Genomic DNA, 114654 nt, shown 5'->3' on the forward strand with positions numbered 1-114654 from the left:
AACGTCACCCGCTCCCGCTTGGGACGACTCGTTCGTCAGGGACTCCTCGCCCAACCCGGACGTGGCCGCTACCAGAAACGGACTTAACGTCCTCTCAGTTCTTCGACCGCGCCGGCCAGGCTTCAAGCGGCTGACATTGCTGGGAGTTTGGGACTCGCCGGGTGTTCCTGACTCCGGCTGGAGTGATCGCGGTGTGGTCGCAGCCAGCTGGGCCATCGCTGGTGGGTGGCGTCTTTGTCGGCCTGGGCGAGGATCTCGGCGATGGCGTCGACGGCGTCGCGGGCGGCCTGGCGGGAGAGGTGGTCGTAGATGTTGGCGGTGGTGGAGAGCATTGCGTGACGGAGCGCAGCTGGCCGTCCTGGTCGCCGTTGCACCAGGGCACCGAGTGGACCTTCACCGCGCGGGTTGGAGGGGGAACCCGAATCGGCAATACCGAGGTGTTCGACGGCACGGTCATCGGCCTGACCAAGCCGGTGATCGCCTCACGCTGGCGACGCCAGTTCCAGCGAGCCGTCGACACACTCGCGAGCAGGGCGGCGCAAGCCCGCCGTTGAGAGCGCTGCTGCCGGTGCACCGGGTTCCGCCGCGCCGCGCTCGCCCCGTCCAGCGAGCTCGCATGCAGGGGCGGCCGTCGAGATGGTCCCGAGCGGCCTGGACGAAGGCGCGGACGAGGAGGGTCTCGGAGGAAGCACCCCGGCCACCTCGACGCCATGGCACCTCGTGGCGCACCCATCCGGGTCGAAGCTGGCTGCCCGGTACCGTGCAGGCGTGCTGACCGCGTGGCTGTGGATGCGGCTGTGGCTGCAGCGCGGCGCGACCTGAGCCGCGGGCCGAGAGCGGCCGAGTCCGTCACTTGACCAGACGGAAGCCCGGATGCCGGAGTCGGGCGGCCAGGAACCACGTCACAATCGAGCGGTCCCCCGTTGCGGAACGGGGTGCGTGGGGACAGGACGAGCAGAGTGACCGCTCCTGACTGCTCCGGATGACAGTGCGTCATGATGCTGGCATGTCAGATGAACGGACCACCCCACGCGCCATCGCCGACAGCTACCTCGACCAGGTCGCAGCGCACGACCCGCTGGAATCCGCATGGCTGGGCCTGCACCCCGGCGACGACCGGCAGCCGGACCTCTCGCCGGAGGGCTTCGAAGCCCACGCCGAGATAGCACGCCGTTCCCTCGCCGCACTCGACGCCGCCCCGGTGACGGCCGATCCCGCCGAGCTGGCCTGCGCCAGGCTGCTGCGGGAGCGACTCACCGCCGAACTCGCCGTCCAGGACGCCGGTGACAACTACCGCCAGCTGCGGGCGATCGGCGCCCACGTCCACCAGGTCCGGGACATCTTCACCTTCATGCCCACCGCCACCGACGAGGACTGGGCGGCCGTGGCCGGGCGACTGCGCAATCTCCCCGGCGCGCTGGACGGTTACCGGGCCACCCTCACCAAGGGGATCTCCCGCGACCTGCTCGCCGCCCCGCGCCAGGTGGACGTGGTCATCGGCCAGCTCACCGCCTGGACCGGAGGAACGGCAGACCGGGCGGCCGGACCGCAGGCGGGCGCTGGCGCCGGCTGGTTCGCCGGCTTCGTCGCGGGCGGTCCCGAGTCGCTCCGCGCTGAACTGGACGCCGCCGCCCTGCGGGCCACCGCCGCGGTCGCGGAGTTCCGGGACTGGATGCGGGACACCTATGCCCCCGCCGCCGCCGGCACGCCGGACGCCGTCGGCCCCGAGCGCTACCTGCGTGCCGCCCGCTACAACACCGGCGCCGACCTCGACCTGGAGGAGGCGTACGACTGGGCCTGGAGCGAGTTCCACGGGACGCTCGCCGACATGCAGGCCGCGGCCGCCGGCGTCCTGCCCGGCTCGACTCCGCTGGAGGCCATGCACCACCTGGAGCTGCACGGCCACGCGGTCAAGGGCGAGGAGGGCATCCGGGACTGGCTGCAGCAGCTCATGGACGGGGCGATCGATGCCCTCGACGGCCGCCACTTCGACATCACCGGACCGATACGCAAGGTCGAGTCCCTGATCGCGCCCGCGGGCAGCGTCGGAGGGCCCTACTACTCGGGCCCCAGCCTCGACTTCAGCCGCCCCGGCCGGACCTACCTGCCCACACTCGGCCGGGAGTCCTTCCCGACCTGGCAGCTCGTCAGCACCTGGTACCACGAGGGCGTGCCAGGCCACCACCTGCAGCTCGCCCAGTGGGTCGCCGTGGCAGACCGGCTGAGCCGCTACCAGGCCACGCTGGGCATCGTCAGCGCCAACATCGAGGGCTGGGCACTGTACGCCGAGCGGCTCATGGACGACCTGGGGTTCTTCGCCGAACCCGGCTACCGCATGGGTTTCCTGGACGAGCAGATGCTGCGGACCATCCGGGTGATCATCGACATCGGGATGCACCTGCGGCTCGCCATCCCCGCCGACTCCGGCTTCCATCCCGGCGAGCGCTGGACCCCGGCCCTGGCCGCGGAGTTCATGGCCACCTACAACGGCGCCTCGGCCGAGGAGCGGGGCGGCCAGATCGACCGCTACTTGGGCTGGCCGGGCCAGGCCATCGGGTACAAGCTCGGCGAACGCGTCTGGCTGGCAGGCCGCGAAGCCGCCCGGCGGCGCCAGGGCCCCTCCTTCGACCTCAAGACCTGGCACATGAAGGCCCTCTCCCAGGGCTCCCTGGGCCTGGACGATCTGGTCGGCAACCTCTCGGCGCTGTAGGTCCCGACAGCGTCGGACGAGCCGCGCACCGCCGAACCGCGCTGTCCTGGCAGGGCAAGGAGCCCTCCAGGGCAGCGCCTCGATGTGCGGTCCAGTGTCGTTGGGGCGCTCGTCCGACCACGACCAGGCTGAGACACGTGACCGCTATGACCACGCTGACCCGCACCTACGTCGACGGCCGGCGCCGGCCGAGCGCACGCCGCACGAGTGGATGGGCCACACGAACGAGCGTCCGATGATCACGCAAGCGCAGGGATGCTCATGCGGGCCCGCGCAGGTCAGCGGCGTGTGCCGATTTCTCGAGTCCCACAGGTTCAGGAGCGGGCCTCAGTAGCCGCCACCCGTGGAACTGGCAGACGGTGAAGCCGACGCGGAGGGTGCGCTGGTGATCGCGTCACCGCTGGGACTGACCACGTACCACGAAGCGCCGAAGGCGTTGACGCCCTGGCCGTTGGTTTCTCCGGGCCTTGTGTCCTTGAAGAAGTAGTACAACGGGTGGCCGTTGTAGGTCACCTGGGTCGAGCTGTCCGAACGGGTGGTCGTTCCGACCAGGGACGCGGTCACTCCGCTGCTGTTGGGTGTCCCGGTCGTGGTCTGCGGCGGCCAATTCTGCGTACAGGAGCCGTTACAGGTCGAGGTCGTCCCGGTATCGGCCTTGAACAGATACAACGTCCTACCGGCACCGTCGACCAGGATCTGACCGAACGGCGAGCTCGCCGTCTTCACCGTGGCGACGCTCTGGCTGGGAGCAGCAGAGCCGGTGGCGGTCGTGGGGGCGCTGGTGCTCGCGGTCGGGGTCGAGGAAGTCGTGGTACCGGTACTGCTGCATCCGGAGGCAGTGGCTGCCATGGCGGCCACACCGACGGAAAGGGTGATGAAACGATTCATTACGTACCTCTTGACCCTGGGGATGCGGCGACGGCGGTCGACCGGCCGACCGGCGGTGACTTTCCGAAACCACGTTAGGCGCGGACGCCCGACCTGCTTCCGTGGGCGATCCGGCCCCACGCCGACCTTCACTCGTGCGGGTGACCAAAGGCTGCAGCGGGGCCCGGCTGTCAGCCGGAACGTCCGTGCGCGTCAGCCCACCGGTGCCTTGTGAGGACGGCGCTGTGGGCGGACCAATCTGCCGGATCCTGATCACATCGAAGGACCTGGAGGTGTACGAAGTCAGAACCCTGGCAGATGGAAGCGGTCGAAGAGCCAGGGCGGCGAGCTCGCCGTGGATCCGCCGGTAGCCCCGGTTTGGGTTCTCGCCCGCGAGTCGGAGTACAACAGCGCGGACGGAGCGCAACGGTGCGCGGTCGGCCGGGCCACTTGAGAGGGGAGGTCTGGCCTGATGGCGAGGAGACTATCGGGACGCGTACGTGGAGGAGCTCCGGAATGTCGGCAGGGAGCCTCCTTCGTACCCCCATGCGACCGTGGCCTCGGGCATCGAGATCGTGCGGAGCCGAGGGAACCGTGCACGACCCTGCACGTGCGAGCTATGGCCACTCTGCGTGCCCGGCGACGGTGCTCTCCGATCCGCCCGCTTCCCAGACATCGGCGACAACGCGTGCAGGTCGCATCGGACCCGGGTCGTCCCCGCCCTGCCTCACAGCCGTGTCGACCAGGAACTCGGCGTACTCCTGCGCAGTTCCATCGAAGTCGCCCTCGGCGTGCTCTCCATGCCGCGTGGTGACTTCCACGTCTTCGTCAGAGAGCACACGCACACGCGACCGGTATTTCGCCATCTCGTCCTCCGAAGGGCTGCCCTCCCGACCGTACGGCTGACGTTCGTTCGCTGCTCGATGAGCGGCCCCGGAGACGCGTGATCCCATGCCCACGGTGAGGCTCGGAGCGGCGGTTCTAGGAAGCGGGCTCGCCCCAGTTGATGCGTTCTACGGCATGAGGCGGGAACGACACCCGAGATCCGTCCTCCTGAGTAACGTGCACCCATCCGCGCTCGTCGATGCGAACAATGCCCTTGACCGACTCGCCGAGCGCGACGCCGGGGCTGACGTATCCCGCCCCGTGGGCCAGATGCACCGTTCCGGGGCTCGCCTCAAGGCCTGCCATGACCAAATTGTCCGGATTCGGTCCCGGGTCCACCACCGGAGCCCCGCCATGCCGCCCACCCGTCCGGCCTCCAGGGCCCGCCCAAGGGGCCCGATGTCCACCTCCGTGCCCTGGTCGGCCCCGGGCAACCGTCCGGTGCGCCCGCCCTTCCCGAGGGTTGGCCTTCCCGGGGCGGACGAGGAACCGTCCCGGTGGCCCGACGAAGCGGATGTGCCGCTGTGCGCGGTCGGACGCATCGGGTTGCCCGGTGCCGCCGCTGTGCCACACGTGGGACGGGACGGTCGTGACGACGACCTTCGGCAGGGGACGCAGCGCCCTCCGCGGCCGAGCCGCGAGTCGGTTGTGCAGGAGACGGTGGCGCCATTGTCGTACGACGATCTCCGGCCACCGATCGCACGGACCTCTGCCGCCACCAGCGGAGCGATGGGCTGCGGCGGCATCTCGTGAGTCCGGTCCAGGAGCCGCCCCAGTAGCCGTTCACCGAAGCCCTCAGACCGGTCCGCCGCCGCTCCGAGGTTCTCCCGCGCGAAATCCGCCATGAGCACCTCTGTCTCCTGCCCCGGTCCTCTTCCTCCGCTGGTTCCCTGCCCTGCCTCCACATGGATCGGCGCACGCCTCACCGGCATTTCCCCTGTCCCGGCATGGCACTGGCCCTCACCCGCTACACCCTCGACCAGGATGGATCTCGCCGCTGCGGGGCGCGGCCCAAGGTATCTCTCGGATGACTTTTCTGGTCAAACATGAGGGCGCGCGGTAATTTTTTAAAAAGATTTATGCGCATGGGGGCTCGAATTCCGGCGGTGCGGAGTATTCTGGAAAGTGCCGGGAGAAGTTACCGGTAGGGCGATCGCGAGGAGGCGAATATGCGGATAAGTGAGGCAGGATGCCTGACTCTGCAACTCGTGATCGCAGAAATGTCCGCCCTTTCGGCGGGAAGATCATAGGGGGAGGACGGGGGCCCTGGGGCCCGCGGATTCAGATCCTGTTGTCCCGGTCGGTGTTGCGTTAACGCAGGCCGGAAGGCCGTCCCCGCAGCGATGCGGGGACGGCCTTTTGTGGGGTGCGCTGAGCGTCACGGTTCGCGAAGGATGCCCGCAGCCTCCCATCGCTGCTGTCTGTCGGTGAGTGATGCAGGATCGTTTGGCCCGGGAGTCGACAGTCACAGCCGCGCCGTTCCGAGCAGCGATATCGGGGACTCTGGAGGGAGCGGAACAAGCCTGTGATCCGAGGTGAAGCAAGTCACTTTCGACCTCCCGCTCGCGTACTGGCTCTCACGCGCCTCCCACGGATTGGGCGTCATGAGGTCGGCGTGCGTGGGCCAGTGGGATCCGGGGATCGAAAAGTGCGGGGATGTCCGACATCTGATCGAGGATCGCGACGATCGCGCCAGCAGGCCTGATCTCCAACCGGCCGGTCCGCCTGTGCAATCGGGTTAAGGCGTCCTGGGCGCAGATCGACGTCCAGCTCACGCGGCGGCACGACCTGATCCCCAACCTGGTGGATACGAACAGGAGTTACGCCGGCCGGGAGTGCTGCACCCTGGAGGCGGTCACGCCGGCCCGGGTGGCCGGCGTGACCGGTGGTGCCGCAGAGCGCGGAGGCCGAGAACGGGCTCAGCACACAGGCACGGGCCGTCCGTTGCGTTGGTCACCGCGGCACCGCTTCACGCGCACCGGCCCCGCCCCCGGGCGGCCGTCAGCGTCCGTCGCCCGCCGAACGGCGCTGCCGCTCCACCAGGTCCGCCCCGATCAGGCCGGCTGCCCGGCGCAGCTGCCTGCGGAGGTCGGCCACCGCGGCCTCGGCCTCTTCGGGGAAGGAGCGCGCGGCTGTGGTCGGAAGGGTGGTGGGAAGGTCGCGCAGGGCGGCCCGGAGGACGCCGGCGAGCCGTTCGAGGTCGCCGAGGGCCAGGCGGCTCTCCTCCAGGTCGGGGGTGGGACCCGGCCGGTCGACCGGCTCACGGCGCTCCCACTCGGCGACGTTGCCGGGGGTGTAGCCGAGCTCGGCGCGGGCCGCGGTCAGGGCTTTGGCGGTCGGCCGGACGCCGTGGGCGAGGACCTTCTCCACCACCTCCCGGACCTGCTCGGCGCCGTACTCGCGCAGGACGGGCACCAGCACCCGGGCCTGGGACTCGCGGAGGACCAGGTTGCCAAAAGCCGGATTTGGCAACAGTGCCGCCTGGACGGGGATCATCTCCAGCAGGCGGTGCGCGTAGGACCGGGACAGGTTCCAGCGCTCGGTCAGGTACTCGTCCCAGGTGGCGTGGCTCGCCTTGTAGAGCCTGCGGTCGTGGATCTCCCACAGTGCCGGTCCGGCGTGCTGGGCGAACCGGACGTGCGCGGCCTGCTTGTCCGCCTCGAACTGCGCCTCGGCCTGCCGGACGGCCTCCACGCCTTCGGCCTGAGCAGCGGCGACCCGGGCTTCGAGCTCGGCCAAGGTGCACTCGCGGAGCCGGACCGACGTGGCGGGCGAGTCTGGAGAGTCCGGGAGGTCGGAGGGTGTGGTGGCGCGGCGGCTTCCCGGGCGGTTGCCGATGAGCAGGGTCTCCGGTCCGGCGAGGGTCGCGGTGCTGTCGGGGCGCTGGAGGCGCGGGCGCTCGCTCATGCCGCGGCCTCCTGGAGGTGCTGAACCTTCTCGGCGAGCTTGGCGAAGTCGTCCGCGACCTCGCGGGCGGGGACGGTCCGCAGCGAACGGAGTGGTGCCACGGAGTCGGCGGCGGCCTTGACGACGGCGCGCTCGCGGATGTGCGGAGCCCACACCAGGCCGGGGAAGCAGGTGTCGAGGCCCTCGATCTGGAAGTCGTGCACGCCGAGACCCGTGCGGACCCGCGACGGGACGACACCGGCCACGCGGAGCCGAGGGTTGCTGAGGTCGTCGGCGTGGTCCCGGACGAAGTTCAGCACCCGCACGGCGCCCTCGATCCCGTCGAACTCCGGCTCGGCCACGATGAGCACCACGTCGGCGGCCACCATCGCGAGCTGGGTCAGGTGCCCGAGGGAGGGCGGGCAGTCGAGCAGCGTGATCCTCCGGTCGTCGCACCCCGCCAGCGCCCGTCTGAGCCGTTTCACGGCGCCGACCGTACCGGCCTCTGAGATCCGGTTCTCCAGCTCGAACCTGGCCGGCAGGACACGGATGCGCTGACCGTAGATCCCGCCCCACCCGCACGGCACGTACGCGTCCCTGGCCGCGCCCAGCGCGTCGCACTTGATCGCTTCGCTGATCGTCATCTGGTCCGGTTCCGGCCGGGCACCCAGCCGGCGGGACGCGTTCCCCTGCGGGTCGACGTCGGCGACGTCGACCTCCTCGCCGGCCTCGGCCAGGGCTGCGGCGAGGTTCACCACCATCGCCGACTTCCCCGAGCCGCCCTTGTTCTGACACACCGCAATCCGCATTCGGGCTTCCTCTCCGTCGCTCCGGCCGCGCCGTGGGAGCGGGCCGTGCTCGCAGAGTAACTATCCGATCACCCAACGGCGCCGAGGGTTGCCCGGCCCGGACAAGGAACACCCGGACGGCGGCGGACACGCCTCGGATGGTGCGCCGTACTGGGGCATGGGGTCGGCGCACGCCGCCAACGGGGCCGGGTGCTTACTGGCGGAAGTGCGGGTCGGCCACCTCGAGGTGCGCGGATCGGCGCTCAGGTGACTGCGTCGTAGGCCGCAGCGAGGTCCTCCACCTGACTGGACACCAGCTCGCGTAGCTTGGCGCGGGTCTCCGCATCCGTCCTGTAGAACCCTGCTGACGCCGGTCGCACGGTGCCGACCGCAGCAACTCGCCCGCCAGGCGGCCACCCTGACCACCTCAGCGGCGGCCGGGTGCTCTTCGCCGCCGGCCTGGGCGGTCCGACCGAGTACCGCAGCTTCGGGGACGCCGCCGAGCCGCGCCTCCTCGCCGAGCGGCTGGACGAGGGACTCGAACTGCCGGGTCGCTTCTGGTCCGGCGAGCGGGTGAACCACCACGGTCGGCACTACGAGGTTCGGGACGTGACGCTGGAGCCCGCTACCGTGCAGCGGCCTGGTCCACCGGTGTGGATCGGGGGATTCCGCGTCGTGGCCCATGCGGCAGGCGGCGCTGTGGGCCGGTGCGGTGCCGCTGGTCGAGACGGCTCGGCACGGTCATGTGCCGGACGTGGCGGAGGTACGGGAACCGGTCGGCGCCGTGCGCGAGCACCGGACGGCCGGGACCGAGCGCCCCTTCGAGTTCGTGCTGGGCGGTGCCACGCCTGCGGACGCGGTCAGGGCCCGGGACGTGATCGGTCCGCTGCGCGACGCCGGCGCCACCTGGTGGGACGAGAGTCAGATCCGGACCGGCGCCGACCTGGATCGCCTGCTTCCGGTGCTGCGCCGCGTCGAGGCGGGGCCGCCGGTGGTCCGATCGGCCGCCTCGACGGCATGACGGAGGATCAACAGGGGCGTGGTCGAGAGTCGGCGAGTCGGGCTTCAAGTGCATCGATGTCGGACTCGACGCTTGCCACGACGTGGTCGGTCACGTAGCCGAGTCGGGCGTTGACGCGGATCATGTGGTGGTTGTCGGCTGTCGTCATCGTGAGCACCCGTTCCAGTCGGGGGAGGTCGGCGGTGAGCCACTGCAGCATCGAAGCCTTGATCGCCCGGCCGAGTCCGAGCCCGCGGAACTCGGGCAGCACGGCGGTGTCCTCCTGGTGGCAGTAGCTCGACTGCTGCGGGACGAGGGCGATCTCGGTGAAGCCCGCCACCGCCCCGCTGCGGTCGTCCACGGCCACGACGTACCGATGCGACTCGCCGATCTCGCGCATCCTGGCCTCGTACCGCCGCACCTGTTCCACGGTCCAGTCGGGGTGCCGGTAACTGGCCTCACCGGTCGGCGAGTCGGCGATGGCATTCCGTGCTCGGGCGAAGCTCTGCACGACGTCGTCCGGGGCCGTGTCCACCCACGTCCGGATCCGGAACCCGGGCGCCGGCGGAACCTGCCAGCGTGCCGGGTCCACGTTCCTGAGGTCCAGGTGGTGTGAGGCGCGCTGCGCGACCGTGCGGAATCCGAGGGCGTCCGTCCACCTCGTGGCGTCCGTGCCTGCCTTGGCCTGACCGGCGATCATCCGGCAGCCGCGCTCGCGGAGCTCCGGCAGCATCGCCTGGAGCAGGCGTGTGCCGACACCGTGCCTGCGGTTCTCGGCCGACACGCGCACGGTGATGACGGCCCGCTCGCTGTTCTCGTCGGTCGGGACGGCCGCGCTCGCCGTGCCGATCAGCCGCCCGTCCTCCCGTGCGACCCACAGCCGTTGCAGCCCGAGGTACGAGGTGGGCTGGCACAGTTGCTGCACGTAGGAGTCGTACGGCGGCACCGGGGAGTTCGGGTAGTCCGCGGCGATTGTCGTGACGGCGAGCTCGTACCAGGCGCGGAGCTCGTCCGCCGAGGCGTGCTCCGGTGCGAACGGCGGTGTCTCCAGGCTGATGACGGCGTTCCTTTCCTGGGCCTCGTCGAGGGCGGGGGTCGCCCGTCGAGTGTTGTCAGCAGTCGGACGGGCTGGTGGCATGCCGGGGCAGGTGGCCGGCGCCGGTGCGATCACGACCAGTCCGAAGCCGAACAAGCGTGTCAACCGGGGGGCACGGTGCGGCATAGGGGAGCGGCACGTACCGACTCCACTGCTTCGCGTCGAGGGTACCTGCGGTGGTTCGGCAGATCCGCCGGATCGCGTCGTCGACGCTCAGGTTCCACAGGCCTGCGACGCCTTGGTCGGTGGTGGCGGCGAGGATGCTCCCGTCGGGGCTGATGGCCACGACGGAGGCGGGGCCGGTGGTCACGGTTAGTGGCTGGCCGATGGGCTCGGGGTGGTCCGGTTCGGTGACGTTCCATCGGCTGACGGTGCCGTTGGCGGTGTGGCCGCCGACGGCGAGCGTGTGTCCGTCGGGGAGCCCTTGTCAGTCGATCGGCAGACGTCGGTCGACCCGCAGCGGTGTTATGCGAACGACCGGTGGATTTGTCCGCTGAACTGGCGAAGTACGTTCCATTCAAGGGGAGTGGGTGTTCGAATCGGTAGCGGCGAACTCCGCGAACCAGTGGAGCATGTCGGGGTGCTGGACCGCGCCCTCGCTGCTGACGTCCTCGACGCGGGCGCCCTGCAGGATGCGCTTGACCGGGACTTCGAGCTTCTTGCCGGTCAGGGTGCGGGGGACGGCGGGGACCTGTACGACCGCGTCGGGGACGTGGCGTGGGGAGAGTTCGCGGCGGATCGCGGCGGTGATCCGGGCACGCAGGGCGTCGTCGAGTACCGCGCCGTCGGCCATGGTCACGAAGAGCGGCATCCAGTAGCCGCCGTCGGGCTGCTCCGCGCCGATGACGAGGCTGTCCGCGATCTCCGGGAGCTGTTCGACGACGGCGTAGATGTCGGCCGAGCCCATGCGCACGCCCATGCGGTTGAGGGTGGAGTCGGAGCGTCCGGACACGACGACGGACAGGTCGTCGTCGACGGTGACCCAGTCCCCGTGCCGCCACACGCCCGGGTAGGTGGCGAAGTAGGCGGCGCGGTAGCGGGAGCCGTCGGGGTCGCCGACGAAGTGCAGCGGCATGGACGGCATCGGAGCCGTGACCACGAGCTCGCCCTGCGCCCCGGTGAGGGGCCGGCCGGAGGGGTCCCAGGCGGCCAGTGCCACGCCGAGCGCCGGGCCGGGGATGCGTCCCGCCCGGACCGGCAGGAGCGCGGAGGCGCCGGCCAGTACGGAGCACACGTCGGTCCCGCCGCAGATCGACTGCAGCCACACCGAGGGGAGCTCGCGGTGCGCCCAGTGCCAGGTGGACGCGGGCAGCGAGGAGCCGGTCTGCAGGACGGTGCGCAGCCTGCTCAGCCCGTGCGTGGCGGCCGGGCGGGAGCCGGCCTTCTCGCCGGCGGCGAGGTAGGCGGCGCCGACGCCGACGACGGTCGCCCCGGTGCGTTCGGCGACGCGCCAGGCGCCGTCGGTGTCGGGGTGGGTGGGGCTGCCGTCGTAGAGGATCACGGTGCTGCCGAGCAGCAGGCCGCCGACCAGGAAGTTCCACACCATCCAGCCGGTCGAGGTGAGGAAGAGGTAGCGGTCGTCGGGGCGCAGGTCGGCGCCGAGGCCGAGGGCCTTGAGCAGTTCGACGGTGATGCCGCCGTGGCCCTGCACGATGCCCTTGGGAACGCCGGTGGTCCCCGACGACCACAGGATCCACAGCGGGTGGTCGAAGGGCACGTCCGCGAAGCGGAGCGGGCCGTCGGCGGGGGGAAGTGCCGTCCAGGCATGCTGGCGGAGGTCGCGGCGCGCGGTCCAGGGCCGGTCGGCGCCGGTGAACAGGTGGTCCACGGCGAGCAGGTGGCGCACGGTCGGCAGCTGCTCGGCGATCTCCGCCACGGCCGGGCGCCGGTCGAAGTCCTTGCCGCCGTGCCGGTAGCCGTCGGCGGCCACCAGCACGGTGGGGCGGGCCTGCTGCAGCCGGGCGAGGACACTGGGTGTGCCGAAGTCGGGTGAGCAGACCGTCCAGACCGCGCCGACGGCGGCGGTGGCCAGCAGCGCGACGACGGTCTGCGGCAGGTTCGGCAGGTAGCCGGCGACGCAGTCGCCCGGCCCCACGCCCATGGCGCGCAGCGCCTGGGCGACGGTGGCGACCTCGTCGCGCAGCTCCTGCCAGGAGGTCTCCCGCGGCTCGTCCTCCTCGCCGAGGGCGACCAGCGCGGGACGGGTGCCGTCGGCGGCGGCCAGGCACCGCTCGGCGAAGTTGATCCGCGCACCGGGGAACCAGCGGGCCCCCGGCATCGCGGTGTCGGCCAGTACCCGGCCGGGGTGGTCGGCACGGTGGCCGGTGGCGGCGTCCAGACCGTGGAACTCCCACACCGCCGACCAGAAGCCGGCCAGGTCGGTGCTGCTCCACCGCCACAGCTCGGCGTAGCCGGAGAAGCGCAGTCGGCGCTCCTGCTCCAGCCACCGCAGGAACGCGGCGACGGTGGAGTGCTCCGCCTGGCCGGGGTCGGGCGACCACAGCAGGTCGCTGTCGGTGCTCATCGTCGTCTCCCTGGGTGGTTCGGGTGGGGGAGTTGTGGTCCGGACGCCGCCGTGGGCGGGCGGTTCAGTCCTGCGGAAGTTCCGCCAGCAGTTCCAGGGCGCGGGGCCAGGGGCCGTGGCCGGAGGCGGGGTTGAGGTGGCCGACCGCGCCGAGTTCGACGAGGCGGCTCTCCCAGTCCCGGGCCAGCTCGGCGATCCGGGCGAAGCCGCCCAGCGGGTCGTTCGCGCTGGCCGCCACGAGGGTCGGGAAGGGCAGTGGATTGCGCGGGACGGGTGTCCAGCCGTTGTCGGCCAGCTCCTCGGGGGCGGGGTAGCCCTCCGGCAGCGGGCTGTCGAAGTCCGGCGGGGTGGCGAGCAGTGCCCCGGTCACCTCGCCGCCGTACCGGTGGGCCCAGTGGACGGCGGTGATCACGCCGGCGCTGTGGGCCACCAGCACGACGGGCCCGTCGATCCGGGCGATCACCTGGTGGAGGGCCTCGACCTGGGCTGCGCGGCTGAGCCGGTCCCGCGTCAGCGGGGGGACGGTGTGCACGTCGCGGCCGGCGGCGGTGAGTGCGTCGGCCAGCAGGGTCTGCCAGTGCTCGGCGACGTGGTCGCGCAGCCCCGGCACGATCACGACGGCGGGTTCGGTGGGACGGCTCATACGGGGAGTTCCGTTTCGGTGGGGCGGGGCGTCCCGGGCTCGGCGCGGGCGGTGAGCCGGTCCAGGTCGCGGGTGTAGAACCGGCGGCCGAGCAGGAAGGCGGCCACGGCGGGGACGGAGACGAGGGGGATCACCTGCAGCGCCTCGCGCAGTCCCAGGTGGTCGGCGAGCATGCCCGTCACGGACGGTCCCGGGGCTAGCCCGAGGAAGCTGTTGGCGAGGGTCAGCGTCGCGAAGGCCGTGGCGGAGATGGCGACCGGGGTCAGGTTGGCCACCATCGCGGCCGCGGGGCCGGCGGTGCCGGCGCAGACCAGCGCGCCGGCGGCGAGCAGCGCGAGCTGCGCGGCACCCGTCGGCAGGCTGAAGGCGGCCGTCAGGAGCACGAGCGAGCAGAGGCTGCAGGCGACCGCGACGGCCCACTTGCGCTGCGGGAACGTCTGGCTGACGCGGTCCGAGACGAGGCCGCCGGCGATCATGCCGGCGCCGATGAGCAGGGCGTAGAGTCCGGCGGTGGCTCCGGCCCGGCCGGTGGCCATGTGGTAGTAGCGGTTGAAGAAGCTGGGCAGCCAGGAGATCAGTGCTCCCGCGATGAACAGTTGCAGGCCGCTGCCGACGTAGGCGCTGACCACCGAGACGGAGGAGAACAGCTGCGGCAGCAGGGAGCGCAGCGGGGCCGTCTCCTTGCCCGCGGGCCGGGCGCCGTCCGCGGCCGGGTCCCGTCGCGGGTCGAGCCGTTTCTCGGTGACCACGACCGCGTAGACCGCGGCCAGCACCAGGCCGAAGACACCCATGGCGGCGAAGGCCCAGCGCCAGCCGAACGCCTGGGCTATGGCGCCGCCGACCGCGACGCCCAGGACCGAGCCGAACGCGCCGCCGGCGATGAACGCACCGGACAGGGTGGCCCGCATGGCGACCGGGAAGACGCTGAGCACCACGGCGATGCCGACGCTGCCGTAGGCGGCCTCGCCGATGCCGACGAAGAGCCGGCCGAGGAACATCTGGTCGTAGCTCGCCGCCGCGGCGCAGCCCAGTGTCGCGAGGCTCCACAGGGCGGCGGCGAGTACCAGGCTCCTGACCCGGCCCCAGCGGTCCGCGACGAACGACATCGGGAAGGTCAGCAGGCCGACCGTCAGCGCGACGATCCCGCTGAGCGAGCCCAACCGGGAGTCGGACAGCAGCCATTCGGCTTTCAGGAGCGGGAAGACCACGTTGAGCACCTGCCGTGACATGTAGTCGGACAGCAGGAGCGCGAAACTCAGGACGAAGACCACCCAGGCGTAGCGCCTGGTCACGGCCGGCGCTGCGGAGGGGGTCTCCGTCGGCGCCTCGGCGGTGGTGGGGAACCTCACTGTTGCCACCTCACCTTTCCCGGTGCCCTTGGGGGCTCGGACTCTGATGATCAGAAGGGTCTGTCGCCGACGATTCCCGCGCGCTCCATCTTGCGGACGGCGGGCCAGTAGTCCTGGACGGCGTAGTGCTGGGTGGAGCGGTTGTCCCAGATCGCGACGGTGTTCGGCTGCCAGCGCCAGCGGACCTGGTACTCCGGGACGGCGGCCTGGCTGATCAGGTAGGTCAGCAGCTGGGCGGCGCCGGGCGCGTAGTCCTGGCCGAAGCGGACCCGCTCGGGCGTGTGGAAGTTGACGAAGTGCGTGGCGAAGCTGTTGACGAAGAGGATCTTCTCCTCGGTCTCGGGGTGGGTCCGCACCACGGGGTGCTCGGCGTCGGGGTACCGCGCCTTGAGCTGGTGGCGCATCTCGGTCGGCATCACCGCGCCGAAGGTGGCCTCGATGCTGTGCCGGGCGCGCAGGTCCGCGATCTGGGCTTTGACGTGCTCGGGGAGGCGGCGGTAGGCCTCGGCCATGTTGACCCAGATGGTGTCTCCGCCGACCGGCGGGGACTCGACGCAGCGCAGTACGGCGCCCATGGACGGGTTCTCCCGCCAGGTCCCGTCGGTGTGCAGGGCGTTCTCGTAGTGCTCGGGCTTGCTGTCGAGGTCCTTGTAGATGCGGACCAGGCCGGGGTGGTCGGGGTCGCTGCCGGCGACGGGGTGGTCCTCCAGGGCACCGAACCGCGAGGCGAAGGCCACGTGCTCGGCCCGGGTGATGTCCTGGTCGCGCAGGAACAGCACCTTGTACTGCAGCAGCAGCGCCCTGATCTCGGCGAACAGGTCGTCGTCGCGCGCCGCTTCGCCGAGGTGGACGCCCGACAGTTCGGCGCCGATGGTGCAGGTCAGCGGTTCGGCCTTGATCGAGCCGAGGCTGGTGGGGCGGATCAGGGCGGGGCCGGGCGCCTCGCGGGTGTGCGTGTGGGTCATGGTGCTCACTCCAGGGGTCTGGGGGAGTCCACGCGGGGCGTGGTCACAGGACGAAGACGGACGAGCCGGTGGTGCGGCCGGCTTCCAGGTCGCGGTGGGCCTGCGCGGCGTCCTTGAGGGCGTAGCGCTGGTTGGTCTCGATCGTGATGCGGCCGGAGGCGACGTGGCCGAACAGCTCCGCGGACAGCTCGTCGCGGTCGGCGGGGTCGGCGATGTAGTCAGCCAGCGCGGGACGGGTGACGAACACCGAGCCGGCCAGGGCGAGTTGCATGGCGTCGATGGGCGGCACCGGCCCGGAGGCGGTGCCGAAGCAGACCAGCAGGCCGCGCCTGCGCAGCGAGGCGAGCGAGCCGGCGTAGGTGTCCCTGCCGACACTGTCGAGCACCACCGGGACGCCGGCGCCGTCGGTCAGCTCGCGCACCCGGGCGGCCACGTCCTCGCGCCGGTAGTGGATCACGTGGTCGGTGCCGTGGGCGCGGGCCAGCTCGGCCTTCTCCTCGGTGGAGACGGTGCCGATGACGGTCAGCCCCAGCAGCTTGGCCCACTGCGAGACGATGAGGCCGACGCCGCCGGCCGCCGCGTGCAGCAGGATCGTGTCGCCGGTCTTGAGCGGGGCGATCCGGCGCATCAGGTACGCGGAGGTCAGTCCGCGCATGGTCATCGCCGCGGCGGTCTCGCAGTCGATCGCCTCGGGCAGCTTGATGAGGTGCGAGGCGGGCATGACCCGCTCGGTGCTGTAGGCGCCCAGCGGGCTGCCGGTGTAGGTCACCCGGTCGCCCTCGGCGACGTGGTCGACGCCGTCGCCGACGGCCTCGACCACGCCGGCCGCCTCGACGCCCATTCCCGCGGGGAGCGGGGCGGGGTACAGGCCGGTGCGGAAGTAGGTGTCGGCGAAGTTCAGGCCGACGGCCTCGTGCCGGATGCGCACCTCGCCCGGGCCGGGATCGCCGACGGTCACCTCCTCCCAGCGCAGGACGTCGGGGTCGCCGGTCTCGTGGAAGCGGATGGCGTGCGCCACAGGGGTACTCCGTTGCTCGTCGGTGGTGCGGCGGCGCGTCCGGGGAACGGCCGAGGCCGCGGGGGCACGTCGGGTCGGCGCCGGTCCGGGTGGGCGGCGGTCACGGGGCAGCCGCCGGGAGCCGGCGTTCCGCCGCCCGCGACCGCCGTGGGGCCCGGCTCAGACCAGGGCGCGGGAGCCCTCGGGACGCAGCATCGAACCGCGCTGCCCGGGGCGGCGGTTGGGCACCATGCCGAGGCGGGCCAGGGTCTCGTCGGCGTCGGCGTAGTACTCGCCGAGGTGGTAGATCTCGCGGGCTTCGGGGCCGGTGGCGATCTCGCGGCCGAGGTTCTCGGAGATCCTCACCATCTGCTCGATCTGCTGCACCGAGGTCATGCGCTCGCCCTTGCGGCCCCACAGGTTGTCCTCGTTGCCCACGCGGACGTGGCAGCCGAGGGCGATGCCGATGGCGTTCATCGGGGCGACGGCGCGCATCGAGCTCTCGATGGTGAGCACCGCGCCGTCCGGGACGCGGCGGACGAACTCGACCAGGTCGGCCGGGTGGCGGCCGGCGAAACCGCCCCCGATGGCCACGTAGTTGAGCACCAGCGGCCCGGTGTACACGCCGGCGCGGATCAGCCGCTCGACCGTCTCCAACTGGGCGAGGTGGGCGAGCTGGAAGTGCGGCTGGATGCCGTTGGCGTGGAGCCGCCTGAGGTGCTCCAGGTAGAACTCGGGGCCGGCCTCGACCACCATGTTGCGGTACGCGGTGTGCAGCGTGGGGTTCTTCCCGATCGAGGTGCCCTCCAGGTCGTCGTCGGTCATGATCTCGACGATGTTCATCTGGCTGGTGTTGATCGCGATCGTGACCTGGTCGGGCCGCGGGTCGACCTCGGCCAGCAGGTGGCGGGTGTCGTAGCTGAGCCACTTCGCCTCGTCGCCGCCCTCCTCGGGGGCGAACGAGATCGAGCCGCCGATCTGCAGCACCATGTCGGGGACGGCCTGGCGCAGCCGGGCGATCATCTCGTTGAACATCGACATGCGCTTGGAGCCGTGGCCGTCGAGTTCGCGCACGTGGATGTGGAGCACCGTGGCGCCGGCGTTGTAGCAGTCGACGGCGGCCTGTACCTGCTCGTCCATGGTGAGCGGGATGTCCTCGGCGTCACCGGGCAGCCACTCGGGACCGTAGGGCGCGGCCTGGATGACCAGCTTCTCCTGGTTCTCCGGGTACAGCGAGTCGTCGTGGAAGTGCACGGTCCGTCTCCTTCGGGGAGGGGGCGACCACTCGTCGGCGGCGCCCCGGCGTGGGACGGCGCTGTTCAGGACGAGGATCGAGGCGATGGCGCGGAGGCCCGTACGGCCTGGCGGCCGGTCGCGGGGCAGCCGGCCGGAACCCCGAAGGCCCGCGCACCGGGGAATTGCATCGCGCGGCGCTCTCCGGGGAGCCGGCCCCTCAGCGGGGTGTGACCACGGTAGGCCGGAGCGCCCTCGGCCGCTTTACGAAAGGAGACGGTCGACTTGCCATTCTGGGACACCGAGCGGATCGGCCTCGAAAGAGCGGGCCTACTCCTGCCCGGCGGACTGCTGCGCCCGCCGCCCGGCCCGCCACTCGCGGGCGCTGCAGCCGAACTGCTCGCCGAACCAGCGCGAGAAGGCGCTGGGTGAGGAGAACCCGAGCAGCGCCGAGATGTCCGTGAGGGACCTGCGCGGATTCGCCACCAGCTGCTCGGCGAGCTGCCGCCGTGTGGCGTTGAGCAGGGAGGAGAAGGTCTCGCCCGAGTCGCTCAGCCGGCGGTGGACGGTGCGCCGGTCGACGCCGAGGCTGTGGGCGACCTGCTCGACGGAGCAGCGCCCGGTCGGCAGCAGCACCTCGATCAACTCCCGGACCCGGTCGGCCGCGGACGGGTCCCGGGGCGCGGCGATGGCCTCGAAGTACTGCTGGGCGTAGGTGCGCAGCTGCGGGTCGGACAGTGCGTTGCGGGCGGACAGGTCGCCCGCGTAGAAGACGATGCCGTCGAACTCGCGCTCGAACTCCACCGAGGGGCCGAAGAAGCGCCGGTACGGGGCCGGGTCCGCGGGTGCCCCATGGGTGAAGCACACGGTGAGCGGCTGCCAGTGCTCGCCCAGAAAGCTGCGCAGCACGCGGTGATAGGCCGCGACCGCCAGATCGGTGGCCTGGCGGTGCTCGACCGGCTCGCCCACGTCCAGTGCCACCTTGAGGGTGGCCAGGCCCTGGGCCTCGGACAGCCGGGTGTGCAGCGCCTCGTTGTACATGTGCTCGTGCCGCACGAGCAGGCCGATCGCGCTGCGCACGTCGGGCTCCTCGCGGACCACCAGACCGATCGGTCCCAGCGTCGACAGGCGCCGGTACTCGGCCAGGCGCAGCCCGAAGTCCTCGCGGTGGGCCGCGGCGGCGCTGAGCTCCAGCAGGCGAACGCCGGCCGCGCCCGAGATCCAGCGGTCCTGGACGGCGAGCGCGGCCGCGTCCAGGCCGACGCTCCTCAGCAGAGGCTGCGGGTCGATCCCGAGCGAGCGGCTCAGCTCGATGTAGCCGTTCAGGGCGGCGCTGCGGATGAGGGGTTTCATGGGCTGCTCCAGGGCTGCCGGACCGTGCGTCCCCAAGTGATAAGTCCAGAGTCCCGCCAGGTCAAGCATCCGGGCGGTGGACTCCCTACGCTGCAGGGATCCGCGCGGGTGCCGATCCGGCCCCGGCGCTGGTGAACAACCACGCGGTCTTGCACCGCCGCGAGGCATACCAGGACTTCGACGACCCGCAGCGCAGACGCCACCTGCTGCGCCTGTGGCTGACGCCGCATCAGCGCCGGGCACTGCCGGCGTGGTTCTGGGGCACCGACCACCAGGGCGCGGGTGGCCCCGGCCGCGGCGGGGTCGCGCCCCGGGACGTCGTCGCACCCCGGGCCGCCCCCGCCGAGCCCCACCCCACGCGGACCGCCGCCTCCGCCCGCTGAGACCCCGCCCGCTGAGATCCCGCCCCCCACCCCCGCCGTCCCACGACCCGAATCCGAGGACCCCCGCCATGACCAACCTCGCCGGCCTGCTGGTGGACTCCGCCGCCGCCCACGGCAGCCGCACCGCCGTCCGCCAGGGCGCCACCGCCCTCGGCTACACCGAACTCGACGACCTCAGCGCCTGCGCCGCCGCGCTGCTGCACGCCCGCGGCGTCCGCCCCGGCGACCGCGTCGGGCTGGTCATGCCCAACATCGCGCACTTCCCCGTCGCCTACTACGGCATCCTGCGCGCCGGTGCCGTGGTCGTCCCCATGAACCCGCTGCTCAAGGCCCGGGAGATCGCCTTCACCCTGCGCGACTCGGGCACCCGGCTGGTGCTGGCGGCACCGGCGGCGCAGCAGGAGACCGCCGAGGCCGCGGCCACGACCGGCACGGCCTGTCTGGTCGCCGAGCCGGACGCGTTCGAGGCCCTGCTCGCCGCCACCGAGCCGATGCCGGGAGTGGTCGATCGCGCCGACGACGACCTCGCGGTCATCCTCTACACCTCCGGCACGACCGGCACCCCGAAGGGCGCCGGGCTCACCCACCACAACCTGCGGTCCAACACCGCCACCACCGCCGAGACGCTCTTCCACGCCCGCCCCGGCGACGTCCTCTTCGGCGGTCTCCCGCTGTTCCACGCCTTCGGGCAGACCTGCGCGCTCAACACCGCCGTCGCCGCAGGGGCGACCCTCGCCCTGCTCCCGCGCTTCGACCCGGACGCGGCGCTGCGGATCCTCGCCGACGACGGCGTCACCGTCTTCCTCGGCGTGCCCACCATGTACACGGCCCTGCTCCACGCCGGACTGCCCGACGGCTTCGACGCCTCGCGGCTGCGCCTGGCCGTCTCCGGGGGAGCGGCCCTGCCCGTCGAGGTGCTGCACGGCTTCGAGCAGCGGTTCGACGTGCCCGTGCTGGAGGGGTACGGGCTGTCGGAGACCTCTCCGGTGGCCGCCTTCAACCCGCCGGACCGTCCCCGCAAGCCCGGCTCGATCGGCCTGCCGGTGCGCGGTGTGGAGCTGCGGCTGGTCACCGGGACGGGCGAGGACAGTGCGCCGGGCCAGGTGGGCGAGATCGCCGTGCGCGGCGAGAACGTGATGGCGGGCTACTGGAACCGTCCGGACGCCACCGCCGAGGCGGTCCGCGACGGCTGGTTCCACACCGGCGACCTGGCCCGCGTGGACGAGGACGGCTACTGGTTCGTCGTCGACCGCAAGAAGGACATGATCATCCGTGGTGGCTACAACGTCTATCCGCGCGAGATCGAGGAGGTGCTGTACGAGCACCCCGCCGTGGCCGAGGCCGCGGTGGTCGGCGTGCCGGACGGCCTCCTGGGCGAGGAGGTCGCGGCCGTGGTCGCCCTCAAGCCCCGGGCGCACGCCACCGCGGACGAGATCCGCGAGCACGTCCGCGCGCGGGTGGCCGCGTACAAGTACCCCCGCGTGGTCCGCTTCACCGACGCGCTGCCCAAGGGGCCCACGGGCAAGATCCTCAAGCGGGAGATCGTGATCGACCCGGCCGGTTCCTGATGGTCCGCCGGCGCGGGTCCCGGGACCGGGGCCGGACCGCGGGCGTCCGTGCGGCGCGGAGCCGGTCGGGTCGGTCAGCCGCGCCGGCGCAGGCGGGGGATCCGGTCGAAGACGGAGGCGAGCCGGGCCGCCTGGTCGAAGAGCTGGGCCGGCCGCGAGCGGTCGCCGTCCAGATGCGTCAGCGTCTCCATGCCGAGGTAGAACGCCACGGCGGCGCTCGCCAGGACCGGGACCCTCACCAGGGACGCCAGCGGCTTGCCGCGCAGCAGCGTGGTCAGCACCTCCTCGGCCAGCTCCTCCCAGCGGCGCGTCTCCAGCGCCAGCCGCTCGGCGGCCCGTGAGCCGGGGCGGGCACCCGCGTAGATCTCCTGGACGGCGGCGATGTGCCCGACCTCGGTGTCCTCGCGGTAGAGCTCGCGGAGCAGCTCGACCGCGCGCCCGGCCCGGTCGATCCCGGACAGTTCGGAGCGGTAGCGCCGGGCCCGTGCCTCGCAGGTGTGCGCCAGCGTCGCCACCAACAGGTCGTCCAGGTCGGCGAAGTGGTAGTAGATGACGCCGGGCGCGAAACCCCCGCTCTGCGCGATCGCCCGGGCGGTGGTGCCGCCGTAGCCGTTGCGGACCAGGCTGGCGAGGGTGGCGTCCAGGATTCGGGTTCTGGTCTCGGCGCCCCGGCCGTCGGCGCTGCGGAGCTCAGACAACGCGCACCGGCCGGACGCCGTTGGCGGTCAGGTACGGGTCCAACCGGCGTGCCAGCTCCGGCAGATGGTGGCTGGGCACCTGCGGGTAGAGGTGGTGCTCCAGGTGGTAGGTGAGCTCCAGGAAGAGCGCCGGGACGACCCGCCCCCGCAGCGTCCTGGTCCGGGTCAGCGGGGTGTCGCCGTAGCCGTGGTGCGGCAGGTACACCGTCAGCAGCGGGTACACCCAGCTTCCCGCAATCATCATCACCGCGTACGTCAGCACCCCAGGAGCATAGGGCCAGAGCAGCACCCCGCCCACCAGCGCGGTGACCGGTGCGGCAGCCTCGGCGAGCAGCCAACCGCGGTCCTTCCCGCGCCGGAACGACCACCACCACAGGCGGATCAGGAAGACCGGGCCGTGCAGCAGCGCACCGAGGAACGACAGGTCGGCGGGGTGGCCCTCGGGGTCGTCGGGGTGCGGGAAGAACCGGTGGTGCTGGGTGTGGGTGGCCCGGTAGGCGTGGCCGCTCTCCAGCAGCACCAGGCCGGTCGCGAACAGCGCCCACTCGGTGGCCCGTTCGGACAGTCCGATCGTGCGGTGCACCACGTCGTGGGTCACGTTGACGACCGCGACGAAGACCAGGAAGGCGACCAGCGGGGTGAGCCACCACCAGCCCGCCCAGGCCACGCCCGCGAAGAGCAGCACCCCGGCGAACGGGCGGGCCAGCGCCACGGCCCGCCGGCGCCGAGAGGTGACCAGCAGATCGGTGCCGAGTTCGGCCAGGGTCGGTGCGGTCACCGGCGGTGTCCCTTCTCGCGGAGCATGCCCTCGGCGACGATCCGGCTGCCCAACACGCAGGCCACCGTGCCCAGTCCGGGCCAGGTCGAGTCGCCGACCAGCCACAGCCCCGGCCCGCCGAGATCGTGCGGGACGGCGTACTGGTTGGTGTTGCGCAGCCGCTGGCGCGGGCCGCCGACCGCTCCGCCCGGGCGGAACCCGAACCGCTGGTAGCTGCGCGGCGTGCCGGTCTCCGCGAACACCGCCCGGCTTGCCAACTCCGGGTAGGCGCGCCGGGCGTGGCCGACCAGCCGCTCGCCGATCTCCTTCTTGCGCAGGGCGTACTCGTTCTCGTCGAGCCCGTTCCAGGCGGCGAGCTCGGTGTGGGTGGAGATCATCACGGCCCGGTGGCCGGGCGGGGCACTCGCCTCGTCCCCCGGCGCGGAGACGGATACGAACATGTTGTTGCCGTCGCCCAGCGGCCGGTCGTACGACTGCAGTAGCTGGTGGTGGGTGAGGTCCTGGCCGGCCACCTCCTCCTCGGGCACCCCGAGGAAGACCACGCAGGCGCCGCCCAACGCCCTCTCGTCGCGCGCCAGGTACGGCCGCAGCCGGCCGGCGACCGGGAGCGCGGCGCAGATCCGGGCCGTGGTGGCGGCCGGAACCGCGCAGACCAGGCGCCTGGCCCGGACGGTGCCCTGACGGGTGGTGAGAAGGTAGTCCCCGGGTGCGCCCTCCACCCGGGAGACCTCGCAGCCCACCCGGAGCGAGCCGCCGAGCCCCCGGTAGTGCCGCACCAGCACCCGCCAGAAGCCGTGCATACCGCCGGCGTGCCGACTCAGCCCGGCGCCCCGGATGGTCACGCCGAGCGCGGCGTTGATCAGCGGCGCCTCGTCGATCCCGGCGTGCACGGTGTCCTCGACCAGCATGCCCAGCAGCCCGACCAGCGGTGCCTCGGCCCGCAGGCCGTGGCTGCGCAGCGCGTCCCCGAGCGTCCGGTTGAGGTGGCGGGCGAGCGGCAGGCCCGCGAGGCCGACCGCGCGCAGATCCCGTACGGCGGTGGCGGGCCCGCGCACCGGCAGCCGGACACCCGACCGGCTGGCCCGCCAGAAGGTCTCCGCCAGGCGGTCCAGCAGGGCCCAGAAACGCCGGTGCCGCTCGGTGTCGCCGAGCATCCGCAGCCGTTCGGCGTGCCAGGCGGCCGCGTCGCGGTGCAGCACGACCTCGCGGTCCGGCAGGAAGGCCCGGTATCCCGGCAGGGTCTGCGCCTCCAACGCCCCGATGCCGACGCTCTCCAGCAGCTCGGCGCCGACCCCGCCGGGCGCGAAGTCGACCAGGGTGGTCGCCCCCACGTCGAAGGAGAAGCCCCGCTTGCGGTAGTACCCGGCACAGCCGCCGGCGTGGCCGTGCGCCTCCAGCACCACCGTGGAGAGTCCGGCGGCCTGGAGCCGGAGTGCGGTCGCCATTCCGGCCATGCCCCCGCCGACCACCGCCACATCGGCGGGCGGCTCGATCTGAACGTTGGTTCTGAACATGCGTTCAGAGTGCGGCCGCGTGTGAGTGGACGTCAATAGGTCGCGCTGTCATCGCAGTTCAGGCCCACAGCGCCCCGGGACCGGGCGGGGCCCGCCCGGTTCGGGGCGGTCGGGGCGACCCCGGCCGCCCCGCTCCGTCAGCCGCAGTGGGTGGCCAGGGTGCTCTTCTCGGCGACCTTGGAGTTGTTGGGGTCGTCGACGCGGCCGTAGACCATGATGCAGCGGTTGGCGGTGCCGGTGATCCTGGCGGGGCCGGCGTACCAGGTGAATGTGCCGGAATCGTCGTCGGACTGGTCGTAGTTGCAGAACTCACCGGCGTGGGTGCCGGCCACGCAGCGCCAGATGTACACGGCCTGGTACTTGCTGACGCCGGAGGCGAAGTGGGTGTCGACGGCGGCCGCGCAGTTGGTGCCGCCGTTGGCGCTGGAGTAGTAGAGGTACAGCTCGCCGTACTTGGTGCCGGTGCCGCCGTCGGTCTTGAGGTCGTAGGTGTCGACCAGGTTGCCGCTGCAGCCGTAGGTGCTGGCGGCGCTCGCCTGTGGTGCGAGGGTGATGCCGCCGATGAGCATGAGGCCGGCGGCCGCCAGGGCGGAGAGCGTGGTGCGCATGGAGGTGCTCCTGGGGTTGGTGCGCTGTCTGGCACAGGTGCGTCCTCTTCTACCGGTCCGGTGTAGCGCCCCTGTAGCCCGCCGGGGACGGCGTTCGTGAGCCAACAAGGCTGCACAGAGCACGATCTGGCGGTTCGAAAGTTTCGGGAGCGGCGGCTACCGGGAGGAGACCGGCGCGCTACACGGCAGGTACGGGGTTCCCCTCGCCCGGGACTGCCGGACCGTCCGCGGAGCCGACTTCCGGCCGTCGCGTCACGCCCCAGTCCACGGAGGACCATGGGCATGCACATACGCACTCGCATCACACTCGTCCGGGCTCTGACACCCCTGCGGTGGCGGCCGCCGCGGTCGGGCTGCCCGTACTGGCCGCCTCGCCGGCCGCCGCGGCCACGAACTTCACGGCCGAGGAGGACCTCAACGGCCGCGACGGGCCGTCGCTGAACGCCGACACCGTCAAGGTGGACATGTACCTCAAGGGGCACACCGTGCCGTCGCGTGCCAGGCGCGGGGTGAGGAGGCGTACGGCTCGGCGATCTGGGACAAGACCAGTGACGGCGTCTGGGTGTCGGACTTCTACGTGCAGACCGGCTCGGACGGCTTCGCGCCCGGCGTGCCGCGCTGCGGCGACACCTCGCTCGACCCCGCGTCCTTCCCGGCCACCGCCGACCTCGACGGCCGGCAGAGCCCCAGCCTGTCCGCCGCCGTCGTGCAGGTGAACTCCTGCCGCAGCGGCGAGTCGGTGCCGGTCGTCTGCCAGGCCACCGGCGGCTCGGCGTACGGCAACACCATCTGGGACAAGATCGCGGACGGCCTGTGGGTCACCGACGTCCACGTGAAGACCGGCACCGACGGCTTCCTGTCGACCATGCCGCGCTGCGACAACGACCAGCCGCCCGGCGGCTCGCCGGGCGGCGACACCGGCCCGTCGACCGGCAACGGCACCTGTGACACCGCCGGGCCCGGCCGGATCGGCGGCCCGGCCGGCAGCACCGCCGGCACCAGCGCCGAGAAGATCAGCCGGATCATCGCGCTCGCCAAGGAGCAGACCCCCAAGAGCCTCAGCTACGCCTGGGGCGGCGGCGGCAAGGGCGGTCCGAGCTGCGGCATCGCCTCGCTCTCGCCGGGAGGCTACAACGACTACAACCGTTACGGCTTCGACTGCTCCGGCTTCACCGAGTACATCTTCTTGGCCGCCGCGGGCCGTGACATCGGCGCCAACACCAATGTGCGGTCCGTCCAGGCCACCCAGGTCTCGTACAGCTCGCTCAAGGCCGGCGACCTGATCTTCTGGGGCAGCCTGGGCAACACCGACCATGTCGCGCTGTGCATCGGCAACGGCCAGATCATCGAGGCCGCCCCGCCGCGCGGTACCAGCAGCGTCCACGTCACCAACGTGTATGGCAGCCACAGCTACGCCATCCCGTATCTTCAGCTGACCGTCCACCGCCGGCCCGGTCCGGCCGGGCTCGCTGCTGCCGTGAAGGGGACTGTCCGGGACCGGTCTTCAGCCGCAGTGGACGTTCTGGCGGTACTCGAAAGCGGTCTCGATCTCGCCGCCCCAGTCGATGCACCGGCCGGCCGCGGAGACGTACACCGGGCCCGCGTAGGTGGTGAAGTCGCCGTAGTCGCCGATCCACTCCTGCGAACCGGCGAGCCTGACGAGGGCGTTCATGTAGAGGGCGGCACCTGGGTGGTCCCGGACGGTCACGACGCAGTTCTTCCCGGTGGAGCCGTTGTAGGTCAGGAACACCGTGCCATAGCCGTTCAGCGTCAGGTGGTCGATCTCCCGGTACCCGCTGCCGCAGGCGCTGTTGTAGCTTGCCGCCTCCGCCGTGCCGGGCGCGAGGACCACGCTGGCCGCGGCGACCGCCGACAGGACGGCGGCCGTGGTGGCGCGGCCTATGAGCTTACGCAACGGTGTCTCCTTTGGACGGGCGTCGTTTCGGGTGGAGTCGGCGGGCCTGGGGAAGGCCCCGACTTCGTCCGAGACGCTAGGAGATCTTGATATCGCGGCCGTATCGCGGGCGGAGCACACGCCGTTCGCGCCCACCGCCGAGGCCCGCGGAGGGCGCTCGATCGGAGAGGCGCACCGCCGACCCGGAGGCACGGGCCGGGTCGGGCGGTCGGGCGGTCAACGGGCGGAAGGTGCCCGAGCACGGCTGCATCGGTGCGGCGGCCGAGGAGCTGACCGGTGCCGCGGACCCCGCCTGCCGGCAGCAGGTGATCGCGACAAATCCCGACGCGATGGCGAAGGCGGCGACGCCGGCGGCCTCGCCATGGTCGATCAGGCTGCTTCGCACTGCAGGACCCCCGGGAAGGGGAGCCCTGCCGCAAAGGCTGACGTGCGACACGCTCACGATCGCTGCCCGGTCCGTGTGGTGCGGAGCCCGCCGGAGCGTTGCGGAGCAGATCCATTGCGCGAAACGGAGGCGGCAAGCCCTCGAAGCACCTCTGCAGTGCCGGCACGGCTCACCTTGACGGGGTGGGCGTCGGCAGGCCGGCGGCGTGTCGAAGCCCCGTCGGGCGAAGTCGACTTGGAAAGGTCGCCTGCCCGACGGGGCTTTCGATGCGTGTCGCTGCGGCTCCGGCGCACATCGTCACACCGCCGTCACCTGCACGCTCGCTAGATCACCCCGGCTGCGAGGTTGTCCTTGGCGCGGGTGTGCCGGTGTCCTGCTGGTGGTTGCTCAGAAGTGGAGCATGTGCTGGAAGGAGTTCTCAGCGCTGCTGACGCGGAGGTGGCTGCGGGTGCCGTAGGCGAGGCGGTTGTTCCAGTTGTACTCCTCGACGTCGAAGGAGCCGTCGGAGTAGACCGCGTTGACGTAGGCGACGTGGCCGTAGTCCCCGTGGGTGTCGTTGACGGCGATGGCACCGACGCTGGGGGTGGTGTTGACGGTGACGCCGACGCGGCGGGCGGCGTCGTCCCAGGTGTTGGCGTTGCCCCAGGTGGTGCCGCCCCAGGAGTTGCTGAAGTTCGGGACGCCGAGACGGCTGGCGATGCGGTACGCCGCGAAGGCGGTGCAGTTGTCGGCGGCGAAGCCGCGGGTGCCGTGGTCGAAGTCGTTGGTGGGGCTCTGGTTGCTGCCGCCGCCGCTGCTGCCGAGGAACTGGTGGGAGGCCTCGTTGTTCTTCAGCGTGGAGTTGAGGTTGCCCTTGGCGCCGGGGGCGAAGTCCTGGCTGGCGCCGGCGTAGCCGCTGTTGAAGTAGACGCGGACGGTCTTCCCGGTGCGGTTCCACACCGAGGCGGCGTTGTTCTTGACGCAGACGCCCTGGCCGTTGCCGGCGCCCTTGAACTCGTAGCAGGACGGCTGGGTGGCGCCGTAGTCGCTGATGGAGCCGGTGAAGTCGGAGACCGAGCCGGCCTGGTCGCTGTTGTAGTAGAGGCAGAACTCTCCGGAGTCGCAGGATCCGTCGCGGCCGGCGGCGAAGGCGGGGGTGGTGGCGATGAGGGGGACGGCCATGGCCAGTGCGGTGCCGGCGACGGTGACCATGGTGCGTATGTTCTTCAAGGCTTGCTCTTTTCGTGACGTGTCATCGACGGGTTCTTCGGTCGTGCTCGGGTGGTGCCGTGTGCGCGGTCAGTGGCTGCGCTGGTACTCCTCCCAGGTCTGGATCGGGATGCGGGGGCCGTCGTCGGCGGCCTGGTTGGCCAGGCCGTTGAGGCCGAGGTAGTAGTCACCGGTCTGGTGCTGGGCCTGGGTGGACAGATCGGTGTCGCTGATCGCTGCGGCGTGGATGTGCCACGGCCAGTCACCCTGGTTGGGGTTGCGGACCCAGGCGGCGAATCCGACCTGGCGCAGTGCCCGGGCGACGGAGGTGCGGGTGCTGCTGGACATGCCGTCGACGCTGATGTCCACGACGCCGCCGCCGTCGTGGGTGCCGGCGGAGGTGGGGTCGCCGCCGGGGTTGTAGGAGCCCTGGGACAGGGTGAGCTTGAAGCCCAGGAGGCGCTCGGCTTCGGTGAGCATGTCCTGGGTACGGGTGTTGACGGTGTATCCGTTGCGCTGCAGCTTCGCGCCGGGTCCGATCTTGTGGCTGACGGTGAACCGGCCCTGCCCGAGTGTGGCGAGGGAGGTGGCGCCGGGCAGTCCGTTGGCGTCCAGGCCGGTGTAGCCGAGGGAGCGCTGGAAGGCTGCGTAGGCAGTGATGGTGGTGGTGCCGAAGTACCCGTCCACCCAGCGGGCGTCGAGGAGGTTACGGGCCTGCAGAGCCCGCTCGACGGCCAGGACCGAGTCCTTGGCCCCCGGGGTCAGCGTGCTGTCGGCCCGTCGGGGGTCGATCTGGGCAGCCTTGACAGTGGCTTCCATGTCCACCACGGGCAGCGCGGCAGCGGTGGCGGCCGGTGCCTCGGTATTGGGCGACGGGGTTGCCGCGTGGGCCTGCGCGACGCTCATCACCAGGCCGCTCAGGACGGCGACGGCCGCGAGCAGTCGGGTGGCGTTCCGGGTCTTGATGACGGATGCCATGCGGTGGTTCCTTCTGGTTCGGTGGAGGATCGGCCGACCCCATTCCCGGTGCCGGGCAAGGGGGTTGCGTCGTCGGGCCCGCGTCGGGGCCTCAGATCCGGTCGAGACGCTAGGAGGTGCCGATAGCGCGCGCGTATCGCCTCAGGGCGCATCCCCGGCAGGCCCGCCGGGCCGCAACGACGGCCCCGCGCAAGGGAGTCGGGGCCCGAGCGGGCCGCGCCACCGGGCGGCTACGGCCGCGATACCGCCCTTCGCCAGCATGAGTGCGCCACCGGCCGCCGTGATCACCACGGCGGCCGGCATCACGTGGCGGGGACCGGACGGTCGCCCGCGGAGGGCGCCGGACGCACCGGAGCCCCGTACGGAAGGATCACCATGGCGATCAGGAAGTTCATCTCGGCCGCGCTCGTGGCCGGCACCGTCGTGACGGCCGGACTTGCGTCCGCCGGCAGCGCCTCCGCCTTCACTGCCGACTGCCAGGGCGGCCAGGTCTGCCTCTACTACAACTCCAGCGCCCACGGCTACGGCGCCGTGTACATCGAGAACACCAGCATCGAGAACTACGCGGGCCTGACGTTCAAGGCCGGCAAGAACGGCAGCTCCGGCGCCGGTGTCGCGGTGAAGAACAACGCGGCCGCCGTGGACAACCACTGGTACGGCACGTTCAACGTCTTCTACAACAGCGGCTGGGACTGCAGCGTCGCCTGCCAGCCGATCCCGATGAACACCCGCCGGGACCTCAACTCCCAGCTGAAGAACAACAACGCCTCGGGCGAGTTCGTCGGCCCGTGATCCCCGGGCCCGTGATTTCCGGTCCGTGAGCTGACGGCACCCGTCAGCACCGAGAACACGCACCGGTCCCCGGCCGCGCTGCCGGCCGGCCGGGGACCGTGCACGGCTACCCACCCGTCCCCGCCGGCCGCGCCGTTCCGAAAGAGACCCGCCTGTGTCCAGCCGCCCCGCCCGCTCCGCCGTGATGCTCACCCTGCTGCCGCTGCTCCTGGCGGGCTGCGGGGGCGCGGCGGGTTCCGCCGACACGGACGCCGTGGCGCCGAGCCCGAGGGCGAGCGTGCAGACCGCCGCGGCACCGCCCACGGTCGGCGCGACGCGGCAGCTGGACTCCGCCAACGCCGAACCGCTGCCGCTCGACCCCTATCTGCTCAACGCGGAGCAGCAGTCCGCGGTCGAGAAGGCGCAGCAGAAGCTCATCGTCCGCTGCATGGCCTCCTTCGGCCTGAGCTACGCCCCGCCGTCCGGCAGCGGAAGCCGGCGCGACAGCGACGCCCCGACCACCCGGGTGGACTCCCGCTACGGCCACCAGAACGCGGCGCTGATGGCGAAGTGGGGCTACCACCCCGAGGGCGGGGTGCCGGCGGGGGCGGGCGCGAAGCCGAGCGCTCCGTCGATGTCGCCCGAGATGGAGCTCGTCCTGCGGGGGACCGCGGATGCGGCGGCACGGGCCGGGTCGGGCGGGCGGACCGTCAACGGGCGGTCGGTGCCGGAGCGCGGCTGCGTCGGCGAGGCCGTCAAGGAACTGACCGGGTCCGCGGACGGCGGGATCGGCGACACCCAGTTCGCGGACGACGCCAAGTTCACGACGCTGGAGCAGTCCCGGAACGACCCGCGGACGCAGGCGGTGTTCCGCCAGTGGTCGCAGTGCATGAAGGACGCGGGCTTCGACTACGCCGACCCGCTGGCGGCCCTGGGCGACCCGCAGTGGCGGAAGTCGCCGACGCCGACGCCGCAGGAGCTGAAGGTGGCCACCGCGGACGCCGGCTGCCGTCACGCGCACAACGTGGTCGGTGTCTGGTACGCCGTCGACGCCGGCTACCAGCAGCAGGTGATCGCGGCCAATGCCGCCGCGATGGCCGAGGCGAAGGCCGCCGTGGAGACCCAGGTGAGGGCGGCGGCCCGGGTGACGGCCGGCTGAGCACCGCCGGGCGGTCACGCCCGTGTGCGCGTGCCCGGGCGGTCGGCCGCCTGTGAGGTTTGCCACGGTGGCCAGCGACCGGACGGCGACCGGCCGCGGGACGGCCGCCGGAATCTACGCGCGTCTACTCCGGGTGGCGCGAGTCGGCCGCGAGCGCATCGGTTGCGTACGCAGCAGGTGGTGCGAGCAGTGGGTGATCACTTCGTGCCCGGCCGGAGTCCGTCCGTGAAATGAACACAGGTGGTGTTCGGCCTCCGGTGGCCGGGGGCCGTGGAGTCCCGCCAATGTCCCGTGCTTGAGGTGCGGCCGGGGCCCGTGCATGGCACCTCATGTGTCATTTGTTGAAGGAATACGGCTTCGATGCCCGATTTATCATTCAAGTGGTGTCAGTGGCCGAGGGGTGGTGCGGACTCCGGCGAGCTCGGCCCCCGCCCGGTCGACGGCCGGTCGAGCGCGTCCGCACGAGCGACGGGGCGGGCGCGGCGGAACGGCGTGCGATTCGGCCGCCGAGGCGGCCGGGGAGCGGTCGGGTGCAGGACCGCCCAGATGATCAACAACTTTCGAAAGCTAGCATGGAGGCACCCTCCTAGCTCGAAAGATGGACTTGTGACTGTCAACGACGACGTGTTCACGGACTGGATGAACCGCGAGGAGATCGCGGAGTCGATGATCCCGATCATCGGCCGACTGCACCGGGAGAGGGACGTCACTGTCCTGCTGCACAGCCGCTCCCTGGTGAACAAGTCGGTTGTCAGCATCCTCAAGACCCACCGGTTCGCCCGCCAGATCGCCGGCGAGGAGCTCTCGGTCACCGAGACGATGCCGTTCCTCCAGGCGCTCACCACGCTCGACCTCGGTCCCTCGCAGATCGACATCGGCATGCTCGCGGCCACCTACCGGGCCGACGACCGCGGCCTGTCGATCGCGGAGTTCACCGCCGAGGCGGTGTCCGGTGCCACCGGTGCCAACAAGATCGAGCGCACCGGCTCGCGCGACGTGGTCCTCTACGGCTTCGGCCGCATCGGCCGCCTGGTCGCCCGCCTGCTGATCGAGAAGGCCGGCTCCGGGCACGGCCTGCGGCTGCGCGCCATCGTCGTGCGCCAGGGCGGTGACCAGGACATCGTGAAGCGCGCCTCGCTGCTGCGCCGCGACTCCATCCACGGCCAGTTCCAGGGCACCATCACCGTTGACGAGGCGAACAGCACCATCGTCGCCAACGGCAACGAGATCAAGGTGATCTACGCCAACGACCCGTCGGAGATCGACTACACGGCGTACGGCATCAACGACGCCATCCTGATCGACAACACCGGCAAGTGGCGTGACCGCGAGGGCCTGTCGAAGCACCTCCGCCCCGGCATCGACAAGGTCGTGCTGACCGCGCCGGGCAAGGGCGACGTCCCGAACATCGTGCACGGCGTCAACCACGACACCATCAAGCCGGACGAGCAGATCCTGTCCTGCGCGTCCTGCACCACCAACGCGATCGTCCCGCCGCTGAAGGCGATGGAGGACGAGTACGGCGTGCTCCGCGGCCACGTGGAGACCGTCCACTCGTTCACCAACGACCAGAACCTGCTGGACAACTACCACAAGGCCGACCGTCGCGGCCGCTCCGCGCCGCTCAACATGGTCATCACCGAGACCGGTGCCGCCTCCGCCGTCGCCAAGGCGCTGCCCGAGCTGAAGGCGCCGATCACTGGCAGCTCGATCCGCGTCCCGGTGCCGGACGTCTCGATCGCGATCCTCAGCCTGCGCCTGGGCCGTGAGACCACCCGCGACGAGGTCCTGGAGTACCTCCGCGACGTCTCGCTGAACTCGCCGCTGAAGCGTCAGATCGACTTCACCACCGCCCCCGACGCGGTCTCCAGCGACTTCATCGGCTCGCGCCACGCGTCGATCGTCGATGCCGGCGCCACCAAGGTCGACGGCGACAACGCCATCCTCTACCTCTGGTACGACAACGAGTTCGGCTACTCGTGCCAGGTCATCCGGGTCGTCCAGCACGTCTCCGGCGTGGAGTACCCGACCTACCCGGCCCCGGCGGTCTGATCGGTCGAACGCGCGACAAACCGCAGGCCGGTGGCCGGATCCGACAAGGGTCCGGCCACCGGCCTTTTCGGTGCCCGCGGCCGGCGGGTGCTGCTCAACGGGCGACAGCGTCCCCATGGCCGGTGAACTCCACGGCCGAGACCGTGAGCACGGCCTCGCTCTGGGCCCAGATCAGGTCCTTCAGCTGGGGCGGAGTGAGCCACGGCGCCTGCCGGTGGATCATTCGGTGGCAGTTCGAACAAATCAGCGCGAGGTCGTCGAGTCGAACGCGGCCTTCTCCCGCCTGGTGCAGCGGCACGATGTGGTGGCATTCGATGTACCCCGCGCCGCGGTCGCCGTAGACCCGGGCGAAATCGAACCCGCAGGCCTCGCAGGCAAGCGCGCCGCCCCGGGCGGTCACCTGACGGATCTTCTCCCTGCGGAGCTTCTGGTTCCGCTCGCGGCGCAGATGCAACTGCAGCAGTACCCGGCCCTCGATCGCGCTGTACCCGCCGGATTGCGGGTCGTCGACCGGGGGCAGGTCGTCCAGCACTCCGGACAGGGCCGCGTCCCGGAGCCGGTCGGCGTACGCGGCCATCTCGTCCGGGCGCTGCTCGAAGGCCTCAAGGACCTTGAGGACGCCCACGCCGCCCTTAGTGGCCTTCCGGTCCGGGTCCCGGGCGGTCTCGAAGTCCAGCATCTTGCGGCCGACGCCGTTGCGGTTGCGGAACTTGGGACCTCGCACGTGTGGAGGATGGATCGGCAGGGCGTGCAGCAGGCCGACCATCTGCTCGACCCGGGGGTCGCCCTCGCGCGCGTGGATCTGCTTCCACCCGTTCCGGGCGACCAGGTCGCAGACCAGAACGAGTTCGTCCCACGCCCAGTCCGGATCGGACTTCGGCTTCTGCGCGGCGGATTGAGCGTCCATGCCGGTGAGCATACGGGCCGGGTGCGACAGCGCGGTGCCGCCCAGGACCGGACCTTGTCGCGAACTTAACGGGCGCATAAGGGTGTTCTGTCCGTGGGGAAGCCGCTGCGGCGCTGTGCGGCGCTGTGCGGCGGCCAGTGGCGGCGGTGACCTGGGGAGATGGCGGCGGAGCGGGCGGGGTGCGCCCTCCGCGGGTGCGGTGGACAGGCGTTGACCGGGAAGGGCCGGGGTGGCTATTGATGATGGCCAGTCAGTCGGGGCTGTGTGCGGAACTGCCGGCACGACGTGACGCCACTCCCAACCCCCAGGAGGACGCGTGCACTCCGTTCCCAAGCGGATTCGCCGGCGGTGGATCGCTGCCCTGATCGGCGCCTTGATGCTCACGGTGTTCGGCATCGGTTCGGCGCTGGCCTCGATCCCGGTCGGGCAGGCCAGGACGGGCAAGATGACCTGGTACGACGACGCGGGCTACGGGGCCTGCGGGACGGCCATCAACGCGGCCGCGGAGGACCTGGTCGCCGTCTCCACGGCCTGGTGGACGGCTGCCAACCCGAACAACGACGACCTCTGCAAGGGCGTCTCCGTCCAGGTCACCTACAACGGAAAGACGATCACTGTCCCGGTCAAGGACAAGTGCCCGTCCTGCACCGCCGAGCACATCGACCTGAGCAAGACGGCCTTCCAGAAGCTCGCCGACCTGAACCTCGGCGTGGTGTCCGGGATCACCTGGAAGTTCGTCGGCTCCGGCGGAGGCACGGGCGGCGGTGGGGGTGGTGGCGGCGGGACGAGTGCCCTGCCCGCGCCCACCGGACTGCGCGCCGGTGCCACCACCACGAGCAGCGTCCCGCTGACCTGGACGGCCGTCCCGGGCGCCGCCTCGTACAGCGTCTACCGGGGCGGGACGAAGGTCGGTACGGCCTCCGGCGCGTCCTACACCGACACCGGCCTCACCGCCGGCACGGGCTACCGCTACACGGTCGCCGCCGTCGACTCCGCGGGGAAGGCGGGCGCCCAGTCCACGGCCGTCACCGCGACCACCGCCCGCACCGGCGGGGGAGGCGGCGGCACGGCGTGCCCGGCCGCCTGGAGCTCCACCAGGTCCTACGTGCCCGGTGACACCGTCGCCCACGCGGGCCACACGTACACCGCCACCTACTACTCCACCGGCGCAGTGCCGAACGACCCCGGTTCCTGGGCCGTCTGGCGCGACGGCGGTACCTGCTGACGGCACACGTCGCGGGCGGCGCGGTCCGAACGGAAGACGAGGGGCCCGCCCGGTGGATACCGGGCGGGCCCCTGCGGCACTGCGTGCGGCCTCAGCGGTTGGTGCGGGCGGCGGCCTGCTTGGCCTGCTTGGCCTGCTTCTCCTTGATGCGGTCGGCCTCCCTGCGGACCTCGGCCTGGGTGGAGCGCTCCTTCTGGAGCCACTCGGGGTTCTCCTCGCGGAGGGCCTCGATCTGCTCGCTGGTGAGGGCCTCGGTGATGCCGCCGCGGGCCAGGCCGGAGACGGAGACGCCGAGGCGGGACGCGACCACCTGGCGGGGGTGGGGGCCGTTGCGGCGCAGCTCCTGCAGCCACGTCGGGGGCTCGGTCTGCAGCGCGTTCAGCTCGTCACGGGAGACCACGCCCTCCTGGAATTCGGCGGGGGTGGCCTCGAGGTAGACGCCCAGCTTCTTGGCCGCCGTGGCGGGCTTCATCGTCTGGGTCGTCCGGGGCTTGCGCGATGTCATGGTGACAAGGGTAAGCGAGCGGAAGCCCGCCCCGATCACGGTGGGTAGCCTGGGCTCTGTGACTGAGATGCAGGCGACCCCTTCTTCCTTCCGGCTGGCGTACGTTCCGGGCGTGACCCCCACCAAGTGGGTGCGTGTCTGGGCGGAGAGGCTGCCCGACGTCCCGCTCGAGCTGGTGTCCGTGGCGGCGGGGGACGGCACGGAGACGCTCGTCTCGGGCGCGGCGGACGCCGGCCTGGTGCGGCTGCCGGTCGACCGGGCGCTGCTCAGCGCGATCCCGCTGTACACCGAGACGACGGTCGTGGTGTTCCCGAAGGACCACTGGCTGGCCGCGGCGGAGGAGGTGGCGCCGGCGGACCTGGCCGAGGAGGTCGTGCTGCACCCGCTCGACGACACCCTCGGCTGGGAGAGCGTGCCGGGCCTGCCCGCCTTCGAGCGGCCGGCGACCACGGCGGACGCGATCGAGCTGGTGGCGGCGGGCATCGGCGTGCTGGCGGTGCCGCAGTCGCTGGCCCGGCTGCACCACCGCCGCGACCTCACCTACCGGACGCTGGCCGAGGTGCCGCAGTCGCAGATCGCCCTCTCCTGGCGGGAGGACAGGACGACGGACCTGGTGGAGGAGTTCATCGGCATCGTCCGCGGCCGGACGGTGAACAGTTCGCGCGGCCGCGGCGCCCAGCCCGCGGAGAATCCCGCCGCACCGGCGAAGCAGCAGCAGAAGCCGAGGCCCAAGCAGCAGCAGAAGCCGAAGCGGCCCGCGTCGGCGGGCGGCCGTGCCCGGGGCGGTGCCGGAGCTTCCGGCGGATCGGGTGGCGCGCGGCGCGGCAAGCCCCGCGGCCGCTAGCGTACGGGCCGGCCGGTGCCGCCCGTACCCGGGTGCTCTCAGGTCAGGACCGGTTCCCTGGGCTGCTCCCACGTTCTGGCCTCGGCCGCGACGATACGGAAGATGCCGGGCGCCACCTCCTCCGAGCGGCTCCGGATGTCGATGTAGAGATGGGCGGGCCATTCCGTCCGGAGTGACCAGCTGGCGCCGATGAGGTCGGCGCCCTCCAGCCGGGCGCCGGTCAGGTCGGCGTCCGTCAGATCGGCATGGGCCAGGCCGGCGCCGCGCAGGTCTCCGTCCACCAGGGTTGCGGCGGCGAGGCACACTCGGTCCAGGATCGCCTGGCTCAGGTCCGCTCCGGTGAGGTCGGCCGAGGTGAGCAGGGCCTCACTGAGGTCGGCCCGGTGCAGGAGACCGCCGCGCAGGGCGGCCCCGGTCAGCACGGCGCGGGTGAGCCGGGCCCGGCTCAGGTCCGCGCCGTCCATGGTGGCGCCGGTGAGGAGGGCGTACCGCAGGTCGGATTCGACGAGGGTGGTGCCGGAGAGTCGGGCGGCCGCGATGTGGGCGTTGTAGAGCTGTGCCCGGACGAGGACGGCGCCGGTCAGATCGGCGGCGTAGAGGTTCGCGTCCTGCAGGAGGGCGCCGGACAGGTCGGCGCGGCAGAGGTCGGCGCCGTAGAGGTTGGTGTCGGTCAGGATCGCGGTGCGCAGGTCCACCCCGTGCAGCCGTGCTCCGGCGAGGCTGGCTCCGGTGAGGTCGGCCGCCCGGAGGTCGGCGCGGGAGAGGTCGGCGCCGGCGAGGTCGGCATCGTGGAGGTCGGCGCCCGGCCCCGGCACGCACAACGGCTCGAAGGCGAGGGCGGCGCGGAGCCAGGTTCCGAATCCCTCGGCCGGCTCGGGCCCAGGTGTGTGACGGTCCGTTCGGCCCTGCCGTCCGCGGCGGCGTCGCCGGGCATCGCGGTCAGCGGCCACGGCGCTCCCTCCGTCGGCCGGGGGCGTTCTCGCGGGCGGCGGGTGGGTCGATGGCCGGGGGGACGATCAGGGTGCGCCGGGCGGCGGCGTGCGGGGGCCCGGTCGGAGCGGGTGGGATGGGCGGGACCTCGGGGATGCGCCGGAAGGTCTGCTGCAGGATCTTGGGTGCGGCCACGCCGATGGCCAGGGCTGCCGCCGGTCCGGCGACTTGGTGGGAGGCGGCGCACGCGGCGGTCACGACCGTTCCGACGCTGAGCCGGATTACCACGGCGACCGCATACGGTGCGAGCCTGGGCCGGCCGCGGCGCTTCCAGGGGAAGCCACCGGCCGCGTTGATGGCCTCGTGCAACGCCCAGGCCTCGATCGCGGCCGCGCCGCCAAGCCCCCAGAGGCAGGACGCCCACATGTCCATTGGTGCAACTCCTCGCGTGTGCCGCGCCGTTGGGTCCGTGGCAGCGGTCACCGACCATGCTGGCAGGCGGTGCGAGGGGATCGTGGGATCGGCGGCGTTCGACCGGGAGATCCGCTGTTCTGCTGCGGATGCCGATGGTGCCGTGGTAAAGGAGCGGAGTGCGATGCGGCGGTGGCGGCTCCCGGGCGCGGGCGTAGGGGGTCGGGGATGCGGGTGGTGGGGCCCGCGGCCCGCCGGGCGTGGGGGAGTCCGGTGGGTGGGGGCCGGCAGGGGTGGTGCCGGTCGATGAGGACGATGCCGTGCGGCAAAGGGCGGGTCAAGGTGTCCGCCCGAGAAATCAGAAACTTTCTGCAAGACATTTCTTGCTGAATCGGGCCAGAGGTCGTTCTGGCTCGATTCAGAGAGTCGACGGCAGGTCAGAACCGTTGTCCGGCAAGCCTCGCCGTGCGTGAAGAGGGTTTACAGGGGGGTCCTTGCTCGGTAATCTCCTGATGCTTCTTGCAGTGAATTGCGCAAGAAGCGGCGGCCGTGGTGGAGCGGCCGCCCGACCGCGGCAGCCCGCCCGGGGAGCCGGCGCACCCGCCGGCCAGGGCGCCGCCAGTCAGGACGTACGGCCGCCGGCCCCCTGCCCGCGCCGCCGTCCCACCCGCACCACCCACCCACCCGTTCCTGCCGCTCCGGCAGTCCCGTGCCTCCGTCCCCCATGCTGCTCCCGCGTTCCCCGGGTGCGGTGGAGCCGGGTTCCCCCCTGCCCGCGGCGCTACCCGAGGGGTTCACTGTGACATCGCGATCACGCCACCGGCGGCGGCCCACGGCCGTCGCCTTGACCGCGGCGGCCGGTCTCGCGGCCACGCTGCTGTCCACGGCGCCACTGGGCGGCGCGGCGAACGCCGCCACCACCGCCCCCACGGCCTCCAACACGGCGACCGTCTTCTACTACACGAAGACCCGCAACTGGTCGACGTACAACCTGCACTGGGCCCCGGACGGCGGCAGCTGGACGACCGTGCCGGGCACCGCCATGGAGGCCGCCTGCACCGACTGGGTGAAGAGGACGGTCGACCTGGGCTCCGCCACCGGGCTGCAGGCCACCTTCAACAACGGCTCCGGCACCTGGGACAACAACGGCGGCCGCAACTACGCGCTGGGCACCGGCTCGATCACCGTCAAGGACGGGGTGATCGCGCACAGCGACCCGTGCGCGGGCAGCGGCACCGACCCCTCGCCCAGCCCGTCCCCCACCACCGGCACCACCTCGACGGTGTACTACTCGACCGCGGTGGTCGGCTGGAGCACCGTCAATCTGCACTACGCGCCGGCCGGTGGCGCCTGGACGACCGTGCCCGGCGTCGGCATGGACGCGGCCTGCACCGGCTGGTTCAAGAAGACCGTCTCGCTCGGAACCGCCTCGACCATGGCCGCGACCTTCAACAACGGCAACGGCACCTGGGACAACAACAACGGCGCCAACTACGTCGTTCCGTCCGGCACGGTGACCGTCCAGAACGGCAAGGTGACGGCGAACGCCGCCGACCCGTGCGCCGCGGTCGTCCCGGACACCACCGCGCCCGGCGTGCCCGCGAACCCGGCCGCGACGGCGACCGACACCTCGATCGTCCTCACCTGGGACCCGTCCACCGACGACAAGGGTGTGACGGGTTACCAGGTGACCCGCACCGGCGGCACCAAGGGCACCTCGGTGGTCAACACGACGTCCACGGTGTACTCCGACACCGGCCTGGAGCCGCGCACCGTCTACACCTACACGGTGAAGGCCCAGGACGCGGCAGGGAACCTCTCGGCGGCCTCCGCGGCCGCCGTCGCCACCACCGGCGACGCCCCCGCGCAGCCCACCGCCGGCCAGATGATCGGCACCGACCCGCGCAAGGACCCGATCTACTTCGTCCTCACCGCGCGCTTCAACGACGGTGACGGCAGCAACAACCGGGGCGGCAGCCAGGACGTGAAGTCCGGCAACGCGGCCAACGGGGACCCGATGTTCCGGGGCGACTTCAAGGGCCTCGTCCAGAAGCTCGACTACGTCAAGGGACTCGGCTTCTCGGCGATCTGGATCACCCCGGTGGTGCTCAACCGCTCCGACTACGACTACCACGGCTACCACGGCTGGGACTTCTACAAGGTCGACCCGCGGCTGGAGTCCGCCGGCGCCTCGTACCAGGACCTGATCAACGCGGCGCACGCCAAGGGCATCAAGATCTACCAGGACGTGGTCTACAACCACAGCTCCCGGTGGGGAGCCAAGGGCCTGTACGTGCCCGCGGTGTACGGCGTCCGGGACTCGCAGTGGTCCTGGTACTACGACGAGAAGCAGTCCGGCTTCGAGTACGACGGCCTGACGATCGACCCGAAGACCGGCAAGTCCTGGTACAACGGCGACCTCTGGTCCACCGAGCAGCCGGCCGGCTCCACCTGCGTCGGCTGGGGCACGCCCACCCAGTACAAGAGCGCCGAGGGCTACACCGTCTACAACTGCCAGTGGCCCTCGCCGACATCGGGGATGTTCCCGTCGAAGTACTACCACCGGTGCTGGATCGGCAACTGGGAGGGCGAGGACTCACGCTCCTGCTGGCTGCACGAGGACCTCGCGGACTTCAACACCGAGAGCCCCGAGGTGCAGAACTACCTGATCGGCGCCTACGACAAGTACATCGACATGGGCGTGGACGGCTTCCGCGTCGACACCGCCGTGCACGTGCCGCGGGTGACCTGGAACCGCCGCTTCCTGCCGGCGATCCAGCAGCGCGTCACCCAGGACTGGGGCCCGGAGAAGGCGCAGAACTTCTTCGTCTTCGGCGAGGTCGGCGCCTTCGTCAACGACAAGTGGAACCGCGGCTCGGTGAACCACTCGGCGCAGTTCTTCACCTGGAAGGAGCGCAAGGACTACACCGCCGACGACGTGCAGGCCGCCCTCGACCAGTACACCTACGAGGAGCAGCTCGGCACCGGGAACCAGCCCACCTCCACCAACGCCTTCCTGGACGGCAACGCCTACCACGCGCCCGACCACTCGAAGTTCTCCGGCATGAACGTCATCGACATGCGGATGCACATGAACTTCGGCGACGCCCACAACGCCTACTCCAACGGCAAGGACTCGGACGACAGCTACAACGACGCCACCTACAACGTGGTGTACGTGGACAGCCACGACTTCGGGCCGAACAAGTCCAGCACCCGGTACGCGGGCGGCACCGACGCCTGGGCCGAGAACATGGCGCTGATGTGGACCTTCCGCGGCATTCCGACGCTGTACTACGGCTCGGAGATCGAGTTCCAGGCCGGCAAGCAGATCGACTGCGGCCCGTCCTGCCCGCTCGCCACCACCGGCCGCGCCTACTACGGCGACAGGATCGCCGGAACCGTGACGGCGAGCGACTTCTCGGTGGTCTCCGGCGCCTCCGGCGCCGTCGCCACCACCCTCCAGCAGCCGCTGGTCAGGCAACTGCAGCGGCTGAACCAGATCCGCCGGGCGATCCCCGCCCTGCAGACGGGCCAGTACTCCACCGACGGCGTCAGCGGCGGAGGCATGAACTTCAAGCGCCGCTACACCGACGCCGCGAGCGGGGTGGACAGCTTCGCCCTGGTCGCCGTCACCGACGGCGCCACCTACAGCGGGATCCCCAACGGCACCTACAAGGACGCCGTCACCGGTGACGTGAAGACCGTCACCAACGGCACCCTGGCGGTCGCCGCGCCGGGCAAGGGCAACCTGCGGGTCTACGTGCTCGACCTGGGCGGGAAGAACGCCGCCCCGGGCAAGATCGGCACCGACGGCCCGTACCTCAAGTAGCGCCCCGGGCGGGCCGGCCGGCGGGGAGACTCCGCCCGCCGGCCCGCCCGGGCACCGCGGCGAACGGGACAGACGGGCGAACGGGGGAGACGAGAGGGCACGACCATGCCTGGAGACAACACCGGCCGCGGGCGCGGCAAGCCGACGGCCGGTGACGTGGCGGCCGCAGCGGGATTCTCCCGCACCGCGGTCTCCTTCGCGTTCAACAGCCCCGACCAGTTGTCCCGGGCCACCCACGAGCGCATCCTGGCGGTCGCCGAGGAACTCGGCTACCGGCCCAGCCCGTTGGCCCGGATGCTGCGCGCCGGGCGGACCCGGGCGGTCGGCGTGCTGCTGCCGCAGGGCCTCGCGGAGATCCTGCGCAACCCCTACTACACCGAATTCCTGCGCGGCGTCGGCGAGGTGTGCGACCGGGAGGGCTACACCCTGCTGCTCACCCCGCCGCTGCGGGACTCCGTGCTCGACGCGATCCCGTACGCCGCCGTGGACGGCTTCGTGGTCTGCGGCCTGGAGACCGACCGCGGCGAGGTCGCCGAACTCGCCCGCCACCGGACCCCGGTGGTGCTGGTCGACGGCGACCCGCAGTCCGACGCGCCCGGCGTGGACGTCGACGACCGGCGCGGCACCCGCGAGGCCGTCCGCCACCTGATCGGCCTCGGCCACCGCCGGATCGCGGTGCTCGCCTTCGACCCCGGACCGGAGGCCGCCGTCCGCGGCTACCGCGGGCCGCTCGCCCGGCGCCTGGCCGGCCTGGCCGAGGGCCTCGCCGAGGCGGGGCGGGGCCCGGCCGACGTCGAGCTGGCGGAGGTGCCGATCAGCCGGGCCGACGGTTACCGCACCGCCCAGCGCTGGATGGCCGGGCCCGAGGCGCCCACCGCGATCCTCGCGCTCTCCGACATCCTGGCGTTCGGCGCCCTGGAGGGCCTGCGCGACCTCGGCGTCGACGTGCCCGGCGAGGTGTCCGTGGTGGGCTTCGACGACCTGGCGGAGGCCGCCCGCACCCGTCCGGCGCTGACGACCGTCCGGCAGGACATCGAGGCCAAGGGCCGGACGGCCGCCGGGACGCTGCTCGCCGCGATCCGCGGCGAGCAGCAGCCGGTGCGCCGACTGCTGCAGACCCGGCTGGTCGTCCGGGCCTCGACCGCGCCGCCCCCGCCGCCGGGACGGCGGGCCGAGGCGGCGGCGCGGAACCGGGCGGTCCGCCCGACGGACTAGTCGCTGCCGGGCCAGCCGTCGAGCATCCGGTGCACCGTCACCCCGGGCCGGGCGGCGAGGCCGCGGGGGAGGGAGTCGGGCGGGGCGGCGGGCTGGGCGGCCACGGCGTTCTGGAGGATCTCGGTGATCTCCGCGACCTTGCCGTCGACGGTGGCCTTGAGCTGCGCCGGGTCCTGGTTGCGCGCGGCCCACCGGACGGTCTTCTCCACGGCGGAGAGTCTGCGCAGTGCGTCCTGGCCGAGCCGGACGGGCTGCGGGGTGTTGATGACGAACTGGTAGGCGCCGGCGACGGCCTCGCAGCCGGTGCAGTGCGTGGTGGTGGCCTTGCTGCTGTTGTCCGCGTCGACCTTCACCTGGCTGCCGCCGGTGGTGACGATCTGGAAGGAGAGCGCGACGGACCGGCAGTGCTGTTCGGCGGTGCAGTAGCGGGCGGTGGCCACGGCCCGGTTGTCCGCGGAGACCCCGGCCGTCCAGCCGAACTGGCGGATCTCGAAGGCGACGTCGGTGTCGTGGGTCCGCACCGGGGTCGCCACGCTGACCGCGTGGGTCTGCTCCCAGCGGACCTGTGACGCGTCGGCGGTGCCGGCTGCCGGCCCGACGAGCAGCACGGCCGCGGCCGCGGCCGGGACGAGCGGGCCCGAGCGGAAGAGCCGGCCGAGGTGTCGGGGCGAGATCCTGCGGTGCGATCGGTTCACGAGAGACTCCATGAAGGGGTGTCAGGGGGTGGCTGCGGTGCTGGGGGCGATCGGGGTGGGGATGGCCGACGGGTCGGCCGGAACGGGTTCGCTCGCGGCCGTGGTGCTCGGGGAGGACTCGCCGGTCGGTGTGCCGGTCTCCGCCGGGGCCGTCGCCGCCGCGGTGGGCTCCGGAGTGGGGCTCGCGGAAGGCTCGGCGGAAGGCTCGACGGACGTCCCGGCGGTCGACGGCGCGGTTGCCGAGGGGCCGGCGGGCGGGGGAGTGGCCGACGGGGAGACCGCGGCGCGCGGCGCGGGGGCCGATGTGGCGCTGCGGCCGGTCCGGGGTCGTGGGGCGACGGTGGTCGGCCGGCTGCGCCGGGTCCGGTCGACCGTGGGAGTGGTGGGTTTCGTCGCGGACGGCGGGTCGGTGAGCACCGCGGACGGGGTGAGCGAGAGTTCGGTCCGGCCGGCCGGGGCCGGGGTGGGTGCCGGGGGCGGCCGCGGGGCGAGTGGCGCCGGTGCCGGCCGGTGTCCCCAGACGAAGGCCAGCGCAGCCCCCGTGCAGGCCGCCGCGACCAGCAGGAGGACGGCCCGTCCGCGCCTGCTGCGGTGCGCCCGTGAGAGCGCCCGACCGCCCCGGCGGGCCATCTGCACCATCAGGTACAGCAGGCCGACGGTCGGCAGGATCAGCACGCAGGCACCGATCGCACCGAGCGCCGCGGAGGCGAGCGCCCCCTCCGACAGCGCCGACGCGGTGGCGGCGGCCTGGTCGCCGAACGAGCGCACGCCGGTCCCTACCAGCCGCGGCAGGTTCCACAGCACGTAGCCGATCTGGAGGGCCAGCAGCGGGACCATGGTCACCACCCAGGCCGTCACGGTGATCCTGGACGACCGTTTCAGTCCGGCCACCTCGGGCGGTGCGGGGCGGCCCGGGACCATGCTGCGCAGGATCGGCCCGACCTTGCCGAAGAGGTCGGGGACGCCGGCCAGGTCGGCGAGGATGTAGTAGCCGTCGAACCGGAGGACCGGCAGCAGCTGTTCGACGATCTCGAAGTGGGTCAAGTAGACGGCGGCCAGCAGGAACTCCTGGCCGGTCGCGGCGTAGGCGGCGAACAGGGCGGCGGCGAACACCACGTTGAAGTAGACGCCGCCGAGGTCCGTCCGGAGCCGGGCCGGTCTGCGCAGCCGGTAGACGTCCGTGACGTCGGTGTACATGGCCGGCCACACCAGGTAGATGCCGCAGCCGATGCAGCCCGGCCGGCCGCCCCCGTGCCGGCAGCCCGAGGCGTGCCCGAACTCGTGGAACACCGTGGACAGCAGGGTGAGGGCGAAGACGGCGAGCAGCAGTGTGGGCTGCTGCACGGTGTGCAGGACGGGGGTCATCGCACCGTGCACCGCGAAGAGCCAGACGTCGGCCGCGGCGGTGAGGAGCAGGACGGTCAGCACGGCGGCCGGCCGGTGGAGCCAGGAGAGGGCGGCGGCGACGGTGTTCACCGACGGGGGCCGCAGCAGGACCCTGTGCGCCCGGAGGGTGAGCAGCAGGTCGGTGACCGGCAGGGGCATCCGGGCGCCGGAGCCGGCCGGTGCGGCGACCAGGCCCATGGGGCGGAGCTTGTGCTCGACCAGCCGGGCGATGTGCTCCGCGCCGAGGTCGTGCCCGGAGGGTCCGCTGACCAGTTGGGCGATCTCCGCGTGGGAGCGGGTGCCGTCCATGGCGCCGGTCACCAGGTAGAGCAGTCGGGTGAGCTGGACCATCTGGCCGTCGGCCCGTTGGACGAGGTACCGCGGGGTGGTGAAGCCCGAGTCCTGGTACTCGCCCTGGAGGACGAGCCCGGCGGCGGGCTGCGGGGGTTCGTCGGGGATCTGCGGGGGCCCGGCTGCGGTCTGCGGCCCGGGCAGTGGGCTCGGGCCGGCATCGGGCGGCGGGTCGGGGGGAGGTTCGGCGCCGGGTCGCGCCCACGGGTCGGGTTCGGCCCGGCGGCGGGTGCCGCCGACGGTGCCGATGCGTTCCGCCGCCGTGGGGATCGGGCTGCCGAGACCTTTTCCGCTCTCGGTCACGTCACCTTCCGAGCTGGCAGTCGTTAGAGGAGCGGAAAGTGTTTCCGGCGGCGATTCTGGCGCCACCGGAAACACTTTCCGCCGATTCTTTCCATGAACGGGTCATAGCCTCCGGTCGGGGGCCCGGAACGCGCGACTGCCCTGCCGCGCGTGCTCACCCGCTCATGCCGCCCCGGCCGTCCGGTAGGGCCGGCAGGGGGTCAGCGGCGGTCGGCCGTCACTGGTGGATGTTGATGTACTGCTTGGCCTCCGACGCCGCCAGGGAGTCCCACGAGTGGTCGTTGTAGGCGACCGAGGTGTTCTCCGCGTAGACGGCGGCGTGCTTGATGACCGTGGTCTTGTGGAGGTTGAGGCTGAAGCGGCTCAGCGCCTCCCGCTTCGGGAGCAGCTCGGCGGTCTCGGTCTCCAGGACGGACATGTCGATCATGTGGATCCATTCTCCGTACGGTTGCGCTCGGGGCGGCCGCGGTTCGACCGCCCCGGTCGGACGGGTGTCCGACGGAGCTGGACACTACGGGGGCGTCGCGACGCAGAGCAAGGAACCGGATACGTCCGGTGATCGAATTCGCGTGAATAACGCCAGCATTCGCGATGCAATGCGCCGACGCCGGCCGCCCGAAAACTTCGTCGAATTCGGCACGGTTCCGGGATTCTTCGTATCCGAGGTTTTGGGCGACGCGCGGGGCCCCGCCGACTTCACTCGGTCGGCGCAGCCGCGCGGCGTGTCTCCGGGGCGGCCGGTGGGGCGGCGGGCGGGTCGGTGGTGGCGGTCTGCCGGTCCCGCGCCGGATCCCGCGGTACGCGCCGGTGCGGGGCGGGCGCCCGCCCGCCGTGGTCCGCCCTTCGGTCGTCGGGGCGGACCCGGTAGCGTTCACCTCGGCCGTCGCCGGTGCCGCGGCAGCCTGCCGACGGGCGCCAGCGGCCCGGCGCCCCGCGCCGCCGGACCGGGAGGCGGATGCCGCCGGAGCCGGGGCGGAACGCCGCCCGGACGCCACCGCGCCCTCCACCGGACAGTTCTGACACCCAGACAGGAAAGACAGATATGCGCTGGTCCCAGATGTACACCCCGACGCTGCGCGAGGACCCGGCCGACGCGGACGCAGCGAGCCACCGGCTGCTGGTCCGGGCCGGGTTCGTCCGCCAGCTGATGGCCGGGCACTACTCGCTGCTGCCGCTGGCCGTCCGGGTGCGCTCCAAGGTCGTCGGGATCGTGCGCGAGGAGATGGACCGGATCGGCTCGCAGGAGTGGCTGCTGCCCGCCATGCACCCGGCCGAGATCTGGCAGCGCTCCGGCCGCTGGGACGTGATGGGCGACGAGATGTTCCGCGTCAAGGACCGCAAGGGCGCCGACATCGCCCTCGGCATGACGCACGAGGAGATCTTCACCACGCTCGCCGACGAGCTCGCCTCGTACCGCCAACTGCCGCAGATGTGGTACCAGTTCCAGACCAAGTTCCGGGACGAGCCGCGGCCGAAGTCCGGCCTGCTGCGGGTGCGTGAGTTCACCATGAAGGACTCGTACAGCTTCGACCTCGACCAGGCCGGCCTGGACCGCTCCTTCGACCTGCACCACGAGGCCTACACCCGGATCTTCGCCCGCCTCGGGGTGCCCGCCATCCCCGTGCAGGCCTCCAGCGGCAGCATGGGCGGCTCGGCCTCCGTGGAGTTCATGTCGCCCACCGAGGCCGGCGAGGACCTCGTCGTGCACTGTGCGGCCTGCCGCTACGCAGCCAACATGGAGAAGGCCGCCGCCGCCCTGCCGGCCGTCGAGGACCCGGAGGGCCCCGCCGCCCCCGAGCCCTTCGACACCCCGCAGGCGCGCACCATCGAGGAGTTGACGATCCGTCACGGCGTGCCCGCCGACCGTCAGATCAAGACCCTGGTGTACGTGCTGGACGGCCGCCTGACCCTGGTGCTGATGCGCGGCGACCACACCCTGGTCGAGCAGAAGCTCATCGATGCCGCCGCGGCCACCGCGGTGCGCCCGGCGACGCCCGAGGAGATCAAGGAGGCGCTCGGCGCCTCCCCCGGCAGCCTCGGCGCGGTCGGCGTCGAGGGCCTCACCGTCTGGGCGGACGAGGCGCTGCGCGGCCGCCGCTCGATGACCACCGGCGCCAACCGGGACGGCGTCCACCTGAGCGGCGTCGACGTCGCCCGGGACATCCCGGCCACCGGCTGGGCGGACTTCCGCGAGATCTCGGCCGGCGAGCCGTGCGCGGACTGCGGCGAGCCGCTGCAGGTGGTGCGCACCGTCGAGGTCGGCCACATCTTCAAGCTCGGCTACAAGTACACCGAGGCGCTGGACATCACCGTGCTCGGCCCGGACGGCGGCCGGATCAGGCCGATCATGGGCAGCTACGGCATCGGCGTGGAGCGGGCGATCGCCGCCGTGGTCGAGGCCCACCACGACGAGAAGGGCATCGTCTGGCCGGTGTCGGTGGCCCCGTTCGAGGTCGTGGTGGTACCGATCGGCAAGACCGACGAGGACACCGCCAAGGTCGTCGAGAGCCTCTACGGGGACCTCCGCGCCGCCGGCGTGGACACCGTCCTGGACGACCGGGACGAGCGCCCGGGCGTGAAGTTCGCGGACTGCGAGCTGATCGGCATCCCGTACCGGATCACCGTCGGCCCGCGCGGCCTGAAGGAGGGCGTGGTCGAGGTCGTCGAGCGCGCCACCGGCGAGACCGTCCGGGTGCCGGTCGCGGACGCGGCCGGCCACGTGGCGGGGCTCGTCGCCGCCGCCCGTCGCGGCTGATCCCGGCCGGTCCCGACCGACCGACGACACCGCCCCCGGCACGGTGAGACCGTGCCGGGGGCGGTCCTGCGCCGTCCGGGGCGGCTCAGCCGCAGTGCACGGCGCGATTGCCCAACGAGCGGGTGGTGGCGGTCTGGCCCGCCCAGGTGATGCTGCCGGCGGCGGTGATGCAGGTCTTCACCGCGCTCACCCGCACCGGGCCGGCGTACTTCGCGAAGTTGCCCTGGTCGGTGGCGGTGGTGCCGGCGACAGTACTGCAGCTCGCGGCCGCCGTGGTCTGGCTGCACCGGCTGATGCTCGCGCTCACCGCCGAGGCCGTGCCGTACCCGCTGTTCACCGTCTTGATGGTGGCGGCGCAGTTCTTGCCGCTGGCGTTGTCGAACCAGATGTAGAAGTAGCCGAACACCACGCCCGAGGCGGTGGTCACCGGGTAGCTGCCGACCAGTCCGCCGCTGCAGCCGTACGTTCCGGCCGAAGTCGCCGGAGCCGGCGGCGCCTTGGGCGGGGTGGCCGTGGCCGGGGCGCCGCCCGTGCCGGGGGTGGTCGCCGGGGCGCCGGTCGCGCCGGGCTGCCCGCCGCCGGTCGGACCGGCCGTGGTCGCGGCACCCGGCGAGGCCCCGAGGGACTGCGACGGGTCCGCCGCCGAGGCGGAGTCGGACGGCGCGGCGGACGACGGGCTGGCCGAGGTGGTGCCCTCCGCGGGTGCGTCCCCGCCCAGCACGGTGTCGCCACCCACCCGGACGGTTGGTGCGGAGCTGCCCGCGGCCTTCGGGTCGCCGCCGTCCGCACCGCCCTGCGCGCTCACCGCCCAGGTGACCCCGGAGACCAGGGCCAGCGCCAGGGCGGCACTGCCCGCGACCAGCGCGGCGCGGCGGCCCGCCGAACGCTGCCACCACGAGGTCCGCTCCTCGTCCTCGTCCCACGGGGCGAAGTCCAGTGCGGCCACCGGCGCGAGCGGCTGCGGGGCCGGGAAGCCCGCCGACGCCGCGGCCGGGAAGCCCGCGGGGACCGGACCGGCCTGTGCGTCCGCCGTGCCAGCCGCGGCGATCTCCGGTGCGAGCAGCTCGAGTTGGGCGAGCACCTGGCCGGCGTTCGCCGGGCGGTCCGCCGGTTCCTTGGCGAGCAGCCGCAGCACCAGCGCGTCCAGTCCGGCGGGGATGCCCGGCCGGAGAGTGCTCGGCGCCGCCGGGGCCTCCCGCAGCTGCGCGCCGAACTGCAGGGTCGGCTCGCGGTGGCCGAACGGCGGCCTGCCGGTCAACAGTTGGTACAGCAGGCAGCCCACCGCGTACAGGTCGCTGCGGGCGTCGACCTGCTCCTCGCCGCGCACCAGCTCCGGGGACATCCACGGCACTGCGGCCAGCGCGCCGGCCGGACCGCCGTCCGACCGGCCGGACGGCGGCGCGTCGACCACCAGGCCCGGCAGCTTCACCGTGCCGTCGGCGGCGAGGACCAGGTGGGCCGGACGGAGGTCCCGGTGCACCGCTCCCGCGGCGTGCGAGACCGCGAGGCCGGCACAGATCTGCCGGGTCCACTCCGCGGCCCGGGCCGCGCCGGGCGCGCCGTCGGCGGCCAGCGCCTCCTCCAGGCTGCGGCCGTGCACCTCCTCCAGGACGGCGAACACGGTGCCGCTCGCCGGATCCTCCCCGGCGTCCAGCACGGTCACCAGGTGGGGGTGCGCGGGACGGTCCGCCGCGGCGCGGGCGGCCGAGGCGAGCCGGGCCGCCTCCTGCGGGTCACCGCCGGGCTCGGCCAGCACGGCGACCTCCACCGGGGTGCCGAGCTGCCGGTCGTACGCCCGCCAGCGCTCACCCGCCCCCGCCGGGCCCAGCCGTTCCAGCAGTTCGTAGCGCTCATCCAGCAGTTGCCCCTGCACGCCCACGTCCCTTCGTCCCGGTCCCCGGCCGCCCTTCCCGTCGGACGACCCCTCAAGAACCTAGCGTCACCGTGCCCGCGCGCTGCACCCGGTGCCCCCTCTCGGACAGCAGGTCAGCGGCGGGACGGCGACGGTGCGGGCGTCGTGTGCGGGAGGTGGTCCGCGGTGCGCCGGTGCTGTGAAGGTCCGGTGCGGGGCGGCGACCGCTCAGAGGCGCTGCTTGCCGCGGAAGAGAGCGAGTTCGAGAAGATCGGGACGGCCGGCGGACCACGCCGGGCAGGCGGCGGCCAGCTGGTCGGCGGCCGCGGCCACCCAGTCCGGATGGACGGCGAAGCCGCGAGTCCAGGACCAGTGGCACCCGACCCGGTACATCGCCCTGGGACTGGTGGGGTGCGGGAGCGGGTACGGGACGGGTGGGTCGGCTGTCGGGGAGGTGGGGCCGGTGGTGGGTGTGGTGCCCGAGTTGCCCGTGGGCTACCGGGGCCGTGCGGTGGGTGCCGAGGACGTGCCGGCGATCCACGGGCTGGTGGCGGCCTGCGAGCGCGCGCTGTACGGGCGGGTGGAGACGGACCAGGGTGGGATCGCGGCGGAACTGGCCAGGCCGGGGCTGGAGTTGGAGGCGGATACGCTGCTGGTGCACGACCGGGAGGGGCGGCCGGCCGCGCGGGCGTGGGTGGAGCGGCGGTCGGCGGTGGACGTCCACCCGTCGCACCGGGGGCGGGGGTTGGGGTCGGCCCTGCTGGACTGGGCGGAGGCGCGGGCCCGGCAGTCCGGGACGGCGCGGCTCGTGCAGACCGTGCCGGACGGCGATCCGGCGGCCGTGGCACTGGTCCGCTCGCGCGGGTACGGGCCGCTGGTGCGGGCCTGGCAGCTGGAGTTCGCGATGGGGGAGGAGCCGTCCGTTCCGGAGCCCCCGGCGGGCCTCGTGGTCCGGCCGTTCCGGCCCGGGGACGGGCCAGCGGTGCACCGGCTGACCGAGGACGCCTTCGACGAGTGGCAGGCGCGGCGCAAGCCGTACGGGGAGTGGGCGAGCCTCGCCGTGGAGCGGCCCGCGTTCGCCCCGGCGATGTCGCCGTTGGCCTTCGCGGGCGGGGAGTTGATCGGTGCCGTCCTCTCGCTGGACCTGCCGGACGAGGCGGGCGGGTATGTCGAGCGGGTCGCGGTGCGCCGCGACCACCGGCGGCAGGGTGTCGCGCGGCTGCTGCTGCGGCACGCCTTCCGGGCGTTCCACCGTGACGGCCGGCGGTCCTGCACGCTGTGGACGCACTCGGGCACCGATGCGCTCGGCGTGTACGAGCGGGTCGGCATGACGGTCCGGCGCAGCGCGACGACCTTCGTGAAGGATCTGTCGGACGGTTCGGCGGTCCCGTCCGGGCGGTGAACCGGCGTCCGGGCCGGGCAGGTTACGGGGTTCTTACCGCAGGTCGGCGGGGGTGGCGCCGGGTGCCGGGGGCGCGGTACTCCTGGGAGTCCGCCGTACCGAACGCACCCGGGGGAGCCGCCGAGATGTCCGACCGTGTACCGCCGCGCCGCAGGTTCTCCGGACGCGGGTTCTCCCGGCGGGCCGTGGTGTGGCTTGCCGTGCCCGTCCTGGTGGCGGCCGGGTTCGGGGTGTATCTGTTCGCTCCGTGGAAGGCGTTCACCAGTACCGAGGTGAACGAGGCGCTGCCGTCGCCGGTCCCCGCCTCGGTGTCCTCCCCGGCGGTGTCCTCCTCGGCTCAGGCGTCCCCGGGCCGGGCGGCCGGGCCGGCGGATCTGGCGCGGGGCGGGTTCGTCTCGGGGGAGCACTCCACCACCGGCACCGCCCGGCTGGTGCGGTTGGCCGACGGCGGGGTGGTGCTGCGGCTGGAGGACCTGCGGACCTCGGAGGGCCCGGACGTCCGGGTGTACCTGTCGGCGCTGCCCGCGGCGGAGTCCCGGCTGGACTCGCTGGGCGAGGGCGCGGTCGAACTCGACCGTCTCAAGGGCAACATCGGCAACCAGAACTACGCGGTGCCGGCCGGCACCGACCTGGGCAGGGTCCGCAGTGCGGTGATCTGGTGCAAGCGGTTCTCGGTCGGCTTCGGTGCCGCGGACCTGGCCGCCGTCCGGGCGGAGGCGACCGCCGCCCCGTGACCGGGTAGCGCTGGTCTGCCAGGCTGGTCCGGCGATCCACCGGCCCGCCCGGGCCGGCCCCGTTCGGCCGGCGGGGGCGGGCCCCGTCCGGAAGGCCCCGCCCGTGACCGCAGACCTCACCGCCCGGGAGGCCGCCGCGCTGGCGGCCGTCGACGAGGCGTTCGTCGCCCGCACCCTGCTCGACCTGATCGCGATCCCCAGCGTCACCGGCAGCGCCGCGGAGTCGGAGATCCAGCACCGGCTGGCCGGACTGCTCGACGGGTTGGGCCTGGAGACCGACCTGTGGTCGATGGACCTGCCGGCGCTGCGCGCGGACCCGGACTTCCCCGGGACGGAGACGCCGCGCGAGGAGGCCTGGGGGCTGGTGGGCGGAACGGGCGGTGAGGACGGCCCGACGGTGGTGCTGCAGGGGCACGTGGACGTCGTCCCGCCGGGAGACCCGGCGCAGTGGGTGGGTGATCCGTTCGTGCCGCGGGTGGTCGGTGACGTCGTGCACGGGCGGGGCGCGTGCGACATGAAGGCGGGCCTGGCTGCGCACCTGGCGGCGCTGGCGGCGATCCGGGCGAGCGGTGCCCGCCTGCGCGGCCGGGTTGCGGTGCACTTCGTGGTGGGCGAGGAGGACGGCGGGCTGGGGGCGTTCGGCACCCTGAGGCGCGGGTACACCGGCGACGCCTGCCTGATCACCGAGCCGACCGGCGGCACGATGGTGACGGCGAACGCCGGGGCGCTGACCTTCCGGATCGAGGTGCCGGGACGGGCCGCGCACGCCAGCACCCGGGAGGCGGGCGCCAGTGCGATCGACGCCTATCTGCCGATCCATGCGGCGCTGGCCCGGCTGGAGTCCGTCCGCAACACCGATCCGGACCCGCTGATGGCGGAGTACCCGATCCCGTACGCACTGTCGGTGGGCACCGTCCGGGCGGGGGACTGGGCGAGCAGTGTGCCGGACCGGCTGGTCGCCGAGGGGCGGCTCGGGGTGCGGCTGGGCGAGGACCCGGCGCAGGCGCGGGCCGCCCTGGAGGAGTGCGTGGCGCGGGCCTGCACGGCGGACCCGTGGCTGCGGGAGCACCCGGCGGTGGTGAGCTGGCCCGGCGGTCTGTTCGCCAGTGGCCGGCTGCCGGCGGGGCACCCGCTGCGCGACCTCGTCCGGCGGGCGCACGCCGACGCGGTGGGCGGTCCGGAGCTGCGCGAGCGGGGTGCGCCGTACGGCAGCGACCTGCGGCTGTACGCGGCCGCGGGGGTGCCGACGCTGCAGTTCGGGCCGGGGGACGTGCGGGTCGCGCACAGCCCGCGCGAGCAGGTGTCCGTCCGGGAGGCGGCCGAGGTGGCGCGGACGCTGGTGCTGGCGGTGCTCCGCTCGATCGGGACCGACTGAGGGGCCGCCGCTTGCGGTAGGAAACCGATCGGTTTACCTTGGTGGAAACCGATCGGTTTCCTCCGAGGGGAGAATCCCATGACCGCGATCAAGGGCGCCACCGTCCTCGTCACCGGCGGCAGCCGCGGCATCGGCCGGGCGCTGGTGGACGCGCTGTACGAACGCGGGGCCCGCAAGGTCTACGCGACCGCGCGCGACCCGCGGACGGTCACCCATCCCGAGGCCGTCCCGCTGGCGCTGGAGGTCACCGACCCGGCGTCGGTGGCGGCCGCCGCGGCCCGCGCACAGGACATCACCGTGCTGATCAACAACGCCGGCGCGGCCGTCAACGCCTCCTTCCTGGACTCCCCGGTGGAGGACGTCCGCCGCGAGTTCGAGACCAACTTCTACGGCCCGCTGCTCACCGCCCGCGCCTTCGTGCCGGTCATCGAGCGCAACGGCGGCGGCCACCTGCTCAACGTCCACTCCGTGCTGTCCTGGATCGGCCTGGCCGGCTCCTACAGCGCCTCCAAGGCCGCGCTCTGGTCGCAGACCAACTCGCTGCGGCTGGAGTTGCAGCCGCGGGGCATCAACGTGACCGGCCTGCACGTCGGTTACGTGGACACCGACATGACCACCGCGGTCGCCGGCCCCAAGGCGGACCCGGCCGACGTGGCCGACCAGGCCCTGGACGGCATCGAGTCCGACGCCCACGAGGTGCTCGCCGACGACCTCTCCCGCCGCGTCAAGGCCGCCCTCTCCGGCGACCTCGCCGGCCTCTACCCGCAACTGGCCGCCTGACGGTCCGGGGCGGCGACGTCACACCGGCAGCAGGCGGGAGACCAGCTCGGTGAGGCGGCGGGCGTTGCGGCACGGGTGCATCTCGACCAGGCCCGCGTAGGCGAGGGCGGCGGAGTCGCCGGTGCCCCAGAGGGCGGCCTGTTCGGGGTTGAGCCAGATGACCCGGCGGGCGCGGTCGGCGATCCGGCGCAGGGCGGGGAGGTTCGGGTCCCAGCCGTTGGTGCGGGCGTCGCCGAGGACGAGGACGGCGGTGCGCGGGCCGACCGCGTCCAGGTGGCGGTCGGCGAACTCGCCCAGGGCGGCGCCGTAGTCGCTGCTGCCGTGCCAGCCGGCCACCGCCGCCTCGGTGAGGATGCGGCGGGTCAGCCCGACCGGGTCGGCGTCGGCGGCGACCAGCCGGGTCACCTCGTCGGTGCGGTTCACGAAGGCGAACACCCGGACCCGGCCGAACTGGTCGCGCATCGCGCGGACCAGCAGCATGGTGAAGCCGGCGAAGCCCGCCACGGAACCGGAGACGTCGCAGAGCAGCACGATCTCCGGCCGGGCCGGGCGGCGCTGCCGGTAGGCCGGCCGCATCGGCACCCCGCCGGTGGAGAGCGAGCGCCGCAGGGTGCGCCGCAGGTCGATCCGGCCGTGGGCGGCCCGGCGGCGGCGCGCGGCCAGCCGGGTGGCCAGCTTGCGGGCCAACGGTTGTACGGTGCGCCGCAGTTCGGCGAGCTGGTCGGCGCCGGCGGTGAGGAAGTCGACCCGGTCCGGGGCGGGGGCGACGGCGCGTTCGGCGATCCGCTCGGTGCCGCGCAGTTCGGCGACCCGGCGGCGGGCCTCGGTGCCGACCTGTGCCCGGAACTCCCGGATCCGGCGGCGGACTTCATCCTCGGCCAGCCGGTCGGCGAGGTCGCCGTCGGTTCCCCGGCCGCCGTCGCCGGCCCGCAGGGCGGCGAGCACCCGGGCCAGCAGGGTCTCCGGCTGAAGGCGGCCGAGGGTCTGGTACGCGGACCAGCCGTCCGTGCCGGGGGAGGTGCCGTAGCGGCCGAGTGCCTCGACGGCCTCGCCCGCGAGCCGGGCCCCGGCAGCGGTGTCGCCGGCGGCCAGCGCCTCGGCGAGCCGGTCCCGCAGGTCGGCGAGGAGCGCGGCCTGCTCGGCCGGGTCCGCGGGGTCGGCGGCCGCCGCGGCGCCGTGCGGGGTCCCGACACCGAGCGGGAAGAAGAGGTCGAAGACGGCGTCGAACACCGCCCGCTGGCCGTCGGCGCGCAGCAGTACCGCGGCCAGTCCCGCGCGGACGCGCTCCCGGTCGGCGAGCCCGAGCACCTCCAGGGCGGCCGCCGCGTCCGCGGTCTCGCCGGGCCCGATCCGCAGGCCGTGGCCGCGCAGCGCCTGGACGAGGCCGGTGAGCCGGGCCGCCAGGTCGGACACGCCCGCCGGGTCCGGGCCGGTCGCAGGGGCGGTCGCGGGGCCGGGGCCCGTCACGCCGGTGCCAGCTTCGCGGCGGCCTTGAGCAGGTCGTCCTGGTGCTTGAGCACCACCCCGAGGGTGTCCCGGAGCACCGCCTCGTCGAGCGTCTCGGCGCCGAGGGCGAGCAGGGTCCGAGCCCAGTCGATCGTCTCGGCGACGGACGGTGACTTCCGTAGTTCCATGCCGCGCAGCGCGCCGACCACCCGGACGAGCGACTCGGCGAGCACCGCGTCCAGGCCCGGCACCTTGAGGCGGACGATCCGCTGCTCCAACTCGGCGTCGGGGAAGTCCAGATGGAGGAAGAGACAGCGGCGGCGCAGTGCCTCGGAGAGTTCCCGGCCGGCGTTGGAGGTGAGCAGGACGAAGGGCCGGCGGTCCGCCCGGATGGTGCCGAGTTCGGGCACGGTGATCTGGAAGTCGCTGAGCACCTCCAGCAGCAGGCCCTCCATCTCGACGTCGGCCTTGTCGGTCTCGTCGATCAGCAGCACGGTCGGCTCCTCGCCGCGGATCGCGGTCAGCAGCGGCCGGCTGAGCAGGAATTCCTCGCCGAAGACGTCGGTGCGGGCCTCGTCCCAGCTCTCGTCGCGGCCGGCGGTGATCCGGAGCAGCTGCTTGGCGTGGTTCCACTCGTAGAGCGCTCGGGCCTCGTCGATGCCCTCGTAGCACTGGAGCCGGATCAGCCGGGCGGCGCCGACCCGGGCGACGGCCTTGGCGAGTTCGGTCTTGCCGACGCCCGCGGGGCCCTCGACCAGCAGCGGCTTGCCGAGCCGGTCGGCGAGGAAGACGGTGGTCGCGACGGCGGTCGAGGCGAGGTAGCCGACCTCGGCGAGGCGTGCCGCCACTTCGTCCACCGAGGCGAAGAAGCTCGTCCCGGCCGGGTTTCCGTCTGTGCCGCGCATGCTCGACTCCCTTGGGTGCCACACCGTGCAGGGCATGTTACCCGCGAGTCACTTCAGGTGGAACGGTTCCGGCCCGACCGGCGTCAGCGCACCCCCGCGGCGTCCAGCAGCGCCGCGGCCGTCGGCACGGCCAGCCCGGCCAGCGACTCCCCGCCCGACCCCGCCCGGGCGCTCGCCCCGTCGAAGACCAGCGTCAACTGCCGGGCCAGCAGCGCCGGGTCGGCGGCCCCGCCGAGCTCCGCCTCGCCCCGGAAGAAGTCGGTCAGCGCCCGCTTGACCCGGCCCGCGACCACGCTCGCCGGGTGCTCCGGATCCTTCAGTTCGACCTGGGCCGCCAGATACGGGCAGCCGCGGTAGCCGTCCGCCCGGGACGCCTCCTCCAGTCGCTCGAAGACGTGCAGCATCCGGGCCCGCGGCGGCCGCGCGTCTTCCGCGTCGGGCAGCAGCTGCGCCGCGTACGCGGGGGCGCGCCGCTCCAGGCCGGCCGCCAGCACCTCGTCCTTGCTGTCGAACAGCTGGTACATGGACCGCTTGGACACCCCGGCCGCCTTGCACAGCGCGTCGATCCCGGTGTTCACGCCCTCCCGGTAGAACAGCTCGGTGGCGGCGTCGAGCAGCCGGTCGCGCGGGGAGGGCTTCGCCGGGGTGCCCGTGGTGTGCTGGGTGTCCATACCGCGAGGCTACCGCCCGACGGCCGCCGGGGAAACCGATCGGTGTACGGGCCGTCGCGCGGTCAGCGGAGCACCGCCTCCAGCAGGTCGCCGCCGAGCCGGGCGCTGGTGGCGAGGTCGAGCTCGTACAGCACGTAGCGGCCGCGGCGGCGGGTGGTGAGCAGGCCCGCCTTCCGCAGCACAGCGAGATGACGGGAGACCTCCGGTGCGGTGAGCTGCCAGGCCTCCGCCAGCTCGCCGGTGGTGTGCGGGCCGCGGGAGATGGTGCGGGCGAGGCGCAGCCGGACGGGATGGGCCAGCGCCTCCAGCCGCCGCTGGACGACCGCCAGCGAGACCGGGTCGGTGGCGCCCGGCTCGGCGACGGGGTACTGCACCACCGGCCGCCAGTCCGCCGCGTACACCACCGGCAGGTGCGGCCGCCCGAAGGCGCTCGGGATGAACGTCACCCCGCCCGCCGCGACCGCGCTGGTCGCGTTGTCCTGCAGCTTGTCGATCACGATCCGCCGCCGCACCGGATCGGTCTCGTCCAGCGCGACGGCCGGGGAGACCGCGGCCAGCGTCTCGGCCACGCCGCGCCGCGCCAGCAGGTCGGCCTTCTGCCGGGCGTCCGCGGCCAGCGCGGGCAGCACCCGGCGCCAGGCGTCAGCGAAGAACGCCCGCTCGCAGTCCTCCAACATCCGGCGCACCAGTGCCCGGACGGCCGGCGGGTCGGTGAGCAGCCGGTCGGCGAACGCCGCCTGCCGCGGCCCGCGGGCCAGCGCCAGCTCCCGGGCCCGCTCGGCCGCCACCGGATCGGTCAGCGGCGAGCCCGCCGGCCGGTACGACAACCGGGACGAGCCGCAGGTGGTGACCAGCGCCGCCGCCGTGTACTGCTCGTCCTCCAGCCGGTCCACCGCGTCCAGTTCCTCGGCGAGGGTGGCCGCCGGCCGCGCCGGGAAGAGGAAGTCCGCCCGCGACGACCGCCACAGGAAGTCCGCCTCCAGCAGCCGGTCCGCCAGCCCCGGCGGCAGGGCGGCGGTGGTGGCCGCCGCCCAGCCCTGCAACTCCGGGTGGTGCGCCGGCTCCGCGAGGGCGTGCAGCATCGCGTTCAGCTCCGCCAGCGGGGACGGCGCGAAGAGCAACCGCTCGGGCTGCAGGCCGGTGACGTCGATGGTCAGACTCATGGCGGCGATCCTGCCACCCGGCCCGGGCCCGACCGCCGACAGTTGACGGGGACCGTCAATCCACGTGCCACCGCCCCGCCGGGCGGCGCAGCGTGGCCGCCATGACAGTCCTCCACCGTCCCGCCCCCGCCGCTGCCCCCGGCGCCGCGCCGGCCGCCGTCGAGAGCCCCGAACTCCCCGGCGCCGCCCGGCTGCTGAGCATCGCCGGCGGCCGGCGCTACGCCCTCGCCGTCCTCGTCGACGCCCTCGGCGCCGGACTGCTCCGCCCCTTCCTGCTGCTGTACGGCGTCGGGGTGCTCGGGCTCGGAGTCGGCACCGCCGGCCTCGCCCTCTCCGCCGGCATGCTGGCCGGTCTCGGCGCCGTGCCGCTGACCGGGCGCTGGATCGACCGCGGCGCGCGGAGCCTGCCGGTGGCCGCGACCCTGCTCGTCCGCGCCGCCGGTGTGGCGGTGCTGCTGACGGCCGGGGGCGCCGCCGGGTACACCGCGGCGGCCGTCCTGCTCGGCGTCGGCAGCCAGTCCTGGCCGACCGCGCACGCGGCCGTGGTCGCCGCACTCACCGAGGGCCGGGTCCGGGACGCCGCCCTCGCCGCCGGACGCTCCGTACGCAACGCTGGCCTCGGCGTCGGCGCCCTGGCCGCCACCGCCGCCACCGCGGGCGGCACCGGTGCCCTCCGGACCCTCGCCCTGATCACCGCGCTCGCCTGCCTGCTCGCGGCCGCCCTCGTGTGGTCGCTGCGGCTCACCGTCCCGGCTGCGGCGTCGGCCCCGCGGCCGGTCGCCGCGGCCGAGGTCGCCGGGGCCGAGGAGGAGGTGGCGGGGCGGGGGACCGGAACCGGCCTGCTGGGCCTCGCCAACCTGCCGTACGCCTTCTGCTTCGACGTGCTCGAAGTCGCCCTGCCCGCCCTGCTGGTGACCACCCTGCACGTCGCGCCCGCATGGTCCTCGGGCATCTTCGTCGGCAACACCGTGCTGGTCATCACCACCCAGCTCGCCGTGGTGCTGTGGATCTCCCGCCGCTCCCGGCGGTCCGTGCTGGCCGCCTCCGGTCTGGTGCTCGTCCTCTCCTACCTCGGCTTCTGGGCCGCCGGCACGCTCGGCGGGACGGCCGGCGCCGCCGCGGTCGCCGCCGTCGCCGTCGTGTACACGGCCGGCGAGATCCTCTACACCGGCACCGGCACCGCCCTGGTGGTCGCCGCCGCGCCGCCCGCCCGCCTCGGCCGCGCCCTCGCCCGCTGGGAGATCTCCAGCAGCCTCGGCCGCGCCGCCGCCCCCGCCGCCCTCACCGCCCTCCTCGCCGTGGGCCCCCACCTCCTGTGGCCCGTCCTCGCCACCGCCACCGCCCTCGGCGCCGCCCTCGTCCACCGCCACGGCCCCCGGGCCTGAGACACCGTCCCCGTGGTGGGCCGCAGCGGCCCGGCAGGCCGCTATTGTCGGACGGGAAGGCATCAGCACCCGCTGCCGGACTCCGGGCCGGGGCATCGAGGCGAAGGAGGACACCTCATGACCGCGCTGTCCGATCGTCCTCACATGCTGCCCGAGGAGTTCGAGGAGGTCGCCCGCCTGGCGGCCAGGTCGGCCGAGGGGCTGCGGCTCGAGTTCATCAACGGAAAGCTCGGAGTCAAACCGGTGCCCGACGGCGACCACGGCCGCATCATCCAGTGGCTGATGCGGATCTGTATCCAGGCGCGCCCCGAGCTCTGGCTGCACGACCAGGGCCTGAAGGTGCAGTCGTACCGCGCCGGCCACGCGCGGCCGGACGGCACGCTCGCGCCCGCCGACGCCTTCGTCGGCCAGGGGGAGTGGGCCGGCGCCGAGCAGGTGCTGATGGTCGTGGAGGTCACCTCCTACGACTCGGACACGGACCGGCGCGACCGGGTCGAGAAGCCGCGCGCCTACGCCGAGAGCGGCATCCCCGTCTACCTGCTGATCGACCGGGACAGCTGCGAGGTCTCCGTCCACAGCGACCCCGACGGCGTCCGGTACGAGCGAACGCTCACCGTGCCGTTCGGCCGCGAGGTGGCGATCCCCGACCCGGTGGGTCTCGTGCTCGACACCGAGCCGCTCACGGCCTGGGTGCGCTGACCGACCGTTCGCCAAGGTCGCCGACGAGGTCATGGAGGACGTCTTCGCGGACTTCTTCGAGGACGAGGGCCGACCCCGCCCGGTTGACCTTGCCCCTGGGGGCAGGGTTTAGCGTCCTCGGTGGAACGACGGCGCGGAGGTGGGCGGATGCGGATCGGCGAGGCGGCCCGGCGGGCGGGTGTCAGTGCGAAGGCCGTCCGGAGGTACGAGGCACTGGGGCTGATCAGCCCCGGCCGTGCGGCCAACGGCTACCGCAGCTTCGACGAGGCGGACGTGCGGGCCATCCGCGAGGTCCGGGCGCTGCGGGAGCTGGGGATCGCCGCCGACCGCAGCCGCACCTTCCTGGACTGCCTCGCCGCCGGAGCCGAGGCCTCCGACGACTGCCCGTCCTCGCTGGCCGCGTACAAGTCCGCGATCGACCGGCTGACCCGGCAGATCGACGAACTCGCCTCCCGTCGCACCGAGTTGGTGGGGCGCCTGCGGGAGGCCGCGTACCGGAACAGCACGCTGCGGCACCAGGATGCGCCGGCGGCCCTCGGCCCGGCGGGCCTCCCGGAGGACGCGGGGACGGCCGAGCACCTGCAAGGGCTGCGGTTGCCGCGGCTCTCGCTGGCGTGCACCGACGGTACGGCCGTCGACCTCGGCGCGCTCGGCCCCGGCCGGTCGGTGGTCTACCTGTACCCGCTGACCGGCCGCCCCGACGTCGACCTGCCCGCGGGCTGGGAGAGCATCCCCGGCGCGCGCGGTTGCACCGCCGAGGCCTGCGGCTTCCGCGACCACCACCAGGAGCTCGTCGCGGCCGGCGCCGCCCGGGTGTTCGGCCTCTCCAGTCAGGACACCGGCTACCAGCGCGAGGTGGTCGAACGGCTGCGGCTGCCCTTCGCGATGCTCTCCGATCCGGGGCTCGAACTGGCCTCGGCGCTCGGTCTGCCGACCTTCACCCCCGCCGGATGGTCCACCCTGCACCGGCGGTTGACCCTGGTCGTCCGGGACGGCGTCGTCGAGCACGTCTTCCACCCCGTCCCCGAGCCCGGCCGGCATGCCGAAGAGGTGCTGCGCTGGCTCGCGACCACTCCCTGACCCCACGTGCCGGCCCCACCGCTGGGCCCGCCCGGACCGAAAGGCCACTCCACTCCATGCCAGAACAGGCAGAGCAGGAACAGCAGCCGCAGCAGTCAGAGCGCACCGCGGACGGCAGCGCCGGCGACGCGGACTACGGCACCATCGGCGCCGGCTACTCCGCCCACCGCAGACCCGAACCGCGGATCGCCGCCCTGATCGACGAGGCCCTCGCCGGCGCCCGGACCGTGCTCAACGTCGGTGCCGGCAGCGGCTCGTACGAGTCCTCGGCGTTCGAGGTGACCCCGGTCGAGCCGTCCGCCTCGATGCGCGCCCAGCGACCGGCCCACCTGCCGCCGGCGGTCGACGCGGTCGCCGAGCACCTGCCCTTCCCGGACGGCGCCTTCGACGCGGCGATGACCACCTTCAGCGTGCACCAGTGGAGCGATCTGAAGGCCGGCCTGCGGGAGATGCGGCGGGTCACCCGGGGGCCGGTCGCGGTCCTCACCTGCGACCCCGACCTGGTGCGGGACTTCTGGCTGTACGAGTACGCGCCGCTCGTCCTGGACACCGAGGCCAGGCGCTACCCGGCCGTCGCCGACATCGTCGAGACCCTCGGCGGCCGGGCCCGGGTGATCAACGTCCCCATTCCCGTGGACTGCACCGACGGCTTCAACGAGGCCTACTACGGCCGCCCCGAACTGCTGCTCGACCCGGCGGCCCGCCAGGCCTGTTCGGCCTGGAGCTTCGTCTCCCCCGAACTCGCCGAGCAGTACACCGGGCACCTTCGTGGCGACCTCGCCTCCGGCGCCTGGGACGCCCGCCACGGCCACCTGCGCACCCGGCCCGCCCTCAACGGCTCCCTCGTCCTGATCCGCGCCGACTGACGCCGGCCCTCCGGCCACCACGCCGCTCCGTCGCCGGAGGGCGGTGCAGCGTGGTGCCCGGATGCCCGGTAGGTCACCGCGACCCGTGGGCGTAGCGGGCGGGCGAGGTGCCGACCGTGGCGGTGAAGTCGCGGGTGAGGTGGGCCTGGTCGGCGTAGCCGAGGTCGGCGGCGAGGGCCGCCCAGTCGACGTCCGCGCCGCTGTCGGCCCGGCGGGCGGCCTCGTGCAGGCGGGCCCGCCGGAGCACCCACTTGGGGGACGCGCCGACATAGTCGGCGAACAGTCGCTGCAGCCGCCGGACACCGACACCGAACTCCGCGGCCAGGTCGTCGACGCGGTGCAGCTCGGGGGCGGCAGTGATCCGGTCGACCATGGCGGCGACCTGATCGGCCGTCGGATCGGGGGCGGGGAGGCGGGCGAGCAGGAAGGCGTCGGCGAGGGCGCGGAGCCGTTCCGCGTCGGCGGGGCCGCGCAGCACCTCCTCGTTCAGCCGGTCGGCGTCCGGGCCGAAGAACTCGGCCGCGGGCACGGCCCGGTCGGCGAGTTCGAGCACCGGCCGGCCGGTGAACGGCCGGAAGCCGCCCGGCCGGAACTTCACGCCGAGCGCGTGCCCGCGTCCCTCCAGGCGGCGGACGAACAGCGAGCGGTCCACCCCGTACACGTGGGCCCGCGGCGCCTCGAAGACCAGGTGCACATGGGGGTGGGCGAGCACTTTCTGCTCGTACGGGGGCCGGTCGCGGCGGTCCCAGCGCACCAGCCAGTAGAACTCGACGAAGCGGTCCGCCCCGGCGGTGGGCTCGCACCTGTCCAGTTCGATCACGGACGCGGCCCGGGACGGGTGGAGCACCCCGCGTCCAAGGTCCGGTTCGGTCATGCCGGCCAGGGTAGTCCGGGCGGCCCCGCCGGCCGTCGCGTTTCTTCAAGACCGCCGCGGACGGCCCGCCGGAGGATCGCCGCATGAACGGTCACCACCTCCACCCCCAGATGGCCCGCGCCGCCGCCGAGGCCGCCCGGATCGCCGCCGGCGTCCGCCCCGAGCACCTGGACGGGCCCACTCCCTGCACCGAACTGGACACCCGGGCCCTGGTCAACCACTGGGTGCTCTACACCTCGCACGGCCTGGAGCACCGCGCCTGCCGGACGGCCCTGCCGGAGGACCTGGTCGCGCACGACTTCACCGCCGAGCCCGCCTGGGCCGACGCCTACGCCGCGCAGCTGGAGCGCGCCGTGCGGGCCTGGGCCGACCCGGCCGTCTGGGAGGGCGGGGTGGACCTGGGCGGCACGCCCGTCCCGGCCGAGTCCATCGCCAAGATGCTGATCAAGGAGATGGTGGTGCACGGCTGGGACGTCGCCCGCGCCACCGGCGGCGAGGTCCGGGTGTCCGACGACCTCGCCGCACTCGTCCTCGCGGTGATCGAGGAGAACGCCGAGCTCTACCGGCAGTTCGGCGGCTTCGCCGAGCCCGTCCCGGTGCCCGCCGACGCCCCGCTGCTGGACCGCGCCCTCGCCGCCTCCGGCCGCGACCCGCACTGGACTCCCAAGCAGTAGTCGTCCGCGCAGGGGACACCCCCGCCCGCGATCACCGCCGCTGCCGCCACCGGTGCCGCTGCCGCCGCGGCCCGGCCGGCGGGGGGCGGCTCAGGGGGTGGTGGCGGCGATGTCGGCGTGCTGCAGGATCCGGGTGACGTCCCAGACGTGGTGATGGCCGTCGTGGGCGTTGTTGCGGGCGATGTCCTCGGCCCGCTGGATGCCGCGGGTGGCGTGCCGCAGGACGGTGCCCTCCTCGACCGCTGCGGTCACCGATGCCGTCCAGGCCGCGACCGCGTGGTCCAGGGACCAGAGGGCGGCGGCGGGGGCGATCTCCAGGTAGCGGCGGCCCTCGGCGACCAGGTCGGGGTCGTAGCCGGCCACGTCGGCCGCGCCGGCCAGCCGGGCACCGGCGAGCCGCTCGGCCCAGATCCGCAGGTTGTCAGTGACGTGGCTGACGTACGCGGCGGGTGTCCAGGCGAGATCCGGGTGGAGTTCGCGCCCCGTTCGCCCCGCCGGCAGGTCGCGGAACCGGGCCGGCAGCCCGTCGACCACCCGGACCGCCTCGTCCGGCGTCGCCGACCAGTCGAATCCGCACCCGGTGCACGGGTCCCCGTACCGTGCCGCACCCCATGTCTCCATGGCCCGGGACTGTAGCCCAACGGCCGCGGCCGGTGGTGCCGATGTGCAGGGGGATGCCGTCGGGGCCGGCCGGCAGAGCCGCTGCCGGCCGGCCCCGACGGGGACCTGTGGCGGCCGACGGTGCGGCCGGCCCGTCGCGCCGGGGCTCTCCCCCGCGGAGACCGGAGCGTCGGCCGGGACCGGCGCCCGCCGGCCGGCCGGCATGGTGCCGTCTTCGGCGGGGCCGCGCCCGGTGCGGCGCCGGGCGCGGCCCTGATGAAGCATCACAGTCGTTCGTATCGCCGACGTATCGTCCGGGTAGCGCGCTGACGTATCGTTAGCGGGAGTTATGATGGCCATGTGCATGCCACTTCGCGTGGCGGCTCCGCCGCCTGCCCGGATCTCCACTGTCCGCGCACGCGGTGAAGGAACTCCCCGCCCCATTCGGAAGTTCCCGGAACGAACTGTCGATCTGTCAGGTGAGGAGATTCCGTGGCCCGCAGACCGCGTCCAGTCGATCCGGCCGACGGGCCGGTTCAGGCTTTCGCCCACGACCTGCGGCTGGTCCGGGAGCGGGCCGGCAATCCCACCTACCGCGTCCTCGCCGAGCGAGCGGGATTCGGCGCCACCACGCTGAGCGACGCGGCCGGCGGCGTCCGGCTGCCCAGCCTGGAGGTGACCCAGGCCTACGTCGGGGCCTGCGGCGGCAACGTCGACGAGTGGACGCGGCGCTGGAACGACCTCGACCGTGATCTCGCCCGCGGCGCGACCGCCCCGGCCCCGGAGAGGGCGGCGGAGGAGCCGGCGGACAGGACGGCTCCGGAGAGCGCGCCGGGCCAGGACGTGCTCGCGGGCCGGTCCGCTCCGGCGGCGAGCGCGGCCGCGCCTTCGGCCGTGTCCTCGGCCGCGACGCTGCTGCCGGAGCCCCCGCAGGAGCTCTCGCCGACCGAGACCGTGCGCGGCGGCTGGCGGCCGCCCCGCTGGACGACCGTCGGCACGGCCACCCTCCTCGCCCTCACCGCCGTCCTCGCCCTGGTCGCGCTGCGGACGGGCGGCTTCGGGCGGAACCGGAACGTGGCCCAGAGCTCCTTGACGCCCGGCGCGTCGGCCGGTCCGACCGCCAGCGGATCGGTCGGCTGCCCGGCGGCGGACACCTCGCCCACGGCCCTGTTCTCCGGCACGACCTACAACGCCAGCACCCGGCTGCGCGCCGGGGCCAGCCTCAGTGCCGACGTCGTCCTCCAGGTGCCCTCGGGCTGTCAACTGGCGCTCACCGGCTTCTGTCTGGGCGACGTGGTCATCGACTCCACGTCCGGCTCGCCCGACATGCGCTGGTTCAAGATCGCGACCGGTGGCTATGTCTCCTCCTCCGTCGTGCACGGCAACCCGCCCGCCGTCATCCAACCCACCGACTGTCCCGATGCAGTGGCCCCGCCCGCCTCGATCACGCTCGCCGTGGCACCGCGCTCCGGCGAACCCGGCCATTACGAACTCCGTGCCACCGGTAGCCATCTGGGCATCGTCGGCTACGCCGCGTACGTGCCCAGGGCCGGCAGCAGCACACCCCAGTGGCAGCAGCTCGGCATGTCCTCGGACGCCGGCGCCGGATTCGTCGCGATCTGGCGGCCCGCCACGCCCGCCGACAACGCCGACGCGCAGGTCGCCGTCCAGGTGGTGGCCGTCGCCTGCTTCGGCGGCGACGGCCCCAGCACCATCTCGGACCAGCGCCTGGTCTCCCGCGGGGCGACCGGCGCCCTCCCGGTCGCCGAACTCAACGACGCCGAACTCACCCGCGCCCGGAAGGCCGCCTGCCGCTACCCGGACACCAACCACGGCTGACGCGCCGCCCGGCTCTCCACCGCGCACCCGCGCCGGAGGGCCGGGCCGCGCCGTTCCGTGCTGCTCCGTGCTGTCGGGCGAGGGGTGCGCACCGGCGGAACGTCAACGGCCGGGAAGGGCAGGCCAGGACGGAGGCGGCATTCCGGCGCGACCCGGACGATACGGCGTGCGCGGAGGATGCGGACCGGCGGCGGCGCCGGCGGGCGGTGGCCCGCGGCCGGCGCCGTGTCCGCAACCGCCTTCCGCTGCACGAGGAGAACGGTGATACCCACCCGCTTCCTGCGCCGGACAGCCGCCCTGGCCGCCGCCGCTGCCCTCGCCCTCGGCCTCACCGTCCTGGCTCCCGCCGCCGCCTCCGCCGCTGCCGGAACCACCCCCGCGGCCGCCCCGGCCTCGGCCGCCCCTGCCGCGCCGGCCGCGGCCGCCTCGGCGTCCGACGCCGCCCGGCTGGCCGCCGCCAACGTCGGCCGCACCGCCGGCACCTGCGCCAACACACCGACCCACAACACCCTGGGCGGCGCCCAGTTCGAGCACAGCTGCGTCGGCTGGGCCGGCGTCCCCGAGTACTGGTGCGCCGACTTCGCGATCTGGGCGTGGCGCAACTCCGGCCTCGCCGTCACCGGGCTGGACGCCTCCGCGGTCAGCTTCCGCACCTACGGCCAGGACAACGGCACCCTGCACACCGCCGCCTCGTACGTCCCGCAGCCCGGTGACGCGGTGATCTACGGCACCGGCAGCGGCTCGGGCACCGTCATCCACCACGTCGGCATCGTCACCGCGGTGACCGCGGACGGCTCGGTGGTCACCGCCAACGGCGACTGGAACGGCGACCCGAACGCGGTGAGCGAGGCCGACTTCGCGAAGAGCTCCTCCGTCGTGTCGCTCACGATCCCGGCCGCGCAGCGCACCACGGGCAGCGTGCCCGGCACCGTCGACCCCGCCGACGGCTACCGCATCGACGGCTACATCACCCCGGTCGCGGCCTCCAGCGCCAACCCCCACACGCCGACCCAGGTCTGCGGCGCCGGCTTCGGCGTGGTCGACTCGCACTCCCTCGGCGGGGCCACCGCCTACCTGCTGTACGAGGCCGCGAGCGGCCGCAACTGCGTGGTCACCCTGGCCACCCAGCCGTCCGGGGCGGTGCCGATGAACGCCACTCTCAAGGTCCAGGGCGGCGCCACCGCCGACAATCCGGGCAGCTACACCTACTACGCGGGCCCGGTGATCCTCTCCGCCGCCGGGACCTGCGTCGACTGGGGCGGCTCCTACCGCAGCACCACCTGGACCAGCGGCTGGAGCCACTGCGGCTGAGCCGCCCGTCGACCGGAATTGATTGACCGGCGGCCCCGGCCGCCCGGTCAATCCGCCGGCGGCTCCGGCACCGCCACCCGCTCGCCCGGCGCCGCGGCCCGTCACCGGGGCCGCGGCGCCGTCCGCGCCGACCTCGGTGAACGCCCCGCAAGACCGGAGTTGATTGGCCGTCACCGCAAGATCCACCGGTCAAATCCGCACCGGCATAGAACGGTGTTGCGCCGGGCGGCGGCTGTCGGGGGACGGACCCCGCCGCCCGGCGAACCAGGCCGAGGTGTGGGGGGTGTGTGAGGGATGGAGTTCGGAATTCTCGGACCGCTGCTCGTGCGGGACGGCGAGGGGGACCGGCCGGTGCCGGCGGCCAAGCAGCGGGCGCTGCTCGCGGCGCTGCTCGTCCGACGGGGGCAGGTGGTGCCGGCCGATGTCCTGGCCGACACCGTCTGGGACGGGCGGCCGCCGCGCACCGCCGCCACCACGCTGCGCAACTACGTGATGCGGCTGCGCAAGGCGCTCGGCGAGGCCGGACAGCGGCTCGCCACGGAGGCGGGCGGCTACCTCCTCGCCGCCGACGCCGAGGAGTTCGACGCCGACCGGTTCACCCGGCTGCGCGACCTCGGCCACGCCCAGCTGCGCGCCGGCGAGCCCGAGCGGGCCGCCGCCCACTACGAGCAGGCACTCGCGCTCTGGCGCGGACCGGCCCTGGTCGACATCCCCTCCGAGGTGCTCCGCGGAGCCGAGACCGGCCGGCTCGCCGAGGCCCGACTGGACGTCCTCGAAGGCCGCACCGAGGCCGTGCTGGCCCTCGGCCGGCACACCGAACTCCTCGGCGAGCTCCGCTCACTGACCGCCGCCCACCCCGAACGGGAACGGCTCTGGGCCCAGTTGATGACCGCCCTCTACCGCAGCGGCCGCCAGTCCGAGGCGCTCGCCGTGTACGGGCAGGTCCGCCGCGTCCTCGCGGACGAACTCGGCGTCGACCCGGGCAGTGAACTGCGCGCCGTGCACTGCGGCATCCTGCGGGCCGATCCGGCCCTGGCGGCACCCGTCCGGACCGCCCGCACCCGGACGGTGCTCGTCACGCCCTTCCAGCTGCCGCCCGACCTGACCGACTTCACCGGACGGGCCGCCGAGGTCGCCGACCTCGCCGGCCGGCTCGCCGCCGCGGGCGACGGCGCCGCCCGCCGGGCCCCGCTGATCGCGGTCGTCAGCGGCCAGCCCGGCGCGGGCAAGAGCGCCCTCGTCCAGCACGCCGCGCATGCCGCCCGCGGCGCGCACCCCGACGGCACCCTCTACGCCGACCTGCGCGGCAGCCGGCGGCAGCCCGCCGCGCCGCACGCCGTGCTCGGCAGCTTCCTGCTCGCCCTCGGCGTGCCCGCCGCAGCCGTACCGCCCGGCACCGAGGCCCGGACGGCGCTGTTCCGCTCGCTGCTTGCCGGCCGGCGGATGCTGGTCGTCCTCGACGACGCCCGCGACAGTGCCCACGTCCGGCCGTTGCTGCCCGCCGGCCCCGGCAACGCCGCGCTGATCACCGCCCGCACCCGGCTGCCCGACCTCGGCGGCGCCCACCCCGTCCACCTCGGGCCGCTCCCCGCCGACGAGGCCCGGGAGTTCCTCGCCCGCCTGCTCGGCCCCGTCCGGTCGGCCGCCGAACCGCGGGCCCTCACCCAGCTCGCGGCCGCATGCGGAGGACTGCCACTCGCCCTGCGGATCTGCGGGGCCAGGCTGGCCTCCCGGCCCTCCTGGACCGTCCGGCACCTGGTGGAACGGCTCGCCGACGAGGGCCGGGCCCTCGACGAGCTCTGTCTCGGCAGCCTGGACGTCCGGGCCGTCTTCGCGGCCGGCTGCGAGTCCCTCGACCCGCCCACCGCCCGCGCCTTCCACCTGTTGGCCCTCGCCCCGACCGACACCGTCGGCCTGGCCACCGCCGCCCGGCTGCTCGGCGAACCCCCGGCCCGCGCCGAACGCGTCCTCGAACGCCTCGCCGACGCCGGCCTGCTCACCGCCCGTGAGCCCGGCCGCTACCGCTACGAACCGCTGCTGCGCGCCTACGCCCGCGAACGCGCCCCGCACCGCCCCGCACCCGCCTGGCCCGACCCCCGCACCACCCGCCGCGCGGCCCTCGCCGGCTGACCCCGGCCGGGGGCGGCCGAGGGAGAGCGACACGTGCGGGCTCTCTCGTGGGAGTCGGCGGACGGCGGGCCGGCCCCGGGGCGGCATTCGCCCCGGGGCCGGGCCCTCACTCTCGGATCCTGCCGGGCGGGCTCAGCCCTTGGGCAGCGGGTAGCCGCGGGTGGCCGCGACCTCGTGGGCCGGCTCGGCGACCACCAGGCCGCCGGTGGCCGACTTGGCGGGCTTGAGGACGAAGGAGCCGTAGGCCGAGGGCTTGGCGGCGTCGGTGAAGTCGAGCGGCACGTCCAGGACGTTGAGGGCCTTCTGGCTACGGTGGGCGGCCACGATGCCCTCCCGGGTGAGGTCCCTCGCGCTGCAGGCGTTGGTCAGCGCCTCGGCGGCGACCTGGGCGGACACCCAGCCGCTGATCACGCCGCTGTCGACCGGCGCGTCCGGGTACTTCGCGCGGTAGTCCTGCACCAGTTGGCGCATCCGGGAGGTGTCGGAGCTGGGTGCGGGGTAGCCGCTGATCAGGTAGAACATCTTCTCCAGGGCGGGCCCGGCGGCGCTGTCCAGCAGCTGGGGGGCGAAGCTGGGCGCGCTGCCGACCACCGGCACGGTGAGGCCCTGGGCGGCGGCCAGCCCGACCAGCGAGGCGGCCTGCTTGGGCCCGGCGCTGACCAGGATCGCCTTCACCCCGGCCTGCTTGAGCGCGGTGACCTGGGCACCGAGGTCGGTGTCGGTCGCCTTGATCTTCTGCTCGACGATGCGGTAACCCTGCTTGTCCGCCGCGTACTTGGAGCCGGCGAGGGCGTTCTCGCCGTACTCGCCCTCGAAGTAGACGTGGCCGATCGCGTCGCCGGCGGTGAGTCCGGCCTTCCGGGTCAGGAAGTCGACCGCGTTGATCATGTCGATGTCGTAGGTGGGGCCGACCACCTGGATGTAGTTCTGGCCGAGCAGGGTGGAGGACCAGCCGAGCGGCAGGGTGAGGATCTTCTTGCCGGCGATCTCCTGCTTGAGCGCGGCGACCACCGGCGAGCCGATCACCTGGGTGAGCATCGCGGAGTCGGGCTCGATCTCGGCGAAGGCGGCGACGCCCTTCTGCACGTCGTAGCCGTGGTCCTTGACCTTGATCTCGACCTTCCGGCCGCAGATGCCGCCGACCTTGTTGGTCTGCTCCACCCACAGCTGCTGGGCGTTGACGATGCTCTTGCCGAGCGAGGCGTAGACGCCGCTGAGGTCGGTGAGGGCGCCGAGGGTGATGGTCGTCTCCGTCACGCCGGGGCCCATCTTCACCCCGTCCCTGCCGACCCGGTCGGAGGAGGTGTCGGTCTTGATGCTGCAGCCGGTCGCGGCGAGTGCGAGGACGGTGAGGGCGGCGGCGGATCTGCGGAGTCTGCGGTCGGTCACGGAATCGGTCACGGGGTCGGCTCCTTGCCGGGCGAGGGACGGGTGGCGGTGCGGGAGACGGGTACGGGGGCGGCCGCCGGGGCTGCGGGGGCGGCGGCCGGGGCCGGCCGCAGGCGGTCGCGGGCCAGGCCCGCCAGTCCGCCCGGGGCGAGGGTGAGGATCAGGACGATCGCGGCGCCGTACAGGTAGCGGGCGGCCTCGCCGGGGGTGGCGCCGAAGGCGTCCGAGCCCGCCGGGGCGATCAGCGGCAGCCGGTCCGCGTACACGGTGAGCACCTGCGGCAGCAGCGAGACCAGGACGGCCGCGGCGGCCGCGCCGCCGACCGAGCCGAGCCCGCCGATGACGATCATCGCGAGGAAGTCGATCGACAGGGCGAGCCCGAAGTGGTCGGGCACCACCCGCTTGAAGGCGAGTGCGGTGAGGGCGCCGCCGGCCCCCGCGTACAGGCAGGAGACGGTGAACGCGGCGCAGCGGTACCGGGCGACCGGCACGCCCATCACGGCGGCCGCCGTGCCGCTGTCCCGGAGTGCGGCCAACGCCCGCCCGGGGCGGCCCTGTTGCAGGTTGCGTGCGGTGAACAGGCCGATCGCGACCAGCGCCAGGCCGAAGTACCAGAGCCGTTCGACGCCGCCGAAGGGCACGCCGAGCACGGCCAGGCCACGCGGTGAGGCGTCGCTGAACGAGAAGCCGAACAGTGTCATCGGCTCGACCGACCGGCCGTTGAAACCGCCGGTGACACTGCGGGAGTTGAGCATCACGTGCTGGCCGAGGAAGACCAGCGCGATGGTGGCGACGCCCAGGTACATGCCGCGCAGCCGGCCGGCGATCGGGCTGAACACCGCGCCCGCGGCGCCGGCCAGCGCGACCGCGAGGACGAAGGCGGGCAGCGGCGGCAGGCCGAGCCCGGTCAGCCGGGTCGGGCCGCTGCCGCCCGTGTCGCCGGAGAGCCAGACGTAGCCGTAGGCGCCGACGGCGAGGAAGAAGGAGTGGCCGAGCGAGAGTTGGCCGGCGGTGCCGGTGAGCAGGCTCAGCCCGATCGCGCCGAGGGCCGCGGCCATTGCGAACAGCCCGCTCTGCAGCCAGAATCCGTCCACGTAGAACGGCAGGGCGAGCAGGACGAGGACCCCGCCGGCGGCCGCCGCGCGGCGACCGGTGAACAGGTCAGACACGGGCGGTCTCCTTCGATCCGAGAAGCCCGGCGGGCCGCACCAGCAGGACGAGCAGCATCACCAGGTAGGGGGCGATGCCGGGCAGGCCCTCGCCGAGTCCGCCGAGCGCGTCCTGGTAGCCGGTGGCGAGGGCGCCGGCCAGGCCGATGGCGAGGCTGCCGGCGAGCGCGCCGGCGGCCGAGTCCATGCCGCCGAGGATCGCCGCGGGGAAGGCGGCGAGGGCGAGTTGGCCGGTGGAGCGGTCCAGGCCGGGGGAGGGGAAGGCGGCGAGGAAGACCACGGCGACGGCGGCGAGCGCGCCAGCCGCGCACCAGGCGGTCAGCCGCATCCGGCCGAGCCGGACGCCCATCAGCGCGGCGGCCTCCTCGTCCGCGGAGGCGGCCCGCATCGCCAGCCCCCAGCGGGTCCAGCGGAAGGCGGCGAAGAACGCGCCGATCAGCGCGACACAGACGGCGATCCCGGCCAGCCGGGCTTCCGCGACGTGCACGCCGCCGATCCGGACCACGGCCGAGCCCCACGGGTCCCCGGTGGCCAGGTAGTCGGCGCCGATCCCGCGGGCCAGCGCGGTCAGCAGCACCAGGTCGGCCCCGATGGTGAGGATGGTGGCGACGTGCGCGCCCGCCCCGCGCACCCCGCGGGCGGTGAGCAGGTGGAGCAGTCCGGAGGCGGCCGCGGCGGTCGCCGCTCCGAGCAGCACGGCGAGCGGGAAGCCGACCGCGGAGTGCGTGGCGGTGATCGTCCAGCCGCCCAGCAGCAGGACGGAGCCGTGCGCGAAGTTCATCACGCCGGAGGCCTTGAAGACGATCGTGAAGCCCAGTGCGACAAGGGCGTACACCGACCCGAGGGCGATGCCGTCGAGCAGTGTCTCGGCGAACCTGGTCATGCGGGTTCCTCCTGTCCGAGGTAGGCGCGGACGACGGCCGGGTCCTGCTGGACGGCCTCGGGCGTGCCGTCGGCGATCCGGCGGCCGAAGTCGAGGACGGTGACGGTGTCGGCGAGCCGCATGACCATCCCCATGTCGTGCTCGACCAGCAGGATCGAGATGCCGAGCGACTCGCGGATCGCGGCCACGGTGCCGGCCATGTCCAGCCGTTCGGTGGGGTTCATGCCGGCCACCGGCTCGTCGAGCAGCAGCAGTCCGGGTTCCGTGCACAGCGCCCGGGCGATCTCCACCCGCTTGCGCAGGCCGTACGGCAGCGGGCCGACGGGCTGGTCGAAGTGCCGGCCGAGGCCGAGGAACTCGGCTATCTCGCGGGCCCGTTCGCGGTGCCGCCGCTGCTCGCGGACGGCCGCGGGCAGCCGCAGCGCGGTGGCGGCGAAGCCGGCCCGGGTGAGCCGGTGCCGGCCGAGCATCAGGTTGTCGGCGACGGTGCCCGCGGTGAGCACGATGTTCTGGAAGGTGCGGGCGACCCCGAGCCCGGCGATCGCGTGCGGCGGCATCCCGGTCAGCTCCCGGCCGTCGTAGTCGACGCTGCCGGAGGCCGCCCGGTACACGCCGGAGAGCACGTTGAAGCAGGTGGACTTGCCGGCGCCGTTCGGGCCGATCAGGGCGTGCACGGTGCCCGGTTCGACGGTGAACGAGACGCCGTCCAGCGCGGTGAGGCCGGCGAACCGCACGGTGAGGTCGCGGACGGTGAGCCGGGCGGTCATGCCGTCCACCGGCTCAGCGCGGGGGCGGCCGGACGGGGGCCGGTGTCCGCCGGCCCGTCCTGCGGGGCCGCGCCGAGGTAGAGCCGGCGGACCTCGTCGCCGGCGGCGAGCTCCTCGGCGGCGCCCTCCAGCCGGACGCGTCCGTTCTCCAGCACGAGCGCGCGGTGCGCGACCGCGAGGGCCATCGCGGTGTTCTGTTCGACCAGCAGCACCGAGGTGCCCTGCCGGTTGATCTCCCGCACGATCCCGCCGATCTGCCGGACCATCCGCGGGGCGAGGCCGAGCGAGGGCTCGTCCAGCAGCAGGACGCGCGGATCCGCCATCAGGGCCCGCCCGATCGCCAGCATCTGCTGTTCGCCGCCGGACATCAGCCCGGCCCGTTGACGGCGGCGCTCGGCCAGCACCGGCAGCAGCGCGAAGACCCGCTCGCGGGCCTCCCGTCGGGTGGCGGCGTCCCGGCGGCCCCGGCCGAGCTCGCCCGCCCGGAGGTTCTCCTCCACCGTGAGGTCGGCGAACACCCGCCGGCCCTCCGGCACCTGGACGACCCCCGCGCGCACCGCAAGGGCCGGGTCGTCGCCGAGTGGCAGGCCGCCGACCGCCACCGTGCCGGCGGTGACCGCGCCCCGGTGCAGGCCGAGGGTGCCGGAGACGGCCCGCAGCAGGGTGCTCTTGCCGGCCCCGTTGGCGCCGAGGACGGCGACGATCCGTCCGGCCGGGAGGTCCAGGGAGACCCCGCGCAGCGCCTGGACGGCGCGCCCGTAGGCGACGTGCAGATTCTCGACGGTGAGCGTGCTCGACCGCTCGGGTGGGCTCATGGTGCTCCTTGCGTCCGAGCACCGGGCCGGCACACACGGGGCCACGGCCGCTCGGGAGGGTGGGAAGCTCGGGCGACGAGGGCGTCTGCCCGGTTCTGGGAGCGGCAGGACACCACGGCGGCCGATCGGCGGTCCATGGCGCGGCGGGCACGTGTTGCGGCTGCACAGTGGGCGGCGGGCCGCGTTGTGAGGTCGACCAGTACCGGCGGCGCGGCGGGCACGCGGGGCCGCGGATCGGGGAGAGTGCGCTGCGGTACCGCCGCCCGGGCATCAGGACGGCCCGGGTGGCGGTACCGGCGGAGGTACCTTCGGTCAGGCCGACAGCAGCCGGTGCGCGTCCAGCGCGAGCGACAACTCGACGAGGGCGCGCGGGTGGTTGAGGCTGCGCCCGCTCAACTGCTCGTAGCGTCGCAGCCGGTTGAGCACGGTGTTGCGGTGGCAGAACAGCCGGGCGCCGGCCCGCTGCGCCGAGCCGGCGCTGTCCAGCCAGGCGGCGAGCGTGCTGAGCATCGACTCGCGGTCCTGGTGGTCGAGCTCGAGGACGGGGCCGAGGGCCCGGTCGACGAGCGCGGAGCCGAAGCCCGGGAGGGAGACGACGAGGGCGGCGGGCAGCCGCTCGTGCAGCAGGGCCACGTCGCCGTCGGCGGTGCAGGTGCGCAGCGCGATGTCGGCGGCGTGCCGGGCGGCGCCGATCTCGCCGAGTTCCTCGACGACGGTGCCGATGCCGACCCGGGCGCCCCGGTGGTGGCCCAGGCAGTCGGCGACGTCGGCGGGTCCGGCGTCGCCGAGCAGCAGCAGGGCGTGCTCGCCGTCGGTGCCGCGGTGCCGGATGATCCGCACGCCCGGTGGCGGGTCGGCGGGCGGCGCGGTCTCGGCGGGGTGCCGGGGCGGTCCGGCCGGTCCGGCCAGCGCGGCGACCGCGTACCGGCCGCGTTCCGGGAGGTCGAGCGCGGCGGCGACGGTGGGCAGGTCGGTGATCCGGGTGGCGCCGTCGAGCAGGGCCTGCACCATGGCGCGGGCGCGTTCGCGGTGCTCGCGGGCGGTCTGGCTCTCGACCAGCCGGTAGGCCTGGGTGATCAGGTCGGAGTGCTCGTCGACGAAGCTCCAGATACCGGCGGCGCTGTGCAGCAGCAGGTGGGCGTGGTCGGGCTCGCGGCGGGTGGCGGTATCCACCAGGCGCCGCCAGACCAGCTCCCCGCCGAGCCGGAAGGCGTGCAGCAGGGCGTCCAATGGGAGTTCGCGCTGCGCGCGGCGGGCGCCGATCTGCCAGGAGCAGAGCCGGGCGGCCTCCCAGGTGCCCGCCGGGTCGAGCAGGGTGCGCACGGAGCTCTCCAGCGAGGTGCGCACCTCCAGCCGCAGCTCCTCGGGGCCGATGGTGGCGGGGTAGGCGGGCTCCCGTTCGCTGATCTGCGCGACGAGTTCGCGGGCCAGCCCGTCGACGTCGCGCAGCAGGTAGGCGGCGGTGCGGCAGAGCAGTTGCTCGGCCTCGGTGTCGGCCCGGGAGCGGACGGGGCGCCGGGCGGGCGGCTCCTCGGGCAGGCCGCGCAGCCGGTGCGGCCGGACGGGGCCAGTCGGTGCGGCGGCGGGCGGAGCCAGGGCGGGTGGTCTCACGGGCGCTCCCTCGTCGACTTAACTAGCGCCGCTAGTCAAAATCATCCGACCGGCCCGCACAAGGACTGCTCCGCCAGGTGGACGCGGTGGGCCGAATCGTGACCGCACGCTTGCCGGGGCGTGACCCGCGGACCGGCCCGCCGCTGCGCCCCCGCGACCCCCGCCGGCTCACGCCGGGCCCTCCGACCGGCCGATACGCCGATGCCGCGGGCGTTGTGCGGTGGTATGACTCGTTCTGTCCCCTGTCCGGACCGGACGGCTGGGGCGGGCGGCGCGGGGGCGCCGCCGTGGACCGACAGCCCGCCGGACGACCGGCGAACGGCTGGGACGGGAGTGCCATGGACGACTACCCGCTGCTCAACCTCTTCTGGACGATGCTGGAGCTCTTCGTCTTCATCCTCTGGTTCTTCCTGCTCTTCAAGATCATCACAGACATCTTCCGCAGCAAGGACATGGGCGGCTGGGGCAAGGCCGGCTGGACGATCTTCGTCATCCTGCTGCCGCTGATCGGCGTGCTGGTCTACCTGATCGCCCGCGGCGGCTCGATGGCCGAGCGCGATCTGGAGCAGGCGCAGCGGACGGACGAGGCGTTCCAGGCGTACGTCCGCCGGGCGACCGCCGAGGGCGGCGGAGGCGGCTCGGGCCAGAGCCACGCGGACCAGCTGACCAAACTCGCCGAACTGAAGACCAGCGGCGCCATCTCCGAGGAGGAGTTCCAGAAGGCGAAGGCGAAACTGCTGGCCTGAGGCTCTTCGTTTCACTCGAACGGCGGAGCACCGGGCGCCCCCTCCGCGGGGGTGCCCGGTGCCATGGGCGGCTGTCCGGCCCTCAGCCCTCGATCCGGTGCTGGCTCCAGAACGAGGTCAGATCGGTGCCGGCCGCGGCCTGCGCCGCCGCCTTGAACTCGGCGGTGGTGCTCACCCCGTACCAGTGCGACTGGGCGTAGTCGTGCAGCAGCGTGCTCATCGCGCTGTCGCCGATCTGCCGCCGCAGGTCGTGCAGGGCGCACTTGCCGTAGGTGTAGACGACGGTGGAGTAGCGCGAGGAGTGCGCGTCCCAGTACGCCATCGAGTCGGTGATCTTCTCGGCCGAGGAGGACCAGGAGACGCTGCTCCAGCAGCCCGACCCGGTCTTGCCGAGCGCCAGGTCGGTGGCGTAGTCGGTGAAGGACTCGTCCAGCCACGGGCTGGTGTACTCGTCGTCGCCGACGATCCCGTAGAACCACTGGTGCGCGATCTCGTGGGTGAGCGCCGTGGTGGAGACCAGGTCGAGCACGAAGCCCGGGTACTCCATGCCGCCGAACCAGAAGCTGTTGTCGATCACCGCGTCCAGCTCGGCGTACGGGTAGGCGCCGAAGCGCTGCGCGTGCGCGTCCACCGCCGACTTCGCGGTGGTCAGCATCGACTGGGCGTCACCGGAGGAGATCCCGCTCACCGAGTAGACGTTGACCTTCACGCCCGCCGACGAGGTGCCGCTGATCTTCGTGAACGGTCCGGCGCCCCAGGCGAAGTCGCGCACCTTGCTCGCGGTCGCCCGGGTGACGGTGCGGCCCGAGCCGCCCGGGGTGTCCACCGAGGTGCCGGTGGCCGGCACCAGCAGCCCGCTCGGGTGGTCGAGGGTCACGTCGAAGTCCGCCGCCAGCGAGTAGAAGGACTCGCCGTTGTTGGTGTACGGGTCGAGGTGCCAGCCCGCGCCGTCCCGGACGGCCAGCACCGGCAGCGCGTTGCCGACGAAGTTGTACGCGCCGTCGTGGCCGAACCGGTCCGCGCCGCTCGGCACCGTGATGCCGAGGTCGAAGCCGACCGTCCCGCTCTGCCCCTGCGCGAGCGGCGCCGGCAGGGTCACCTTCATCGCCGTGCAGGACACCGAGAGCGCGGAGGCGGTGCCGCCGGTGACACCGGTGACGGTGATCGGGGTGCTCGGGCAGCTGCCGTGCGCGTTGTCCCACAGCCGCAGGTACACCTCGGAGAGCGGGGTGGCCGAGGCGTTGGTGAAGGAGACGCTCTCGTGGCCCGTCCAGGACGCGCCGGAGGCGTCGCTGGTGAGCGAGACGGTGTAGGCGGGGGCGGCCGGGGTCCGGGTGCCGTCCGGCGACGGGGTGCCGGTGGGGGAGGGCGTCGGTGTCGGGGTGGGCGTGGGCGTCGGTGTGGGGGTGCCGCCGCCGGAGACGTCCAGGGCGATGTCGTCCAGCACGAAACTGGTCTGCAGCCCGGAGTCCTCGGTGCCGGTGAAGGAGAGCGTCACCGTCCGGCCGGCGAAGGAGGACACGTCGAAGGACTTCTGCAGATAGCCGGGCCGGGCGTCCAGGTTGGACCAACTGGCCAGCGTGGTACCGCCGATGCTCGCGGTGAGCTTGTCGTAGGCGGTGGCGGCGGTGGTCTCGGCGGTGTCCACGTGCAGCCACAGGCTCAGCGTGGCCGAGGTGCAGCCCGTCGGCAGGGTCACCGACTGGGAGAGCGTGTCGGTGTGGGAGGAGCCGTAGCCGTCCAGCCAGGCGAAGGAGCTGCCGCCGTGCGCGGTCTGCCCGCCGCCGCTCGTGATCACCCCGCTCGACGCGGACCAGGGTGAACTACCGGACTCTAAACCGCCGTTGGCGACCACCTGGGCCGGGGTGCAGGCCGCGGTGGCCGTGGCCGGTGCGGCGCTCGCCACCGCGCCGGCGGCTGCGAGCAGCGCGCCCGCGGCAGCCAGGGGGAGAAGGGTGCTTCTCATCGATCCTCTTCGGGTAGGGGACCCTCCCGTGCCGGACGAGGGGTCAACCTGCCCGTACGAGAGGCACGTTGACGACCGACGGGGATCGGGGCCCGCCGGTCGCGAGGCCGAGAGAAGCGTGACAGCCAACCACCCCCTGATTGAAGAGGGCATGCCACAGATTTGGACGGTTCTTTGCGTGCGGCCGGGGCCGCTACAGCGCGATCACGGCCTCGACGAGGGTGCCCTCGGCGGTCCGGACCACGGTGGTGTCCACCGCGAAGGCGTCCACCAGGTCCAGTCCGCGGCCGAACGCGGCGTCCACGTCGGCCGGTTCGCAGCGCGGGGCGGCCCGTTCGCGCCAGCGCCCCCAGTCCCGGACGCGTACCGTGAGGGCGGTGTCGCACACCTCGAAGAGCACCGACACGTCCGCGCTGCCGCTGTGCAGCACCGCGTTGGTCACCAGCTCCGTCACGATCACCGAGAGCGCCTCCGCGACGTCCGCGGAGAGCCGTCGGTTGCGCACCAGCGCCCGCGCGGTGCGGCGCAGCCGCGGCACCGACTCCGGCACGGCCGGCAGTGACACCGAGGCCGTGAGACGGGCGGACCGGGGCGGATCGTCCGGCGCGACGGCCAGGGCGACGGGTCTGGAAGAGATCGAGTTGCTCACGCGGGGCTCCTGCCTGCGCGGTGGGCGGCATCGGCGGCGGCCCCCGCCGACCCACGGGCCGCGAGGCCATGACCCGGACCACGCTGCCCGCATCCTCAAGGTCGCGGCAATCAGTGGAGACTGAAGTACGGATACGCAAAGAACACCGGGCGATCCGGTGAACTCCGACGGGTGGCGGATGTGGACGCACTGAACGAGAACGCGCTGCGGCGCCTGCTGGCCCGGCCCTGGACGGCCGGCGGCGCGGCCCGGCCCGTGCTGCTGCTCGTCGAGGGCGAGGCGGGCACCGGCAAGAGCCGCCTCCTCGACCGGCTGGCCCGCACCGTGCCGGTGCCCGTCCGCACCGACCCGAGGGCCGTCGAACCAGCCGGCGGACCCGCCCTGCTCCTCGTCGACGACGTCCACCGCGCCGACGAGGACCGCCTCGCGGCCCTGCGCGCCCTGCTCGCCGACCCGCCGGCCGGCCTCTCCTGCGTCCTCGCCCACCGGCCCGAGGAACTCGCCGAACCCGGCCTGCCGCTCGGACCGGACACCGAGTACGCCGCCGCACTCACCGTCGTCCGCCATGCACTCGGACCGCTCGGCACCGACGAGATCCGGCAGGCGGCCGCCGCCGCACTCGGCCCCGACCGCTGCCCGCCCGACCTCGCCGACCGGCTGCACCGCGCCACCGGCGGCACCGCCCAGACCGTCGCCGACGTGCTCGACCTGCTCGCCGCCCAGGACGGCCCACCGCCGGCCGCGTTCGCGCCACCGCCCCGGCTCGCCGCCCTCGCCCTGCGCCGCACCGCGGCCCTGCCCCCGCAGCAGCGTGCCGTCGTGCACGCCGCGGCCGTCCTCGACGAGCCCGCCACGGCCGCCGACCTCGCCGAGGTGGCCGGCCTCGCCCCGGACACCGCCCGCACCGCCCTGCAGGCCGCGCTGCGCACCGCCGCCCTGCACGACCACGGCGACGGCCGGTACGGCCTCCGGGCGCCGCTCGCGGCCGCCGCCGTCCGCGAGCGCCTCGCCGGCCCGTACCGGGAGGAGCTGGACGGCCGGGCCGCCGACCTGCTGGTGCGCCGGCAGCCGGTCCCCTGGGAACGGGTCGCCGAACACCGGCGGGCCTGCGGCCGGGAACGCGGCTGGCTGCACGCCGTCGAACGGGCCGCCCGGCGGCACGCCGACAGCGGCGACCTGGAGCGCGCCGTCGCCCTGCTGGAGTCCGCGCTCGCCACCGGCCCGGTGCCCGAGCACGCCCGCTCCCGCCTGGTCACCCTGCTCGCCCGCTCCGCCGTGATGGGCCTGCGCTCCGACCGGACCCTCGCCGTGCTGCAGCACATCGTCGCCGACCGCGGACTCGCGCCCGCCCTGCGCGGCGAGATCCGGCTCGACCTCGGCCTGCTGCTCTGCAACCAGATCGGCCGCTGTACCGAGGGCCTCGCCGAACTGGAACGCGCCGTCGGCGAGCTCCAGGAGCAGCCCGTGCTGCTCGCCCGGGCGATGTCCGCCCTGTCGATGCCGTACTGGCCCGGCGCCCCGCTCGCCGAGAACGTCGCCTGGATCGAGCGCGCGCTCGTCGTCTCCGAACGGGTCGGCGACCCCGTCGTGCAGGCCGCCGTGGCCGCCAACCGGGTCAGCGTGCTGCTCAACATCGGCGACCCCGCCGCCTGGCCGCTCGTCGACGCGCTGCCCCGGGACGGCGAACCCGTCGCCGTCCGCCAGCAGGCCGCCCGCGGCCTGTGCAACGCCGCCGACGCCGCCGTCTGGATCGGTCATTACGACCGCTCCCGCGAACTGCTCGGCGAGGGCGTCGCCCTGGCCGCCCGCAGCGGCGCCTCCTACGCCGAACAGACCGGCCGCGGCTGCACCCTCGTCCTCGACTGGGCGACCGGCCGCTGGGCCGGACTCGCCGGCCGGGCCGGCGCCCTCGTCGCCGAAGCCGGCGACATGCCCTTCATCGCCTCCGACGCCCGGCTCGTCCTCGGCCTGCTCGCCCTCGCCCGCGGCGCCTGGGCGGAGACCGAGGAGTACCTCTCCGGTCCGGACGCCCCGGACCGCGACCACGGACCCGTCCCCCTCTCCGCCGCCGCCTCCGGCGCCCTGATCCGGCTCGCCCTCGCCCGCGAGGACACCGCCGCCGCCGCGGCCGAGGCCGCCCTTGCCTGGGACAGGCTGCGCGCCAAGGGCGTCTGGGCCTGGGCCGCCGAACTCGCCCCCTGGGCCGTCGAGGCCACCGCCCGGGCCGGCGCCGCCGCGGCGGCCCGCGAGATGGCCGCCGAGTTCGCCGCCGGCCTCGACGGCCGGGACGCCCCCTCAGCCGACGCCGCCCTGCACTGGACCAGGGCCGCCCTCGCCGAGGCCACCGGCGACCACGGGGCCGCCCGCACCCACTACGAGCGCGCCGCCGACGGTTACCGGGCGCTGCCGCGCCCGTACCACGCGGCCCTCACCGCGGCGGCGGCCGCCCGCTGCGCCCTCGCGGCCGACGGCGCCGGCCGGGAGGACGCGGTCGAGGTGCTCGCGGAGAGCGCGGCGGCCTTCGAGGCGCTCGGCGCCACCTGGGACGCCGCCCGGACGAGGGCCGAACTGCGCGGTCATAGGCCGCCCGAGGACCGCCGCGGCCCCGGCCGCCCCGCCTACGGGGACCTGCTCTCCCCCCGCGAGGAGGAGGTCGCGCAGCTGGCCGGCGCCGGGATGACCAACCGGGAGATCGCCGCCGCCCTGCACCTGTCCCCGCGGACGGTCGAGCAGCATGTCGCGCGGGCCCTGCAGAAGACCGGCGCACGCTCCCGCCAGCAGCTCACGGCGGTGCCGCGGGCCGCCGCGGATTGATTGCGTATCCGTGGAATCCGGGCTCCGGATTCCGGCCCGCACCCCGGGTGCGGCAGGCTCACGACGGGCGGCGCCGCTCGTGATCCGGACGGCGCCGCACGGGGGTGCCCCGCGACCGCGGCCGGCCCCCGCACGCATGCACGGGAGGCACCGCGGCGGACCATCGCGGCGCCTCCCGTTTCGTCTTCCCCGCTCCCCGTCCTCCTTGCCCTCCGGGCCGGGCCCGTCAGTGCCCGCGGGCGATCCACTCCTCGAGGTACGGGGCCTCGTCGCCGATGGTGGTGGAGTCGCCGTGGCCGGTGCGGACCACGGTCTCCGGGGGGAGGACGAGCAGCCGCCGGTCGATCGAGCGGATGATCGTCGGGAAGTCGGAGAAGGACCGGCCGGTGGCGCCGGGGCCGCCGGCGAAGAGGGTGTCGCCGCTGAAGACCGTGCCGAGGGCGGGCGCGTACAGGCAGACGGCGCCGGGGCTGTGCCCGGGGGTGTGCAGCACGGCCAGCTCGGTGCCGGCGACGGTGAGGGTCTGCGCGTCGGCGAGGTCGGCGTCCGGCTTGCAGCCCGGATGGGTCTGATGCCAGAGCACTGCGTCCTCGGGGTGGAGCAGCACGGGGGCGTTGGTGAGGGCGGCGAGCTCGGGGGCGGCGTTGATGTGGTCGTTGTGCCCGTGGGTGCAGACGATCGCGACCAGCCGCCGGTCGCCGACGGCGTCCGCGACCGCCTCGGCGTCGTGGGCCGGGTCGATGACCAGTACCTGCTCGTCGTCGCCGACCAGCCAGACGTTGTTGTCGACCTGCCAGGTGCCGCCGTCCAGGCTGAACTCGCCCGAGGTGACCAGGTGTTCGATGCGGACGGTCATCAGAACAGCACCACCGATCGCAGGACCTCGCCCTTGTGCATCCGCTCGAAGGCCTGTTCCACGCCGTCCAGCGGAATGGTCTCGCTGACGAAGGCGTTCAGGTCGAGGCGGCCCTGCAGGTAGAGGTCGATCAGCAGCGGGAAGTCCCGGCTCGGCAGGCAGTCGCCGTACCAGGAGGACTTGAGGGCGCCGCCGCGGCCGAAGACGTCCAGCAGCGGCAGGTCCAGCCGCATCTCCGGGGTGGGCACGCCGACCAGCACGACGGTGCCGGCCAGGTCACGGGCGTAGAAGGCCTGCCGGTACGTCTCCGGGCGGCCGACCGCGTCGATGACCACGTCCGCGCCGTGGCCGCCGGTCAGCTCGCGGATCGCCTCGACGGCGTCCGCGGCGGAGGAGTCGACGGTGTGGGTGGCGCCGAGCTTCTGCGCGGCGGCGAGCTTGCGGCCGTCCACGTCGACCGCGATGATCCGGGCCGCGCCAGCCAGCCGGGCGCCGAGCACGGCCGCGCTGCCGACGCCGCCGCAGCCGATCACTGCCACCGAGTCGCCGCGGCCCACCCCGCCGGTGTTGATCGCCGCGCCGAGGCCGGCCATCACGCCGCAGCCCAGCAGGCCGGCCGCGGCGGGGGAGGCGGCCGGGTCGACCTTGGTGCACTGGCCTGCCGCGACCAGGGTCTTCTCGGCGAACGCGCCGATGCCGAGCGCGGGGGAGAGCTCGGTGCCGTCGGTCAGCGTCATCCGCTGCTTCGCGTTGTGGGTGTCGAAGCAGTACCAGGGGCGGCCACGCCGACACGCCCGGCAGCGGCCGCACACCGCACGCCAGTTGAGGATCACGAAGTCGCCCGGGGCGACCTCGGTGACGCCCTCGCCGACCGCCTCCACCACACCCGCGGCCTCGTGGCCGAGCAGGAAGGGGAACTCGTCGTTGATGCCGCCCTCGCGGTAGTGCAGGTCGGTGTGGCACACCCCGCACGCCTGGACCTTCACCACGGCCTCGCCCGGCCCCGGGTCGGGCACCATCACCGTCACCACCTCGACCGGCGCACCCTTGGACCGTGCGATCACACCCCGTACCTGCTGGGCCATCAGAGCAGCACTCCCTCGTCCCTCGTCGTGGGGCCCGGCCGCCCCGCCTCGCGCGGGGCGGCCAGGTGTTCCGTGGACCAATCTATCCGATCTGTCCACATTTCAACGGGAATTGCTGCCGATCCGGGCAGGATCAGAAGGCGGACACCCAGTACGGCGAGACGCTCATCCAGCCGTTGGCGCGGGCGCCGTTCAGCCGGCCCGAGGAGGTCCGGGCGAGGGTGTACCAGGAGTCGACGTAGTCCGGGTCGTCCGTCCACCACTCGGTGGGGATGGCGTCGAGCACGGCGTTCACCAGCGGGATGTACGCGCCCTGGTCGGTGATGGTCAGCAGCACGGCCGCGATGGCCTTGGCGAGCGCCTGGTAGTTGGTGCTGCCGTCCTCCTCCATCAGCACCACGTCGGCCAGGTTGTACTTGTAGTTCGACCAGTTCACCAGGATCTGGTTGGGCCGGTACACGGTGCCGTCGTAGTCCAGGTACGGCATGTCGACCGGGTCGACCCGCACCTTGCCGTCCGTGCCGAAGCCGGTGACCAGGGCGTACATCTCGGCCGCGCCCTTGAACCACGGCTCCTCGTCGTCGGACACCTCGATCGCGTCGATCTTCGTGCCCCACCAGCCGTCCGCGGCGGCGGCCTGCGGCCGTACGGCGGCCGTGCCGCCCAGGGTGCGGCGGAGGATCTCGGCGCCGCCGGCCAGCGCCCGGGTGACGTCGATGTCGACCAGGTATATCGGCTGCTCCGGCACCTCGGCGGCGGCCAGGGTGTGCGCCCGGCCCCGGCTGTCGTACGCGGTGAGGGTGGTCGCCCGGTCGCTCGCCGGGGCGGCCGCGACCCAGGGGGCGGTGCCCGCGTCCAGGGCGGCCCGCATCGACGGGTCGCCGAGCCGCAGCCGCAGCAGCGGGCCGGTCGCGGCGTCCAGGCCCTTGGCGGCGAGGACGCGGGTGTTGCCCTCGGCGACCGAGGCGGCCAGCGTGCGGGCGGCGGCGCCCGGCGTGTGCGCGGCCGCCGCGGCCAGGTCGATCTCGGTACCGCCCCGGGCGGTGGCCCGCAGGCCGTCCCGCCAGGCGGAGTCGCCGAGCGAGGCGGCGACCGCCCGCGCGGTCTCCTCCTCGACGGCCTGGACGGCGGAGTGGGCGGCGGAATGGGCCCGGGCGGGCTGCGGCGGCGACTCGGAACGGGCGCTCGCCGTCTGCGCGGCGGCGCCCATCACCAGGGCGAGGACGGCGCCGACCGCGCCGACCCGCAGGGTGCTGATGGTGCTCAACGGTCCTCCATGGCTGGGTGTGCGGAGTCCGCCCGCCACCCGTGGGCCACGGCAAGTTGACGCTCGTTGGCTTCCGCGTGGGGGCGGTGCTGAGTGAGCGAGGACAGCGAAGCAACCCCGTCGTGCCCGCGTCAAGGCTTCGCGAGCCGATGATCTGACGAACTGTCAGTGTGATGCGGGATGCCGCCCGGAGAGTGTCGAATCCATCATGCCCGCTCGGAGGGGTCCGGCGGTAGGACGGAGAGCACCCCGGTTCGATCTTGTCCGGGCCCCCGTCCGCCCCGCACACTCGACGGACCCACCCCCTCCCACCACGCCGGACTCCCCACGGAGCGCCCCGGCGTGCCCGCCGTGCTGCCCTGACGGCGGGTCGGGCCGAAACGGGGGTGGCGCGAGTGAGGGGGAACGAATGAACCACGACGCGATCGTGCGCGCCCGGGTGGCGCTGCTCGACGTCCGCCGGATGACCCTGCTGCAGCAGGTCACCGCCCACCGGATGCTGGCCGGGGACACTCCGGCCGTCCACCTGCCGAAGCTCTCCCGCACCCTGGTGGAGCTCGCCGAGAGGGAGGTGCTGCTACCGCAGCGGGCCCGACTGGCGCTGCTCGACGAGGCCGTCGCCGCCGCCGAGGCCATGGACGCCGCCGACCGGTACGGCCCGGCGGTGTTGGCGGAGGCCCGGGAGGCGCGCCGCACGTACCTCCGCACCGGGGAACTCCCTCCTCGGGCGGGCGGTCGGTAGCGGATCGGCACCGGGCTGCCGCGCGGTGGGCCGGCGTTCGTTCAGTGCAGGGTCGGCACCCCGCCGCCCTCCGTCCAGGAGACCTCCGTGCCGGGCAGGCCGCGGGTCCAGCGGTCGGTGACGGCGGCGAGGGTGTCGGCGTCGGGCGGGGTGCGGCCGAGGCCGACGGCGAAGGAGGCGGTGGCGGGGCCGGTGGCGAAGGGGCGTGGCCAGGCGTGCGCGTCGGCGACACCGGCTTCGTCGAGGGCGGTGAGCAGGGCGCGCATCCGGCCGCGGACCAGGCCGAGCACCTGCTCGAACTCCTCGGCGCGGCCCGGCCGCACCGTCACCACCGCCCACGCGGCGTGCCGCAGGTGCAGCGGCGGCGGGGTGAGCAGGCCGGGCCGCGGGTCGGCGCCGTCGGTGCTCGCCGTCTCCAGGATCTCCCAGGCGCGGTAGAGCTCCTGGGTGAGCAACTCCCTGCCGCCGGCGGTGACCTGGGCGGTGCAGGAGCGGGCGGGGGCGGTCGGGGTGGCGATCACGACCGGCCCTGCCGGGCCGACGGGCGGGCCGACCGGCTCGCGCCAGTCCCAGGCCGCCCAGCTGCCGAAGAAGTGCCGCAGCAGTTCCTCGCCGTCGAGTTCGGGTGCCTCGCGCACCGTCCGGGCCGTCAGCACGGCCCAGGCCAGGCCGGGCAGGCCGCCGAACGGCGCGGAGTCCAGGCCGCGGGCCTTCGCCCAGGCCTTCACCGTCCGGGTGAGCGCGGCGAATTCGGCGTGCCGCGGGCCGACTTCGGCGAGCAGCGCGTCCGCGTCCGAGACGGCGCTCAGCGCGAGCGCCGCGGCGTCGCCGAGCTCGGTGCGCCGCTCCACCGCATCCGCCGGGCCGAGCCCGCCGGTGGGGACGGCCACCAGGTCGACGTCCAACCCGTCGACCGCGAACCGCAGCCCCGGCACCCGGGCGCCGACCACCTGCCGCAGCCGGACGGCCTCCGGCAGCGCGGCCGCCACCCGGTCGGCGAGCTCCGCCATGTCGGGCTCGCCCGGCAGCGCCGCGACCAGGTCGAGGTCGCCGCCGGGCAGCGCGCAGCCCGTCCGCCGCGACCCGGCCAGGTGCAGCACGCCCTCGCCGAGCGCCTCGGCGAGGCGGCGGCCCGTCCGCTCCGCGACGGCGTCCGGCGCCGGATCGGGCAGCACCGGGGCGGGCTCGGGCAGCAGGCGGAACCCGCCGGTGCCGAGCGAGAGGACGGCCCGCGGGCGCATCGGCCCGTCGCCGCGCCGGGACAGCAGCACCAGCTCGCCGACCTCCGCCTCGGCGGCGGGCAGCCGGGCCGCGCACTCGGCCGCCAGCCGCTGCGGCTCGGCCGTCCGGCCGAGGCTGAGGTGCGGGGTGAAGCCCTCGGACCGGCCGCGGCACAGCGGGAAGCGCTCCAGCAGGGCCCGGTGCAGCGCCTGCCACGGGCCGGCGCCGTCGGCGGCCGGGTCCAGCCACACGGTGGAGCCGCCGCGGTGCCGGAAACTGCGCACCCCCGCCAGCCGGGCGGTGAACGGCGCCACCTCGGCGGCGGCCTCCGCCAGCAGTGGCGCGGCCCGCTCGAAGTCGGCCTCCGGGACGAAGCCGAACAGCACGTTGACGTGCGGCGGCCAGCGGTGGATCTGCGGGTCGTGCTCGGCCCGGACGGCCTGGATCGCCGGCCACAGCCCGTCCGGCGGCAGCCAGGCCAGGGCAGTGCGGACCGACGGCCGGACGTCGAAGACGCCGCCGTCCGCGGCCCCGCCGGGGCCCAGCTCGACCTGCACACCGTAATGGTCCGACGGATGCAGCCCGTCCGCGGTCGGACGGTCGCCGAGCAGCACGGCGGAGACCGCCCGGGGGCCGCCGGGGCGCAGCAGCACCCGGTCCAGCCGGGAGGCCCGGCCGGAGAGCGAGGAGACGGCGGCCAGCGGGTTGGCGCCGGGGTCGAAGGTCGGGGTGTCGTCCTGCGGCCCGTGCACCACGTTCCAGGCGTCCTGCAGCCCGAGGACGGCGGCCGGGCCCGCCGGCCCGCCGCGGCCGTCGTTGAAGTCGCCGACCAGCACCAGGTCGCCGTCGGTACCGGCCAGGCCCTCGGCGATCCGGGCCAGCTCGGCCTGCCGGCGGGCCGGCCCGCCCTCGGTGTGGTCGCTGGTCAGATGGGTGGCGGCCACGGTGAGCGGCCCGGCACCGGTGTCGACGACGACGGCGGCGAGCGCCTTGTGCGGGCCGAGCAGGTGCCGTCCGGCCTCCAGCACGGGGAGTCGGCTGAGCAGCAGCAGGCCGCAGTCGGGCACGTCCCGCCCGCGCGGGTCGGTGCCGACGGTCCACCCGGCCCGCAGCCACGGCTCGCGCAGCAGCAGGTCGACGAGGGCCGGCTCGGCCTCCTGCAGCGCGATCACGTCCGCGTCCGCCCGCTCCAGCGCGGCCAGCAGCAGCGGGCGGCGACGCGCGGTGTCGATCCGCTCGCCGTCGTACCGGTCCCACAGCGTGTTCCAGGTGACCACCCGGACGGTGCCACGGGGCGGGCCGCCGACCGGGCGGTCGGCGGGCCGCCAGGCGGAGCCGTCCCAGGCGTGCGGGACACGGGCGGTGAAGAAGGGGGAGCGCAGCCGACGTCCGTCCCCGGCCCGGCCGGCGGCGGTGGTGTCCAGCCGGTCCGTGCCGGCGGCGCGGTCCCACACCGTCTCGCCGTCGGCCTCCACGGACAGCACCCGGTGCCAGGGAATGTCGCCGCCCGGCGCGAAGCCGTCCAGCGGGAGGCGTTTCGGGTCGGCGCCGCGCTGCTGGACGACCAGCACGAAGCGCGACGGGTCGAACCGGGCGTCCCAGCGGACCCGGTGGTAGATCTCCTCGCTGGTGCGCATCAGGCGTCCTCCCCGCCGATCGTGCCCGCGGTGTCCTCGACGGTGCCGGACGGGCCCACGTACCAGGTGCGGTGCGCCTCGCCCGGGTACGGCGCACCGAACCGCCGCAGCTGCGTCGCGAGCACACCGGACGGGACGGGATGCGGCCGGACGGCGTTGCGCCGGGTCAGCTCCTCCTCGCCGACCAGCAGCACCGCCTGTGTGACCAGCGCGTCGCGGCGCTGCGCCACGGCCCGTACCAGCGAGCGCTGCTGCCGGTTGAGCGAGGTGGCGTCCCACACCACGGTGCCGCCCGCGGCGAGGGCGGCGTCCAGCCGGTCGAGGCCGTCCCGCAGGACGTCCCCGTTGGCCCGCTGGTCGGTGCGGTCGCCGCGCTCCTCGCGCAGGTCGTCCAGCGAGATCCGCGCCGCCACGCCGGGCAGCCGGTCGGCGAAGCAGCTCTTGCCGCTGCCGGACGGGCCGACCAGCTGCACCAGGTGCGGGAAGTCGCCGGAGCGCCAGCGCCAGGCGGCCGCCACCGCGTCGTCGACACCGGTGACCCGGCCGGTGGCGAACGCCTCCCTGGCCTCGGCCCAGCAGCGGTCGGCGGCGTCCCCGCCGAGGCCGGAGAGCGCCTCGCGCAGGCCGGTCCGCAGCGGTGCGAGCGGGGTTTCGACCAGCAGACCGGCGTCCTCGGCGTGCAGCGCCGACCATTCGGCCTGCTCGCGTGCCTCGGCGGCCCCGGCACCTGGTCGCCCGGCCGTCACCGCGCCGGCCACCGCGTGCAGGACGCCGAGGTCGGCGGCGAGTGCCAGCCGGACGAGGCCGGCCCGGCGGTCCTCGTCCGGGTAGGGGCGCTGCAGGGCCGGGTGGAGGCCGACCAGGTCGGCGGTCCGGCGGGCGAGCGGCATGCCGAGCGGCCCGGCGAGCGAGGTGGCCAGCCGGGCCCGGTTGCCGCCGGCCAGGGCAACGGCCAGCACACCGGCCAGCCGGGCGTCGCCGCGCCGGCCCAGGACGTCGAGCCGGGCGGAGACGTCGGCCACGGCCGCCTCGGCGGCGGGCACCCGTTCGGAACCGAGGTCGGCCGGGGCGGGAGCGGCGGGGCCGAGGTCGTCCGGGTCGAGGCCGAGCGCGTCGAGCAGGACGGGCAGGTCGGCGGGTGCCCCGGAGCGGACGGCCCACAGCGCGGCGGCCGGGCCGAGGCCGTTCTCCACGACCGCGGCGTGCATCCAGTGGGTGTCGGTCTGCACGTGGTGCGGGCGCACCCACTTGGCGACGCGCAGGCCGAACTCCTCGCGGGGGAAGCCCTCGACGGTGCGGACGACGTAGCCCTCGACCCGCTCGGTGTCCAACCGCAGGGCCCGTACGGCCCGTTCGTCGAAGACACCGCGCCACAGCACCCGCGGCGCCGGGACGCCGAGCCGCCGCAGGAAGCGGACGGTGTCGTCCCAGCCGAGGCAGTGGTCGGTGCCGTCCCAGACCGAGAATCCGTAGAACCAGCTGTCCAACTCCCGGTAGGCGAGCGAGTGCCGGGCGAAGAGGTTCTCGCCGCAGACCCGCCAGCCGTCCGGTATTGCGGGGCCGATCCGGCCCTGCAGGGCCTTCACCCAGGTCCGTGACGGGTGGTGAGCGGAGTCCAGCGAGCGGGCGTGCAGCCCGTCCCGGTACAGCGTGGTGTTCTCGCCGTCGAGCTTCTCGGTGACCACGACCTCCCGGCCGTGCAGCCCGGCGAGGCCGCCGGAGCGGACGTCGTCCGCGGTGGCCCCCGGCGACCAGGGCAGATGCGGGGTCCGCGGGTAGTGCACGCGCATGATCCGCTCCAGGTCGGGGTGGTGGGGACCCCGTCACTGTAGGAGGCGGCCCCTGCCCGATCCATCCAATTTCGTCGCCCCGCGGGTGGGCCCGGTCAGCTCTCCGGCGGCAGTTCGCCGGTGCCGGGGGTGCGCGGGGCCCAGGTCGGCTCGGCCGCGGCGGTCTTCGGGTCGGTGTCGTTCATCCGGATCTTCCAGCCGTCCTCGCCGCCGATGCCGTCGAGCCGCAGGTGCAGGTCCTTGCGCCGGCCGGTGTCGTGGAAGTAGACGACCACGGTCTGCCGGTCGATCGCGGCGTCGATGAACTCGGCCGTGACGCCGCCCTGCGCGTCCTTGCCGAAGGCCGTCACCCAGATCTTCGCGTTGGCCAGCGCCTCGGTCTTCGACCCGTCGGAGGTGGCCAGCCCCGCCAGCCGTCCGGCGTCGCCGTCGGCCAGCCGCCAGACCGCCTTCTGCACCACCTCCAGCGTGCCGGCCGAAGGGTAGCCCGCGGCGCGCAGCGGCCGGTGCGAGACGTAGTCGTTGACGTAGTCCAACTCGGGGTCGGAGAAAGCGGCGCAGCTGCCGATCAGCAGGGCGAGCGTGGCGGCCGCGGCGAACAGGGCGCTCTTGCGGGTCTGGGTCATCGGTCGGGCTCCCCGGAGAGTCGATCATGCGGCGGCCGCGCCACCCTAGCGGCCCGCCCCCGGCCGCCCCACCGCCGGGACGGGCTCTTCGCCGGGCGCCGTCCCCGGCTCCGGGGGCCCGGCGTGGCGGGGGAGGGCCAGGGCGAACGCCGTGCCGGCCGCGGCGGCGAGGGCGAGTACGGGGAGGGCCGGGCCGATCGCCGCGCCGAAGGCCGGGCCGTCCGGGTGCGCGCCGCCCGCGGCGAGTCCGGCCGCGGTGGTCGCGACGGCCACGCCGAGGGCGGGGCCGATGTTCATCGCGGTCTGCTGGAGGCCGCCGGCCACCCCGGCGTGCGCGGCCGCGGCCCGTTGGACGACCACGGCCGTGGCGGTCACCATCACCGTGCCGAACCCGGCGCCGAGCAGCAGGAACCCGGTGCCGGCGGCGAGCTCCCCGGAGGTCGGCCCCAGCCGGGAGAGCACCAGGATCCCGGCGACGAGCAGGGCGGTCGCCGTCACGACGGTGCGCCGCGGCCCGTACCGGCGCTGCAGCCGGGCCGCCGCCGGTGCGGCGAACACCATCGCGACCGGCAGCGGCAGCGCCCGCAGGCCGGCGGCGAGCGGATCCAGCGCCAGCACCTCCTGCAGGAAGTAGCCGGTCAGGAAGAGCGTCCCGAACAGCGACGCCGACGCGGCGACCAGCACGCCGAGCGAGCCGGCGACGGCGGGGGAGCGCACCAGGTCCAGCGGGACGAGCGGGTTCGCGGTGCGCCGCTGGTGCCGGACGAACCCGGTGGACAGCACCGCGGCCGCGCCGGCCCCGAGCGCGGCGGACACCGTCCACCCGGAGTCGGGCAGCCCGACCAGGGTGTGCACCAGGCAGACCAGGGCCGTGCCGAGCAGCGCCGCGCCGAGCGGGTCGAGCCGGACCGGCGCGGCGTCCGGGCGCACGGCGTCGTCCTGCGGGCGGTGCGCCAGGGCCAGGACGCCGACCACCAGCGCCGGCAGCACGTTGAGCGCGAAGACGGCCCGCCAGCCGAAGGTCGTCACCAGGGCGCCCCCGAGCACCGGGCCGACCGCGGCGGACACACCGATCGCGCTGGTGCGGATCGCGATCGGCCCGGCGAGCCGGTCCGGGGGGTAGGCGGCGCGCAGCATGCCGAGGGTGGCGGGCTGCAGCAGCGCCCCGAACACGCCCTGGACGATCCGCAGGGCGATCACCCAGTCGATGCCGGGGGCCAGCCCGATCCCGGCGGAGGCCGCGCCGAAGCCGAGCGTGCCGAGGGCGAACGTCCGGCGGTGGCCGAGGCGGTCGCCGAGCCGCCCGGCGAGGACGAGCAGGCCCGCGACGGCGATCAGGTAGCCGGTGCTGGTCCACTGCACCTGTGCGAACGAGGCGTGCAGCTCGCGCCGCAGGGTGGGCTGGGCGACGGTCAGCACGGTGCCGTCCAGCGCGACCAGGACGGCGCCGGTGGTGCTCGCCACCAGGGTGAGGGCGGGGCTGCGGCTCACGGCTGCACCGCTTCGAGGTGGGCGTCGAGCGCGGCGGCCAGCAGCTGTTCCACGTCGTCGGAGCCGGTGGCGAGCTGCAGGCTTCCCCAGTCGCGGAGTTGGGCGATGCCGTGCAGGTTGGCCCAGAGTGCGGCGGCGGCGATCTCCGGCGCGGCGCCGGTGCGCGGACGGGCCCGCGCGACCAGGTCCACCAGCATCCCGAACAGCGGCAGGCTGGTCTCGCGCAGGCCCAGCCGGCCGCTGGCCAGCAGGTCGTGGCGGAACATCAGCTCGAACATCCCGCGGTCGGTGCGGGCGAAGTCCAGGTAGACCCGGCAGAGCGCGGTGAGCCGCTGCCGGGGGTCGGCCTGCTCGTCGGCGCCGGCGGTCGCGGCGGTCCGGGCGGCGAGCTCGGCGAAACCCCGGCGGGCGATCGCCGACAGCAGCTCCAGGTGGGTGGGGAAGTACCGCCGCGGCGCGCCGTGCGAGACCCCGGCGCGGCGGGCGATCTCGCGCAGGGTGAGGGCCTGCACGCCCTCGGCGGCCAGCAGCTCGACCCCGGCCTCGATCAGCCGGTCGCGCAGCCCGATGCTCTCCTCGTTCATAGTAGACAGTGTCTACACGATGGCCGTAGACACTGTCTACCGGGTTCGACGGATCGTGATCGTTCACTGCCCGTGCCCCCCGCCGAGCTGGCCGCGGGCCCGGTGGGCTGTCGGTGGCCGGGGCTAGCCTGCGGGCATGGCCGAGAACCCCGAGTGTCCCGCTCCCGTCGGCGTGCCCGGGCTGGTGTGCGTGGACGGCTGGCTCGCCGCGGAGGGCTGCGCCGACCTGCTGGCGCGGATCGACGAGCGGCCCTGGTCTGCACAGCTGCGGCGGCGGGTGCAGCACTACGGCCACCGGTACGACTACGGGCGGCGCGGGCTCGCGGCGGGCCCGGCGGCCGAGCCGGCCCCGCCGCTGCCGGACTGGGCCCTCGGCCTCGCCGCCCGGCTGCTGGACGAGGGGCTGATGGACGGCCCGGCCGAGCAGGTGATCGTCAACGAGTACCGGCCCGGCCAGGGCATCAGCGCCCACGTGGACTGCGTCCCCTGCTTCGGCCCCGTGGTCGCCGCGCTCTCCCTCGGCTCCGCCGCCGTCATGGACTTCACCGACCCGGCGGGCGGCGGCCGGGTGCCGGTACCGCTCACCCCAGGCAGCGTCACCGTGCTCACCGGCCCGGCCCGGTACGTCTGGCGGCACTCGATCGCCGCCCGCCGCAGCGACCCGGGCCCGGCGGGGCGGGTGCCGCGCGGGCGCCGGGTCTCGGTGACCTTCCGCACGCTCGCCGGGCGCCCCACCTGATCCCCCCGCTTCGGAATCACGGCATCCCCGGCTTCGGAACCACCGCACGGCGGACCGACCTGGACCGCTTCGGTCCGATTCCGTGCGAAAGCTCGGAATCCCCCTGGGCCGGCGGCCGGCAGGCCTAGCATGTCGGCCACAACTGCGCAGACAGCGTGATGACTTGGGGTCGATACCGCGAACGTCCGGGACCCGCGGCGCCCCGATCTGCACGAGGTGGTGACGGATGACCGACCTGGCCCGTCTGAGGGTCCTCTTCGACGAACTCGGCGACTTCCAGCGCGCCGTGGACGACGGTGCGCCGCTCGCCGAGGCGAAGCCCGCCATGCTCGGCCGGCTCGCGGAGGCGCACCTGCTGCTCCCGCCCGGCAACGAACACCTGTGGACGGACTTCCGCTGGTGGATCATGCACACCTGGGCGGCCGTCCGCCAGGAGGACGGCGACAGCGGCTCCGAGCCGTGGCGGCAGTTCCTCGCCGAGGTCGACGACGTCCTGCGGCCCGCCCCCGACGCCGCCTGACCGGGCAGCCGCCAGCCCGACCTGCCGGGGGCGGAGCGGGCCGCCGGGCACGGGAAGGATCCGGCGGCCTCCGGTGCTGTCATCGACACCACCGATCCGAGCAGGGGAACGCATGTCCACCACGAACGGCACCCATCCGCTGGACAACCCGGTGCGTGCGGCGCTGGCCGGGCCGCACGCGCTGTTCGCGCGGCGCCGCGGGCGGCTGCTGCACTACCCGGCGGACATCACCCCCTTCCTCGGCATGCCGGACACCCCCGAGGACGAGGACTGGGCCGAGGCGGCCGCCCTCGCCGGCCCCGGCGGGCACGTGGTGACCGCCGCGGTCGCCGTCCCGCCGCCCGCGGACTGGCAGGTCACCTTCCGCATCGAGGGCGTCCAGCTGGTGGACGAGGGCGTGGCCGCGGCGCCCGACCCGGAGGCCGTCCGGCTCGGCCCGGCCGACGTCCCCGAGATGCTCGCCCTGGTGGAGCGGACCAGGCCCGGCCCCTTCCTGCCGCGGACCGTCGAGCTCGGCACCTACCTCGGCATCCGCCGCGACGGGGTGCTGGTCGCGATGGCCGGCGAGCGCTTCCATCCGCCGGGCCACACCGAGATCAGCGCCGTCTGCACCGACGACGCCCACCGCGGCCAGGGCCTCGGCGGCCGCCTGGTCCGCGCGGTCGCGGCCGGCATCCGGGCCCGCGGCGAGCGGCCCTTCCTGCACGTGGCCGGGGACAACACCGGCGCCCTGCGGCTCTACGAGTCGCTCGGCTTCCGCCCCCGCCGCACCGTCACCTTCGCCGGCGCCCGCGTCCCGGCGGCGGCTCCGCTGCCCGCCTGATCGCGTACCACGGCCCCCGGCGGGCTGTCGGGGCAGCGTGGCAGGATCGGCCGCATGTCCCAGCAGAACGTTCCGCTGCCCGCCGACCCCACCGCGTCCACCGTGTACCTGGACTGGCTGTCCGTCAGTTCGCCGGGGGCCGAGGCGGGGGCCCGGCAGGAGTTCGCGGACGTCTTCGGCGGCCTCCCGTCGCAGGCCCACCGCAAGCCCGCGCAGTACCTGGACGGGCTGAAGCGGCGCACCCGGGGGCTGCCGCCCGAGCACCTGCCCTGGTTCTGGGACACCGTCGGCCACCGGCTGGCCCGGGTGCTGCCGCGGCAGGCGGGGCAGGCGTACCGGCTGGCCCGGGAGGCCGAGCGGGAGCACGGCGGGCCCGCCGACCCGGTCTTCCAGCGGGGGAACGCCCTGCTGCTGGCCGGCCTGGGCGTGCTGCCCGCGGCGGAGCTCGCCACCCACCAACGGCGGCTCGCGGCGGCCCTGCCGCCGCGGGAGGCGCACCGCGAGTTCGTCCGGTTCGTGGAGGCGTGGGCGGCAAGCGGGGCGGTGCCGCCGGCCGATCTGCACACCCGGCTGCGGGCGTCCGCGAAGGCCGCCGGGCACGGTCCGGAGGAGGTCGCGGCGCTGCTCGGCACGGTGCTGGTCCGCTGCGCGGGCCGGGCGGTGCCGGACGCACTGCTGGACGGCGCCGCCGCCCTGCTGGCCGCGCACCCGCCGGCCGACGCGGTCCGAGCCGGCCTGCTGGAGCTGTTCCCGCCGGCGGCGAGCGCCCTCGGCTTCTCCCCGACCGCGGGCGGCGGGGCCTGGCTGCGCCTGCTGCGGGCCGCCGGCGCGGTGGACGCGCTCGCCGCCGGGCTGCTCACCCCGGCCGACGGCCCGGCGGGCTGGCTCGGCCGGCTGCCGTACGAGTACGCCTTCAACCGGGTGGGCGGCGGCGGGATCACCCGCCGCCCGCTGCCGCCCGAGGTCTTCGAGCTGCTGCCGGCGCTGGCCGTCCGGCTGCGCGCCGAGGGCGTCCCCGTCCGGCTGCACGAGACGCGGTACCGCTCCTCCGGGCTGGACGCCGACCTCGCGGACGCCTGTCTGGCCGAGGGCATCCCGGTGGAGACGCCGCCCAGGGCGGTCCAGCTGGTCTTCTGGGGCACCTCCTCCCGCCGCGACCTGCGGGCGCTCGCCGCCGACCCGGTGCTCGGTCCGCGTCTGGAGGGCACCGTCCACGCCGATCTGCGCCGCGGCACCGCGGTGACCCGGCTGCCGGAGAACCCGGCGATCACCGGTGCCGTGCACGCCCGGACCACCGCCCTGCTCGACGACCTCGCCGACGGCGGGCTCGGCGCCGCCGAGGACGCCCTCGGCACGCTGGAGACCCTGCTCGACCGGCCGACCGCGGCCGCCCTGGACGGCATCGAGGAGGCACTGGCGGGCCTCGACCTCACCGGCCCGCTGCTGCGCACGCTGCGCGCAGGCCTGCCGGAGGAGCTCGGCTGGCCCGCCCTGGACGAGGCGCTCGCCGAGCTCGGCGAGCGGCCGAGCGGGGCGACCGCCACCTGGCCGGTCCTCACCCTCTACACCCGGAGCCGGGCCGTCGCGGTCGACCATCGCGGCCGACGGGCCGGCTGCGCCTTCACCCTGCCGGAGGGCGCCGCGCGGCACAGCGTGCACTTCGCGGGCGGCGACCTGCTGGTCGCCCGGACCTCGGACGAGCGGCACCCGTACCGCTGGCGGGCCCACTGGGCGAGCCGGCCGGACGAGGTCTTCGAGCCCGGGACGGTGGTCGGCCTGAACCCCTGGTCGCCGACCGCCTGCCAGTTCGAGACCGCTGACGGCGCCGGCCGGTTCGACGGGGAGCGGATCCTGCGTCCCGGGGACCGGGAGGGCGTGGCCGCCCACCGCCAGCTCTCCGACGGCACCGCCGTGTGGGGCGGCGGGGCGCACGGCAAGGACGGCTGGGCCCGGCTCGACCCGGTCACCGGGGCGCGCACCGCCGGGTCCGAGCCGCCCGCGTTCGCCGCTGATCCCGTCCCCGAGGGGCACGAGCTCGACGAGGTCTCGCTGGTCGCGCTGCCGCCGGACGCGGACGCCGACGCCTCGCCGCTCGGCCACCGCGCGGGGCTGGCCGGATTCCGGGTGCTGCGGCGGGCGGAGCCGGGCGTCCGCGGACGGCGCTACCGGCTGGAGGGCGCCGACGGCCGGACGGCCGAGTTCCGCTCCGAGCCGGTCCGCAGGCCCTGGGCGGTCGTCCGGATGCCCGAGGGCGGCGCGGAGTGCGTGCTCGCCGACGAGCGGAACCCGCACTGCCACGACGCCGGGGACGGCTCACTGCTCTGGCGGGCCGGCGCGGACCTGCCGGTGCTGCCCCCGCCGCCGTTCTGGCACTTCCTGACGCCGCGCCACCGGGCCTCCTCGCGCGCACTCCGCGCGGCCGGGCCGGAGAGCGCCGCCGCGCTGCTGACCGCCGCCGACAGGGCGGGCCTCGACGGGGACGGGCTCGCCGCCGGGATCGCCCGGCTGCTTCCGGAGGTGACGGACCGGCGGATCGCCGACGGGGTGGCCCGCACGGTGCGGGCCGCCCGGGCCCTGCGCCGCCGCCGCGAGGAGCTGTCCGCCCGGGTGGCCGCCGTCCGTTCGGGCCGGCTGGTGCCGCTCGCGGAGACCTCGGACGTCCGGCTGCTGGCCGCCCTGCGCGGCCTGCTCGACGTGCCCTCCTACTACCGGGCCGAGCCGCCCTCGCCGCAGCCGGCCACCCTGACCGCGTTGGCCGCCGACGGCGCGCACCTGGCCGGGCGGCTCGGCGAGCCGGAGCGCCGGCTCAGCCCGCCGGCCCGGGCCCGCGACTGGACGCCGCTGCTCGGCCGGATCGACGCCGCCGCCTGGCGGCTGGTCACCGCCGCCACCGCCGAGGAGGACCGGCCGGCCCTCGCCGAACTGCTGCGCTGCTGGTCGCAGCAGCCGTTCGCGGCGGCGGGCAGCCGCTGGCGGCTCGGCGAGGCCACCGGTGCCGCGCTCACCGCCCGGCAGGCCGCCGGCGGCCGGGTGCCGGCGGTGCGCACCGACACCCTGAGCCGGCTCGCCCCGGACCCGGCGCGGCCCCTCGACCCCGCCCTGGAGCACCGATTCGTCCAGCCGGCCGGCGACCCGGCGCCGGAGGGCGCCGGGGAGCTGCGGGAGCTCTCGGTCGGGCGGGACGACGCCGGCCGGCTCGCCCGGCTGCTCGACCTGCTCGCGGCGCACGGTCCGGTCCGGCCCGGCCCGGAGGCGGTGGACGCCTTCGTCGCCCGCACCGGCGCCCGCCGGGCCACCGCCCTGCTGGTGCTGGACGGGCTGCCCGAGCGCGCCGACCACGACGCCTGGCGCCGGATGCTCACGTCGAAGCCGTACGGCGCGACCGACCGGGACGCCCGGGCGCTGCAGACCGTGCTGCACCGGCTCGGCGCCGAGGGGCGGCTGGAGCTGCTCGCCGCAGCCGTCCCGGACGACCCGGCGGAGCTCTGGCAGCCGGGCGGCCCGGTGGCGGCCGCCGTCCGGGCGGCCGAGGTGTGGGCCCGGCTGGTCGGCGTCGACCTGCCGCTGGACGAGGAGGCCGCCCGCGAGCTGGAGCAGGAGACCGGACTGCCGGAGCCGTGGCTGCGGATGCTCTGCTCGCCGGCGGGCACCACCGAGGAGACCGCCGTCCGCCGCCAGGTCCTCGCGGCGACCTCGTACGGGTCGGTGCTGCTGCACACCGCCGCCCCGAACGGCAGGCCGGGCCCCGGCTGGTTCGCCGGGGGCCGCCACCAGTTCGCCGCGGAGGCCGCCGCCCTGGTGTGGGCGCTGACGATGCGTCCGGTCGGCGACCCGGCGGCCGCCCGCGCGGCCGAGCACTGCGACCGGCTGCGCGCCCGGCTGGCCGACGGGGACCTGATCGTCCCGCTCGGGATCCACCGGCTGCCCGGCGGCGAGGAGGAACGGGCCGCGGTGTTCGGCCCGGGCACGCTGCCAGTGCCGCTCGCCGACCCGGCGCGCGGCGGCGAGCCGACCTCGCTGTTCGACGACGGCCTGGTGCTGGTGCCCCGGGCCGGGTACGGGTCGGTCTTCCTGCGGCCGGCCCGGCTGGCCGATCCGGCGGCCCGCCGGCGCCTGGAGGACTACTGCGCGGAGCACGGCCAGGACGAGCTGCTGCGCCGGCTGCGCGGGGTCGACCTGCTCCTCGCCGGCGGCGGCCTGGACCGGATGGCGGCCCGCGCCGCCGACACCCCGGTGCCCGCGGGCCGCTACGAGGCCGACCCGGCGCTGAGCGCGGCGGAGACGGTGGCCGAGGCTGCCGGTGCGCTCGGCACCGGCCCGGACGCGGCCGCCCTGCTGCTGCAGCTGCGCGTCCTCGCCCGCCCCACCGACCGGAACGTCCGCCGCTGGAACGGCTGGTCGCCGGCCCGGCACCGTGCCGCCCAGGAGGAGCTGGCGGCGGCCGGGCTGGTGGAGACCGGCAGGCGGCCGCGGGCCGGCCGGACGGCCTTCGTCCCGGGGCCGTGGACGGAGCTCAAGGCGCCGGAACTGCCGCTGGAGACGGCCAAGCTGGCCGGCCACCTGGCCGGGCGGGAGTTCCGCAAGGAGGTGGAGGGGCCCTTCCTTCGGCTGCTGCCGACGCGGCCGTTGCACGAGATGTTCGCCGAGGGGTGGGCGGTCCTCGCGGTCGATCATGTGAATCGCTGATTCATTCTGGGAGATTCGCGGAGCGTTCGGGGCGATTCCGACCGTGCAGATTCGATTTCTCGGGCTTTATGACAGGATCACCTCACCTTGTGACAAGTGGACCGTTAGACTCCGAGCGGCTTGGTCGGCGGCCATGACGGATGGTTCGCGGGCCTCGTCCGGTGGGGGTCCTGCTCCAGTTTCGGTCCCCTACTGGGCAGTTCGCGCAGGTCGGACCAGGCGTCGCGCGAAGAGCCGCCGGACATCTGGCCGTTGGACCCCACGGTGCGTCATCGCACCTGGTCGGGGTGGATGTTCGGGCACTGTTACGGTCGCCGTTCGCGCGCCCGGACGACATGGCGACTTTCCTTGTCGTTATACGGTGCGGCTAATATCCATCCGTCAGAGTCCTTATCAGATTCGACCAGTTCCGAACGACTGGCGTCATCTCCAAGGAGAATGCCCTGCGCACGCGCGCGTCACGGCGGATCATCACGGGCCGGCTGTCGCTCCGCGCGACCCTGCTCGTGCTGGCGATCGTTCCCGGAGTGGCGCTGGCCGCCCTGTGGGCCGTCACCAGCGGACAGCTCCTGCTCGACTTCCAGCGCCAGGCCGCCCAGGGCCTGCTCGCGCAGAAGGCGGGCCAGCCGTCCAACATCGTCTACTACAACCTGCAGGAGGAGCGGCGCCTGAGCGCCGACGTCCTCGCCACGCACAGCGGGGTCGGCGAGGCGCTGCGCACCCAGCGCGCCAGGACCGACGACGCCGTCCGCGAGTTCCAGAAGCTCTCCGACGTCGCCGCGGACGACGCGCCGACCGAGGTCCGGGAGGCCGTCCGGCAGGCCCGGCAGGCCATCAACCAGCTGCCCGCCCAGCGCGCGCTGGTCGACAGCGGCAGCGAGCAGCAGCAGGCCGCGGTCTACCGCTACTACACCGACCTGATCGCGGTCGACCTGCGGCTGTTCGCCTCGCTCAGCCACGTCGACAACGGCCGGATCACCACGATCTCCCAGCCGCTCGTCGACCTGTTCTGGGGCAAGGAGATGATCTCCCGCTCGGACGCGCTGCTGGCCCGCGGCTGGCCGAGCGGCACGCTCGGCGCCGAGGACTTCCAGCAGCTCCGGCAGGCCGTCTCCGAGCAGGACTTCCAGTTCGGCACCAAGGTCGCCCCCTACCTGCCCGCCGATGAGGCCGGGATGTGGCAGCGGATCGCCGGCAGCCCCGCCTGGCAGGCCAAGACCCGCGCCGAGCAGGAACTGCTGAAGCCCACCGAGCCCGACCGCAGCGGCCGGATCGCCCTCGGCGTCGACCGGGACGCCTGGCGGCAGTCGATCGACACCCTCACACCCGAACTCGTCGACCTGCTGGAGCACCGCACCCAGCTCGTCGTCGAGGAGGGCAAGGGCAGCATCATCACCCTGGCGGTCCGCCTCCTCCTGACCACCGTCGTCGGCCTGATCGCGGTCGTCGCCGTCGCCCTCACCAGCTGGCGGCTCACCCGCACCCTGCGCCGCCGGATCGGCCGGCTCCAGCAGCAGGCCGAGGAGCTGGAGAACGCCCTGCCCGAGGTCGTCGAACGGCTCGGCAGCGGCGAGCAGATCGACGTCGAGGAGCACGCCAAGGCGATCGAACGCGACCCCTGGGCCCGTACCGAGGACGAACTCGCCAAGCTCGGCGAGGCGTTCAACCTGGCCCGGACCAGCGCCCTGCAGGCCGCCGTCGGCCAGGCCGAGCAGCACCGCGGCTTCGAGCGCCTGCTGCAGCGGATCGCCCGCCGCACCCAGCTGCTCATCGGCCAGCAGCTCAAGAAGCTCGACGAGCTGGAGCGCCGCCACGAGGACCCGGAGATCCTGGAGGGCCTCTTCGACCTCGACCACCTCACAGCGCGCCTGCGCCGCTACGAGGAGAACCTGGTCATCCTCGCCGGCGGCACCCCGCACCGCCGCTGGCGCAGGCCCGTCCCGCTGCTGGACGTGATGCGTGCCGCCCAGGGCGAGGTGCAGGACTACCGCCGGGTCGTCATCGACCTGGACGGCAGCCCCTGGCTGTCCGAGCGCGCCGTCGGCCCGGTCGCCCACGTGGTCGCCGAGCTGATCGAGAACGCGCTCAGCTTCTCCCGCCCGCCGAACCCGGTCGAGGTCCGCGCCGGGCGGGTCAGCCGCGGCGTCGCGATCGAGGTCGAGGACCGCGGCCTCGGCATGGACGAGGAGCAGATCGACGAGGCCAACCGGCTGATGACCCGTCCGCCCCGGACCGACGTGCTCGCCCGCGGCGACGACATCCGGCTCGGCTTCTACGTCATCGCCCGGCTCGCCGACCAGCACGGCCTGCGGGTCGAGTTCCGCCAGTCCGCCTTCGGCGGCACCCGCGCCGTGGTACTCGTCCCGGACGAGCTGATCGTCCCCGACCCGACGGCCCGCCCCACCGCCGTCCCGGCGCCGCAGGCCGCCGGCGGCCTGCCCACCCGGTCGCGCGGCCGCGCACTCGCCGGGGTCACCGCACTCGCCGGAGCGCCGGCCCCGGCCGGGGCGTCCGTCCCAGCGGACGCACCCCCCGGGCTCCACCCGGTGTCCGAGCAGGCCGCCTACGTGCCGGTCGACGACCCGTACGCCCCGGGCGACCACCCGCAGCACGAGCAGCTCGCCGCGCAGGCGGAGGAGTACCCGGCCGCCGGCCACGAGCAGCCCTTCCCCGCCGCCGCGCCGTCCTACGCCGCACCGGTGGAGGGCACGCCCGCCCCGTACGGGCTGCCCGTGCCGTACCGCCCCGAGCCGGTGACCGCCGACTCCTGGCCCGGTCGAGTGCCCGCACCCGCCGAGCTCGCACCCCCGGTGCCGGTCCACCCGGCCGTGCCCGCGGTGTCCGCGCACCTCCCCGCCGAGGTGTCCTTCCCCGCTCGGGCGTCCTTCCCGCCGCCCGTCCCCGCGGCGCCCGGCGGCGAGCCGCCGCTGCCCCGCCGGGTCCGGCAGGCCAGCCTGGTGGACGAGCTGCGGATCGACCCGACCACCCCGCCGGCCGCCCCCGTGCCGCCGCGCTGGGACGAGAACCCGCTGTTCCGGCCGGCCCCCCGACGGGCCGGAGCGGCGATCGGTGCGTTCCAGCGGCGGTCCCGGGAGGCGCGGTCCGGCGCCGTCCCGCCGGGCGGCGCACGGCCCGGCGAGCGGCACCCCGGCGACACCTGGAACACCCACACCATCCCGACGAGAGAAGACCGGTCATGACGCGCACAATCGCCACCCACCAGGACCTCGACTGGCTGCTGGACGGCCTGGTGGACTCGGTGACCGGGACGAGGCACGCCGTCCTGCTCTCCGACGACGGCCTCGTGGTGAGCCACTCCCGCACCATCGACCGCTCCGACGCCGAGCGCCTCGCCGCCGTCGCCACCGGCCAGCAGAGCCTCGCCCGCGGCGTCGGCCAGCTCTTCGCCGGCGGCCCCGTCCACCAGGTGATCGTCGAACTCGCCGAGCTCTGGCTGTTCATCATCGCCGCCGGCCAGGGCACCCACCTCGCCGTGATCGCCTCCCAGGAGGTCGACGCCGAGGTCATGTCGCTCGCCATGCACAACCTGGTGCAGCAGGTCGGCCAGAAGCTCAGCACCCCGCAGCGCGGGGAGTTCGACGCGTTCGCCGCCCGCAGCGGGCAGCGAGGGTGAACCCGTACTGGGACGAGGAGGAGGGCGACGACGGCGCGGACGGCATGGTCCGCCCGTACACCATCACCCGCGGCCGCACCGCGCCGGAGCGGGACGACTTCACCCTCATCACCCTGCTCACCACCGTGCAGGAGCCGGTCGACGCCTACGGTGCGCCCGTCCGGCCCGGCCGGCTCCAGCCCGAGCACCGGATGATCCTCGACCGGTGCCGCAGGCCGGCCGCCGTGGCCGAGGTCGCCGCCGACCTCGACCTGCCGGTCTCGGTGACCAAGATCCTGCTCGGCGACCTCGTCGAACAGGGCCTCCTGACGGCCCGTGCCCCGATCTCGGTGGCCCGGGCCGCGGGCGGCGCCGACCGCGGCCTGCTGGCCGCCGTACGTGAGGGACTGAGGAGGCTCTGAGATGACGACCACCCAGGCGGGCGCCGCCGCGGTCAAGATCCTGATCGCCGGGGGCTTCGGCGTCGGCAAGACGACCATGGTCGGCGCGTGCAGCGAGGTCGCCCCGCTGCGCACCGAGGAGTACCTCACCACCGCAAGTGTCGGCGTGGACGACCTGGCCGGCGTCGACCAGAAGGACACCACCACCGTCGCCCTGGACTTCGGCCGGATCACCGTCAGCCCCGAGCTGGTCGTGTACCTCTTCGGCACACCCGGCCAGGAGCGGTTCTGGTTCATGTGGAACGACCTGGTCAACGGCGCGCTCGGCGGCGTCGTCATCGCCGACACCCGCCGGTTGGAGACCAGCTTCGCCTCGATCGACTTCTTCGAGAGCCGGGGCATCCCGTTCGTGGTCGCGATCAACTGCTTCCACGGGGCCAACACCCGGACGGCGGGGGAGATCCGGGCCGCGCTCGACCTCGACCCGCACGTCCCGATGCTGGTCGGCGACGTCCGGGAACGGCCCTTCGGGCGGGACGTGCTGCTCGCCCTGGTCGACCACCTGATGGCGCTGCCGGTCGCGCTCTGACCGCGCGCCCCGCCCCGGGCACCCGTCCCCCCGGGCGCCCGTCCCCGCCGTCCTCCTGCACCACGCGGCCGGCCTCCCCTGCCCGGCCGTCCCCCGAACCAACGGAGAGACCATGGCAACACCCCTGCGCGTCCTCGTCCACGGCGGCGGCATCGGCGGGCTCAGCCTCGCCGTCGCGCTCGCCCGGCACGGCCACACCGTCGAGGTCGCCGAACTCCGCGAGCAGCTCGACGCCCTCGGCGTGGGCATCATCCAGCCCTCCAACGCCCTGCACGTGATGCGCGAACTCGGCCTCCTGGAGGACTGCCTGAAGGCCGGCTTCGAGTGGGAGGTGCTCACCATCTGCGACCCGTCCGGCACCACCCTGGCGAAGATCCCGCAGCCCCGGATGGACGGCGCCCCCGCCAACAACGGCATCCCCCGCCCCGCGCTCGCCGAGGTGCTCGGCAGGGCCGCGGCCGAGGCCGGCGCGCTCGTCCGCTTCGGCACCACGATCACCGAACTCGCGGACGACGGCGAGGGCGTGGACGTCACCCTGTCCGACGGCTCCACCGGCCGCTGGGACCTCGTGGTCGGCTTCGACGGCATCGGATCCCCGCTGCGCACCCGGCTCTACGGCGACCGTTACCGCCCCGAGTACACCGGCTTCGCCAACTGGCGGGTCACCCTGCCCCGGCAGCCCGAGGTGCAGGGCGTGGTGATGAGCACCGGCAACCTCGCCGCCAAGGCGCTGCTCACCCCGATCACCGACGAACTCATGTACCTGGGCTCGGTGTTCGCCGAGGCCGAGGACTTCCGTCCGGACCCGGAGCGGGCCCACGAGCAGCTCTCGGAGCGGCTCGCCGGCTTCGGCGGGCCGGTCGCCGAGGCGCTGACCCAGGTCACCGACCCGGCGGCGGTGGTGTACTCGCGGATATCGCAGGTCACCGTGGAGGAGCCCTGGCACGTCGGCCGGGTGGTGCTCGCCGGCGACGCCGCGCACGCCTCCACCCCGCACCTGGCGCAGGGCGCCGCGATGGCCGTCGAGGACGCGCTGGTGCTCGCCCGGGAGTTGGACGCCGCCGACTCGGTGCCCACCGCGCTGCAGGCCTGGGAGGAACGCCGCCGCCCGCGCGCGATGTTCGTCCAGGCGCTGTCCCGGGCCGTCCTCAAGCAGGAGACCGGCACCCCGACCACGCCCGAGGAGGACGAGCTCCTCAAGGTCGGCATCCCCGGCGCCGCCCACGTGCTGGTGAAGCCGTACTGATCGGACAGGGGGGTGGGCCGGGACGCGCCCGGCCCACCCCCCTGTCGTTCCGTGCGTCAGTTCAGCGACGGGAAGAGGTCCAGGAACGGCTGGGTGGAGACCGAGACGCCCCGGCCGAACGGATCGTCGAAGTCCCAGATCAGGAACAGCAGGAAGGCGATCAGCGCGCTGAAGGTGCCGGCCAGGATCAACTCCCGTGGCGAGCGCCGGATCTGCAGCGCGAACACCATGCCGACGGTCACCACGGCGCCCACGATCAGGCCGAACCACACCACGCCGGGCATGGTCGGGCCGGTGCTCTGGCCGCGGGTGTTCCGGGACTCGTCGGCGGCCGCGATCCGGTCCATGATCGGCTGGTAGACCTGCGCCTCCAGGTCCGACTGCGGGGTCCGCGAGGCGACGTCCTGCCGCAGCTTGGCGAGCAGTTCGGTGCCGCGCGGCGAGATCTCGCCGTTCTCCCGCATGTGCCGCCACTCGGTGTCCACCACGAAGGTCACGTAGGCGTCCACGTCGCCGTGCACCCGGGCCCGGAAGTCGGCCGGGTACACCTCGGCCCGGGCGCTCACCTCGTGCAGCGCCTGCGCCTCGTTCAGCACTTCGTCCTGGGCGGCGCTGCGGGCCTCCCAGACACCGGCGATGGCGAGGCCGAGGACGATGGCGTAGACCACGCCGATCATCATGGTGATGTACTCGATGACGTCCGGGGTCTCCGACGGGTCGTCGTCCTCCCCGACCCGTCGCTGGCGCATCACCACCACGGCGACCACGACCAGGACGGACGCCGCCATGGCGATCGCCAGGGCGAGCCACTCCGACATGACAACTCCTGTTCAGCTGGATGGCCGACCGGCCGACGGACGGTCGGTGGCGGCGGTACCGCCGGGTCAGGAACGGCCGCCGCGGGCGGCCTTCCCGCGGACCCTGGCAGCCGCGGCGGCGAGGACGGCGGGGACGGTGACGATCATCATCGTGGTCACCGGCGAACTGCTGCGGTGCCGGGCGGGCGCGGCCGCCGGGCGGGCCGGAGGCATCCGGATCCTCCGCGGCGCGGGTGCGGGCGGGGCCGGCGGCGCGGGCTCCGGCGCAGGCGGCTCGACGACCGGGACGGCGGCCGGGGGCGACGGCACGGGGGCCGGTGGCAGCGGTGCGGGCGGAGCCGCAGGCTGCGGACTCGCCTGTACGGGGGCCGGCGTGGGCTTCGGTGCGGGCGTCGGGGTCGGTGCGGGCGTGGGTGCCGGCGTGGGCGTGGGCGTCGGGCTCGGGGTGGGCGGACACGGGTGCGGCGGCTTGGGCGGCTTGGGCGGCTTGGTCGGGTGCGGAGGGTGCGGCGGGTGCGCGGGGTGTGTCGGATGTGCGGGGTGCGTGGGGTGCGCCGGATGACCGGGGTGGCCCGGATGGGCGGGCAGCGTGGGCTGCCCCGGGTGGTGCGCGGCGAGCACCACGTCCATGTCCACCTCGATGTGGACGTCCGTCCAGACCTCCACCTCGATGTCGACCGCGCCGGCACCGGTCACCCCGACCTCGACCCGGGCGCAGGACTCGACGTCCGTGTCGACCCCGGGAACCGCCGGCCGGCCGCCCGCGGCGCCGGTCAGCAGGGCGCAGGCGGCGGTGGCGCCGAGCACGGCGCCGGCCAGTCGGACGCCGCGGGCCGGCGGGATGAACGGTCCCGGCATGGGGATCTGGTGCCTTTCGTTCCGGTGACGGCATGGCGGCGACGGTGTCGGCGGTGGTTCGCTGGCGATCGGTGGGCGGACACGAGGCGGCGCCGGGCGCCCGGTGGGCGGCCCGACACCGTGTCAACTCGATCTTGCGCGGCCGGGTTACGGCCGTCACCCGGTCAGCCGCGGCCACCCGCGATCTCGACGTTCTCCAGCACGCCCACCGCGTCCGGCACCAGGATCGCCGCCGAGTAGTAGGCGGTGACCAGGTACGAGATCAGCGCCTTGTCGTCGATGCCCATGAAGCGGACGGACAGGCTGGGCTGGTACTCGTCCGGGATGCCGGTCTGGTGCAGGCCGATGACGCCCTGGTTGTCCTCGCCGGTGCGCATCACCAGGATCGAGCTGGTGCGCTCCGGGGTGATCGGGATCTTGTTGCAGGGCAGGATCGGCACGCCGCGCCAGGCGGGCACCTTCTGGCCGTGCAGGTCGACGTGGTCCGGGTACAGCCCGCGGGAGTTGAGCTCGCGGCCGATGGCGGCGATGGTCCGCGGGTGGGCCAGGAAGTACTCCGAGTCCCGGCGGCGGCTCAGCAGCTCGTCCAGGTCGTCCGGGGTGGGCGGGCCGGAGTGGGTCTGGATCCGCTGGTCGAAGTCGGCGTTGTTGAGCAGGCCGAACTCCGGGTTGTTGACGAGCTCGTGCTCCTGCCGCTCGCGCAGCGCCTCGATGGTCAGCCGCAGCTGGTGCTCGATCTGGTTCATCGGCTGGTTGTAGAGGTCGGCGACCCGGGTGTGCACCTTGAGCACGGTCTGCGCGACGCTCAGCTCGTACTCGCGGGGGCGCAGCTCGTAGTCGACGAAGGCGCCGGGCAGCTGGTGCTCGCCGGTGTGGCCGGACGACATGGCGATCTCGGCCTCGCCGCGCTCGTTCTGCCGCTGCGCGGGCAGCGAGCGGAACTCGTGGATGTGCGCCCGGAGGGTGGGGGAGGCGTTCAGGACGGCCTCGAACTCGCGACGGGAGAGCGAGAGGACCGTTCCCGCGGTGGTGGACCTGGCGGTGAACTCCCAGAGGGCGTCCGGGTCGAGCAGGGCGGACTCGCCGAAGCGGTCGCCGTCGCCGATGACGCCGAGCTCGGTGTCGTCGCCGTACCGGCCGGTGCCGACCCGGCTGATCTTGCCGTGGGCGATCAGGTGGATCTGCTCGGCGGGGGTGCCGCGCTCGGCGAGCACCTCGCCCGGGCCGAAGTCGCGCTGGACGCAGCGGTCGGCCAGCGCGGTGAGCACGTCGACGTCCTCGAAGCCGCGCAGCAGGGCGAGTTCGCCGAGCTCGCGGGGGATGACCCGGACCTCGGAGCCGGTCTTGACGAACTCGATCCGACCGTCGCCGACCGTGTAGGTCAACCGGCGGTTGACCCGGTACGCGCCGCCTGCGGTCTGTACCCAGGGCAGGACCCGCAGCAGCCAGCGGGAGGTGATCTCCTGCATCTGCGGGGCGGACTTGGTGGTCGTGGCCAGATTGCGGGCGGCAGCCGTGGTGAGGCTGGACTGCTGCTGCACCTGCGGTGCCTCCGGGCTCGCGTCCACGGACATCGGCAGGGTTCTCCTTCGTATGGTGCCCCCGCCCTGCACGCAGGCATGGCGGAGCGTCAGATGCGGTGTCGGGAAGGGAAGGTGGCGCAGCCGTCGTGCGGTGGACGGGCGCCCAGACCGGAACACTAGATCGTCCCGGGCCCTTGATCCGTCCGGCAGGCCGTCAGCCACCCCATCAGGTGAAATCGCCCGCAGAAAGGATTGATCAGTGATCGACACGGCCGGACGGCGGCGGACAGAACCGGGCGCGCGGCGCGGGTGCGGGGCGCGCCGCGCCCGCCGGGCGACGCCGCACGCGCCGGGGCCCGCCGGCGGCTCCGCGAGCCGGCCGACGGGCCCCTGAGCTGGGGGTCTCCCCCGGTGGGGTCAGGCCGTCCGCAGTTCCAGGGTGCAGCACTTGACGCTGCCCCCGGCCTTCAGCAGCTCCGACAGATCGAGACCGATCGGCTCGAAGCCGCGGTCGCGCAACTGTGCGGCGAGCGAGGCGGCGTTCTGCGGCAGGACGACGTGGCGGCCGTCGGAGGTCGCGTTGAGGCCGAAGACCGCGGCGTCCTCGGCGGAGGCGATCACCGCGTCGGGGAACAGCCGCCGCAGCACCGCCCGGCTGCCGGCGGTGAACGCCTCCGGGTAGTAGGCGACCGTCCGGTCGTCCAGCACCGCCAGGGCGGTGTCCAGGTGGTAGAAGCGCGGGTCGACCAGGGTCAGCCCGATCACCGGGCGGCCGAAGAACTCCTGCGCCTCGGCGTGCGAGCGCGGGTCGCTGCGGAAGCCGGTGCCGGCCAGCAGCAGGTCGCCGCAGAGCAGGTAGTCGCCCTCGCCCTCGTTCACGAAGCCGGCGGTGTGCACCTCGGGGAGGCCGAGGCCGAGCAGCCGGTCGCGGTAGGCCGGGGCCTCCTCGGCGCGCTCCCGGTCGCGGAAGCGCGCGACCAGGGCGCGGCCGTCCAGCACGGTGGCGCCGTTGGCGGCGAACACCATGTCCGGCAGGCCGGGCACCGGGTCGACGGTGTCCACGGTGTGCCCGAGGTCCAGGTAGACCTGACGGAGCTGCTCCCACTGGGCGACCGCGAGCGCGGTGTCGACGGGCTTGCCCGGGTCCATCCACGGGTTGATGGAGTAGACGACGTCGAAGTGGGTGGGACGGCACATCAGGTAGTGCCGGGGCTGGGCGGAGCGCATGGTGGTGACCCCCAGGACGTGGCAGCGGGCCGCCGGGTGTGCGGCCGCGCCGCGAACGCTACGCCCCGGCCGTCGAACGGCGAGTGAACCGGCGGTGGCGATGCGGCGACATCCGGCCAGGGCGCGCGGCCGTTCGGGGGGCGGGCGAAACCCGGCCCGCCCCCCGTGCGTTGGAGAGGTGTTCGGCGGGCCGAGGGCCGCCGGTCACCACCTTTCGACGTGTACCTGATAATCAGTCGGAAGAACGTAACGGGGGGAGTACACCAGCATGTCCGGAACCGCCGTGCCCGCGGAGTCCACCGAGGTCGTCATCGCCGGAGCAGGCCCGGCCGGCCTGGTGCTGGGCAACCTGCTACTGGCCGCAGGGGTGCGCTGCATCATCGTGGAGCGGCAGAGCCGTGCCCATGTCGAGGAGCGTGCCCGGGCCGGCTTCCTGGCCGCCAACACCGTCCGGGTGCTCACCGAGAACGGCCTCGCCGACGGCCTGCTCAAGGACGGGCAGCAGCACGACACCTGTGCCTTCCGCACCGACGCGGGCGAATTCCTGCTGAACTACGGAAGCCTCGGCCGCGGCGAGGCGCACACCGTCTACCCGCAGCAGCACCTCGTCCGCGACCTGGTCGCCGAGTTCCTCGCCCGCGGCGGCGACCTGCGCTTCGAGACCCCGGTGACGGGCATCACCGGCCTCACCACCGACCGCCCCGAGGTCACCGCGCAGTCCCCGGACGGCGCAGCGATCCGCCTGCGTCCGCGGTTCGTCGCGGGCTGCGACGGCCGGCACGGCATCGCCCGCACCGCCGTCCCCGCCGAGGCGGCCCGCCGCTACCGCCGGGACCACGGCGTCACCTGGCTGGCCCTGCTCGCCGCCGCGCCGCAGAGCATGGCCGCCGTCGCCTACGCCGTCCACGAGGACGGCTTCGCCGGCCACATGGCCCGCACCCCCGACATCACCCGCTACTACCTCCAGGTGCCGCGCGGCGAGTCCCCGGCCGACTGGCCGGACACCCGGGTCTGGGCCGAACTCGCCCACCGGATGCGCGCCGACCGGCACGGCCCGCTGCACGAGGGGCCGATCCTGGAACGCCGGATCGTCGACATGAACTCCGACGTCCTCGACCCGATCCAGTACGGCCGGCTGTTCCTGGTCGGCGACGCCGCAGGCCTGATCAGCCCGGCCGCCGCCAAGGGCGCCAACCTCGCCGTCATGGCGGCCGAGATCCTCGCCGAGGGCCTGGTCCCGGCCCTGCGAAGCGGCGACGAGCAGCGGCTCACCCGCTACTCGGCCGACTGCCTGCCGCGGATATGGCGTGCGCAGGAGTTCTCGCACTGGATGATCGATCTGCTGCACGGGCCGGCCGGCACGGGGGACGACGCCGTCTTCCTCCGGGCCCTGCAACAGGCCCGGCTGGAGAGCCTGCGGACCTCCCGCCGCCACCAGGACCACTTCGCCGAGAACTACGTCGGCATCTGACGAAACGTCACCGCAGGCCGCCACAGGCCTCCGGCACGGACCGCAACCACCACATCCACTCCCACGGGGGACACATCCCGCATGGCCACCCTGCCCTGCGCGGCTCCGCCGCGCCTCGACCCGTACGACCTCGACCGCATCCGGGAGGCCGCGGCCTTCGTCGCGGCCAACGACACCGGCAGCGTCCTCGCCGCCCTGCTGCCCGGCCTCGACCCCGCAGAGCGGGCCGCCGTCGCCGCGCACAGCCGCTTCACCCACGCCGCCGTCCTGGTCTTCCCACCCTCGCTCGCCGACCTGCGCGCCCTGCTCCGCGAGGAGGGACTGGACGTCGGCCCGATCACCCCCAGTGTGGTCGTCCGCGGGCGGCTCGCCCGCCGCTACGGGCGCAGCGCCGACAGCCTGGAGGTCGGCATCCTGCGCGCCCCGGTGGCCGCCGCCGACGGCAGCGCCTGCGAGATCGAGATCTTCGCGCTCGCCGTCCCGCCCGGCTCCGGCCTCGACACCCTCGCCGCGGGCGAGCGCGCCCACGACCACGAGGCGCACGTCGCCTTCGAGGTCACCACCCCCGATCCGGTCGCCCTCGCCGGACTGCGCGCCACCCTGCTCGACCGCGGCCGCACCACCGCGGACGGCGGCGGCCACAACGCCCACGAGGACGCCACCGTCCTGTACTTCCGCACCGCGGGCGACGCCGAGCACCGGCGGCTGGAGCTGAACGCGGCGGGCCACCACCCGGGCGTGCTCGCCGCGCACGGCAGCACCGGCGAGCGGCCCGCCGACCGGCTGCTGCACCTGATGACCGGCGCCTGGGCCACCCAGGCCCTCGCGGTCGCCGCCGAGCTGCGGCTCGCCGACCACCTCGACGCCGTCCCGCGCCCGGGCACCGCCGAGCTCGCCGTCCGCACCGGCACCCACCCCGACAGCCTGCACCGGCTGCTGCGCTACCTCACCGCACTCGGCGTGCTCGCCCCGGACGGCACGGGCTCCCACCGGCCCACCGAACTCGGCCGGCTGCTGCGCACCGGCGCCGAGCAGTCGCTGCACCCGCTGGCCCTGCTCTACGGCGGCCCGTTCTACCGCTCCTTCGGCGCGCTCGGCCACGCCGTCCGCACCGGCCGGGACGCCTTCGAGCACACCTTCGGCGCCCACCACTTCGCCCACTTCGCCGCGGACCCGGAGCTCGCCGACCTGTTCGACCGGGCGATGGCGGCCAGCACCCAGATGTTCGACCCGATCGCCGAGCTCGTCGACTTCACCGGCGCCCGCACGGTCGTCGACGTCGCCGGCGGCAACGGTGCCCTGCTCTCGGGGGTGCTGCGCGCCCATCCGCACCTGGAGGGCGTCCTGCTGGAGCGGGCCCACGTGGTGGAGGCCGCCCGGGAGACGCTGACCAGGGCGGGCTGCGCGGACCGCTGCCGCCTGGTGGTCGGCGACTTCACCGAGGAGGTGCCCGGCGGCGGGGACGTCTACCTGCTGTCCCGGGTGCTGCACGACTGGGACGACCGGCAGTGCCTGGCGATCCTGCGCCGGCTCGCCGAGTCGGTGCCCGAGCACGCCGAACTCCTCGTCGTGGAGCGGCTGCTGCCCGCCGAGG

The 114654-nt window shown here is 74.1% G+C and carries 92 protein-coding genes and 3 pseudogenes (1 of these 95 only partly in view); 41 read left to right on the plus strand and 54 right to left on the minus strand.

Annotation, left to right across the window (positions count from 1 at the left end; all coding sequences use genetic code 11):
* Positions 1–161: 161 nt before the first annotated feature.
* Positions 162–554: a hypothetical protein gene (locus AB0P35_RS00005; protein WP_363504137.1), complete on the plus strand. Its 393-nt coding sequence runs from the start codon at positions 162–164 to the stop codon at positions 552–554.
* A gap of 452 nt (positions 555–1006) precedes the next feature.
* Positions 1007–2710 carry a DUF885 domain-containing protein gene (locus AB0P35_RS00010; RefSeq protein WP_363504140.1) on the plus strand — a complete coding sequence of 568 codons (1704 nt, stop codon included), beginning with the start codon at positions 1007–1009 and terminating at the stop codon, positions 2708–2710.
* Positions 2711–3037: 327 nt separating this feature from the next.
* Here the strand turns inward: AB0P35_RS00010 and AB0P35_RS00015 are convergent, their stop codons facing one another.
* The 3 genes and pseudogenes from AB0P35_RS00015 to AB0P35_RS00025 all read right to left on the minus strand — a co-directional run.
* Positions 3038–3598, minus strand: coding sequence for a hypothetical protein (locus AB0P35_RS00015; protein ID WP_363504143.1), 561 nt, complete (start codon positions 3596–3598; stop codon positions 3038–3040).
* 960 nt (positions 3599–4558) lie between these two features.
* Positions 4559–4768 carry a hypothetical protein gene (locus AB0P35_RS00020; protein WP_363504979.1) on the minus strand — a complete coding sequence of 70 codons (210 nt, stop codon included), beginning with the start codon at positions 4766–4768 and terminating at the stop codon, positions 4559–4561.
* Between the two features lie 380 nt (positions 4769–5148).
* Positions 5149–5307: pseudogene (locus AB0P35_RS00025) on the minus strand (serine/threonine-protein phosphatase); the annotation flags it as partial.
* A gap of 913 nt (positions 5308–6220) precedes the next feature.
* Here AB0P35_RS00025 and AB0P35_RS00030 point away from each other — a divergent pair.
* A pseudogene (locus AB0P35_RS00030) lies at positions 6221–6328 on the plus strand (LemA family protein); the annotation flags it as partial.
* Between the two features lie 135 nt (positions 6329–6463).
* On the opposite strand, the gene AB0P35_RS00035 reads toward AB0P35_RS00030, so the two are convergent.
* The gene (locus tag AB0P35_RS00035; RefSeq protein ID WP_363504146.1) at positions 6464–7369 is read right to left on the minus strand and encodes a hypothetical protein; all 906 of its coding nucleotides are present in this window, start codon (positions 7367–7369) and stop codon (positions 6464–6466) included.
* Complete coding sequence (locus AB0P35_RS00040) at positions 7366–8157, minus strand: ParA family protein (protein ID WP_363504149.1); 792 nt, start codon at positions 8155–8157, stop codon at positions 7366–7368. Before AB0P35_RS00040 ends, AB0P35_RS00035 begins: the two co-directional genes overlap by 4 nt.
* Positions 8158–8494: 337 nt before the next feature.
* Here AB0P35_RS00040 and AB0P35_RS00045 point away from each other — a divergent pair.
* Positions 8495–9157 (plus strand): annotated as a pseudogene (locus tag AB0P35_RS00045) (LLM class flavin-dependent oxidoreductase); the annotation flags it as partial.
* Between the two features lie 7 nt (positions 9158–9164).
* On the opposite strand, the gene AB0P35_RS00050 reads toward AB0P35_RS00045, so the two are convergent.
* The 8 genes from AB0P35_RS00050 to AB0P35_RS00085 all read right to left on the minus strand — a co-directional run bounded on the left by AB0P35_RS00050 (position 9165) and on the right by AB0P35_RS00085 (position 19296).
* Positions 9165–10337, minus strand: a complete 1173-nt coding sequence (locus AB0P35_RS00050) for a GNAT family N-acetyltransferase (RefSeq protein WP_363504152.1) — start codon at positions 10335–10337, stop codon at positions 9165–9167.
* A gap of 412 nt (positions 10338–10749) precedes the next feature.
* On the minus strand, positions 10750–12756 hold the full coding sequence (locus AB0P35_RS00055) for an acetoacetate--CoA ligase (RefSeq protein WP_363504155.1): 2007 nt from the start codon (positions 12754–12756) through the stop codon (positions 10750–10752).
* Positions 12757–12820: 64 nt separating this feature from the next.
* On the minus strand, positions 12821–13399 hold the full coding sequence (locus AB0P35_RS00060; RefSeq protein WP_363504158.1) for an alpha/beta fold hydrolase: 579 nt from the start codon (positions 13397–13399) through the stop codon (positions 12821–12823).
* Complete coding sequence (locus tag AB0P35_RS00065; protein WP_363504161.1) at positions 13396–14757, minus strand: MFS transporter; 1362 nt, start codon at positions 14755–14757, stop codon at positions 13396–13398. Before AB0P35_RS00065 ends, AB0P35_RS00060 begins: the two co-directional genes overlap by 4 nt.
* A gap of 41 nt (positions 14758–14798) precedes the next feature.
* The gene (locus AB0P35_RS00070; RefSeq protein WP_363504164.1) at positions 14799–15713 is read right to left on the minus strand and encodes a TauD/TfdA family dioxygenase; all 915 of its coding nucleotides are present in this window, start codon (positions 15711–15713) and stop codon (positions 14799–14801) included.
* A 43-nt stretch (positions 15714–15756) separates the two neighbouring features.
* Entirely contained in the window at positions 15757–16731 is a 975-nt protein-coding gene (locus tag AB0P35_RS00075; RefSeq protein ID WP_363504167.1) for a quinone oxidoreductase, read from the minus strand.
* 159 nt (positions 16732–16890) lie between these two features.
* Entirely contained in the window at positions 16891–17964 is a 1074-nt protein-coding gene (locus tag AB0P35_RS00080; RefSeq protein ID WP_363504170.1) for a 3-keto-5-aminohexanoate cleavage protein, read from the minus strand.
* Between the two features lie 309 nt (positions 17965–18273).
* On the minus strand, positions 18274–19296 hold the full coding sequence (locus AB0P35_RS00085) for an AraC family transcriptional regulator ligand-binding domain-containing protein (RefSeq protein ID WP_363504173.1): 1023 nt from the start codon (positions 19294–19296) through the stop codon (positions 18274–18276).
* A gap of 131 nt (positions 19297–19427) precedes the next feature.
* Here AB0P35_RS00085 and AB0P35_RS00090 point away from each other — a divergent pair, with 131 nt between their 5' ends.
* Both AB0P35_RS00090 and AB0P35_RS00095 read left to right on the plus strand, forming a co-directional pair.
* Positions 19428–19679: a hypothetical protein gene (locus AB0P35_RS00090; protein WP_363504176.1), complete on the plus strand. Its 252-nt coding sequence runs from the start codon at positions 19428–19430 to the stop codon at positions 19677–19679.
* A gap of 68 nt (positions 19680–19747) precedes the next feature.
* Positions 19748–21247: a long-chain fatty acid--CoA ligase gene (locus AB0P35_RS00095; protein ID WP_363504179.1), complete on the plus strand. Its 1500-nt coding sequence runs from the start codon at positions 19748–19750 to the stop codon at positions 21245–21247.
* 74 nt (positions 21248–21321) lie between these two features.
* Here the strand turns inward: AB0P35_RS00095 and AB0P35_RS00100 are convergent, their stop codons facing one another.
* From AB0P35_RS00100 to AB0P35_RS00115, 4 genes are all read right to left on the minus strand, one after another.
* Positions 21322–21945: a TetR family transcriptional regulator gene (locus AB0P35_RS00100; protein ID WP_363504182.1), complete on the minus strand. Its 624-nt coding sequence runs from the start codon at positions 21943–21945 to the stop codon at positions 21322–21324.
* A complete protein-coding gene (locus AB0P35_RS00105; RefSeq protein ID WP_363504185.1) occupies positions 21938–22723 on the minus strand; it encodes a fatty acid desaturase in 786 nt (261 codons plus the stop codon). The genes AB0P35_RS00100 and AB0P35_RS00105 overlap by 8 nt, the downstream gene beginning before the upstream one ends.
* A complete protein-coding gene (locus AB0P35_RS00110) occupies positions 22720–24237 on the minus strand; it encodes an NAD(P)/FAD-dependent oxidoreductase (RefSeq protein WP_363504188.1) in 1518 nt (505 codons plus the stop codon). The genes AB0P35_RS00105 and AB0P35_RS00110 overlap by 4 nt, the downstream gene beginning before the upstream one ends.
* Positions 24238–24374: 137 nt before the next feature.
* On the minus strand, positions 24375–24845 hold the full coding sequence (locus AB0P35_RS00115; RefSeq protein WP_363504190.1) for a hypothetical protein: 471 nt from the start codon (positions 24843–24845) through the stop codon (positions 24375–24377).
* A gap of 562 nt (positions 24846–25407) precedes the next feature.
* Here AB0P35_RS00115 and AB0P35_RS00120 point away from each other — a divergent pair.
* The gene (locus AB0P35_RS00120; protein WP_363504193.1) at positions 25408–26850 is read left to right on the plus strand and encodes an NlpC/P60 family protein; all 1443 of its coding nucleotides are present in this window, start codon (positions 25408–25410) and stop codon (positions 26848–26850) included.
* Between the two features lie 682 nt (positions 26851–27532).
* On the opposite strand, the gene AB0P35_RS00125 is transcribed toward AB0P35_RS00120, so the two are convergent.
* Together AB0P35_RS00125 and AB0P35_RS00130 are read right to left on the minus strand one after the other, a co-directional pair.
* Positions 27533–28354 (minus strand): CHAP domain-containing protein, encoded by an 822-nt coding sequence (locus tag AB0P35_RS00125; protein WP_363504196.1) that lies wholly within the window; start codon positions 28352–28354, stop codon positions 27533–27535.
* A gap of 69 nt (positions 28355–28423) precedes the next feature.
* Entirely contained in the window at positions 28424–29311 is an 888-nt protein-coding gene (locus tag AB0P35_RS00130) for a peptidoglycan-binding protein (RefSeq protein ID WP_363504198.1), read from the minus strand.
* A gap of 375 nt (positions 29312–29686) precedes the next feature.
* Here AB0P35_RS00130 and AB0P35_RS00135 point away from each other — a divergent pair, with 375 nt between their 5' ends.
* From AB0P35_RS00135 to AB0P35_RS00145, 3 genes are all read left to right on the plus strand, one after another.
* Entirely contained in the window at positions 29687–30103 is a 417-nt protein-coding gene (locus AB0P35_RS00135; protein WP_257018978.1) for a hypothetical protein, read from the plus strand.
* A 154-nt stretch (positions 30104–30257) separates the two neighbouring features.
* A complete protein-coding gene (locus AB0P35_RS00140) occupies positions 30258–31241 on the plus strand; it encodes a hypothetical protein (protein ID WP_363504201.1) in 984 nt (327 codons plus the stop codon).
* 606 nt (positions 31242–31847) lie between these two features.
* Positions 31848–33293 (plus strand): glyceraldehyde-3-phosphate dehydrogenase, encoded by a 1446-nt coding sequence (locus AB0P35_RS00145; protein WP_363504204.1) that lies wholly within the window; start codon positions 31848–31850, stop codon positions 33291–33293.
* 94 nt (positions 33294–33387) lie between these two features.
* On the opposite strand, the gene AB0P35_RS00150 is transcribed toward AB0P35_RS00145, so the two are convergent.
* Entirely contained in the window at positions 33388–34200 is an 813-nt protein-coding gene (locus tag AB0P35_RS00150) for an HNH endonuclease (RefSeq protein WP_363504207.1), read from the minus strand.
* 316 nt (positions 34201–34516) lie between these two features.
* Between AB0P35_RS00150 and AB0P35_RS00155 the strand changes: the two genes are divergently transcribed.
* Positions 34517–35425 carry a cysteine/serine endopeptidase inhibitor gene (locus AB0P35_RS00155; protein ID WP_363504210.1) on the plus strand — a complete coding sequence of 303 codons (909 nt, stop codon included), beginning with the start codon at positions 34517–34519 and terminating at the stop codon, positions 35423–35425.
* A gap of 91 nt (positions 35426–35516) precedes the next feature.
* On the opposite strand, the gene AB0P35_RS00160 is transcribed toward AB0P35_RS00155, so the two are convergent.
* Positions 35517–35930 (minus strand): DUF5997 family protein, encoded by a 414-nt coding sequence (locus AB0P35_RS00160; protein WP_095872493.1) that lies wholly within the window; start codon positions 35928–35930, stop codon positions 35517–35519.
* A 67-nt stretch (positions 35931–35997) separates the two neighbouring features.
* On the opposite strand from AB0P35_RS00160, the gene AB0P35_RS00165 reads away from it, so the two are divergent.
* A complete protein-coding gene (locus AB0P35_RS00165) occupies positions 35998–36774 on the plus strand; it encodes a LysR family substrate-binding domain-containing protein (RefSeq protein WP_363504946.1) in 777 nt (258 codons plus the stop codon).
* A gap of 38 nt (positions 36775–36812) precedes the next feature.
* Here AB0P35_RS00165 and AB0P35_RS00170 read toward each other — a convergent pair whose 3' ends face one another.
* Together AB0P35_RS00170 and AB0P35_RS00175 are read right to left on the minus strand one after the other, a co-directional pair.
* A complete protein-coding gene (locus AB0P35_RS00170) occupies positions 36813–37724 on the minus strand; it encodes a pentapeptide repeat-containing protein (RefSeq protein ID WP_363504214.1) in 912 nt (303 codons plus the stop codon).
* Positions 37714–38136: a hypothetical protein gene (locus tag AB0P35_RS00175; RefSeq protein WP_363504217.1), complete on the minus strand. Its 423-nt coding sequence runs from the start codon at positions 38134–38136 to the stop codon at positions 37714–37716. The genes AB0P35_RS00170 and AB0P35_RS00175 overlap by 11 nt, the downstream gene beginning before the upstream one ends.
* An 823-nt stretch (positions 38137–38959) precedes the next feature.
* On the opposite strand from AB0P35_RS00175, the gene AB0P35_RS00180 reads away from it, so the two are divergent.
* Together AB0P35_RS00180 and AB0P35_RS00185 are read left to right on the plus strand one after the other, a co-directional pair.
* On the plus strand, positions 38960–41947 hold the full coding sequence (locus AB0P35_RS00180; RefSeq protein WP_363504220.1) for a carbohydrate binding domain-containing protein: 2988 nt from the start codon (positions 38960–38962) through the stop codon (positions 41945–41947).
* 105 nt (positions 41948–42052) lie between these two features.
* The gene (locus AB0P35_RS00185; protein WP_363504223.1) at positions 42053–43162 is read left to right on the plus strand and encodes a LacI family DNA-binding transcriptional regulator; all 1110 of its coding nucleotides are present in this window, start codon (positions 42053–42055) and stop codon (positions 43160–43162) included.
* Here AB0P35_RS00185 and AB0P35_RS00190 read toward each other — a convergent pair.
* From AB0P35_RS00190 to AB0P35_RS00200, 3 genes are all read right to left on the minus strand, one after another.
* Complete coding sequence (locus AB0P35_RS00190) at positions 43159–43857, minus strand: hypothetical protein (protein WP_095872489.1); 699 nt, start codon at positions 43855–43857, stop codon at positions 43159–43161. The genes AB0P35_RS00185 and AB0P35_RS00190 overlap by 4 nt on opposite strands.
* A 21-nt stretch (positions 43858–43878) precedes the next feature.
* Positions 43879–45897: a hypothetical protein gene (locus AB0P35_RS00195; RefSeq protein ID WP_363504227.1), complete on the minus strand. Its 2019-nt coding sequence runs from the start codon at positions 45895–45897 to the stop codon at positions 43879–43881.
* Positions 45898–46114: 217 nt separating this feature from the next.
* On the minus strand, positions 46115–46324 hold the full coding sequence (locus AB0P35_RS00200) for a hypothetical protein (RefSeq protein WP_095872488.1): 210 nt from the start codon (positions 46322–46324) through the stop codon (positions 46115–46117).
* Between the two features lie 615 nt (positions 46325–46939).
* Between AB0P35_RS00200 and AB0P35_RS00205 the strand changes: the two genes are divergently transcribed.
* The gene (locus tag AB0P35_RS00205) at positions 46940–48652 is read left to right on the plus strand and encodes a proline--tRNA ligase (RefSeq protein ID WP_363504230.1); all 1713 of its coding nucleotides are present in this window, start codon (positions 46940–46942) and stop codon (positions 48650–48652) included.
* 85 nt (positions 48653–48737) lie between these two features.
* Here the strand turns inward: AB0P35_RS00205 and AB0P35_RS00210 are convergent, their stop codons facing one another.
* Positions 48738–50525 carry a serine/threonine-protein kinase gene (locus AB0P35_RS00210; protein WP_363504233.1) on the minus strand — a complete coding sequence of 596 codons (1788 nt, stop codon included), beginning with the start codon at positions 50523–50525 and terminating at the stop codon, positions 48738–48740.
* Positions 50526–50732: 207 nt separating this feature from the next.
* Positions 50733–50897, minus strand: coding sequence for a hypothetical protein (locus tag AB0P35_RS00215; RefSeq protein ID WP_363504236.1), 165 nt, complete (start codon positions 50895–50897; stop codon positions 50733–50735).
* An 82-nt stretch (positions 50898–50979) separates the two neighbouring features.
* On the opposite strand from AB0P35_RS00215, the gene AB0P35_RS00220 reads away from it, so the two are divergent.
* From AB0P35_RS00220 to AB0P35_RS00235, 4 genes are all read left to right on the plus strand, one after another.
* Positions 50980–51906, plus strand: coding sequence for a GNAT family N-acetyltransferase (locus AB0P35_RS00220; protein ID WP_363504239.1), 927 nt, complete (start codon positions 50980–50982; stop codon positions 51904–51906).
* A gap of 125 nt (positions 51907–52031) precedes the next feature.
* Entirely contained in the window at positions 52032–52640 is a 609-nt protein-coding gene (locus AB0P35_RS00225; protein ID WP_363504242.1) for a DM13 domain-containing protein, read from the plus strand.
* Positions 52641–52743: 103 nt separating this feature from the next.
* Entirely contained in the window at positions 52744–54015 is a 1272-nt protein-coding gene (locus AB0P35_RS00230) for an ArgE/DapE family deacylase (protein WP_363504245.1), read from the plus strand.
* Positions 54016–54093: 78 nt separating this feature from the next.
* Positions 54094–54795, plus strand: a complete 702-nt coding sequence (locus AB0P35_RS00235) for an SDR family oxidoreductase (RefSeq protein ID WP_363504248.1) — start codon at positions 54094–54096, stop codon at positions 54793–54795.
* Between the two features lie 18 nt (positions 54796–54813).
* On the opposite strand, the gene AB0P35_RS00240 is transcribed toward AB0P35_RS00235, so the two are convergent.
* The 4 genes from AB0P35_RS00240 to AB0P35_RS00255 form a co-directional block, all read right to left on the minus strand.
* Positions 54814–56208 carry a VWA domain-containing protein gene (locus tag AB0P35_RS00240; RefSeq protein WP_363504251.1) on the minus strand — a complete coding sequence of 465 codons (1395 nt, stop codon included), beginning with the start codon at positions 56206–56208 and terminating at the stop codon, positions 54814–54816.
* Between the two features lie 50 nt (positions 56209–56258).
* On the minus strand, positions 56259–57146 hold the full coding sequence (locus AB0P35_RS00245; RefSeq protein WP_363504254.1) for a MoxR family ATPase: 888 nt from the start codon (positions 57144–57146) through the stop codon (positions 56259–56261).
* An 83-nt stretch (positions 57147–57229) separates the two neighbouring features.
* Positions 57230–57817 (minus strand): TetR/AcrR family transcriptional regulator, encoded by a 588-nt coding sequence (locus AB0P35_RS00250; protein ID WP_363504257.1) that lies wholly within the window; start codon positions 57815–57817, stop codon positions 57230–57232.
* A gap of 62 nt (positions 57818–57879) precedes the next feature.
* A complete protein-coding gene (locus AB0P35_RS00255) occupies positions 57880–58980 on the minus strand; it encodes a DUF5937 family protein (protein WP_363504260.1) in 1101 nt (366 codons plus the stop codon).
* Positions 58981–59081: 101 nt separating this feature from the next.
* On the opposite strand from AB0P35_RS00255, the gene AB0P35_RS00260 reads away from it, so the two are divergent.
* The 4 genes from AB0P35_RS00260 to AB0P35_RS00275 all read left to right on the plus strand — a co-directional run bounded on the left by AB0P35_RS00260 (position 59082) and on the right by AB0P35_RS00275 (position 63010).
* The gene (locus tag AB0P35_RS00260; RefSeq protein ID WP_363504263.1) at positions 59082–60365 is read left to right on the plus strand and encodes an MFS transporter; all 1284 of its coding nucleotides are present in this window, start codon (positions 59082–59084) and stop codon (positions 60363–60365) included.
* A 117-nt stretch (positions 60366–60482) separates the two neighbouring features.
* Complete coding sequence (locus AB0P35_RS00265) at positions 60483–61064, plus strand: Uma2 family endonuclease (protein ID WP_363504266.1); 582 nt, start codon at positions 60483–60485, stop codon at positions 61062–61064.
* Positions 61065–61211: 147 nt separating this feature from the next.
* Complete coding sequence (locus tag AB0P35_RS00270) at positions 61212–62144, plus strand: MerR family transcriptional regulator (protein WP_363504269.1); 933 nt, start codon at positions 61212–61214, stop codon at positions 62142–62144.
* 56 nt (positions 62145–62200) lie between these two features.
* Positions 62201–63010, plus strand: a complete 810-nt coding sequence (locus tag AB0P35_RS00275; RefSeq protein WP_363504272.1) for a class I SAM-dependent methyltransferase — start codon at positions 62201–62203, stop codon at positions 63008–63010.
* Between the two features lie 73 nt (positions 63011–63083).
* On the opposite strand, the gene AB0P35_RS00280 is transcribed toward AB0P35_RS00275, so the two are convergent.
* On the minus strand, positions 63084–63884 hold the full coding sequence (locus AB0P35_RS00280; RefSeq protein WP_363504275.1) for a helix-turn-helix domain-containing protein: 801 nt from the start codon (positions 63882–63884) through the stop codon (positions 63084–63086).
* 83 nt (positions 63885–63967) lie between these two features.
* Here AB0P35_RS00280 and AB0P35_RS00285 point away from each other — a divergent pair, with 83 nt between their 5' ends.
* The gene (locus tag AB0P35_RS00285; protein ID WP_363504278.1) at positions 63968–64558 is read left to right on the plus strand and encodes a TIGR03086 family metal-binding protein; all 591 of its coding nucleotides are present in this window, start codon (positions 63968–63970) and stop codon (positions 64556–64558) included.
* Between the two features lie 90 nt (positions 64559–64648).
* On the opposite strand, the gene AB0P35_RS00290 is transcribed toward AB0P35_RS00285, so the two are convergent.
* On the minus strand, positions 64649–65179 hold the full coding sequence (locus AB0P35_RS00290) for a hypothetical protein (RefSeq protein ID WP_363504281.1): 531 nt from the start codon (positions 65177–65179) through the stop codon (positions 64649–64651).
* A 471-nt stretch (positions 65180–65650) separates the two neighbouring features.
* On the opposite strand from AB0P35_RS00290, the gene AB0P35_RS00295 reads away from it, so the two are divergent.
* From AB0P35_RS00295 to AB0P35_RS00305, 3 genes are all read left to right on the plus strand, one after another.
* The gene (locus tag AB0P35_RS00295) at positions 65651–66997 is read left to right on the plus strand and encodes a helix-turn-helix transcriptional regulator (RefSeq protein WP_363504284.1); all 1347 of its coding nucleotides are present in this window, start codon (positions 65651–65653) and stop codon (positions 66995–66997) included.
* A 261-nt stretch (positions 66998–67258) separates the two neighbouring features.
* The gene (locus AB0P35_RS00300) at positions 67259–68308 is read left to right on the plus strand and encodes a CHAP domain-containing protein (RefSeq protein ID WP_363504287.1); all 1050 of its coding nucleotides are present in this window, start codon (positions 67259–67261) and stop codon (positions 68306–68308) included.
* A gap of 294 nt (positions 68309–68602) precedes the next feature.
* Entirely contained in the window at positions 68603–70438 is a 1836-nt protein-coding gene (locus tag AB0P35_RS00305) for a BTAD domain-containing putative transcriptional regulator (RefSeq protein WP_363504290.1), read from the plus strand.
* 132 nt (positions 70439–70570) lie between these two features.
* Here AB0P35_RS00305 and AB0P35_RS00310 read toward each other — a convergent pair whose 3' ends face one another.
* The 6 genes from AB0P35_RS00310 to AB0P35_RS00335 all read right to left on the minus strand — a co-directional run bounded on the left by AB0P35_RS00310 (position 70571) and on the right by AB0P35_RS00335 (position 77072).
* A complete protein-coding gene (locus tag AB0P35_RS00310) occupies positions 70571–71839 on the minus strand; it encodes an ABC transporter substrate-binding protein (RefSeq protein ID WP_363504293.1) in 1269 nt (422 codons plus the stop codon).
* A complete protein-coding gene (locus AB0P35_RS00315) occupies positions 71836–72987 on the minus strand; it encodes a branched-chain amino acid ABC transporter permease (protein WP_363504949.1) in 1152 nt (383 codons plus the stop codon). Before AB0P35_RS00315 ends, AB0P35_RS00310 begins: the two co-directional genes overlap by 4 nt.
* A 1-nt stretch (position 72988) precedes the next feature.
* Positions 72989–73879 (minus strand): branched-chain amino acid ABC transporter permease, encoded by an 891-nt coding sequence (locus AB0P35_RS00320; RefSeq protein ID WP_363504296.1) that lies wholly within the window; start codon positions 73877–73879, stop codon positions 72989–72991.
* Positions 73876–74646 carry an ABC transporter ATP-binding protein gene (locus tag AB0P35_RS00325; RefSeq protein ID WP_095875343.1) on the minus strand — a complete coding sequence of 257 codons (771 nt, stop codon included), beginning with the start codon at positions 74644–74646 and terminating at the stop codon, positions 73876–73878. The genes AB0P35_RS00320 and AB0P35_RS00325 overlap by 4 nt, the downstream gene beginning before the upstream one ends.
* Positions 74643–75461 (minus strand): ABC transporter ATP-binding protein, encoded by an 819-nt coding sequence (locus AB0P35_RS00330; protein ID WP_363504299.1) that lies wholly within the window; start codon positions 75459–75461, stop codon positions 74643–74645. The genes AB0P35_RS00325 and AB0P35_RS00330 overlap by 4 nt, the downstream gene beginning before the upstream one ends.
* Before the next feature lie 312 nt (positions 75462–75773).
* Positions 75774–77072, minus strand: coding sequence for a helix-turn-helix domain-containing protein (locus tag AB0P35_RS00335; RefSeq protein ID WP_363504302.1), 1299 nt, complete (start codon positions 77070–77072; stop codon positions 75774–75776).
* A 338-nt stretch (positions 77073–77410) separates the two neighbouring features.
* Here AB0P35_RS00335 and AB0P35_RS00340 point away from each other — a divergent pair, with 338 nt between their 5' ends.
* Entirely contained in the window at positions 77411–77818 is a 408-nt protein-coding gene (locus AB0P35_RS00340) for an SHOCT domain-containing protein (RefSeq protein ID WP_095872466.1), read from the plus strand.
* Positions 77819–77900: 82 nt separating this feature from the next.
* Here AB0P35_RS00340 and AB0P35_RS00345 read toward each other — a convergent pair whose 3' ends face one another.
* Together AB0P35_RS00345 and AB0P35_RS00350 are read right to left on the minus strand one after the other, a co-directional pair.
* Positions 77901–79784 (minus strand): M1 family aminopeptidase, encoded by a 1884-nt coding sequence (locus AB0P35_RS00345; RefSeq protein WP_363504305.1) that lies wholly within the window; start codon positions 79782–79784, stop codon positions 77901–77903.
* A 193-nt stretch (positions 79785–79977) separates the two neighbouring features.
* Positions 79978–80433 (minus strand): ATP-binding protein, encoded by a 456-nt coding sequence (locus AB0P35_RS00350; protein WP_363504308.1) that lies wholly within the window; start codon positions 80431–80433, stop codon positions 79978–79980.
* 171 nt (positions 80434–80604) lie between these two features.
* On the opposite strand from AB0P35_RS00350, the gene AB0P35_RS00355 reads away from it, so the two are divergent.
* Positions 80605–83247, plus strand: a complete 2643-nt coding sequence (locus AB0P35_RS00355; protein ID WP_363504311.1) for a helix-turn-helix transcriptional regulator — start codon at positions 80605–80607, stop codon at positions 83245–83247.
* A 226-nt stretch (positions 83248–83473) separates the two neighbouring features.
* Here the strand turns inward: AB0P35_RS00355 and AB0P35_RS00360 are convergent, their stop codons facing one another.
* The 3 genes from AB0P35_RS00360 to AB0P35_RS00370 all read right to left on the minus strand — a co-directional run bounded on the left by AB0P35_RS00360 (position 83474) and on the right by AB0P35_RS00370 (position 86455).
* On the minus strand, positions 83474–84103 hold the full coding sequence (locus AB0P35_RS00360; protein WP_363504314.1) for an MBL fold metallo-hydrolase: 630 nt from the start codon (positions 84101–84103) through the stop codon (positions 83474–83476).
* The gene (locus AB0P35_RS00365; RefSeq protein ID WP_363504317.1) at positions 84103–85188 is read right to left on the minus strand and encodes an S-(hydroxymethyl)mycothiol dehydrogenase; all 1086 of its coding nucleotides are present in this window, start codon (positions 85186–85188) and stop codon (positions 84103–84105) included. The genes AB0P35_RS00360 and AB0P35_RS00365 overlap by 1 nt, the downstream gene beginning before the upstream one ends.
* Before the next feature lie 133 nt (positions 85189–85321).
* Complete coding sequence (locus AB0P35_RS00370) at positions 85322–86455, minus strand: DUF3103 family protein (protein WP_363504320.1); 1134 nt, start codon at positions 86453–86455, stop codon at positions 85322–85324.
* A 409-nt stretch (positions 86456–86864) separates the two neighbouring features.
* Between AB0P35_RS00370 and AB0P35_RS00375 the strand changes: the two genes are divergently transcribed.
* Entirely contained in the window at positions 86865–87197 is a 333-nt protein-coding gene (locus tag AB0P35_RS00375) for a hypothetical protein (protein ID WP_363504323.1), read from the plus strand.
* Positions 87198–87238: 41 nt separating this feature from the next.
* Here AB0P35_RS00375 and AB0P35_RS00380 read toward each other — a convergent pair whose 3' ends face one another.
* The 5 genes from AB0P35_RS00380 to AB0P35_RS00400 all read right to left on the minus strand — a co-directional run bounded on the left by AB0P35_RS00380 (position 87239) and on the right by AB0P35_RS00400 (position 94546).
* The gene (locus AB0P35_RS00380) at positions 87239–90055 is read right to left on the minus strand and encodes a poly(A) polymerase (protein WP_363504326.1); all 2817 of its coding nucleotides are present in this window, start codon (positions 90053–90055) and stop codon (positions 87239–87241) included.
* Complete coding sequence (locus AB0P35_RS00385) at positions 90055–91845, minus strand: RNA ligase family protein (protein ID WP_363504329.1); 1791 nt, start codon at positions 91843–91845, stop codon at positions 90055–90057. The genes AB0P35_RS00380 and AB0P35_RS00385 overlap by 1 nt, the downstream gene beginning before the upstream one ends.
* 95 nt (positions 91846–91940) lie before the next feature.
* Positions 91941–92471, minus strand: a complete 531-nt coding sequence (locus AB0P35_RS00390; protein WP_363504332.1) for a hypothetical protein — start codon at positions 92469–92471, stop codon at positions 91941–91943.
* A gap of 45 nt (positions 92472–92516) precedes the next feature.
* Positions 92517–93962, minus strand: a complete 1446-nt coding sequence (locus tag AB0P35_RS00395) for an MFS transporter (RefSeq protein WP_363504335.1) — start codon at positions 93960–93962, stop codon at positions 92517–92519.
* The gene (locus AB0P35_RS00400) at positions 93959–94546 is read right to left on the minus strand and encodes a TetR/AcrR family transcriptional regulator (protein WP_363504338.1); all 588 of its coding nucleotides are present in this window, start codon (positions 94544–94546) and stop codon (positions 93959–93961) included. Before AB0P35_RS00400 ends, AB0P35_RS00395 begins: the two co-directional genes overlap by 4 nt.
* 136 nt (positions 94547–94682) lie before the next feature.
* Between AB0P35_RS00400 and AB0P35_RS00405 the strand changes: the two genes are divergently transcribed.
* The 9 genes from AB0P35_RS00405 (at position 94683) to AB0P35_RS00445 (ending at position 107163) form a co-directional block, all read left to right on the plus strand.
* Entirely contained in the window at positions 94683–95285 is a 603-nt protein-coding gene (locus tag AB0P35_RS00405) for an alpha-ketoglutarate-dependent dioxygenase AlkB (protein WP_363504341.1), read from the plus strand.
* Positions 95286–95511: 226 nt separating this feature from the next.
* On the plus strand, positions 95512–95805 hold the full coding sequence (locus AB0P35_RS00410) for a hypothetical protein (RefSeq protein WP_363504343.1): 294 nt from the start codon (positions 95512–95514) through the stop codon (positions 95803–95805).
* A gap of 112 nt (positions 95806–95917) precedes the next feature.
* Positions 95918–96628 (plus strand): GNAT family N-acetyltransferase, encoded by a 711-nt coding sequence (locus AB0P35_RS00415; RefSeq protein WP_095872452.1) that lies wholly within the window; start codon positions 95918–95920, stop codon positions 96626–96628.
* A 54-nt stretch (positions 96629–96682) separates the two neighbouring features.
* The gene (locus AB0P35_RS00420; RefSeq protein WP_363504346.1) at positions 96683–101314 is read left to right on the plus strand and encodes a hypothetical protein; all 4632 of its coding nucleotides are present in this window, start codon (positions 96683–96685) and stop codon (positions 101312–101314) included.
* Between the two features lie 506 nt (positions 101315–101820).
* Positions 101821–104514 carry a nitrate- and nitrite sensing domain-containing protein gene (locus AB0P35_RS00425; protein ID WP_363504348.1) on the plus strand — a complete coding sequence of 898 codons (2694 nt, stop codon included), beginning with the start codon at positions 101821–101823 and terminating at the stop codon, positions 104512–104514.
* Positions 104511–104948 carry a roadblock/LC7 domain-containing protein gene (locus AB0P35_RS00430; protein ID WP_095872449.1) on the plus strand — a complete coding sequence of 146 codons (438 nt, stop codon included), beginning with the start codon at positions 104511–104513 and terminating at the stop codon, positions 104946–104948. Before AB0P35_RS00425 ends, AB0P35_RS00430 begins: the two co-directional genes overlap by 4 nt.
* 44 nt (positions 104949–104992) lie before the next feature.
* The gene (locus tag AB0P35_RS00435) at positions 104993–105349 is read left to right on the plus strand and encodes a DUF742 domain-containing protein (RefSeq protein ID WP_095875340.1); all 357 of its coding nucleotides are present in this window, start codon (positions 104993–104995) and stop codon (positions 105347–105349) included.
* A gap of 1 nt (position 105350) precedes the next feature.
* Positions 105351–105917 (plus strand): ATP/GTP-binding protein, encoded by a 567-nt coding sequence (locus AB0P35_RS00440; protein WP_363504351.1) that lies wholly within the window; start codon positions 105351–105353, stop codon positions 105915–105917.
* Between the two features lie 112 nt (positions 105918–106029).
* Positions 106030–107163 carry an FAD-dependent monooxygenase gene (locus tag AB0P35_RS00445; RefSeq protein ID WP_363504354.1) on the plus strand — a complete coding sequence of 378 codons (1134 nt, stop codon included), beginning with the start codon at positions 106030–106032 and terminating at the stop codon, positions 107161–107163.
* Positions 107164–107219: 56 nt separating this feature from the next.
* On the opposite strand, the gene AB0P35_RS00450 is transcribed toward AB0P35_RS00445, so the two are convergent.
* The 4 genes from AB0P35_RS00450 to ddaH form a co-directional block, all read right to left on the minus strand.
* Positions 107220–107981 carry a hypothetical protein gene (locus tag AB0P35_RS00450; protein ID WP_363504357.1) on the minus strand — a complete coding sequence of 254 codons (762 nt, stop codon included), beginning with the start codon at positions 107979–107981 and terminating at the stop codon, positions 107220–107222.
* 66 nt (positions 107982–108047) lie between these two features.
* Complete coding sequence (locus AB0P35_RS00455; protein WP_363504360.1) at positions 108048–108839, minus strand: hypothetical protein; 792 nt, start codon at positions 108837–108839, stop codon at positions 108048–108050.
* 164 nt (positions 108840–109003) lie between these two features.
* Positions 109004–110413: a family 2B encapsulin nanocompartment shell protein gene (locus tag AB0P35_RS00460; RefSeq protein ID WP_363504363.1), complete on the minus strand. Its 1410-nt coding sequence runs from the start codon at positions 110411–110413 to the stop codon at positions 109004–109006.
* Between the two features lie 366 nt (positions 110414–110779).
* Positions 110780–111589 carry a dimethylargininase gene (gene ddaH, locus AB0P35_RS00465; RefSeq protein ID WP_363504366.1) on the minus strand — a complete coding sequence of 270 codons (810 nt, stop codon included), beginning with the start codon at positions 111587–111589 and terminating at the stop codon, positions 110780–110782.
* A gap of 268 nt (positions 111590–111857) precedes the next feature.
* On the opposite strand from ddaH, the gene AB0P35_RS00470 reads away from it, so the two are divergent.
* Both AB0P35_RS00470 and AB0P35_RS00475 read left to right on the plus strand, forming a co-directional pair.
* Entirely contained in the window at positions 111858–113060 is a 1203-nt protein-coding gene (locus AB0P35_RS00470) for a 4-hydroxybenzoate 3-monooxygenase (protein WP_363504369.1), read from the plus strand.
* A gap of 81 nt (positions 113061–113141) precedes the next feature.
* Positions 113142–114654, plus strand: the 5' portion of a protein-coding gene (locus AB0P35_RS00475) for a methyltransferase (protein ID WP_363504372.1). 179 nt of this gene lie beyond the right edge of the window; only the first 1513 of its 1692 coding nucleotides appear in the window; its start codon is at positions 113142–113144; its stop codon lies off the right edge, out of view.

The sequence above is a fragment of the Kitasatospora sp. NPDC085879 genome (assembly GCF_040686255.1).
GTDB lineage: Bacteria > Actinomycetota > Actinomycetes > Streptomycetales > Streptomycetaceae > Kitasatospora.

Excerpts from the sequence above, each read along its gene's own strand:
- AB0P35_RS00010 (WP_363504140.1), top strand. The coding sequence starts at position 1,007 with ATGTCAGATGAACGGACCACCCCACGCGCCATCGCCGACAGCTACCTC.
- AB0P35_RS00015 (WP_363504143.1), bottom strand. The coding sequence starts at position 3,598 with ATGAATCGTTTCATCACCCTTTCCGTCGGTGTGGCCGCCATGGCAGCC.
- AB0P35_RS00020 (WP_363504979.1), bottom strand. The coding sequence starts at position 4,768 with ATGGCAGGCCTTGAGGCGAGCCCCGGAACGGTGCATCTGGCCCACGGG.
- AB0P35_RS00035 (WP_363504146.1), bottom strand. The coding sequence starts at position 7,369 with ATGAGCGAGCGCCCGCGCCTCCAGCGCCCCGACAGCACCGCGACCCTC.
- AB0P35_RS00040 (WP_363504149.1), bottom strand. The coding sequence starts at position 8,157 with ATGCGGATTGCGGTGTGTCAGAACAAGGGCGGCTCGGGGAAGTCGGCG.
- AB0P35_RS00055 (WP_363504155.1), bottom strand. The coding sequence starts at position 12,756 with ATGAGCACCGACAGCGACCTGCTGTGGTCGCCCGACCCCGGCCAGGCG.
- AB0P35_RS00060 (WP_363504158.1), bottom strand. The coding sequence starts at position 13,399 with ATGAGCCGTCCCACCGAACCCGCCGTCGTGATCGTGCCGGGGCTGCGC.
- AB0P35_RS00070 (WP_363504164.1), bottom strand. The coding sequence starts at position 15,713 with ATGACCCACACGCACACCCGCGAGGCGCCCGGCCCCGCCCTGATCCGC.
- AB0P35_RS00085 (WP_363504173.1), bottom strand. The coding sequence starts at position 19,296 with ATGAAACCCCTCATCCGCAGCGCCGCCCTGAACGGCTACATCGAGCTG.
- AB0P35_RS00095 (WP_363504179.1), top strand. The coding sequence starts at position 19,748 with ATGACCAACCTCGCCGGCCTGCTGGTGGACTCCGCCGCCGCCCACGGC.
- AB0P35_RS00110 (WP_363504188.1), bottom strand. The coding sequence starts at position 24,237 with ATGTTCAGAACCAACGTTCAGATCGAGCCGCCCGCCGATGTGGCGGTG.
- AB0P35_RS00115 (WP_363504190.1), bottom strand. The coding sequence starts at position 24,845 with ATGCGCACCACGCTCTCCGCCCTGGCGGCCGCCGGCCTCATGCTCATC.
- AB0P35_RS00130 (WP_363504198.1), bottom strand. The coding sequence starts at position 29,311 with ATGGCATCCGTCATCAAGACCCGGAACGCCACCCGACTGCTCGCGGCC.
- AB0P35_RS00135 (WP_257018978.1), top strand. The coding sequence starts at position 29,687 with ATGGCGATCAGGAAGTTCATCTCGGCCGCGCTCGTGGCCGGCACCGTC.
- AB0P35_RS00150 (WP_363504207.1), bottom strand. The coding sequence starts at position 34,200 with ATGGACGCTCAATCCGCCGCGCAGAAGCCGAAGTCCGATCCGGACTGG.
- AB0P35_RS00160 (WP_095872493.1), bottom strand. The coding sequence starts at position 35,930 with ATGACATCGCGCAAGCCCCGGACGACCCAGACGATGAAGCCCGCCACG.
- AB0P35_RS00165 (WP_363504946.1), top strand. The coding sequence starts at position 35,998 with ATGCAGGCGACCCCTTCTTCCTTCCGGCTGGCGTACGTTCCGGGCGTG.
- AB0P35_RS00175 (WP_363504217.1), bottom strand. The coding sequence starts at position 38,136 with ATGGACATGTGGGCGTCCTGCCTCTGGGGGCTTGGCGGCGCGGCCGCG.
- AB0P35_RS00185 (WP_363504223.1), top strand. The coding sequence starts at position 42,053 with ATGCCTGGAGACAACACCGGCCGCGGGCGCGGCAAGCCGACGGCCGGT.
- AB0P35_RS00200 (WP_095872488.1), bottom strand. The coding sequence starts at position 46,324 with ATGATCGACATGTCCGTCCTGGAGACCGAGACCGCCGAGCTGCTCCCG.
- AB0P35_RS00205 (WP_363504230.1), top strand. The coding sequence starts at position 46,940 with ATGCGCTGGTCCCAGATGTACACCCCGACGCTGCGCGAGGACCCGGCC.
- AB0P35_RS00215 (WP_363504236.1), bottom strand. The coding sequence starts at position 50,897 with ATGTACCGGGTCGGGTGCCACTGGTCCTGGACTCGCGGCTTCGCCGTC.
- AB0P35_RS00225 (WP_363504242.1), top strand. The coding sequence starts at position 52,032 with ATGTCCGACCGTGTACCGCCGCGCCGCAGGTTCTCCGGACGCGGGTTC.
- AB0P35_RS00235 (WP_363504248.1), top strand. The coding sequence starts at position 54,094 with ATGACCGCGATCAAGGGCGCCACCGTCCTCGTCACCGGCGGCAGCCGC.
- AB0P35_RS00245 (WP_363504254.1), bottom strand. The coding sequence starts at position 57,146 with ATGCGCGGCACAGACGGAAACCCGGCCGGGACGAGCTTCTTCGCCTCG.
- AB0P35_RS00250 (WP_363504257.1), bottom strand. The coding sequence starts at position 57,817 with ATGGACACCCAGCACACCACGGGCACCCCGGCGAAGCCCTCCCCGCGC.
- AB0P35_RS00255 (WP_363504260.1), bottom strand. The coding sequence starts at position 58,980 with ATGAGTCTGACCATCGACGTCACCGGCCTGCAGCCCGAGCGGTTGCTC.
- AB0P35_RS00260 (WP_363504263.1), top strand. The coding sequence starts at position 59,082 with ATGACAGTCCTCCACCGTCCCGCCCCCGCCGCTGCCCCCGGCGCCGCG.
- AB0P35_RS00265 (WP_363504266.1), top strand. The coding sequence starts at position 60,483 with ATGACCGCGCTGTCCGATCGTCCTCACATGCTGCCCGAGGAGTTCGAG.
- AB0P35_RS00270 (WP_363504269.1), top strand. The coding sequence starts at position 61,212 with ATGCGGATCGGCGAGGCGGCCCGGCGGGCGGGTGTCAGTGCGAAGGCC.
- AB0P35_RS00275 (WP_363504272.1), top strand. The coding sequence starts at position 62,201 with ATGCCAGAACAGGCAGAGCAGGAACAGCAGCCGCAGCAGTCAGAGCGC.
- AB0P35_RS00280 (WP_363504275.1), bottom strand. The coding sequence starts at position 63,884 with ATGACCGAACCGGACCTTGGACGCGGGGTGCTCCACCCGTCCCGGGCC.
- AB0P35_RS00285 (WP_363504278.1), top strand. The coding sequence starts at position 63,968 with ATGAACGGTCACCACCTCCACCCCCAGATGGCCCGCGCCGCCGCCGAG.
- AB0P35_RS00290 (WP_363504281.1), bottom strand. The coding sequence starts at position 65,179 with ATGGAGACATGGGGTGCGGCACGGTACGGGGACCCGTGCACCGGGTGC.
- AB0P35_RS00305 (WP_363504290.1), top strand. The coding sequence starts at position 68,603 with ATGGAGTTCGGAATTCTCGGACCGCTGCTCGTGCGGGACGGCGAGGGG.
- AB0P35_RS00320 (WP_363504296.1), bottom strand. The coding sequence starts at position 73,879 with ATGACCAGGTTCGCCGAGACACTGCTCGACGGCATCGCCCTCGGGTCG.
- AB0P35_RS00325 (WP_095875343.1), bottom strand. The coding sequence starts at position 74,646 with ATGACCGCCCGGCTCACCGTCCGCGACCTCACCGTGCGGTTCGCCGGC.
- AB0P35_RS00330 (WP_363504299.1), bottom strand. The coding sequence starts at position 75,461 with ATGAGCCCACCCGAGCGGTCGAGCACGCTCACCGTCGAGAATCTGCAC.
- AB0P35_RS00340 (WP_095872466.1), top strand. The coding sequence starts at position 77,411 with ATGGACGACTACCCGCTGCTCAACCTCTTCTGGACGATGCTGGAGCTC.
- AB0P35_RS00345 (WP_363504305.1), bottom strand. The coding sequence starts at position 79,784 with ATGAGAAGCACCCTTCTCCCCCTGGCTGCCGCGGGCGCGCTGCTCGCA.
- AB0P35_RS00360 (WP_363504314.1), bottom strand. The coding sequence starts at position 84,103 with ATGACCGTCCGCATCGAACACCTGGTCACCTCGGGCGAGTTCAGCCTG.
- AB0P35_RS00365 (WP_363504317.1), bottom strand. The coding sequence starts at position 85,188 with ATGGCCCAGCAGGTACGGGGTGTGATCGCACGGTCCAAGGGTGCGCCG.
- AB0P35_RS00375 (WP_363504323.1), top strand. The coding sequence starts at position 86,865 with ATGAACCACGACGCGATCGTGCGCGCCCGGGTGGCGCTGCTCGACGTC.
- AB0P35_RS00380 (WP_363504326.1), bottom strand. The coding sequence starts at position 90,055 with ATGCGCACCAGCGAGGAGATCTACCACCGGGTCCGCTGGGACGCCCGG.
- AB0P35_RS00385 (WP_363504329.1), bottom strand. The coding sequence starts at position 91,845 with ATGCGCGTGCACTACCCGCGGACCCCGCATCTGCCCTGGTCGCCGGGG.
- AB0P35_RS00390 (WP_363504332.1), bottom strand. The coding sequence starts at position 92,471 with ATGACCCAGACCCGCAAGAGCGCCCTGTTCGCCGCGGCCGCCACGCTC.
- AB0P35_RS00400 (WP_363504338.1), bottom strand. The coding sequence starts at position 94,546 with ATGAACGAGGAGAGCATCGGGCTGCGCGACCGGCTGATCGAGGCCGGG.
- AB0P35_RS00405 (WP_363504341.1), top strand. The coding sequence starts at position 94,683 with ATGGCCGAGAACCCCGAGTGTCCCGCTCCCGTCGGCGTGCCCGGGCTG.
- AB0P35_RS00410 (WP_363504343.1), top strand. The coding sequence starts at position 95,512 with ATGACCGACCTGGCCCGTCTGAGGGTCCTCTTCGACGAACTCGGCGAC.
- AB0P35_RS00415 (WP_095872452.1), top strand. The coding sequence starts at position 95,918 with ATGTCCACCACGAACGGCACCCATCCGCTGGACAACCCGGTGCGTGCG.
- AB0P35_RS00420 (WP_363504346.1), top strand. The coding sequence starts at position 96,683 with ATGTCCCAGCAGAACGTTCCGCTGCCCGCCGACCCCACCGCGTCCACC.
- AB0P35_RS00430 (WP_095872449.1), top strand. The coding sequence starts at position 104,511 with ATGACGCGCACAATCGCCACCCACCAGGACCTCGACTGGCTGCTGGAC.
- AB0P35_RS00435 (WP_095875340.1), top strand. The coding sequence starts at position 104,993 with ATGGTCCGCCCGTACACCATCACCCGCGGCCGCACCGCGCCGGAGCGG.
- AB0P35_RS00440 (WP_363504351.1), top strand. The coding sequence starts at position 105,351 with ATGACGACCACCCAGGCGGGCGCCGCCGCGGTCAAGATCCTGATCGCC.
- AB0P35_RS00445 (WP_363504354.1), top strand. The coding sequence starts at position 106,030 with ATGGCAACACCCCTGCGCGTCCTCGTCCACGGCGGCGGCATCGGCGGG.
- AB0P35_RS00450 (WP_363504357.1), bottom strand. The coding sequence starts at position 107,981 with ATGTCGGAGTGGCTCGCCCTGGCGATCGCCATGGCGGCGTCCGTCCTG.
- AB0P35_RS00455 (WP_363504360.1), bottom strand. The coding sequence starts at position 108,839 with ATGCCGGGACCGTTCATCCCGCCGGCCCGCGGCGTCCGACTGGCCGGC.
- AB0P35_RS00460 (WP_363504363.1), bottom strand. The coding sequence starts at position 110,413 with ATGTCCGTGGACGCGAGCCCGGAGGCACCGCAGGTGCAGCAGCAGTCC.
- ddaH (WP_363504366.1), bottom strand. The coding sequence starts at position 111,589 with ATGCGCTCCGCCCAGCCCCGGCACTACCTGATGTGCCGTCCCACCCAC.
- AB0P35_RS00470 (WP_363504369.1), top strand. The coding sequence starts at position 111,858 with ATGTCCGGAACCGCCGTGCCCGCGGAGTCCACCGAGGTCGTCATCGCC.